Origin of the sequence: Geobacillus sp. TFV-3 (assembly GCF_009901865.1) — a bacterium.
In the GTDB taxonomy this organism is placed as follows: domain Bacteria; phylum Bacillota; class Bacilli; order Bacillales; family Anoxybacillaceae; genus Geobacillus; species Geobacillus thermoleovorans_A.
On record NZ_MPSP01000001.1, the window covers coordinates 152,501 to 267,843 of the forward strand.

Below are 115,343 nucleotides of genomic sequence, written 5' to 3' on the forward strand. Positions count from 1 at the left end.
GGCTGTTAATAGCCGACTTTACCAATTCATTGCGCTTTCGTTTCGTTCAGTTTTGAGGGAACGAGTCATGTTCTCTCAAATGTTTTGCGTCTGCGTCTACAAGCGGATTCGGAGAAACCGAATTCCTCGACGCAAGACTGCAGAGAAGCAAATTCAAGCAACAGCTTCGTTTGCGTCTGCGTCTACCAGCCGGTTCAGAGAAGCTGGATTCCTCGACGCAAACCAGCGAAGAAGTGAATTCAAAGAAGCTACTTCGTTCCTTGAAAACTAGATAACCGATTGACACAAGGAAGAGGCCGAGACGCTTTAGGTTAAGCTAGAAAGGGCGCACGGTGGATGCCTTGGCACTAGGAGCCGATGAAGGACGGGGCAAACGCCGAAACGCTCCGGGGAGCTGTAAGCAAGCGTAGATCCGGAGATGTCCGAATGGGGGAACCCACTGTCCGTAATGGGGCAGTATCCATGCCTGAATCCATAGGGTATGGAGGGCACACCCGGGGAACTGAAACATCTTAGTACCCGGAGGAGAAGAAAGCAAACGCGATTCCCTGAGTAGCGGCGAGCGAAACGGGAACAGCCCAAACCAAGAGGCTTGTCCTCTTGGGGTTGTAGGACCGCTCACGATGGGAGTGAGAAAGGAACGGGGTAGACGAACCGGTCTGGAACGGCCGGCCGGAGAAGGTGAGAGCCCTGTAGTCGAAACTTCGTTCCCTCCCGAGCGGATCCTGAGTACGGCGGGACACGAGGAATCCCGTCGGAAGCAGGGAGGACCATCTCCCAAGGCTAAATACTCCCTAGTGACCGATAGTGCACCAGTACCGTGAGGGAAAGGTGAAAAGCACCCCGGGAGGGGAGTGAAAGAGAACCTGAAACCGTGTGCCTACAAGTAGTCAGAGCCCGTTGATGGGTGATGGCGTGCCTTTTGTAGAATGAACCGGCGAGTGACGATGGCGTGCGAGGTTAAGCCGAAGAGGCGGAGCCGCAGCGAAAGCGAGTCTGAAGAGGGCGTTTAGTACGTCGTCGTCGACCCGAAACCAGGTGATCTACCCATGTCCAGGGTGAAGGCCGGGTAACACCGGCTGGAGGCCCGAACCCACGCACGTTGAAAAGTGCGGGGATGAGGTGTGGGTAGGGGTGAAATGCCAATCGAACTTGGAGATAGCTGGTTCTCCCCGAAATAGCTTTAGGGCTAGCCTCGGGTTTAAGAGTGTTGGAGGTAGAGCACTGATTGGGCTAGGGGCCCAAACCGGGTTACCGAACCCAGTCAAACTCCGAATGCCAACGACTTATGCCCGGGAGTCAGACTGCGAGTGATAAGATCCGTGGTCGAGAGGGGAACAGCCCAGACCGCCAGCTAAGGCCCCGAAGTGCACGTTCAGTGGAAAAGGATGTGGAGTTGCAAAGACAACCAGGATGTTGGCTTAGAAGCAGCCACCATTTAAAGAGTGCGTAATAGCTCACTGGTCGAGTGGCTCTGCGCCGAAAATGTACCGGGGCTAAACGTGCCGCCGAAGCTGCGGGATGACCGTTGGTCATCGGTAGGGGAGCGTTCTAAGGGCAGAGAAGCCAGACCGGAAGGACTGGTGGAGCGCTTAGAAGTGAGAATGCCGGTATGAGTAGCGAAAACAGAGGTGAGAATCCTCTGCGCCGAAAGCCTAAGGGTTCCTGAGGAAGGTTCGTCCGCTCAGGGTTAGTCGGGACCTAAGCCGAGGCCGAAAGGCGTAGGTGATGGACAACAGGTGGAGATTCCTGTACCACCTTCTTCCCGTTTGAGCGATGGGGGGACGCAGGAGGATAGGGCGAGCAGGCGGCTGGAAGAGCCTGTCCAAGCCGTGAGGCTGATCCGCAGGCAAATCCGCGGGTCGCTAAGGCCAAGCGGTGACGGCGACGGAGTATTCCGGAAGTCCCTGATTCCACACTGCCAAGAAAAGCCTCTAGCGAGGGAAGAGGTGCCCGTACCGCAAACCGACACAGGTAGGCGAGGAGAGAATCCTAAGGCGCGCGGGAGAACTCTCGTTAAGGAACTCGGCAAAATGACCCCGTAACTTCGGGAGAAGGGGTGCTCTTTCGGGTGAAGAGCCTGGAAGAGCCGCAGTGAAAAGGCCCAAGCGACTGTTTATCAAAAACACAGGTCTCTGCGAAGCCGAAAGGCGACGTATAGGGGCTGACACCTGCCCGGTGCTGGAAGGTTAAGGGGAGCGCTTAGCGGAAGCGAAGGTGCGAACCGAAGCCCCAGTAAACGGCGGCCGTAACTATAACGGTCCTAAGGTAGCGAAATTCCTTGTCGGGTAAGTTCCGACCCGCACGAAAGGTGTAACGACTTGGGCGCTGTCTCAACGAGAGACCCGGTGAAATTATACTACCTGTGAAGATGCAGGTTACCCGCGACAGGACGGAAAGACCCCGTGGAGCTTTACTGCAGCCTGATATGGAATTTTGGTATCGCTTGTACAGGATAGGTGGGAGCCTGGGAAGCCGGAGCGCCAGCTTCGGTGGAGGCGGCGGTGGGATACCACCCTGGCGGTATTGAAATTCTAACCCGCACCCCTTAGCGGGGTGGGAGACAGTGTCAGGCGGGCAGTTTGACTGGGGCGGTCGCCTCCCAAAAGGTAACGGAGGCGCCCAAAGGTTCCCTCAGAATGGTTGGAAATCATTCGGAGAGTGCAAAGGCACAAGGGAGCTTGACTGCGAGACGGACAGGTCGAGCAGGGACGAAAGTCGGGCTTAGTGATCCGGTGGTTCCGCATGGAAGGGCCATCGCTCAACGGATAAAAGCTACCCCGGGGATAACAGGCTGATCTCCCCCAAGAGTCCACATCGACGGGGAGGTTTGGCACCTCGATGTCGGCTCATCGCATCCTGGGGCTGTAGTCGGTCCCAAGGGTTGGGCTGTTCGCCCATTAAAGCGGTACGCGAGCTGGGTTCAGAACGTCGTGAGACAGTTCGGTCCCTATCCGTCGCGGGCGGAGGAAATTTGAGAGGAGCTGTCCTTAGTACGAGAGGACCGGGATGGACGCACCGCTGGTGTACCAGTTGTCCCGCCAGGGGCACCGCTGGGTAGCTATGTGCGGACGGGATAAGCGCTGAAAGCATCTAAGCGTGAAGCCCCCCTCAAGATGAGATTTCCCACCGCGTGAAGCGGGTAAGATCCCTCGAAGATGACGAGGTCGATAGGTCCGAGGTGGAAGCGTGGCGACACGTGGAGCTGACGGATACTAATCGATCGAGGGCTTGACCTAATTAGAAAAGCGGAGGCGAGCGTTTCGCCGCGACGGGCAAATGTTCTTCGCCTGCAGGGATGTTCACATCCCGAAGGCGAAGGTTATTTGACCCCGAGCGGCGGCGAGCCGGAGCTGGACAACGAAAAGCGCAGGCTTGCGGCTTCTTCCGACGGTTATCTAGTTTTGAAGGAATGAACATCCTGTTGACAAATCCAACAGGATGGATATAATAAGGATTGTCCATAAGTTGATGATCATTGCCTAGTGGCTATGGCGGAGGGGAAACACCCGTTCCCATCCCGAACACGGAAGTTAAGCCCTCCAGCGCCGATGGTAGTTGGGGCCAGCGCCCCTGCAAGAGTAGGTCGCTGCTAGGCAATGTTTCATTATTCCGCAAATAGCTCAGCAACGAGCTTCACATCTTCGAATTCGCTACGAGTTGCCTCGACGCATCTCACTTCCTTGAATTAGCTAGTAGAGGAGGCAACGAGCACATTGTGAAGATGCACATGACATATAGTTTTCTCATCATTCCGCAATAGCTCAGCGGTAGAGCAACCGGCTGTTAACCGGTAGGTCGTAGGTTCGAATCCTACTTGCGGAGCCATTTTTACGCTTCCATAGCTCAGTAGGTAGAGCACTTCCATGGTAAGGAAGAGGTCACCGGTTCGAGCCCGGTTGGAAGCTCCATTTATTTTCCGGCCCGTTGGTCAAGTGGTTAAGACACCGCCCTTTCACGGCGGTAACACGGGTTCGAATCCCGTACGGGTCACTCCCATTTCGGCCAATCGTCCTTTCAAGGATGATTGGTCGAAATGAAAAGCGTATAATTCACTGATCACAGAGGCATAATAACGATTGAGTACAGCATATCTTATTCATAACGTTGGGCTATAGCCAAGCGGTAAGGCAACGGACTTTGACTCCGTGATGCGCTGGTTCGAATCCAGCTAGCCCAGCCATTATTTTTTTGTGCATAAAATGGTCATGAGCCATTAGCTCAGTAACGAGCGCTACATCTTCGAATTCGTTGCCAGTTGCCCCGACGCATTTGGCTTCCTTGAATGGGCTGGCAGAGGAAGGGGCAGGTAGAGCTAGATAATGCTTAGAGTGTTTTCCTAACCATGAGCCATTAGCTCAGTAACGAGCAATGCATCGTCGAATATGCTTCGAGTTGCCTCGACGCACATAGCTTCTTTGAACTCGCTAGTAGAGGAAGAGGCAGGTAGGGCGAATCATCACTTAGAGTGTAATTGAACTCGTGAGCCATTAGCTCAGTAGGTAGAGCATCTGACTTTTAATCAGAGGGTCGGAGGTTCGAGTCCTCCATGGCTCACCATAGCGCGGAAGTAGTTCAGTGGTAGAACACCACCTTGCCAAGGTGGGGGTCGCGGGTTCGAGTCCCGTCTTCCGCTTGGGTGGGGCCTTAGCTCAGCTGGGAGAGCGCCTGCTTTGCACGCAGGAGGTCATCGGTTCGATCCCGATAGGCTCCATCAAGAGCAGACTGCTTGACAACCAAAAGCAGCCTGCTCTTTTTTGTTATATTGGTATAAATATTCAAAATTTTGTCAGGTTGAGTCATCCCCTTTCTTTCCTCTACAATAAAGACGTAACGGGAATCAGAAAGGAGTGGGGGACAGCATGAAGCCAATTTCCATTATCGGTGTGCCGATGGATTTAGGGCAGACGCGCCGTGGCGTTGATATGGGGCCAAGTGCGATGCGTTATGCGGGTGTGATTGAGCGGCTCGAACGCCTTCATTACGATATCGAAGATTTAGGAGATATCCCCATCGGAAAAGCCGAAAGGTTGCATGAGCAAGGGGATTCACGGTTGCGCAATTTGAAAGCGGTTGCGGAGGCGAATGAGAAACTCGCGGCGGCGGTTGACCAAGTCGTTCAGCGGGGGCGCTTCCCACTTGTGTTGGGCGGCGACCATAGCATCGCCATTGGCACGCTCGCCGGAGTGGCGAAACATTATGAGCGGCTTGGAGTGATCTGGTATGACGCGCACGGCGACGTCAACACCGAGGAAACGTCGCCGTCTGGAAACATTCATGGCATGCCGCTGGCGGCGAGCCTCGGGTTTGGCCATCCGGCGCTGACGCAAATCGGCGGATACAGCCCCAAAATCAAGCCGGAACATGTCGTGTTGATCGGCGTCCGTTCCCTTGATGACGGGGAGAAGAAGTTTATTCGCGAAAAAGGGATCAAAATTTACACGATGCATGAGGTCGATCGGCTCGGAATGACAAGGGTGATGGAAGAAACGATCGCCTATTTAAAAGAACGGACGGATGGCGTTCATTTGTCGCTTGACTTGGATGGTCTTGACCCAAGCGACGCACCGGGAGTCGGAACGCCTGTCATTGGCGGATTGACATACCGCGAGAGCCATTTGGCGATGGAGATGCTGGCCGAAGCGCAAATCATCACTTCAGCGGAATTTGTCGAAGTGAACCCGATCTTGGATGAGCGGAACAAAACAGCATCCGTTGCGGTAGCGTTGATGGGGTCGTTGTTTGGTGAAAAACTCATTTAATGCATTTGGACAAAGACGGCTGGCTGCGGGGATTCACGGGTGTGATGATGATTTGTTCCCGCGGTTTGTGAAAGAGGGGTTGCCATTTGTTTGGCGTCCCCTCTTTTTCCGTTGTATGATACAATAAATGTGTTGCATGAAACTTTTCTTGATCGAGCGCCGTAATATACGGTAAGCCGTGAGGCGGGGGTATTGTATTTTATGGATCTATTTATTAAAAAGAGAATTAAGGCGATCCAAAAAGGGGATCAAAACGCATACGCGGATCTTGTCGATTTGTATAAGGACAAGATTTACCGCCTTTGCTATCGAATGCTCGGCAATCGGCATGAGGCGGAAGATGCGGCGCAGGAGGCGTTTATCCGCGCCTACATCCATATTGATACGTACAATCCAGAAATGAAATTTTCTACTTGGCTGTACCGAATTGCCACGAACTTGACGATCGACAAATTGCGGAAGCGGAAGCCGGACGTGTATTTAGATGAAGAGGTCGGAGGCACGGACGGGTTGACGATGCAGGCTCAGCTTCCTTCCCGTGAAGCATCTCCGGAGGAGGCGTTGGAAAGTCTGGAGCTGCAAGAGACGGTGCAGCGGGCGATTGAGCGATTGCCAGAAAAATATCGAAGCGTGGTCGTGTTGAAATATATGGAAGATTTGTCGTTGCAAGAAATCAGCGAAGTTTTAGGGTTGCCGATCGGCACGGTAAAAACGCGGCTACATCGCGGCCGCGAGGCGTTGCGCAGGCAATTGGGCCATTTATAAGAGGGTGGGAGACTATGAAATGTCCGAAAGAAATCATGTTGCTCATGCATAGCTATTTTGATGGGGATCTTCAGCCAGAAGGAGAGCAGCGGCTGAAAGAGCACTTGCGTTCTTGCGCTGCGTGTGCTGCCCATTTTCATGAGCTAAAAAAGACGGTGGCTTTCCTTCAGTATGCTGCCCACGTTGCGGCGCCGCCGTCGTTTTCGGCTAAGGTCATGAAGGCCATGCCGCAAGAGAGAAAGACCGCGCGGTTGCGCCGTTTTATGCATCGTCATCCGTTGCTCACGGCTGCTTCGTTGTTTTTAGCGCTCACTTTGGGCAGCTTCGCTTCTTCATGGGGAGAAAGAGGCGCGTTTTCCGTCTCTGCTGATGAACATGTCATCATCCGCGACCATACTGTCATCGTGCCGAAAGGAGAAACGGTCAAAGGGGATATTGTCGTCCGCAATGGCTCGATTCGGATTGAAGGAACGGTTGATGGGGACGTGACCGTGATCCATGGTAAGAAATATATGGCGTCCGCCGGGCAAGTGACAGGAGAAGTGGAGGAAATTAATCAAGTGTTTGAATGGATTTGGTATAATATTAAAGAAAGGTTCAATCGTGCGCTCCAATCGATTGAATGATGGCAGCCATCGTTCGATGGCTTTTTCCATGACCATCAGCAGATTGGAATTAGAGATAAAGGAAGTGTGAAGATGTCCTTCGAAGAGCTCCCCATCGTGTCATATTTGTTAAAAGTGGTTGATATTCTTGTCGTTTGGTATGTGATTTACAAGTTGATCATGATGATCCGCGGGACGAAGGCCATTCAGCTGTTAAAAGGCATTTTTTTAATTATTTTAGTGCGTTTTGTGAGCAATTACCTCGGATTAACGACGCTGCAATGGCTGATGGATCAGGCGATCATTTGGGGGTTTCTCGCGATCATCATCATTTTTCAGCCGGAATTGCGGCGCGCGCTTGAGCAGCTCGGCCGCGGACGGCTGTTCACTCGCAATACGGTTAATGAAGATGAAGAGCGAATGCGAATGGTAGAAGCTATTGTAAAAGCGACCGAGTATATGGCGAAGCGGCGCATCGGCGCGTTGATTTCCATCGAGCGGGAAACCGGAATGAACGATTACGTCGAAACCGGCATTATGTTAAACGCTCATGTATCGCCGGAACTGCTTATTAATATTTTCATTCCGAACACGCCTCTTCATGACGGGGCGGTCATTATTCAAAAAAACCAAATCGCTGCTGCCGCTTGTTATTTACCGTTATCGGAAAGTCCGTTTATTTCGAAAGAGCTCGGAACACGCCATCGGGCGGCGCTCGGCATCAGCGAAGTGACGGACAGCGTCACCGTCGTCGTGTCAGAGGAGACAGGAGCAGTATCTCTGACGAAAAACGGTGAGTTATACCGCGATTTAACGATCGATGAATTTCGGGAACTGTTGACAGACGAACTTGTTCCAACTGCGAAGGCGCCCGCTTCTTCCCGTTGGCAATGGAGGGGGAAGAAACATGGATAAGTTGATGGACCATCCTTGGTTTATTCGCGTCGTTTCCTTGTTGTTAGCGATTATGCTGTATATGTCGGCCAATGTCGGGGCGAAAACCGGCGAGACGCGCAACACGTTTGGCCAGGAAGATACGGAAACGCTGATCGATATTCCGGTGGTCGCTTACTATGATGAAGACAACTTGGTCGTATCTGGCGTACCGAAATATGTGAACGTCACGCTCCAAGGGCCGGCCAGCATTGTTAAGCCGACGGCTCTGCAGCGGAATTTCGAAGTGTATGTCGATTTAACGGAATTGCCGTTAGGGACATACACGGTGCCGATCAAATACAGGGACATTTCCGATAAGTTGAAAGTGACGATTCAGCCTGCTTCGGCAAAAGTGACCATTCGCGAAAAAGTGTCGAAACGGTTTTCGGTCGGTGTTGAATTTTTCAATCGAAACAAAATGCCGGATGGCTATTCCGTCGGAGAACCGACGGTGAAACCGAATGCTGTGACGATTACAGGGGCGAAGGAACTGATCGACGAGATTGCGTTTGTCAAAGCCATCGTCGACTTAGATGGAGCGACGGAAACGCTGACGAAAGAAGCGCGCGTTCGGGTGTACGATCGACGGGGGAATGAGTTGGATATCGAACCAGAGCCATCGTCCGTGGAAGTGACCGTTCCGGTGGAAAGCCCGAGCAAGACGGTGCCGGTTCAAGTGCGAACAACTGGGGAGCTGCCGGATGGCGTGCATCTTGTCAGCGTCACTCCGAAGCCAGACCGGGTGACGATTTACGGACCAAAAGAGGTGCTGAACCGTATTGACAAGTTGGAAGGATTGACAGTTGACTTGGACGATATTACAGATGATGAGACGGTAGAACTTGACCTTCCGCTCCCTGATGGGGCAAAAAGCGTCGACCCACACAAAATCAAGGTGCATATTGATGTGGAAAAAGACGTCACGCAAACGTGGAAAGACGTGCCGATCGCTGTCGTCGGCTTGCCGGATTCATACAAAGCTGAGTTTGTCAAACCGGTTGAAGGCAAGATTACGATTCGACTGATCGGTCCACCTGACATTGTCCGCGGATTGACAAAAGATGACGTCCGTTTGTATGTCGATGTGAGCGGGCTTGATGTCGGCGAACATCAAGTCCCAATTCAATGGGACAACCTTAACCACGTTCAATGGCAACCGTCGGCGGAAACAGCGATGGTTCATATCAGCGAAAAAGCAACCGCACAATAAATTGACAGTAAGGAGAGAGTAAACGAATGGGCAAATATTTTGGCACTGATGGTGTACGTGGAGTCGCGAATCGTGAATTGACGCCAGAGCTGGCGTTTCAAATCGGGCGCTGCGGCGGGTACGTGCTGACGAAAAGCGCTGAGCGCCCAAAAGTGCTGATCGGGCGTGATACGCGCATTTCGGGCCATATGCTTGAAGGGGCTCTTGTCGCCGGGTTGCTCTCGATTGGAGCGGAAGTCATGCGCCTTGGCGTCATCTCGACGCCAGGCGTCGCCTATTTGACGAAGGCGCTCGGCGCGCAGGCGGGGATTATGATTTCCGCCTCCCACAATCCGGTGCAAGATAACGGCATCAAATTTTTCGGCCCGGATGGGTTTAAGCTGTCGGATGAGCAGGAAGCGGAGATTGAGGCGTTGATCGACAGCGCAGAGGACATGCTGCCTAGGCCGATCGGGGCTGGGCTTGGGCAAGTAAACGACTATTTTGAAGGCGGGCAAAAGTACTTGCAGTATTTAAAACAAACGATCGATGAAGAAGATTTTTCCGGGATGAAAATCGCCCTCGACTGCGCGCACGGGGCGACGTCATCGCTTGCAACGTACTTATTTGCCGATTTGGATGCGGATGTCGTCACGATGGGGGCGTCGCCCAATGGGCTCAACATTAACGAAGGGGTCGGCTCGACCCATCCCGAAGCGCTGGCCGCGTTTGTCAAAGAAAAAGGTGCTGATGTCGGGCTCGCCTTTGACGGCGACGGCGACCGCCTCATCGCTGTGGATGAGAACGGCAACATCGTCGACGGCGATCAAATTATGTACATTTGCGCCAAATATTTAAAAGAAACCGGCCGCCTCAAACAACAAACCGTCGTCTCGACGGTCATGAGCAATCTCGGGTTTTACAAAGCGCTTGAGGCGCAAGGCATTAAAAGCGTGCAGACCGCTGTCGGCGACCGCTATGTCGTCGAGGAAATGAAAAAGAACGGCTACAACCTCGGCGGCGAGCAGTCCGGACACATCATCTTCCTCGACTATAACACGACGGGGGACGGGATGTTGACGGCGCTTCAGCTTGTCAACATCATGAAAATCAAAGGGAAGCCGCTTTCCGAATTGGCGGGCGAAATGAAAAAATACCCGCAGCTGCTTGTGAACGTCCGGGTAAAAGAGAAAGAAAAAGTGATGGAAAATGAGCAAGTGAAGAGTGTGATCGCAGAAGTGGAAGCGGAAATGAACGGCAACGGCCGCGTTCTTGTCCGCCCATCGGGCACCGAACCGCTCGTGCGCATTATGGCTGAGGCCCCGACGGAGGAAGCGTGCCGCACCTACGTTGAGCGGATCGCGGATGTCGTCCGCCGTGAAATGGGAGCGGAATAACCGATTGTTTGGACAACCATCCTATGCATGGACGGAACATTCGCTTCCGTTTATGCATAGGTTATTTTATACAGATAGTTGACGCCGCTGGGAATGTCCTGTAATATTAACGTTGTTGCCTTTTTCTTGAAAGGAGGCGATGGAAGGGCGAAGAGCGGAACATGGTGAAGTGATGGTTTGCCACAACCGCAGGCATGGCCAGCAAAGCAAAAAGGTGGTTGGTTGTTGCATCGGTTTTGACGACAAAAAAGCGCCTGGACTAAGCGCGGAACGGAAGCGCGCTTAGTTGACGAGGAGGAGGTTTATCGAGGTTTTCGGCGGATGCCTCCCGGCTGGAGCGATGACAGCCGCAAATCCTCTCTTAAAACAAAGGGGTGACCCTTTGCACAAAGGGGAGGATGTCATCGCACGAACCCACAAGAAGGGAGTCTGCCGCGTTCATCGGCGAGGCCCCTAATTTGCTCTTTGACAACTGAACAGAACGGATCTCGTTGGCGGCAGCCTCCAAGATGAAAAGGAGGAACATTTGCCATGTGCGGCATTGTTGGTTATATCGGTTACCAAGATGTGAAAGAAATTTTACTGCGTGGATTGGAAAAACTCGAGTATCGCGGCTACGATTCGGCGGGGATCGCCGTATTGAACGAAAACGGCGTGCACGTATTTAAGGAAAAAGGACGGATCGTAGATTTGCGCCGCATCGTCGATCCGAATGTGAAAGCGACTGTCGGCATCGGGCATACACGCTGGGCGACACACGGGGCGCCAAGCCGGGTGAACGCTCACCCGCATCAAAGCGCATCAGGGCGCTTTACGCTTGTGCATAACGGCGTCATCGAGAACTATGAAATGGTGAAGCGCGATTATTTAGCCGATGTTGCGTTTCAAAGCGACACCGACACGGAAGTGATTGTCCAGCTGGTGGAAAAATTTGTCCGCGACGGGCTGACGACGAAAGAAGCGTTTCGAAAAACGCTTTCGCTGGTAAAAGGATCGTACGCCATCGCCATGATCGATGCGCAAGACGAAAACACGATCTACGCAGCGAAAAACAAAAGCCCGCTTCTCGTCGGATTGGGTGATGGGTTTAATGTCGTGGCCAGCGACGCGATGGCGATGCTTCAAGTGACCAACCAATTCGTCGAACTGATGGACGGGGAAATGGTCATCGTCACGAGCGAGAACGTCACGATTCAAACGCTGGACGGTGAAACCGTCGAACGGCAGCCGTTTACGGCCGAGCTCGATGCGAGCGACATTGAAAAAGGAACGTATCCGCACTATATGTTGAAAGAAATCGACGAGCAGCCGTTTGTCATCCGCCGCATCATCCAAAAGTACCAAGATGAAAACGGCGGATTGGCGATTGACCAAGCGATCATCAACGAAGTGCTGAATGCTGACCGCCTGTACATTGTCGCGTGCGGAACGAGCTACCACGCGGGTCTCGTCGGCAAACAATTGATCGAATCGTGGGCGAAAATTCCGGTTGAAGTGCACATCGCCAGCGAATTTTCGTACAACATGCCGCTGTTGTCGGAAAAGCCGCTCTTCCTCTTTATTTCGCAAAGCGGCGAGACAGCTGACAGCCGCGCCGTGCTCGTGCAAACGAACAAACTCGGCCATAAAGCGATCACGATCACGAACGTCCCAGGTTCGACGTTGTCGCGTGAAGCTGACTATACGCTTTTATTGCACGCCGGCCCGGAAATCGCCGTCGCCTCGACGAAAGCGTACACGGCGCAAATTGCGGTGCTTGCGATTTTGGCCGCCGCGGCGGCGAAAGCAAAAGGCCTCGAATTGGATTTTGACTTGACAAAAGAGCTCGCCATCATCGCCAATGTGATGGAAATGCTGTGCGACGCGAAAGAAGAAATGGAAAACATTGCGAGCGACTACTTGACGCTGACGCGCAACTGCTTCTTCATCGGCCGCGCCGTTGACTACTATGTCTGCCTAGAAGGCGCGCTGAAACTGAAAGAGATCTCTTACATCCAAGCCGAAGGGTTCGCCGGCGGCGAGCTGAAACATGGCACGATCGCCTTGATTGAGAACGGCACACCGGTTATTGCGCTTGCCACCCAGGAGCATGTGAATTTGAGCATTCGCGGCAATGTGAAAGAAGTCGTCGCCCGCGGCGCCAACCCGTGCGTCATCTCGATGCGCGGCCTTGAAAGCGATGGCGACCGCTTCATTATCCCGGCCGTCCATCCGGACCTTACGCCGCTTGTCTCCGTCGTCCCGCTGCAGCTCATCGCGTACTATGCCGCTCTGCACCGCGGCTGCGACGTCGACAAACCGCGCAACTTAGCGAAGTCGGTGACGGTCGAGTAAGCGGGTTGGCGGTGAGATACAAGTTGTCTCCCTACAAAAAACCCTGACGACACACAAAAAAGTCTGACGATGAACAAAAAAGTGTGACGATGATTGGGAAATAAATTGAGGGAGAAGGGAATAGGACTCAAGGGAATCGAGGAAGGTACCTGACGGTGCTTTTCTCGATTCCTTTTTATTTGGAGCAAAAAGAGGGGTAAGGGATAAGGGGAAAGGAATCCTTTTCCCTTGGTCCTTTTCCCTTTTTTCGTCATCCTTTTTTGTTATTTCCCGAAGGGAAAGCTTCCTTGTCCCTTCCCCCTATCTACCTTTACTCTATCTTTTTCTCGTCAAACTTTTTTGTATGGTATTTTCATCCAAATTACCTTCCATCCCTTGTGGGACAAGGCTTCGAGCAGATGTGAGGCGAAGAAGGGAAATCGTCAAGTGTAAATTATCATTTTATTTCAGCACAAAACGCCCATTTTTTGCACATTCTTTCAGAAAGCCCTCTCCCCTTTTCTGAAGGAATGTGCTAAATTTTTTGTGAATTGTTTCGGACAAAGATTTCCATTCGTTTCAATGAGGGGGAGGAAGTGTGATCCAGTTTCACGACTTTGGCATTGACATTCAAACGTATACGGATCGTGGGAAAGGGAACGATTTTCCCGACGTGAACCAATGCCCCCACTGTCCATCCCGCCGCCCCTTGCATCGTCACGGATACTACCAACGCTATGCGTTGACGGCAGAGGGGGAGTATCACCTTTGGATCGCACGATATCGCTGTCAAGAGTGTCGCAAAACCGTGAGTGTGCTGCCTTCTTTCCTCCTCCCGTATGTTCAATATACACGATCGGTTATTTGGCAAGCGGTCAAAGCATGGTTCGAAACGCCAAGGCGAGGAGCGAAGACCAAACAGGTTGTTTTTCCCACCAAGGAGGTCATCTTGTTTTATGTCCGACGATTTTTACGGAATCTCTCTCGCTTGCATCACGCGGCGGCGAGAAGGTGGGGGATCATCGGCCCTGTGGGGAACGCAAGAACAGAACGGGCGGTTTGGTGGATGCAGACCTTGGAGGGACGGGGGGTGGGCTCGATCATCCAAGACCTGTGGACAAACGAGAGGTGGCATCCGTTTGCGGATCAAATTGCTTCCTGATTTTCTACTTAACACCAAAAATGGAGATGGTTGATGTTTCCACAAACCCTTCCTCTCGACGAATCTCGAGTCGTTTCGTAAGATAGGGGGTAGAGGGGACCGGGACGGTCCAACATCACAGGGAGACAGGGAGGAGATCCAGATGGATGAATCGATGAGACACGACATCGCGCTGTTTCGGTACGGGCTGATCGCTCCGTTGGTGAATGGCCAGGTGGAGCCCAAAGCGTATTTGAATGAGGTGGGCGGGCGAGTGCACTCGATTCCCCATCAAGGGGACAAACCCATTGCGGCGAAGACGATTCTGGATTGGTGCGCCCGATACAAAAAAGGGGGCTTCGACGCCTTGAAGCCGAAGCGCCGTTCGGACCGCGGCCGCTCCAGACGTCTGTCCCCCGATGATGAGGATCATATTCTAGCATTGAGGAAGGAACATCCCACCATGCCCGTGACCCTATTCTACGAACAACTCACCAAGCAGGGGGACATTCCCACCACCCTCTCATACTTTACTATATACCGATTGTTGAAAAAACACAACCTGGTGGGAAAAGAAATCTTGCCGATGCCGGAGCGAAAGCGTTTTGCGTATGACCAGATCAATGAGCTATGGCAAGGGGACTTATCCCATGGACCCACGATTCGCGTCCATGGGAAAACCCAGAAAACGTTTTTGATCGCGTATATCGATGACTGCTCGCGGTTAGTGCCATATGCCCAATTTTTCCCTTCGGAGAAGTTTGACGGGCTGCGGATCGTCACGAAGGAAGCGGTGCTTCGTTGCGGGAAGCCGAAACGCATTTACTCGGACAACGGGAAAATTGATCGGTCCGAGGTGCTGCAGTATGCGTGCGCCGAGATGGGGATTACACTCATCCACACCCAGCCGTATGACCCGCAAAGCAAGGGAAAAATCGAACGGTTCTTCCGCACCGTACAGACACGGTTTTATCCACTGTTGGAGCTGAATCCGCCGAAATCGCTTGACGAGTTGAACGAGCGTTTTTGGAAGTGGCTTGAAGAGGAGTATCATCGAAAACCGCACGCCTCACTGGACGGAAAAACGCCGCATGAGGTGTTTCAATCGCAAGTGCATCTCGTGTCGTTCATCGAAGATGGCGATTGGCTGGATGCGATTTTTCTGAAACGGGAGCACCGCAAGGTGAAAGCCGATGGCACGATCACCCTGAATAAACAGCTATACGAAGTGCCGCCTCGGTTCATTGGGCAATCGATTGAGCTCCGCTATGACGAACGAGGCGTCTATGTGTACGAAGATGGCAAACGGGTGGCGGAAGCCATTCGGGTGCGTTTGGAGGACAATGCCTATGTGAAGCGCCACCGGTCGCCGTTTGCGGCGGTTTCGGCGAAGGAGGGCGAACAGGATGTATAAAACGTTTTATTCCCTCTCGCGGGAGCCGTTTGCGAAAGAAACCGACCCGTCCGAGGCGTATCAAGGGGCGGCGTTTCAGGAAGCGTTGCGGGCGCTGGAGTACGTGAAACGAACCCGGGGGATCGGGCTGTTGATCGGAGAGCCGGGGGCGGGCAAGACGTTCGCCCTTCGGGCGCTGAAAGAGTCATTGAATCCATCATTGTATCATGTCGTCTACTTTCCGTTATCCACCGGAGGCGTGATGGATTTTTACCGTGGACTGGCCTTGGGATTAGGAGAGGAACCGAAGTACCGCAAGGTAGACCTCTTCCGCCAAATCCAGCAGGCGATCGAGCGATTGTATCATGAACGACGGATTACGCCGGTGTTCATTTTGGACGAGATGCATTTCGCAAAGGATGCCTTTTTACAGGACATCGCCATCTTGTTCAACTTTGAGATGGATTCGACCAACCCATTTGTCTTGATGTTGGCCGGGCTGCCCCATTTACAGGGGAAGCTGCGGCTCAATCAGCACCGCCCTCTCGATCAGCGGATCATCATGCGATACCGGATGGGGCCGCTGGAGAAGGAAGAGGTAGCGGGCTACATCGAGCATCGGATGAAACAGGCCGGGGCGAAGCATCCGATCTTCACTCCATCGGCGTTAGAGGCGATTGCCCTGCAGTCGCGGGGATGGCCTCGGGTGATCAACACGTTGGCCACGACGTGCCTGTTATACGGGCATCAGCTGAAAAAGGACGTCATTGACGAAGAAGTGGTGCGCATGGCCGCAGAGGAAATGGGGTATTAGGACGAAAGGGGCCGAATCGGCCTCTTTTGTGCTTTCACTTTTCCATTTTCCATCGGTCCATCAGGCGCGCTGGAAATCTTCATTTGAAAGAGCGTGCAAACGTTCCGAAAGAATGTGCAAAATCCGGAACAATCCGCAAAAATTTTTCAAATTATTTCAGAATCCATCTGAAATAATTTGAAAAAGTGATTCTGAAATAATGTGCTAATTTACAGTCAAGGTTTTTTGTATTAGAACATAGTAGGGGAAAGGAGAGAAGGGATAAGGAAAAATTGTGCAGGTGATGTTTCACCTAAAACAAAATTTTTCGATAAATTCACTAAGGTATGAGTCGAAGTTTACTTTTGACTTATGTTTTTTTATGATCAATTTTAGAACTTTTCCCATTCATTTCAAAAAGCGTTAATTTTGATTAAAGATATAAGGTAGAGGTTCAAACCAACTTTAGAGATGAGATCAGGCTTATTTTAAACCTCTTAATGCTAACTCTTTAACAAGAATTCAAAGCCAACCTTCAAAAAAGTTCATAACTGTGTGAGACGATTTCTATACAGTTAAGAAGGGAATAATTTATAAAGGGGATGTTACGACATATTATAAAAAACGTTCCAAAATTTCCGTACCAACACAACATATTACAAAAAATGTTCCAAATTCTCCGTACTGACACGACATTTTATAAAAAATGTTCCATATTTTCCGTACCAACACAACATTTCACAAAAAATGTTCCAATTTTTCCGTACTGACACGACATCTTTAAAAAAGTGTTCCATACTAAGAACGTATTTTTTAAGCTCTTATTTAAGAAGTTTCAAGCAAATTCAGCTACTTTTTGTAACCTATGGAGTTGATCTTTTTTAGTTGATTTATAGTAACAAGATTAGGGCTGATCACGATTTCAAACAGGGGTATTGTTTCTGCCGTTAATTTGGGATCTACCTTTTCGATGCTTTTTTTAAGGGAGAGAAAGAAATATATCGTCTTTTTAGAAAGGAAAAGCTGTTAAAAGGAACATTCCAAAAGACTGCTGGCAAGAAGGATATTACGTATGACCTAAAGAATGAGTACAAAATAAAGTGGAAAGAAATAAAGGGAACTGAAGAATATTTTATAGCCAAAGTTGAGCGGAGCTAATATATTCTGTTTGTTCTTTCTCCCTCGGGCAGTTTATAAAGGATTTAGGTGTAAAAAACGTGTCATTGGTAAGCGATGATAATAGAGAGAACCTTCAACAAAAAAGAGCCAGCTCTTTTATTTTTTCACGAGGCTCTGTTAATGTTTAATGTTGATTTTTTCAATAAAATGTTAGGGAACCATCTTTTGGTTCCCCAATTCTCAATAAACCAGTCTATTAGATATTCAATAAAGATGTTTGTTTTATATGTTCATACTCATTGTAATGGTTCTATTTTTGAATCCTAATTTTTCGTACAGTTTAATCGCTTGATTTCCTGCATATACACTTAAGCGAACCTCTGAATATCCATCTTGTTTAAGATGTTCGATACCAGTTTCCATCAATTGTTTTGCAATTCCATTTCCCCTAAATTCCTCTAACACAAACAATTCATAAATAAATCCATATATCTTTTCAGTAAATTGGTCTTTACTTGTTCCTATAAGAATCCAACCCATTAGATTATCGCCTTCAGTTGCTATCAAATAATAGCTTCCTTTCTGCAATAATGGTTCAATAAGTTGTTTGACTTTTTCATCTGACGGTTTTGCTTCGCCTAATGTACCTTCGAATAATGCTTGTGGTGAAAGTGATAAAACCTTTTTATATTCCGAATCGTTTGGTTTTCTAATTTCCATAAATTGAGTTCTCCTCTCCCAATATTTATAAGCCGATTGCCCGTTAATGACCTTTTTAAGCACTGAACTTAGATAGACGGAGACTTTCAAAAGTTTCTGTCATTTCAAATACAAATGATGTAAGCAGAAGCTCTTTTATATGTTGCTTGGTATTTTCGTTACTGCGGCTATCTACAAATAAGAACCAAGCAAGGTAATTATCAAGATATTTTGTAGCCACACCTTTAAAACGGTCAATCCACTTCTTCATCCGAGAATGAAAACTGTTGACATTTTGAATGTGATATAAGCCTTTTATAACGTGCTTTCCATCATCGGATTTGATTCGGTAATGCTTTAATCCTTTTTCTTTTGCATAGGTTTTGTATGCTCTCCAAGCATCTGTAACAAGCACATTGTCAGACGATAGTTTAGTACCAATGATAGTTTCAATTTTGGTTTTTACAATACGCCCCATACAAGATACTTTGGAGACGGTTGCTTTTGTACGGTCTCTTGCAACAAGAACACATACTTGTTCGTGGCTGATTCCTCTGTGTTTGGATTTTCCTCCACGTTTTCGAGGCTTCCGTTCTGTAATGCCACGTTGCCCTTTTTGAGAGTACAAGAAATAGGTCTCGTCAACTTCAACGATACCTTCAAAATGGTCAAAATCCATTTGCTTTAAGGCGGATAGCAGTTTATGTCTCCAGTAAAAAAGTGTAACCCAAGTAACCCCTACGATTTCAGCCGATTTACGCAGGGAGTAGCCTTTGAACATACAATCCACAAATGTAATCCATTCATCACCTTTTCGGGTGCGATAAAGAACGGTGTTAGTCGTATCCGTAAAGGTTTTAAGGCAACTTTTACAACGATACCGTTGACGACCCTTGACTTTTCCGAATCGAACAACGTGTTCAGATGTACAATGGGGACACTCGAAACCATCTTTAAAACGAGTTTCCCTCATTTCGTTAATCAATCTACCACCAACGGAAGAGGTCGGGTCAACATAACGTTTTACCCATTGTGATGTTAGTCTAGATTATAGACACGACGAATAAAGAAAATGTATAGTAAATCTATCAAACATGAGGAGTGTCTATAATGACAAGACGTTTTGATAAAGAATTCAAAGTACACGCAGTTAAATTAGTGCTAGAGGAAGGGAAAGCAGTCGCTGAAACAGCTAGACAACTGGATATTTCACCAAAAACCCTTCATAAATGGGTAGCGGATTATAAAAATGATGCGGAACATAGCTTTGTCGGAAGCGGGAAACTAAAACCAGAAGATCGCGAAAAGCGTGAACTGCAAAAACGCATTCGTGACTTAGAGGAGGAAAACGCCATCTTAAAAAAGGCCATGAGCATCTTCGCCAAAAACCAGAAGTAATTTATGAATTCATTCATACGCATCGAAAGGAGTTTCGTGTGGCGAAGATGTGTGAAGTCCTAGGCGTTTCAAGAAGTGGGTACTATGCATGGATCAAACGACCAGAAAGCCAACAAAAGCAAAGACGCGAAACGTTGAAAAAACAAATCAAAAAGATTCATATCGAGTCAAGAGAAACGTATGGCAGTCCAAAAATCACAAAAATCCTTCAGAAACAAGGAGTGAAGGTCTCTCAGAAAACCGTCGCAAGAATCATGAAAGACGATGACATTCGTTCCAAAACGAAGAAAAAATATAAGGCCACCACGAATTCGAAGCATCATTTGCCTGTGTATCCCAACTTATTACATCAGCAGTTTGAAGTGGATAAGCCGAACAAAGTATGGGTGGCGGATATCACCTATATTTGGACGAAAGAAGGCTGGCTGTATTTAGCTTCGGTCATGGATTTGTTTTCTCGTAAAATCGTTGGCTGGTATCTTTCCGAGCGAATGACAAAAGAGTTAGTGATCAAAGCATTAAACCGAGCCATCAACCAGAGAAAGCCTCAACCAGGTCTGATTCACCATTCGGATCAAGGGAGCCAATATGCATCGAACGAGTATCAATCCATTTTACGACAGCATGGAATGCAAACCAGCATGAGTCGAAAAGGAAACTGTTATGATAACGCATGTGCGGAATCGTTTCACAGCATCATCAAAAAGGAACTGATTTTCCACGAGACCTTTACAACAAGGGAAGAGGCCAAACATCGGATTTTTGAATATATTGAGTGTTTTTATAACTCTCAGCGAATTCATTCCGCTAACGAGTACATGTCTCCGATGGCATATGAGAAGCTGCATCAACACGGCAAAAAACAATCCTTCTCTGAATGAAGTCGCGATATGGCGGTTTCTTAATCCCCTTGATAAGGGGAAGGATTTACCAACCGTTCTCCTTATCAAGAGGCCACCAAACGAAGTGCGGTAGTAGGAGTTAAAATGTTTCTCCATTTTATGTGTCTATTTTCTTGACATAATACCAGGTACCTGACGGTGCTTTTCTCGATTCCTTTTTATTTGGAGCAAAAAGAGGGGTAAGGGATAAGGGGAAAGGAATCCTTTTCCCTTGGTCCTTTTCCCTTTTTTCGTCATCCTTTTTTGTTATTTCCCGAAGGGAAAGCTTCCTTGTCCCTTCCCCCTATCTACCTTTACTCTATCTTTTTCTCGTCAAACTTTTTTGTATGGTATTTTCATCCAAATTACCTTCCATCCCTTGTGGGACAAGGCTTCGAGCAGATGTGAGGCGAAGAAGGGAAATCGTCAAGGTTTTTTGTATTAGAACACAAGTTGTTGACAGCAAATGTTTAGTGCAAAATAAAAATACAGAGTTCTGCAACGAAACGTGCAGAGCCTAAGGCAAAGAAAAAAGGCTTGCCAGCCCCTAACATTTCCTCTACTGTGGAAGTTGTGAACACATAAACCAAACAGTGGAGGAGCGAAAGGATGCTGGCAATGCCCGAAATGAATCGTATCAGAAAACTGCGTGAAAAGAAAGGGTTATCGATTGCGGAAATTTCCCGCGAAACGGGATATAACTGGAGAACGGTCAAGAAATACGCGGATGGCGGCATTTCTGTCCAACCAACCATCAAACGCAAAAAGGGGATGATGGAGGAAGAAGGATACGGGCAAATCATTGATGACTGGTTGGAGGAGGATGCCAAGCTGCCGAGAAAACAACGGCGAACGAACAAGACGATGTTTGAAGCGCTTTGTCGTGACCATGGATTTCAAGGCTCGTATCGCACCGTTTGCGCGTACGTGCAAAAACGAAGACCGCAGCTCAAACTCGAGAAAGAACAGCGCTATGAACGACTTGAGCACCCGCCAGGCGAGGCGCAGGTGGATTTCGGGAAGATGACGGTGGTGACGAAGGAGGGGAAGGAAGAAGAACGATCGGTTTTGATCGTAAGCTTCCCGTATAGCAACGCTGCGTTTGCTTATCCGCTGCCGGCGGAAAACAGTGAATGCTTCCTCCATGGGTTGACGCAGCTGTTTCGTCAGGCTGGGGGAGTGCCAAAGGCATTGCGCATTGACAATTTGTCCGCGGCCATCGTGTCGATTCGAAAAGGGGGAGAACGCCAATTCACCGAGGCTTTTGAGAAATTTCAACTCTACTATCGGTTTGATGTACAAGTGTGCAATCCATACAGCGGACATGAGAAAGGAAATGCGGAGCGAAAAGTCTATTACACTCGCAACCTTTGTTTCGTCCCGGCTCCGTTGATCGAGTCGGATCCGGAGCTGGTGGAGTGGCTGCATCGCAAGATGGTCGAGGACCGAAACCGCCCTCATTATGAAAAGGGGCGGTTGATAGAGGAGCTATGGCAGGAAGAGCGGCCGGAGCTGTTGGCGTTGCCGGAACAAGATCTTCCGATCTTCTCCCTCGATCACGCTTACGTGAATAAGTACGGAGAAGTGATGGTGGATGGGAAGGCGTTCGTCGTCCATGGCCTGTCCGTCCCCAACCGGGTATTGGTGAAAAAAGAGTGGGATCGTTTCTTTGTGCTCTCTCCTGACGGAGGCATACATCTTGAGATGCCAAGGCCGTATACGAACGTGAAACGCGAGATCCCTTGGAAAGAGATTTTCGCTGAGTGGGAGACCAAACCCCGGGTTGTCGGGCATTCCCGATACCGGGCGTACTTGCCGGAAGCGATCCGAACGTATCTGGCTGGCACCCCGCCCCAGGTGGCGGCCCGTTTGAAAGGGCTGCGAGCGCTGTTGGATCGTTGCACGCTTTATGAAATCCCCCAGTGGCTCGAGGAGAGTCAGCGATGGGACTTGGCTCCTCATGAAATCGGGGTGTTGATGGAAGCCGAGCAATCCCATTACCCGGCCAAGTGGGAAGAATCGTACACCCCTTCCGTCCTGATCGACTATGAAACGGATTTAACGGTGTATGATCAACGTCTTCACCCCGTTCGGGAAGGGGGTGTCCAGGGATGAGAGCAGAGGTGAAAGAGATTTGTAAAGCGCTGCATTTGGCCTATATCGCGGATCGATTCGAGGAGGTGATGTTCGAAACGAAAGAGCAGTTTTTGCGGGATGTATTGGCGCTGGAGCTGTCGTGCCGCCAGCAGGCGAAACAGGCCCGGCTGATCAAGAAAGCCAAGTTTCGGGAGTTGAAATGGCTGAAGGATTACGAATGGTCGGATCACATCCACTGGCCGACCACGACATCGAAGAAGGAATTGTGTGACCTTCGCTTTTTGGAGCGAAAGCAAAACGTTCTGCTTTTAGGCTCGCCCGGGACAGGAAAAACCCATCTCGCCACAGCGCTCGGCATCCAGGCGTGCCAACAAGGCCATGAGGTTCGGTTTTTCCGCGTCGCGGATCTCGTCGCCCAGCTGGAAGAGGCATTGAAAAATGGCACGCTCGGGCGGCTGAAACGAAGCATCGATGCGTGCGAACTGTTGATATTGGATGAACTCGGCTATGTGCCGTTTCAAAAGCAAGGATCGGAGCTGTTGTTTCATATTATCGCCGACTGTTATGAGCGAAAAAGCGTCATCGTGACGTCGAATCTGGAATTTGGACAGTGGAATCGGGTGTTTGGGGACAACCGCTTGACAGCTGCGCTGGTGGATCGCTTGGTTCACCATGCCCACATCCTGGCCTTTACGGGAGAGAGCTATCGACTGCGGAACGCTCTCTCCGCGATCCAGCCGTCCTCTTCCCCCGGTCTGGAACCTTAAGTCTTGAGCTGGCAAGCCTATGTATTTTTTCTTGCACTTCTCTGCATTTTTTGCTTGCAAAAAACAAGCAAATAAATCCCGTCCAGGGAAAATAAAAACTGTCCAGGGACAATAAAAAATGTCCATGAAGCCGAGCGTGGTTAGGGTTTTGCCCTGATTCATGCTTGGCTTTTACTTCTTTTGAAAAGGTACAGGGGAGAGGGGACAGGAACAGCGGCTGATCTATCAAGCAGTTTCCAAATATACCCCCTCCCGCTATGTTCCGATTGAGCTTCTCCAACTAATCACCCAAATTATTTCCCTGGACATTTCCCAACGTTCCATTTTCGTGCCCCTTGCCGACTTTTCCCCTAATTTCTTCCAATTCCGTGGACACTTATTATTTTCCTGGTATTTTGTACCAACTGGCTCCTCAAATCCTGAAAACCCTTGCGGCTGTAGGCGTGAGAGGGATGGAGGGGTGAGGGGAGAGGTGGACATGAATTATTTTCCCTTGACACAAGTTGTAGACAGCTAATTTTTGCAAGACAAAGACTAGACATCATTATGAATAAGAGGCGAAGAGGAGTGCTTGCGGCCTCCTCTTTTTCTTTTGAACGGTGGTATACTGGTATTGAAGGACTGAATGGAAAATATTAGCTGAGGGGATGACATGAATGACTGTGAAAGAGAGTTGCCGAAATTGCGGAGGCACTTCATTTGTCCAAGCTGCGGATTATGTAAACCTGCGACCGATCAATAAAAAAATGGCTATAGGTTCAGAGAAAATTTACACGGTTTGTCTTGATTGCGGAGAGGTTGTATCCATAAAAGTGAAGCATCCTGAAAAGTTGAAATAACTCTACTAAGAGGATGGAAAAAGGGGAAAATCTCTTGGGAATTGCTCTGCCTGCAAGAGCCTCCAAGGGAATCGTTTCAGCTCTTACAGGCAAAACGTGATGACATGGGTCAAGCATATATGCATCATCGATCACCTCAAAATTGCCTGTATTTATTTTATTCCTTTTAGCTGGCAGTTAAGCTGAGGTCAATTCATAAAATATGCATAAACGTTCAACCCAAAACGGTCTGATTTTGCCGTAATTGCAATTGGAATCCGAGCAGATGCATAAGTTGTATGAATGAATTATAGAAGGTAGTACATAAAACCTGCATAAAATTTATGAAAAGATCAGGGCATCCAAGGACTCATCTTAGACGAAAAGAGGGTTCTCGCCATTGTATAACAAGGAAATCACGCCACAAGATATAGAAAAAATATTAAAACTTTATGCAAAATCGACGGAATTAGCAGGTGCGGATCAACTTGACGGAAGATTGCAAGAATTTACGGTTGAGTTGACCCCGAGTTCGACAGTTTTGAGGCCATTTTAGGCAAATGGAAATGACCAAAATGCTGTTATATCAAGGATTTCGTGATGCGGATCCTAGGAAAAAACGCCGAATTTCATAGGCACACGATTTACAATTTAATCCTTTTAATATAAAGTTTTTTTGTTTATAATATAGACATGTACATTCGATGGGTAACCGTGGTTACTGTCAATGTACCATCAATTGGAGGATTGCATCTATGCTCACGTGCGTCCCCACGGTCTAATCCTCCTCTTGATCCGAATCGAGAGTAAAATCGTGACCGAAAGTAAGAGACAAATGTCAGCGCTCCACGTTAGGACATTTTTCTTCAAAATATCGTGACCTCTATCAGTGTACAAAGATCACGACCAAACAAGCGCAACTCTTTGCGGCTCTTGGGCTGGAGCCTCCTCCGAAGATTCTAGGCATCCATCCTCGCACCTAGATACACGCCCGAAGTATGCCCAAATGCCTCTCGTCCCTTTTGTATCAAGGGATCAGAGGCATTTTGTTTACCTAGTCGCTGTCGAACTCGGGATCAGTGATGCACTACTTTTCGGGCCAAATTTGACGATTATGAGTCCCATCATACAATAATATTTTATTGATATGGGCATACTCATTTTTATTAATTTGGATATCAAAGGAACTACCTTTACCTCCAAATGGAAATAAGCTACCCTTAATATTAATGAAAAGGGTTCCATTTTTCTCACTTATAGAATATCCTTTATATTTAGTTCCGCTTTCAGCTATACTACCCTTAATGGAAATAATTTTGTCGCCCACATTCATTTCGCTGATAGCAATACTGTTTGGACTTAATGTTTTTGAAAAAAACATGAAAACCACTCCAAATATAATCACTAGAGAAATAATAAAGGTAGTAAATAAAACCCTTTTTTTCTTCATATTTTTCCTCCAAATAAGGAACAGAACCTCAACCGAAATATCCTTGAGATAAAATGGTAAGGTTCCATTAGTTCCTAAAGATGATCATTAATATACTTTGCTTCTGATAGGTGTCCCCGTTCCATTAGCATAATATACAGCGTAGCTCGAAGAAAAAGAAAGATTTGTTACATAACCGGATTTCTTTTTAATGTCATCCCTTAGTGAAGTTGGTGTACTTCCACTTAATTTTACTGCCGCAACTGTGTTCCAAACTTTTGTAGCGAAACTTGCGCAATTATTGGTCAGAGACCAAGCATCACTATTGGCAATGACAGAATTAATCGAACTCAGTTGGCTAGCATTAAGATCGATACTTAAGGAAACTCGATTATTATATGCACCTTGCGAAACAAATAAAGCCTCCAAGTTGTACCACAAGCCTGTATGTTCGCTCTTATTCCCCCAAGTTCCTAAGGAAACTAGTTTGCCGGGTGCCACTCCTGCAAATTTTCCAACTGTACTATTAGACGAGCTAGTATTTGAAACAGTAATCCATGCGTGACCATCAGTACTGAAAGAACTACCTGAAGCATCTGAACTTGCAAAGATAGTTAAAACTGCTACCCCGTTGCCTACACTTTCTGGACTAATTAACTTCTCTCCCGCACTGTCGTTTGTAGCTGCTGAAGCAAAAGAGGGGGACAAGGAAAAACATAGAGCCGCTGCAAAAAATAGTAAACTAAATAAATATTTCCTCATTCAATCACCCCGATTCAGGCTCTTCACCACAAAGTGTACTTGACAAAGAAAGACGATCATGATAAAGAAAACCAAAACAGCATTTTTCCTTTTTATACCACACATCTCTTTGAGCAACATTGCTATCATGTTTGTCTTTAAAAGTCAAGTACATCTTTTGGTGATGAACCCCGATTCAATAAAAATGTGATTTTGTTTCCATCATAAGGTGTATATGGATATATATACTCAAATCAATTCTATTAAAGGAAAAATTAATAGTCAATATATTCTGAAAAATATTTCTCGCCTTTCTGCGACAGGTAACCAAGCATCCCACACGGTGTGCCTATCGTAACTATGTGGCCCCCTCATAGATTCAGACATCTATATTTAACTTATCTTCTATTGCCCCTTTTTGTTTGGTTAGCACAACACCACTTATTGCGATGAATATTGCTATAAGGATAGTCCCCTTCTATATCAATAATCAAGCCAAATAGAACCGGCATAATAACAATAGCCAACTGATTGAGAGTTAAACCAACACTCACTGTAAAAGCTACATGTTCTTTAGGTGATGACTCGGAAATTTGTACAATGTATAAGCTGTATCAGCCATTTCCAAAAAGGCCCAACAAAATACTTTATTAAAATAACAAACCATTCGGAACTCCCTTTATTAATAAATAATAACCCGTGGTGCTAGAAGGCCGGTGAAAAAGTACACTCTGAGGCAGGGATTTAGGGGGATGATGTCAAAAAAGGAAGAAAAACCGTTGGAATGGAGCGTGACTGGATCATGAAAGCCCCCAAAAACCCTTCGACTCAGCCTCGTCTGTTTCAAGTCATCAACATGGAGGACCTGGTTCCCCCACATCATATCCTGCGCCAAATCAACGAAGCGGTTGACGTTTCCGTCATTCACGATTGGGCGGCTCCCCTGTACACGGAAAAAACGGGTCGTCCGGCCGCGGATCCGGAACGGCTGCTTCGCCTGATGTTGCTCTCGTATTTGTTCGACCACTCCGTGTAAATTATCACTTTATTTCGGCACAAAAGAGCCATTTTTTTGCACATTCCTTCAGAAAGCCCTCTCCCCTTTTCTGAAAGAATGTGCTAAATTTTTTGTGAATTATTTCGGAAGAGAAAATCCATCGGTTCAGAGGAGGGGAGGAGGACGTGATTCAATTTCATGACTTTGGCATTGACGTCCAAACGTATGCAGAGCGTGGAAAAGAAAACAACTTCCCTCTTCTGACACAGTGTCCGCATTGCCGGGCCAAGCGCCCGTTGCACCGCCACGGTTACTATGAGCGAAACGCATTGACCCTACATGGTGATGATCGCATTTGGATTGTCCGGTATCGCTGTCGGGAATGCTTGAAGACGGTGAGTGTGCTGCCTTCCTTTCTCCTCCCGTATTTTCAGTATACGTTGTCCGCTATATGGCAAGTTGTGAAAGAACAGTTGGGATTGACCGAGGGAACAAACCAAGATCCGTTCCTCCCGACAAAGGACGGCATCATCTTTTATGTCCGACGGTTCTGCCGAAACCTATCAAACCTCCACAGCTTTTTTGCGAGGCGGTGGAGGATTATAGGCCCTATCGTGAAAAAAGAAAAGGAACGGGCTTCTTGGTGGATCCGGACGTCGGAGGAACACGGTCTCTATTCGGTCATCAGAGACATGTGGGAGGACGGATTCCGACACCCTTTTGCAAATTAAATGGGATCCTGATTTTACATACATATGCTAAGTTGGAAATGATTTATGTTCCCACAAACCTTTCCGATCGACGGAGAAAAAGCAATTCGGTACGATAAGGGCAGGAGGACCGGAACGGTCCTGATTCCAAGTGAGACCAGGAGGAGATTCGAATGGATGAGTCGATGAGACACGACATTGCCCTGTTTCGGTACGGGCTAATCGCTCCGTTGGTGAATGGGCAGGTGGAACCGAAGACGTATCTGAAAGAGATGAACGAGCGAGTGCACCATGTTCCCCACCAGGGCGACAAGCGAATCGCAGCCAAGACGATCCTCGATTGGTGCACCCGATACAAAAAAGGGGGCTTTGACGCCTTAAAGCCGAAGCGCCGTTCGGACCGCGGCCACTCAAGGCGTCTGTCGCCCGATGATGAGGATCATATTTTAGCCCTAAGAAAAGAACATCCCACCATGCCCGTGACGGTATTCTACGAACGCCTGATCGTGCAGGGGGGGGAATCCCAGAAAATGTTTTTGATTGCCTATATCGATGACGGCTAGCGGTTGGTGCCGTACGCGCAGTTTTTCCCTTCGGAGAAGTTTGACGGGCTGCGGATCGTCACGAAGGAAGCGGTGCTTCGTTGCGGGAAGCCGAAGCGCATTTACTCGGACAACGGAAAAATGGATCGATCCGAGGTGCTGCAGTATGCGTGCGCCGAGATGGGGATTACGCTCATCCACACCCAGCCGTATGATCCACAAAACAAAGGGAAAATCGAACGGTTCTTCCGCACCGTACAGACGCGGTTTTATCCGCTGTTGGAGTTGGATCCCCCGAAGTCGCTCGAAGAGCTGAACGAGCGCTTTTGGAGGTGGCTTGAAGAGGAATATCATCGAAAACCGCACGCCTCACTGGACGGAAAAACGCCGCATGAGGTGTTTTAATCGCAAGTGCATCTCGTGTCGTTCATCGAAGATGGCGATTGGCTGGATGCGATTTTTCTGAAACGGGAGCACTGCAAGGTCAAAGCCGATGGAACGATCACCTTGAACAAGCAGCTGTATGAAGTGCCGCCCCGGTTCATTGGGCAATCGATTGAACTCCGCTATGATGAACGGGGCATCTATGTGTACGAAGATGGAAGGAAGGTGGCGGAGGCCGTTCGGGTTTGTTTGGAGGACAACGCCTATGCAAAACGCCATCGGTCCCCGTTTGCGGCGATTCCGGCGAAGAAGGGAGAACACGGTGTATAAATCGTTTTACTCCCTTTCGCGGGAGCCGTTTGCGAAAGAAACCGACCCGTCCGAGGCGTATCAAGGGGCGCCATTTCAGGAAGCGTTGCGGGCGCTGGAGTACGTGAAACGAACCCGGGGGATCGGGCTGTTGATCGGAGAGCCGGGGGCGGGCAAGACGTTCGCCCTTCGGGCGCTGAAAGAGTCATTGAATCCATCATTGTATCATGTCGTCTACTTTCCGTTATCCACCGGAGGCGTGATGGATTTTTACCGTGGACTGGCCTTGGGATTAGGAGAGGAACCGAAGTACCGCAAGGTAGACCTCTTCCGCCAAATCCAGCAAGCGATCGAGCGATTGTATCATGAACGGCGGATCACGCCGGTGTTCATTTTGGACGAGATGCATTTCGCAAAGGATGCCTTTTTACAGGACATCGCCATCTTGTTCAACTTTGAGATGGATTCGACCAACCCATTTGTCTTGATGTTGGCCGGGCTGCCCCATTTACAGGGGAAGCTGCGGCTCAATCAGCACCGCCCTCTCGACCAGCGGATCATCATGCGATACCGGATGGGGCCGCTGGAGAAGGAAGAGGTGGCGAGCTGCATCGAGCATCGGATGAAACAGGCTGGGGCGAAGCATCCGATCTTCACTCCATCGGCGTTAGAGGCGATTGCCCTGCAGTCGCGGGGATGGCCTCGAGTGATCAATACGTTGGCCACGACGTGCCTGTTATACGGGTATCAGCTGAAAAAGGACGCCATTGACGAAGAAGTGGTGCGCATGGCCGCAGAGGAAATGGGGTATTAGCACGAAAGGGGCCGAATCGGCCTCTTTTGTGCTTTCTCTTTTCCATCGGTCCATCAGGCGCGCTGGAAATCTTCATCTGAAAGAGCGTGCAAACGTTCCGAAAGAATGTGCAAAATCCGGAACAATCCGCAAACATTTTGCACATTATTTCCGAATCCGCCTGAAATAATTTGAAAAAGGGATTCTGAAATAATGTGCTAGTTTACAATTCATGATAAAGATTGCCCATTTTCACTACATATTCCCCTATTGTTAGTAATCACCCCAAAAAATCATCGATTGGAATCTCGAACAACTGATAATTATGATTTTTTGGTATCGATTCCAACTTATTGATTGCTTTTTCTTGTGATGAATAAGCAGCGATAGGAAAGAAATTCGGAAAACCTCTGTCGTGATCTGCGCTGAAGATCATCCAAATGGAGTTCATGTCTTACCTCCTAATTGCCGCAACCTAAGTCTGGTGGCATTATCTAGCCCTTTCGCTTAATAAAAAGGATATCTGATGTAACCCCCACAAATTTTATGCACAATTCATATAAAAAATTTATCCTGAAAACACCAATTAACAAAAAACGATCCCTACCTAGCCTTTGGAATTATATTCCAAAGGAAGGTGTTTCAGTATATATATGGTTTCTTCATGCTACGCACTTGTCTTCTCCAGTTTCACTTCGTACCCTAACCCCTCTAGCCGTTTCACTGTTTGGCGCACGATGGCGGCCTCCCGTTGCTGATCCCAGTAATCGGCTCCCAACTCTCGATACGGTTCCTTTCGCGTTAAGACCGAATAGATGATTTCCAAGATGGTTCTCCCGACCGCGACACTCGCCCGATTCGCTCCTCTTCGTTTGGCGATCCGATGATACTTGGCCGATAGGTACGTGTTCTTCGTTCGGGCGGCAGCACGAGCGCATTCCACCAGACACGCCCTCAGCTTCTTGTTTCCTTTCCTCGTTCGACCTGATAACCGTTTCCCCGCACTCTCATGATTCCCGGGAGCCATTCCCGCCCATGAGGCCACGTGCGCAGCCGTAGGGAAACGGCTCATATCCGTCCCGATTTCCGCTATAATTTGTTCTGCGCTTTGCCGCCCCACTCCCGGAATGGTCTCCATGAGCTCCAGCGCTTCATGAAAAGGGCGCGTTCTCTCCTCGATCTCTATCCTGAAAATACTTAAATTTCAAAATGTACAAACTTAAAATATTCGACAGAAGAGTATTTTCATCCTTCCGATGGCGCCGAAATTTTTTCGGCATGGGGGTCTATCTTGAAAATCAGATACATTTCCCAACGAATTAAAAACTGTATTCACTATATAAAGCTGGAAAATATACAAAAATATATAATTTTTTAAAATTTTGTTAAATAAGAGTATTCTTTATTCCAAATTTAACAATAACTTGTTAATATATACTTGTAGATCCTTTCCTTTTAACAAAGGATAGGAATTTACTAAAATTTAAGAGAGGGGTGATAAAATGAAAGAAGTAAAACCTGATGGCGTTTGGATGTGCGCTCTCAAATGTGCTGCACCTTGCTTAGGGGTTTGCGCAATTGACACTACTAGCCCAATTATGGATGCAGTAGGAACAACATCAGGATATGCTAGTGGATATGATTCATAAAAAATCTTCTTAGTTGAGATAGGCAAGTGGATTAAGGCGGTGAATATTGGAAAAGTCATCCTTAATGATAGGATGACTTTTCCCCAAATATTTATGAAAGGATGAATAATTTGGAAAAAAGAGGTTTTTACTTTAGCACAATAAATAATTCTTATTTTTATGATGATACGACAGGGAATGTAAGTGTTGTAGATAAGGTTCCTAATAAGAGAGTAGTGTTTGGTAAGCAACGTTATGAGTTTAAAGCAGCGAACAGAGAAGAAATAGAAAAATTTATTCATGAAAGCGGATTTAGACAATTAATACTGATTGTAACCGAAAATTGCAATCTAAGATGCAAATACTGCGTGTACTCAGGAAACTATGAAAACAGCAGGACACATAATTACTTTAAAATGGACTCTTCCATCGCTAAAGAAGCTGTATTTAAGTATTTATCTAGTATTTCTAACATAAAGAAAAAGAAGCCGTTTTTGATACCTATAATTGGTTTTTACGGTGGGGAACCTTTATTAAATTATGCACTGATCAAGGAAATTGTTACTTACTCTAAGCAAATATACAACGGGAAAATTTATTTTAATATGACAACCAATGCTACCTTATTAGATGAAGAAAAAATAGAATTTTTGGTACACAACAATTTTCTTCTATCTATTAGTTTAAATGGGTATAAGGAAGAAAATGATAGAATGAGAGTTTATGCCAACAACGAAGGTACGTTTGATGACGTTATGGAAAAAATACGCTATATAAAAACTAAATATCCCGATTACTATAGAACGAACTGCCAGATAATAGGGGTTTATGATGTAGGAACGGATTTGCATAAACTTCGAGAATTTTACTCCACGAATGAACTAGTAAAAAACAAATTGACTATGCTTTTGCAGGTATCCAATGTATGTACAGATTGGTACGACCAATATTCAGATGATCAGAAAAACAACTTTAAGAAACAATTGGAAGAATTAAAACAAATATTTATCAAAAAAGTCATGAATGGAGAAAAACTCGATCCAGTGCTAAGATTGCTTTTTGCTCTTCCGTTATATGAAGTAATAAATAGACCTCTAAACGTATCCATACAAGAGTTAAGACCTTCTTTTTTGCCTTTTACAGGTACATGTGTGCCAGGCACAAAAATTGCCGTAGACACTAAAGGAATATTGCATAGTTGCGAAAAGGTAAATGATAAAATGCCTATAGGAACCACAAAAAAATGGGTAGATTTTGAAAAAATAACAGAAACTCTTGACAGATATAACAAACACGTCGGTCCAAGCTGTATTAATTGCCCTATACAAAGATTTTGCCCAACATGCTATCGAGTCCTTCTAACAGCTCAAGGAGAATTTAACAGAAAACAGATGAAGCCTTGTCAAAAATTAATTGAAGAAAAGCAAAGAATATTTGAACTTGCCTATACCCTTATGGAGAAAAACGTCAATTTGGGCAACATCTTAGAAAGATAATACATGAATTACATAGAAAGGAGAAGAAAAAGGTGAAAGAATATTTTAATTTATACCCACATTGTGTGCCTATAAATGGAAAATTGGGCACTACCTTATACGATTTTAAAAATAACACTATATATCATCTGCAGTTAAAAGAAAGCCTAATTTTAAGAGGAATATCTAAGGGAGAGAGAATATCTAAACTAAAAGAAACGCATGGAGCTAAGAATGTAGAAAACCTTTTAAATTTATTAACAGAGAAAAAAATTGGAGAATACGGTGACACTTTTGTTCCAAGAGAGCCATATAGAAAGGGAAGTTTGAAAGCCTTGCAATTAGACGAAAATATACCTTTATTAAATTGTTTCATAGAGCTTCCCTGTAGTTGTCCCAAAAACTGCAGCCATTGTTATAGTACGAAAATTAATGGGTGCTTTGCATGTAAGAAGGTTGCCAATAACTATGTTTTAAGCAACAGAGATTTAGGTTTCTATTACAACCTCGTAAGAGACATTATTTCTTTAGGATTTTCAAATATTTATTTTCATGGAGGAGATCCTTTAACCAATTGGGGTGTTACCAAAGAAATTCTTCAGTTCAGTTCTATATTAAAACTTTCCAATCAAAAATTATATTTGCTTACCAATGAGGAAATGTTAAATGAAGAAAGAGCCGACTTTTTAATCCAATTTAATATCGTTCCAATCATTTTATTTGATTATACAACAGATAGTATCGATTTGAAAACGATAGAAGAGATTTCTCATTACTTCAAAGAACATGTCAATCAGATCATATTCAATGTAGTAACAAGCAGGAATAATGTAAAAAAATTAAATTGTTTAAAACAACAACTAAGTGAATTAGGAATAGCCAATATCATTCCTAGCATAGTTATAAACGGAAAAGAAGAATCCATTTTATATCATGAAGAGTTGCCGACATTTGAGTGCGACATTAACAGCTTTTCTTATCTTGGAATATATCATCCTTGTTTAACAGGCAGCTTAGCAATCACTTCTGATAAAAAAGTGGTTCCGTGTCCAAGATTAGAATCGGAAGTGCTAATGGATCTTAAAGAACATAACAGTCTGCTTGATTTGTTTGACAGAAAAGAAGAAGTCCTGAAATATTGGAAGCTTTCATTGGAAAATATTGAACCTTGTGGTACTTGCGAATTTAAACGAATGTGTATGGATTGCAGAGCCGCAGAGGTTGCTTTTTCTAACAGTTTAACCCAAAAATCTCTTTGTTCTTATACGGGTTTATAATAAGGATAATTAAAAGCCAAGGAGTAGAATGTAGGAGGGAAACAATTGAATTATATTGAACTGCACAATATTGCTAAATCATTTGATAATAAAAATTACATACTAAAAGATATCAACTTGTCGTTACACCAAGGGGATCGTGTGGGCATTATTGGGGGAATTGGTTCTGGGAAAACCACTTTATTAAGAATAATCTTGGGATTGTATATTCCAACATATGGGAAAATCAATAGAAACATATCCAATCACGAAATTGGGTATTTACCTTCTACCAAAGGGATTATAGAAGAGTTTACAGTGAGAGAAAATCTCATATTTTGGTCTCAAACTTATCAATCCCCTATCCATGTAGTGGAGGAACTGATAGATAGGCTAAACATGGATAAGATGGCAGACAAAAAGGTGTCTTTGCTTTCTTCTGGAATGAAACAAAAACTTGCTTTTGCTTGCTCTATTATTCATTCCCCCAAACTTCTTATTTTGGATGAACCTACAGTAAATTTGGATGTAGAAAATCGATCTTTAATAAAGAAATTTATACAGAAATATCCTAAGGAAAGTTGCATTGTCATTACATCTCATAATTTTGATGACATTGAACATATGTGTAATCGAATTGTTATGATTGTTGATGGAACGATAAAAGTGAAAGAGGAACTGAATAAATTAAAATCTGATTTTCAATCCTCTCTTGTCAGAATACGAACCATCTCAAAAATCAATCAACAACAATCAATTCTAATTAAAGAAGGATTTCCAAATGTTCTGGTGAAAGATCATGAAGTGATTTTAGATAAACAAATTTATAAATTGAACGATGTTTTATTAAAATTAATCCATTTGAATATAGAAATACGTGATGTTTTGGAAAATGAAGCAATACTTGAAGATATTTACTTACGTTTGAATAAGAAAGAAGGTTGACGGAATGAAGGCTCTATTGTGGAAAGAATATCTTTTTCTGAAGAAGAAAATGCAAAAGATGTTGCTTCTAATAGCAATTGAATTTGTTCTAGTGTTGTACTTCATCTATGGATTAAATTCTATCCCTATTCATATTAAATTTAATCTCATTTTAGGAACGACATCGATTATTTTTCTGTTACAAATACTTTTTGAATCCATTAAGACAGATAAACAAAATCGAGTATATGAGAAAATGTTGCAAATTTTTTCTATACAGAAGATATTAATTACCAAGGTACTTTTTTCTGTTTTTATCGCAACAATCCTTAGCAGCATGTATTCGTTTCTATTCTATGGATATCAGTTGTACTTGGGGATTCAGATCCCTTCTCAATACTTGCTGTCTTTATTATTATTGCCGTTTATTAACTTGCTCTTTGGAATAGTGTTATGTGTCGTCATGTTTCTGGTTGATAATATTGTCATATTAAAAGTTACTTCTATGTTTGGAGCGATGTTTTATGTATTAACCTTTACGAATATACATCAATACAAGATTATTGGAACCATTATTGGTATATTGCTTTTCTTTGTAATCACGCTCCATTTTCTTTTAAAGAAAATATCGAATGAAAAATTTTTAACGATGTAACCTCTTGGTTATGGAGGTGAGGAAGGAAATTGAAAATATTAAAGTTCTATTTAAAAAAAAGCTTAAAAAATGTTGTTATTCTAGTATTGCTCACCCTATTCATCTCTTTCCTTAGCAACATCATTCCTATATTATCACAAATAGTTTTTGATGAAGGAATTATGAAAAACAATGTTTTTAACATTGCTGTTTACTCATCTATTCTAATAGGGGTATATATTGGAAGAGGTGTTTTAAATCATTTTAGTGATTATTTAATATCTGCAACATCTGCTAAGATTATAGCCAACGTCAAGAACGAAATCATTCAGAAGATATTAAAAATGCCTGTATCATTTTTTGATAAACAATCAACAGCTTATATCTTATCAAGATTGAACGAAGTGAATTCTTTATCATCGATATTTACTCCAATTGTTTTTAACTTTCTTTCCAGCACAATATCAATGATAGGCGCTCTAATGTACATATTGTCCAAAAGCATTGAAATATTCGTTGCATGTGTATCGTTCATTCCAGTGGTTTATATTATTTCTAACACTTCTATCACATCCTTAAACAGATACTCTAGAGAAATGCTTGAAGCTACTGCAAATACGAATAACAAAATACATTCTGCATTAGAGGGGATAATTGCATTAAAAGAACTAAACGAGGAAGAACACATGAATCAGTCTATTACAAAAGAAGTCAACCAATTAGCATTGAAGACAATTCATCAAAGCAAAACTGCCAGTAAAAGTTCCCAAATGCTAAACGTGATGGTTTTGGTGGTTCAGACGCTCATTATAGGTATAATTGGTTTTTTCATCACCAATAAAAAGCTGACTATAGGAGATTATGTGTCCATGACCCAATATATTGGCATGATATACTCTCCGTTGATTATGTTACAGAGTTTTAAGTTAAGTATACAACCTGCTATTGCTGCTATTTCAAGAATTAACAGCATGTTATCCTCTAATAACATAGAGAACATAGAGGAAAGCACAGGTAAAAAAATAGATTGCATCAAGTTTGTGAAATTTGAAAATGTATCATTTAAATACGATACATCGAATGAAAGTATTCTTAATAATATCTGTTTTGATCTATATTCTGGAGATCGGATAGCATTTATCGGAAAAAATGGATCTGGTAAAACTACTATAGCCAAACTTTTATTGGGTTTTTATAAAAATTATTCTGGGAATATCACCATTAATGATTATGAACTGAGAGAGTTAGATATAAATAGTTTAAGATCCAAAATTGGGATTGTTCCGCAAAATATCTATCTATTCGAAGGAAGAGTAAAGGAAAATATTCGGATTGGAAATCGGGTGTTGTCTGAGGAAGAATTTCAAAGAAGATTAGATAGACTTCTTGAATATGGCTTTTTGGATGGTTTGGATTTAAATAAAAAAATTATTGATAATGGGAAAAACTTGTCTAAAGGACAAATTCAGCAAATCGCTTTTGCAAGAATATTTATGAAGGATGTTGATGTCTTGATATTTGATGAAGCTACATCGAATATGGATCAAAACGCAAAAGAGGCTTTTCAAAACATTTTACTGGATTTACTTCATGACAAAATTTGTTTGTTTATTAGTCACACTGATGAATTAATGTATCTTGTGAACAAGAAAATTGTATTAAATGATGGAAAAGCTGACATTGTTTATTATAGGGAGGAAATCTCATGAGTGAAATTATTTATATTTTGCTTTTAATTATTTCTTTGTTTATTTTGTTTTTCCAAATAAAAAATAAAAAAATAGACCTAAAGGGTCTTTTCATCAAAATAATCACTATTATTCTCATATTATCAGTATTGGCATGGATAAGCAAATTGATGTAGAAACAAAATATATAAAATTCTGTAGATGAGCATTTTTCATTACAATAATTTCCATGTATGAAGAGACAAACAGGGTACCCCTTAGGCGACATGGAGCTGTTTTTTGATCACATCAATGGGAATATCTTGCTTCGCCGCGTTGTAAATGAACTCAACTAGGCTGTGTCCTTTCCGCGATCGAAGAAGCTCCAGTCCGGCGGAGAGGTCTTGTTGAGATTCGGCTATGCTGTACACGGAGGCCAAGAGCACCACCGCCCAATACCGTTTCACCGCCCGAATGTGGCGAACCCGATATCCATCGAGCTTCAGTTGATCTTTCGCCTGCCGGAAAAAGCATTCGATTGTCCAACGCTGGGCATCGTAACGCAAGATGTCTTCGTCGCCGAGCTCCCGATCGGTGCTCAAGACGACATGGAGATGTTCCGGCGTCAGCGGCTGATCCGCCTTCCAAGCCAGCAGTAACACCGCATCATCGAGGCCATGGATGGCCCCCTCATAGCGATACACGCGGCAACGCTCCTGACCCACCGTGACGAGGCGGGTGTCTTTGGACTCGATATAGCGGGCAAACTGCTTGGCTTGGACCGCGATGCCTTTCGGGTAGAGAATCCGGTTCGTCTTGAGCATCGCGATGATAGGGCTTGCGTGAAGGTGTGCACCATCAGCCAAACGAGCGAATGTCCCCAGACCGATTGAGGATCCTTGTGCGAGTCATGCCAGTCGCACCCTTCGATGGCGTGCGTTGCCCGTGACGAAGGCTTCGTTTTTTGGCAAATCGCATCATCGATGAAAGGAAAAGGGGCTGATTCTTTCGCTCGATTCGGCAGAGGATCCACCTTGAAGCTTCTCAAGCAGCCGTTCCTCATCCCAAGGGCTTTTCGTGAAAAAGTGACTGAGCGTCGTTCGATGATTCGGATGAAAGCTCCAGTGATGAATATCGGTCAATGTTCCCGAGAATCCCTTGGTGGTCAAGGCATCGACGATATGAATGAGATGCTTGATCACCGGTTTGGAAAGCTGCAGCGTCAACCCCAACGTGAAGAAAAACTTGTAGATTCCTTGATGATGTGCGAATCTATTCATGAGACATGAATCTCCTTGTGTGAATGGGTTTTGAGCACATCTATTTTAATCAAGGAGTCCGGTTCATGTCTCCTTTTTGTTTGGTTGTGAATTTATGTTAGTGAATTTGCTCATCTACAGTAAATAAATAAAGGGGGAACTCAATTTGTTAGAGATCGTTTTGATTGTATTGTTTTTGATCGGTTTGTTCGTTTTCGTGGTTTATTATTTTCTTTTTGCAGTCAAAGATTTAAAAAGAATGACTGAACAAAATGAGGAAATCATTAAATTGCTAAATGAGATTAAAAACCATATTCAAATGAAAAATTAGCTATTATGCAAAACCAAGGAGGACTTACTATGAATTGTACACAAAATCGCAAAATTGAACGAGTCACTGATCATTGGTTTATAGATGCAATTTGAAGTTTTAACATTTGTAGCTTTTGCCGAGAATTGGATCCCGACACTGTCGGGCGACCGAACAACGCCGCTTCCAGACCTATGTATGGGTCTGTGAAGCAGGTGGTTGTTCGGTCTTCCGTCACGCCTTGGCGTGACGGGGGCAAGCCTGTGGCTTGCCTTCGTCAGTCGAAAAATGGAGAAGCGACTTTTCCGTCAAGGATATGTTAAACCTCACATTTCGCACCCTCCCGACGAAAATCGGGAGGATTTTTTCATCCCGATGTCGAATAGGTCCTTGGTACACAAGGAATGCAAAGGAGTTTCCACACCATGGACGTTCGAATTCGTGCTATTTATGAAAGTTCCTATTTGAATATAATAAGCGCCATCTTCAAGGATCTTGGCCTCCCCCAGCTGATTGACCGGCTGGTTCCGGTGGATCCCCAATGCCAAACCCGAGCCAGCGATGTGGTCTGGCTGCTCATCCTGGATATCTTGAGCGGCCGTCAAGCGCTGGTTCATTTGGAACGATGGGCGCATGAAATCGATTTGCCCAAGCTGATCCGGCCGGGGCTCCAGCCTTCTTGGTTCAATGACGATGCCATCGCCCGCCATCTGGATCGCCTGTATGATGCCAACATCCATCAAGTCATTTCGGCTTGCCTTGTGCAGATCTACAAGGAGGAAGGCATCCCCCTTCGGGTGTTCCATGCCGATACGACCGATGTATCGGTTTACGGCGCGTATGAATCGGCCTCGCCGGATACCCTGCATATTGCCCATGGCTGCAACCGGCAACACCATTGGCAAAAGCAGATCGGCTTCGGACTGATCGGCAACGAGGATGGCGTTCCTTTTTATGGAGATGTGCACGACGGCAACCTGCCGGACAAAACGTGGAATCCCGAGGTGCTGTCCCGTGTCCATGAGCAGCTGAAGCAAGCGAAGATCGAGGACGAATGGATTTATGTGGCGGATTCCGCCGTGATGACGAAGGACACGCTGGCGCAAACGAAAGCGGCGAACGCCTTTTTGATCACCAGAGGCCCTTCGTCGCTCCGGATCGTGAAAACCGTGCTGGCGCAAGCCGATGCCAGGGACACGACGTGGAGCGATCCATTTTCGCTGGCGGAGAAAAACGGCGCCACGTATCGGGTATGGGAAACGACATCGACGTATGAAGGACATCCGGTTCGACTGGTCGTCGTCGAATCGAGTGCCCTCGACCAACGGAAAGGAAAGACGCTCGAAAAAGAACGAGCACAAGAAGCGGAGCTTCTTGCGCAGGAACAAGCCCGTTGGGAGCGCCACCCGTTTTCGTGCCGGGAAGACGCCGAACAAGCCTTGGCATTCCTCAAGGCATCCCTTCGTCCCCGGTTCCATCGAGTGGAGGCCGTCGTCGAAGAGATCGTGCGTCCGAAAAAACGGCGCGGACGGCCGAAAAAAGGGGCGGAACCGGAAATGGAGACGCTGTACACCCTTCGCCTGAGCGTGGAATTCGACCAAGACGCGTGGGAACAGGCGAGACGGAAAGCGTCCCGGTTTGTTCTCGTCACGACGGTGCCGGAGGAATGGAAGGACCGACGAATGGACGCGAAAGAGATCTTGAAGCTGTATAAAGGGCAGATCTCGGTGGAAATGAACTTCTCCTTCCTGAAAGATCCGTTCTTTACGGACGAGATTTACGTGAAAAAACCGGAACGAGTGGCGGTGTTGGGTGATTTGTTTCTCCTCGCATTGGCCATTTACCGCGTCTTTCAGCGCCGAGTGCGTCAATTCATCACACCGGAACGCCCGTTAAAGGGCGCTGGAGGCCGCAAGCTGACTCGACCGACGGGGCAGGCGATTTTTCAGTTGTTCTGGTATGTGAAAGTCGTCCTGTTGGAGCTGCCGGATGGGCAAATCCAACGCGCGTTAGGGAAACCGCTCACCTACGAGCAGCGAAGGATTCTGCAAGAGTTGGGAATGGACGAAAGCATTTACGTCTAATCTCATAAGGAACGATGAGCGATGGTAAAAAAAGGATTGCCATCGCTTGTTGTGTTGGCTCAAAAAATATTTTAGAAAAATGAATAAAAAATCCTTTGTTTCTGCACTACTGGGGTGCGAAATGTGAGGTGCTAATTTACATTCACGCCGATCTTTGACCCATCCTTTTCGGAACACAGCTACGGGTTTCGTCCCGGCCGACGACGCGGTGAAAACGGCGAAGCAGTATATTCAGGAAGGATATACATGGGTGGTAGATATCGACTTAGAAAAGTTCTTTGATCGAGTCAATCATGACAAACTGATGGGGATGTTAGCGAAACGAATTCCAGACAAAATCCTCCTAAAGTTGATACGGAAGTATCTACAGGCAGGGGTCATGATCAACGGGGTGGTCATGGAAACACAAGAGGGGACTCCACAAGGAGGGCCGCTCAGTCCACTTCTGTCCAACATTCTCCTGGATGAGCTGGACAAAGAATTGGAAAGACGAGGGCACAAGTTTGTACAATATGCGGATGACTGCAATATCTACGTAAGGACGAAGAAGGCCGGGGAACGGGTGATGAAATCGATCACGACATTCATGGAAACGAAACTCCGGCTGAACGTCAACGAAACCAAATCGGCAGTGGATCGACCGTGGAGGAGAACATTCCTCGGTTTTAGCTTCACCCCAAATAAGGAGCCAAAAATCCGGATCGCAAAGGAAAGTATTCAGCGCATGAAGCAAAGGATACGCACCATGACGAGTCGATCGAAACCGATTCCCATGCCCGAGCGAATCGAACAGCTCAACCAGTACATTCTAGGATGGTGTGGATACTTCTCGTTAGCAGAGACTCCAAGTGTGTTCAAAGAACTAGATGGATGGATTCGACGAAGGCTGCGCATGTGCCAATGGAAAGAGTGGAAATTTCCGAGAACCAGAGTCCGAAAACGGCAAAGTTTAGGAGTGCCCAAGCAGAAAGCATATGAATGGGGAAACACTCGGAAGAAATATTGGAGAGTGGCCGCCAGTCCCATCTTGCATAAAACCCTTGGCAACTCCTATTGGGAGAGTCAAGGACTGAAGAGTCTTTATCAACGATATGAATCTCTGCGTCAGACTTAATGGAACCGCCGTATACCGAACGGTACGTACGGTGGTGTGAGAGGACGAGGGTTAATCACCCTCTCCTACTCGATTTCGCCTTCTGTTTCCATTGCCCTTCCTTCTGCCGCTCCTGTTCTTCTGTCAGCCGATACACAATGAGCCGCGGTTGATGAACTTTCTTTCCACTGACATACGCATGTTCCAGTTCCATGGTTTCTCCGGGTTGCAGCACCGCAAGGAAATCCTCTGGTTCCCATTTCCGAAATCGGTCCCCTTCTTTTTGGTAAATCCCTACATTGTGTTTGAGCCGCGAAATATAAAAGGCTCCGGCATCATGAATGGCTTGCAATCCCTCAAGCGAAAAATAGCCTAAGTCCTTCAAACAAAGGTCTCCCTCTTGGATGGTCGATAGAAGGGACGCTCCGTAGGCGGCGTCGTGATGGCGGGCATCTTCGACGTCCACATGGAGAAGCTTCCCTCCTAGCCATTCATATTCTAGCTGAATTTTCACCCCAGGCCCCGTACACCCCTCGTAAATCCCCTGAATTTCAGGAGGCAGTTGAAACGACGTGGAATCGAGAATGCGAATCCGGCGAAACAGCGGATGCCTTTGATAGAAGTGACGGGCCTCCTGAGTTTGATGAATGAGCAATTTTTCAAACAGCGCTTTGAGAAAATTCACCGCTTTTTCATTAAACCGTTGATTGAGCCCTTCCGCACTCAGAGAGGTGTTTTGTTTGAGAGCTAGAGCACTGCAAAGCTGCACCAATGATTTTTGACCGCCCCCTTCCTGGAGAAATGTGCAAAGTACCACGAAATCGTGGGCGCGTAACTTCCCCTTTCGTTGAATAAATGTATCCATTCAGCCCATACTAGTGAGATTTTCAGAATTCAGCACCAATAGGGCATTTCCCGTATCGAAAATGCCCTAGGAGGAATGGAGAATCGTTTGAAGAGACTCACCACTTAGAAGTCTTTGCAACGATTCCCAAGCCGGCTTTCTGTGTTTTTGCAGGGTAGAAATGACGCTGCGAATGGTGCAGAAAGCCTCCGCATCGTCTTCCTGACGAAACGTTCCGGAAATTTTTTGTTTGACTTTCACCATCCGCAAATCGCGCTCGGCTTGGTTGTTGTCAAATGGCACTTCTTTTTTTCGCAGGAAGAGAAGCGCTTCTTGCTTGCGCTTTTCTAGGCGCTGGATGAAATGTTGCGCGTTGCGGACGCCTTCATGCTTGCCTTGTCGGCAACGTTCCTCGAGTTCTCGGCGGCCATTCGCTGGAAGCTCGTCGTACACGGCTTCCCAATACCGGACTTCCTCCTCCGGCAGCGCTCCGCCCGCGTTCTCCACCGCCTGTTTCATCTTCAACAGCGCTTCGCTCATCTCTTTCGACCATGAATGGCCGTAAAGTTCTGTATATGCCCGAAGCTCCCGGAGATGATGGGCGTGGCAAAGGGCATGGCTCGCCTCTGTGTACATCGGGTGCCACCGAATACGCATCGTGCACCATCGTTCCTTTGTACCGTGGCAAGATCCCGATGTCATCCGTCGCTTGCTTTCCACGGGAACGATGCAGTCCGTATCGGGTGACCTTGACAGTGGAAGCCACGTGCACCCATTGGTTCTTTCCGTTCACACGCAAACTTGTTTCATCGACGTGCAACGTCTTGGAAGCGAGCAACGCCGCTTCCATCTCTTCAAGCGCTGCTTCGAACACAGGGAGCCATCGTCTCGTCATGTTCACGACTGTGCCTGCACTCATCGAATGATCGACTAGCGCTTTGACCATCTCCGTGACACGCTCGCACGGGATCAACTGCGCATGATTCCAGTATAAAACAAGGGAAGTGATGGATGGTCCGTACTGGACATGATTCGTGACATAAAAAGGGAACTCTGCCTGCTGGACGAGATGACATTTCGGACACCCCTTCACTTCCCGCTCATGTTGAGTCACTTCCATTCGAACCACAGGGAGGTCGAACACTTGGCGAATGTCTACTTGAAGCGGAGCGACATGTTTGAAAGAGTGACCACACCCTTTGCATTGGGTCACGCGGTGAAGGACTCGGTGGTCAGGATTGGGGACTTGGTGGAGCGTCGTTCCTCGGTGCCCCGGCTGTCCTCCCGGCTGTTTCTCCGACTTTTGGCGAGAAGGAGATTTCGCCGCAAACCGGTCAGAAGACGGCGGCAAATGGCTATTGGTGCTGTTTTTTTTCGTACGGGCTTCTAATTCTGCGATACGTGTTTTTAGTTGTTGGTTTTCTTGACGCAGCTGCTCGTTTTCTCGGATGAGTGTTTCAATCGTTTGTGCTTGGTGTTCGATTTTGGCCACCATGCTTTCGAGTGTGAAGACCGCTTGTTGGAAATCAAAAACAACGTTTGCCATTGTGTTCACCTCCCTTGTCTAGGATGGTACTAGTATAGACAAGGGGAGCAGAAATAAACCCGATCTCGTAAACTTTTTCTATGTAATGGCTGAACAGTTACAAAAATATATATCATTAGAAAAATCTTATAATTTTGATCTATGCTAAATGTGGGAAAAGAAGTTTTTAAGTTTTGGCATTAACTACTTGGTGAAAAAGGATGGAATCAATAATGTCTTTCTACATCTTTCATCAAGTAGTTAATCATAAATATCAACAATGGGAAGGAGGGAATGAAGAATGGCGAAGTTGGATGATTTCGATTTGGACATTGTTGTCAAAAAACAGGACAACATTGTACAACCTAATATTACAAGTAAATCTCTTTGTACTCCGGGTTGTATCACAGGCATCTTAATGTGCTTAACGCAAAATTCTTGTGTATCTTGCAACTCTTGCATTCGCTGCTAATGACTTATATTCATCAACATCCATATTAGAAAGTTGGTGAAAAATAAGAGGGTCATCGGATTTGCTCGAAGTTACTGAGGAGGAAAGTAGTAGTTATGTAAAATTTTTCATCCACGCATTAGTGGTAGAGGAGGGATTTGCTTGAAAGGTAAATTTCAGAAATTTTTGGTGGCCTCATCGTTTGTAGCACTACTATCTGGATTTAATTTGGTAAACTACGCTTTTGCAGACTCAGAGGTTGTAAACAATGAAAGCAAAGAAGTTAAAGAAGTGTTAGAACAAAAAGAAAAACTTAAACAAAGTGTGAATATTGATAAGTATGATTTAGTAAGAAAATCAGAATTGGGAGTTAAAAAGGGTTATGACAAGGATGACCCTAAGCCGGACTGGGCGCCTGGTGATTCTTTCGGTTCACCCAAAGGTACGAATAACATATCTTTCGCGGCGTTTGCACCTGGTGATATTATTGTAGTACATGATGGTTCAGTAGCATGGGGGTATTATCGCCATGCCGCTGTATGGGACGGTACTTATTATACTGGTAGTTTAGATTCATATGCATTCATTGAAGCGAATGTAGAAAACCAACCTGGTGATGGACAAAGTAATGTCCACTATTCCACGGCAAGGAAATTTAGAAACTACGACCAAGCGGTCGGTTTATATGTCTATACTTTAGAACAGCAATTTAGAACCCTTGCCCGTAATTACATTAGAAACCAATTGGGAGAACCATATAAATTTGTAGGTTCTTACAAGTCGGATGACAGCACGTGGTATTGTAGTAAATTAGCTTGGAAAGCGTATTACGAGATGGGGAATCGTGATTTGGATTACGATGGTGGGCTATACGTTTATCCGGATGATATTTATCAAGACGGAGATACTAAAATATTTGCAACTGGTTCATGACTCTGCTGATTAATACGCCATACTTGATGGTAAAATAATCTTTAGAAGGTTAGTGAAAAACTAGTTTTTTTGCTCAAATCGACGGTATTTGATCAGAATTTTGCACTAAATAACCGGGTGACCTTCATAGGCGGAGGACGGTTCTCGAACCCGGTGCGTGGCACTGTTTCTCTCCGCCAACGTAAAGGGATTGCTCCGCGGAATGTTGACCGAATCGGCCTCAGCTCATGCTCGTACGGCGGTTGTTACCGTGTGTGAACCTTCAGAGCTTCTAGCGAGGCCGATTCATACGCGCTGTAAAGGGCCTTGTTCGTCGCATCGGCGTGAAGACTCGGGGAGAAGAAAGGCCTCTTTTGGGGAAATATGAATCAAGCAAGCGCTAATGATGTGGTGAATGCTGTCCTTATACCGGCGGTCGAGACGACGAGCCAACGCATCGTCATTCAACAGGAAAGGATGGAGCCTCAGAATGGATGAGCTTATCCAGGTCAATCGTGTGATCCCATTGTTCCAAGTGAACGAGGTTTTCTCAATTTTTAAGTAGTCCTATTTTGATGAACACTTATTTACGAGGGGCTGTATCAATGAATAAAATTATGATTTTCATTTATTGCATCTGTTTGTTTTTAATGGTTGGGTGTGAGAAATGGAAAGAAACAGTCTCCCAAAACGATACAAAACTGAAGGTTCCCCCAGCCTTTGTTGCACTTGCTGATGGAGATCGCAAATTAATTTTTCTTGATAAAAAGATGAATATAGTCAAAGAAATTGAAAATAAAAATAAATTTCAAAGCTTTTCTATAGAAGGAAATCGAGTTTATGCAATAGATGATGGTACATATACGGGAACTCAACCATCGATGCTTATCATCAATCTTTCGAGTGGTCATGTGGAAAAGAAATTAAAGTTGCCGCATGTTCCGTCGTCTTATGCGGTACTAAACCAAAAAATTTACATGGCTTCATCTGAAATATTTAGAGAAGGCATGCCTTTTTTTGTTGTGAATGCGTCTAGTGGGAAAGTAGAAAAATTGACATTTACCAGTGGAATGGTCAGTACAATTAAACATTACAAAAATGAAATTTTCATTACTATAAATTCTGGTGGTAAATCCAGTGAGCATAGCAACGTATATAGGATACAAATGCATGATGCATCCCTTTCCTTTCATCCTGTCATTAAAGATAATATTGAATTACCACCAAGTGATTTTGTGATTGAAGATAACAAAATGTACTGTGTTTTTACAGGTTTTTCTTATGGGCCAAGGCCAGGATGGGTGAAAAATCCTGAAAGATATACAAATAAGCTTATGGTTGTAGACTTGAATAATGGCAAAATTATTTCTGAGAAACAATTGTCTAAACCTTTTCCTCAAAAAATAATTAATATTGGTAATAAATTATACATTAATAATTATACGGATTTAGATATGAAAGGGGAGTTTTTCACAATACTTGATAAAAATGACTTGAGTGAATCTTTTTTTGCAATAGAAAATCCAGCGTATTTTGACTACAACAAGCGATTTGATGAATTCATAGTTTCGAATCCTCGAAATGGAACTCTGCGATTAGTTAAAAACGGTAAAGTAATCAAAAAAATTAAAGTTGGAGATAATTGTAGTATAGTTAAAGCGGCTCAAAAAAAATAAACTTTACGTAGATGAGCATGGTTTCTCAGCCAAACGTTGCACTTGGCTATTTTCAAACATGTCTTAGTTTCTTCGTCAAGGAGAAATCCATCTTGGTTTGGAAAGTTCAGGAATCCTTAGAAGGTCGGTGAAAAAACATGATTTTTCGCTCCATCGGTATTTTCTGTTGTAAGAGAAGAACGGATTTTCAAAGGTTTCTCAACTTGAGAAAAGTGCGTTTCGGGCTGATTTTTCATGAAATCACCGGCCTTTTAAGAGGCGGTTGATAAGGGGAAATGCTGCTCTCCAACAGTGTTTCTCGAAATTGAAAAACCTTGTAACGTCATCATTTCATTCCTTGTGATTTCCCGCAAATCGAGCAAAGCTGTTGTTTTTCACCAGCCTTTTAGACCATGGAAGCGTTAAAAAATTCTAAGAAAATTGATCACAGGCCGACTTTCGAAGGAAAATAAAGGGAATTTAGCGCTTGGATTCACCCTTGACGACACTCGTCAAGGGTGAAAAGGAGTCAGTATAAGGGCAAGGGCAGAAAGAAGCCCTTGTCCATTATTCGCTTCGCCGAATTTGGTAGGTCTTTAGCTCAACGGGCTCGGGAGGACAAAAAGCTAGGCCGCTTCTTGTTGGAGAAACTCTTGCGCCAAAGGGACGAGCTTTGTCCGCCGGACCATCATATGGGGAAGATCGGCGAGTTTTAGGATGACGCCGGAACCCAGCCCTTGAGCGCGCTGTGCAGGCGCAGGAAGTTGAAATACACCACAAACTGTTGAAACTCAACGAAAAAACGTGAGTGTGGAGGATAAACTTTTGACAATACCGTCCAAAAGGGAGGGGAAAGTGTATGAAAAATTTTTATCACCATTGTTTGTGCTTTCCTTTATCATTTCATTTTGGTCTATCGCCAATCTAACCTTTGCTGCATCTCAGGAAAAGAACGGAAATGAACTGGCTAAACAATTAGTAAATGATCCTAGTATTTGGAATGAATTGAACGATAATCAGAAAGAGAAAATAAAAGACTTTGCAAAAGAAAGATCACACAAGATATTAAAAGAGATTGAAAAATTTACAAAAAAGGATGCATCTATTGAAGAGAAAAATAAAGTATTAAAAGAAAAGATTTGGCCTAAGTTAACTGTATCCATTCAGCCCAATACTAGTGAGATTTTCAGAATTCAGCACCAATAGGGCATTTCCCGTATCGAAAATGCCCTAGGAGGAATGGAGAATCGTTTGAAGAGACTCCCCACTTAGAAGTCTTTGCAACGATTCCCAAGCCGGCTTTCCGTGTTTTTGCAGGGTAGACATGACGCTGCGAATGGTGCAGAAAGCCTCGGCATCGTCTTCCTGACGAAACGTTCCGGAAATTTTTTGTTTGACTTTCACCATCCGCAAATCGCGCTCGGCTTGGTTGTTGTCAAACGGCACTTCTTTCTTTCGCAGGAAGAGAAGCGCTTCTTGCTTGCGCTTTTCTAGGCGCTGGATGAAATGTTGCGCGTTGCGGACGCCTTCATGCTTGCCTTGTCGGCAACGTTCCTCGAGTTCTCGGCGGCCATTCGCTGGAAGCTCGTCGTACACGGCTTCCCAATACCGGACTTCCTCCTCCGGCAGCGCTCCGCCCGCGTTCTCCACCGCCTGTTTCATCTTCAACAGCGCTTCGCTCATCTCTTTCGACCATGAATGACCGTAAAGTTCTGTATATGCCCGAAGCTCCCGGAGATGATGGGCGTGGCAAAGGGCATGGCTCGCCTCTGTGTACATCGGGTGCACCGAATACGCATCGTGCACCATCGTTCCTTTGTACCGTGGCAAGATCCCGATGTCATCCGTCGCTTGCTTTCCACGGGAACGATGCAGTCCGTATCGGGTGACCTTGACAGTGGAAGCCACGTGCACCCATTGGTTCTTTCCGTTCACACGCAAACTTGTTTCATCGACGTGCAACGTCTTGGAAGCGAGCAACGCCGCTTCCATCTCTTCAAGCGCTGCTTCGAACACAGGGAGCCATCGTCTCGTCATGTTCACGACTGTGCCTGCACTCATCGAATGATCGACTAGCGCTTTGACCATCTCCGTGACACGCTCGCACGGGATCAACTGCGCATGATTCCAGTATAAAACAAGGGAAGTGATGGATGGTCCGTACTGGACATGATTCGTGACATAAAAAGGGAACTCTGCCTGCTGGACGAGATGACATTTCGGACACCCCTTCACTTCCCGCTCATGTTGAGTCACTTCCATTCGAACCACAGGGAGGTCGAACACTTGGCGAATGTCTACTTGAAGCGGAGCGACATGTTTGAAAGAGTGACCACACCCTTTGCATTGGGTCACGCGGTGAAGGACTCGGTGGTCAGGATTGGGGACTTGACGGAGCGTCGTTCCTCGGTGCCCCGGTTGCCCTCCCGGCTGTTTCTGCGACGATTGGCGAGAAGGAGATTTCGCCGCAAACCGGTCAGAAGACGGCGGCAAATGGCTATTGGTGCTATTTTTTTTCGTACGGGCTTCTAATTCTGCGATACGTGTTTTTAGTTGTTGGTTTTCTTGACGCAGCTGCTCGTTTTCTCGGATGAGTGTTTCAATCGTTTGGGCTTGGTGTTCGATTTTGGCCACCATGCTTTCGAGTGTGAAGACCGCTTGTTGGAAATCAAAAACAACGTTTGCCATTGTGTTCACCTCCCTTGTCTAGGATGGTACTAGTATAGACAAGGGGAGCAGAAATAAACCCGATCTCGTAAACTTTTTCTATGTAATGGCTGAACAGTTACCATCAAAATGGAATGAGGATACGTATGCATAAAACTCTCCCCAAGAAAAATAAGTTTCATCATGATTAAATATTTTTCCTTCGCGATGCAGCATATGGAAAATATATTGTATGATCTCTTGTTCTAACATACAATTAGTGGACAAGTGATTTTGCAAAAAGGTCTTTATTTCGCTTCTTCCAACAATATTCATTCAACCTTACACCCACGGATTTTCTTTCGCTTTCAATCCATCTTGCAGATACTCTACCAATGCTGTGAAGACTTCTGGGCTTAAATTCTCCCTTGCTAACGCAAGCTCTGTTGTTCCGATGGAATCTTTTTCTAATATTGTTTGCAGAACATTCCATAAGTTTTGGTTCATAATATCTACCTCCAACCAATATTTTCATCAAAATTTTACACTATATTACAATTTATGTCATTATTTTCTGAAAAAATAGGTATTTTCCGCAATCAAATTTGCGGAAAATACGGATGTTTTTTCTTGTTCATTTTGATACAGTAAGGGTGAAGTCGGCCGGCTTGATAAGATAATGAATGAAGTCCTGCGGTAATATGTCAAGGTGAAAAATCATCGAAATTGGAAATTCATTTGTCCGATGACCCGAAAAAAGGCAATACTGAAGAAGCCCAGTCTTGTAAGATGTCATTAACTGGGTTTTGATACAAAATCAGTTAGATCGATACCCTTATCGATCTTCCCCCTTTCTTGGCGTGTAGATTTGACCGTTGCGTAGCAGCGCATCGATCACACGCACGAGTTTTCTAGCGGTAAGGACGAGGGCTCGTTTATGTTGATGCTTTGGCACTTCCTCGTACTTCTTCCGATAGTACGCGCGAAACGTCGCATCATGCCGTTGTACCGAGTTGGCAGCCTCCACTAGGTAGTAACGGAGATAGCGATTACCGGAACGAATGAGGGAAGTATCCTCGGCTTGGAAGCGCCCCGATTGGTGCTTGGACCAAGTCAGACCTGCATACTTCGCTAAGGCGGCTTGGTTGTCAAATCGCTCGATTTGTCCAATTTCGGCTAAGATGCCAGCGGCGTAGACTGGACCGATGCCAGGAATCGTTTGTAACGTATTCGGGATGCCTTCCAAATGGCGAGTAATCGCTTTGTCGAGCTCTTTGATTTGCGCTTGAAGGCTGCGAATGGATTGAATCGACAGCCCTAAAAGCAAATCAATGGAATCCTCGACACACTTGGAAAGCCGATACGACGAACGAGCCGCCTTTTGAATGGACTTGGCGATGCATTCCGGATCGGCAAAGCGATTGCGTCCTTTTTGGCGCAAGAAGTCGGCAAGTTGCTGCACGTCCATCTGAGAGATTTCGTCTAAGCGAAACGACTCGAGAAGAAGCTCTAAGATGGCATGTCCGAACACGGAGCTGTCCACCTCTTGAGTAAACGAGCTGCACTTGTAAAACAAGTGCTGGAGGAAGTATTGCTTCTCTCGAGTGAGCTGATGGACGAGATGATAGCGCATGCGTGTGAGTCGCTGAAGCGCAATAAACTGTTCGTGCATGACAGCGGTGACTTTCAAGCGGCCGAAGCGAAGGCGATCAGCGATGATCCACGCATCGATGCCGTCCGTTTTATCCAAGTCGGTGTAAGCTTCTTTAAACTTGCGAATGAGCTTGGGATTGATGGTAAACACCTTGACATGCCAAGACTTTAGCTCCTCCTGTTGATGGAAAAACATCGCCGGATGCCAGCTGTAAACCGAAGTGGCTTCCATCCCGATGAGAATTTCGGATGGTTGGCGTTTGTTGGCCCACAGGAGGATTTGATCGCGAAGGAAGGTCGCGCCAAGGAGATGGTTGTCCACCTTGAATTGTGCGCAAGTGTTTCCTTCTTGATCCATGATACACGTGTATAAGTCCGTCGAGCTCACGTCAATCCCGACGTAGAGTTTCATGAGATCACCTCCAATCGTAGTAGGATCGTGGGGTTGGGACTCTTCGGGATGCCCCCGGACCGCGCCTGTTGACCAGTCACCCTCGCGTATGAGAACTCACGTTGGACCATGGGCTGCCTGGAAGCTGCTCCTTCCAGCATGGGGAACCAACGTCGAGCCTCGGGGTTAGACGTCCGAACAGGAGCCGGGGAGACAGACTTCACGAGTAGTCAAGGCTACAGGAGGAAGAAGAGTGTCCCCGATGATCCTCAAGATCATTATCTAGGAACATCGCGAAAAGTCCAACCCCGATGTTTGTGAAATATGTTTGCGACCCACGGGGGAGGGGCGCCCCTCCCCCGTGGGCAAGTCACCCAAGAATATGCGATTGTCAAGGAGCATATCGAACTGGAAATTCGATTTAAAAATCTTTCTAAACATACTATACGAGGAGGAAATGGTATTGAAAAAAATCTTATCTGGAGTTTTAGGCTTATCTCTATTATTAGGTGGAACAAACTTTGCCTTTGCTAAGGATGGAACGACTTCATTAGACTCTATTAAGAAAAAGTATACAAATGCTACTGTTGAAAAAGTAACTGAAGACATTATTACAATCTCAGGAGAAGATACAGAGAAGATTGTTGCTGAATTATTGGAAAAATATAAAGAAGAAGGTGAAAAAGAATTAATTTCTAATACCAGTAATAATGGAGGAATTACTACTCTTGGAGCTAGTATATGTACTAAGGAGTGTAGTGATGCTTTCCGTTATGATCAAAAAGATTCTAAAAATGTTTATGCTACTTCCATGTCACAGGTTCAGGGATACCATTGGAATAATGGAAAAGTACATTGGACAAGCGTGGCAGGATCGGGTATTGGTAAATGGACTGGATCTGGAACGGCACAATGGATTAAAATTGACCAAAAATTAGCTTATTCCGGTGTAGCTGTATCAATATCTTGGCCAGCAGGTTTTTCTGTTACTAGCGATTCAAAAGTAGCAACATATAATGGTGAAAAAAGATATGGTACTAATGTTCATGCTGTGACTTTTAATAATTGTAGTGCATCTAGCTGGATATCTCTTGGCAAAGCAACTTTAGATACCACAACTACTGTACGGAGCCCACAAGGATATGACTATCGTACAACAGCAGTAGCTACTATAGACTAATATCTATGATTAGTAAAAAGATCTTGTTCATATAGAACAAGGTCTGGATCTAGGTCAATATTTCGGACATAATTTAGTTAAAGGGAAATTTTGGTTCTCGCACCAAAATAGTTGGTTGTATTTTGACGCTTGACATGGAGCCTCTGTGGGCGTGGTATCTTGCGAAGGGCGAAAGGGAGGTCATATTTCGCAAGGCTAAATAGCCTACCACGCCCACCTCTCCATATAAAGCAGAGCGCTCGATAAAAATGTAGTGGTTCATGCTGCCCTTTGATTTGATCCTCTACTTCTTGAGGGGTCAAATAACCTAAACTTCCATGGATTCTTTGACGATTGTACCAGCCCTCAATATATTTTAAAGATAATTGAGCAGAACGATAATCTAAGTATCGTACTTGCTAGATTTCTTCTTTTTTCGAAATAGCATGAAAGGATTCCATGCAGGTATTATCATATGGATAGCCTTTTTTGCTAAAGGAATGCTTCATTCCTTTTGATTGCTGATATTGTTGGAATTCCTCACTCGTATATTGGGAGCCTAAGTCTAATGAAGGATTAATCCTTCTTTTGGTTGTTGTGTCGAGTACGCATTATCAAAAGCTTTCATGACCAGCTCTGTCGTTATATTCCGTGAAAAGGAATAACCGATAATTTTTTTGGAATGGAGATCCATGACCGACGCCAAATAACACCACCCATCTTTGATGGTATGAATATAGGTGATGTCAGCTGCCCATTTTCATTAATGGTGGTTGTTGCAAAATCTTGATTTAATATATTTGGGTGATCAACGACTATGCCTTTACTACTGCAATGAGGACGTTATTTTTTTGTAATAATTGAACGGATTCCGGCTTTTTTCATCAAACGCTGTACTCTTTTTTCACTGATTACATAACTAGCTTTTTTAAGTGCCTCATGAATCTTCGGGGCTCCATAACGTTTAGAGCTTTTCAAATGAATTTCTTTAATTTTCTCGGTTAATTCTTTATTTTCATGAGCACGATTGGACTCCTGCTTATTTTTAGAATCATATACGAACTTCTCAGGAATTCTAATGCATCACAAAGGGTTTTGACAGTATACTGGTCTTTTCATTCATCAATCACTTCGATTATTTCATGGGGATTTATCCTTTCGCGAATATGGCCATAGCTTTTTTTAATATTTCATTTTCCTCCTGTAAACTCCGGAGTTGTTTTTGTAACTTCGCATAATCATCTGGAGTTAAAGTTGAGCCATCTTCTAAATGAACAGGAGAATATTTTTTAATCCATTTATAAATCGTTATATCTGAAGCGCCATGTTCGCTGCTTAAATCCTTAACTGCACTTCCTGAGTGGTAAAGTTCAACAACCATTTTTTTGAAATCTTCATAAAATTTACCCATAGAGGACACATCCCTTCGTTTTTATTATAGCAGTTATAAAAAAATTTTAACTAAGATGTGTCCATGAAACTATACTAACACCAGTCTTTTTATAAGTATATATAAGGTATACAAGGAGAATAAATTATGAAGTTAATGTTCAAAAATATAAGTCTGATCTTTATTATAATAATCATTTTATTTGGCTGTATAAGTGAAACTACTAACCAAACAATTAAGAACAGAAACGAAACAGGAAATTTAGACTTACAAGACATAAGAACACAGTTTCTTATTTATGAAGGGAAACTGCGTATGTATGAAGGGGGATACAGCATTCCTTTTATTTACTATAGAGGAAATATTTACTCCGCATATTATATTATGGAGTCATTGAAATTACTAGGTGTTAATAGCTTTACAAATAAAAGAAAAACAATAATAATGTTAGAAAATAACTTAGCAGATATTGAAGATAAAAATATTATGATGGACGATTTATATTATACAGTAAATATTTTGGAAAATTTAGGGGAGTTCAAAAATAAAAAAATAAATGCACTTTTAGAAAAAATGTTTGTCAAGCTTTACAGAGACGGATACTATTCTTTTGATACTTATGGGAATGAGAAACTGAAAGATTATTTAATATCTACATATATGGCTAGCCAGATTGAAGATTTTTTACAATTGGATAAAACAAAAATAAAAGAAGATTGGATAGCAAATATTAAACTGGATAATTCTTTAAGCAACGCCAGATTGATTTATTTCAAAAATATTCTTTTATTAAAGTTTAACCATAATCATCAGATTCCTGAATCAGATAAAAAAATAATGGTTAAATACGTTAATGAAACATTTTCTAAAACTAAATTGGATTTATTTGAATTGAATACATCACTAGAAATAATTGATTTGTTAAATTATTATAAATTAGACTACAATAAACCGCCAGATAAAATATTTTCTTTACTATATGCAAATCAAAATAATGATGGTGGATGGAATGCTGCACTAGAGGGACCTAGTGATGAGCAGGGAACTTATTTAGCTTTAAAATTCCTTGAACATTTTAATAAAGATGTAAGGAAAAGTAAAATTCTAAAGGAGATGTTAGAAGATCACCAAGGCATTGATGGAGGTTATTCAAAAATTATACAAAAAGAGTTCTCAATAGAGAGTACAAATATGGTTAAACAAATAAGTGACTACTATGGGTATAAAACTAAAAACGAAAAAGAAACTAAGGATTTATTGAAATTAATTATTAGGAAAATTAACTGGGATATCTTAGATGGTAAGACAATTGCACATATTATTGAAACTCTTAAAACATACAATATTAAAATACCTGAAGAAGCTATTGAGAGTATTCAAAATAAATATAAAGACTTAATCAAGAATAAAAATTATGAACATGCATTATATGTATCCTATGTTATGAAGCTTATTAACGTTGGAATACCTAAATTAAAGATTAATATACAGGATAATCTTAATTTCAAAGATCATCTTTTTTTATTAGGAACCCTTAGTATATCTCAAAGAATCTCACAAAAAGACATTAAAATTTTTGGAGAAAAATTCCAAAAAGATATCAAAAACAATTTAAATGATCCTTATATTATGTGGATTCTTACTATTATTAGTCAAAACGGAAATTATGTAGATATAAATAGTTTAATTAATGATCACTTAAATAGAAGTATAGAGAGTATAAAAGACAATAAGGAGACATTTCATTTAAGAGATTTTTATTATGTTTTAAAGACATACCAACTTTTAAATAAAAGGTAAAAGACATCAAATTCTATATCATCTCTATGACGTGTAAAAGAAAAATGAACATGATTAATTTTGGAAAGCAAAACAACAGCATCAAATCGATTTGAAATTTTGAAATAGAGAATAAATTTATGCATGTATGTCAGGGTCAAATATTCTATCAGGAAGGGATCTTTATGAACAAAAGAAAACCTGTTAAAAAGCTTATAGGTATCGTCTTTTTTATATTAGTTTTTGTATTTGCATGTACTGTATTTTTTTTGGATTTATATCTTACTCCTTTAAACGCTGCTAAGAAAAACAATTATATACATAAGAATGCTGTATTACTAAAAGAAATAAGCGCTCGTGAAAACAAGATATATATTTTTCAGGATAACGATCAATCCTATAAAACTGTCATATCTAAGCCTTTTGGACCATTCTGGAAAAGTGAGATAGCATTTAATTATCAATCAAATTTAAAAAATGATATTGAAACAGTTGGCTACGCCAAGATAAATGATCAAACCATTAATATGCTTATGTTGGCTTTTAAAACAAATACAAATGACATTAAATATGTTGAAGCTGGTCCGGACGGAGAAAGATTTTTGCGTCCAATGCATCTAGGGAATATCGAGATTTTTTACTGGGAAGGGAAGTTTAATGAAAGAGATATCAATCCAATAGCTCTTTCTGCCGATAAAAAGCCAAAATATTACTATGGTTTTTCTAAAGATGAACAATATGATGATTTAAGGACAATACAATGGCATGAATATCATTAGTTTCTACCGTGAAATATATACTAAACCCGTGGTGCTAGTTGGGCGTCAGAACTCAACTAGCCCAAGTGTGACCAGCGAATAGGCTAACAATATGCCGTCGAGCGCTACTTCAAATCCGATCATGGAATTCGCTCGAATCTCTGTGATCCGGTATTGGTCAACCAGAACCGAGAACACCGTCTCGATCACTTTGCGTTTTTGTCGGATCCATTTCTCCCATGCCTCGGACGAGCAATGTTTCTGGTTTTTTCGAGACGGAGTCCAAAGCGCCATTTGGTACTCTTCGTACAGCCTTTTTTGCAACTCACGGCTGATGAATCCTTTGTCCCCAAAGTTATAGGAATGAGGAATTTGGGTCATCACGCTTTCGGCTGCGATTCGATCATGGCAGGATGCTTCCGCCACCACATAGCCCATGGGCAACCCTTGATCGGCCACTTGAAGGTGCAGCTTCAACCCATAGTACCATTGCTTTTTGGAAGCGCAATACCCGATGTCTGCGATCTCTTGAAACCGTTTGACGCGATGCATTCTGGCGGTATGGCACAACGGGAGCGGCAAGCTATCGACGACGGCATAGGCATGATGTTGGCCGCGTTTTTCCAGCTCATGGCGGATCCATTTGATGGCGAAGCGCAGCGCCCGGCAACGGCGGTTGTACCGGGAACGTTCGAGAAACGAGCCGGTTGTGAACAAGTTTCCAGTGACAAAGCGATGCCATGCCCGTTCGGATGCAAAACCGAGCAACTTTCCTAAAATATGAATCGCGATGACCACAGTGTCTTCCTGTTTGACCAAATGGCGGTTGCGGCGCTGCAGGTACATCTGAATCGATGGAAGCTGGGCAGAGACAAAAAAGAAAATGGCGGCATATTGCTTTTTGAATCTTGCTCGATCTGTTGTAAGATGAAAGTGCTCTTGCATGGGGATTCTCCTTCTCATGTTTGATCGCACTTTCATTTTAAGGAGATCCTCATGAAAGGGCTATTTTTATGCTTGTTTGAGTTTATCTAGCACCACGGGTAAATAAAAAATATCCGTGCATCAGCTGCAAACATAAGTCTTCATTTCACAACCCTAATCATGTATAATATGCATAGAAGGTTCTTATAATATAAGACCAAGGGTGCTGCAACACCCTCGGTCCTGCAATAGAACGGTTCCCTGCAAGGGGGGATCGGCAGTAGGCGGAAATAATCCACCCATGGCCGTTAACTCAAGGGTGGATTATTTCTTTTGGCTGTAAGACAGTATTGAAACGATAAGACTTGCGAAAGCAACCGCAAACATTAACCCGAGTTCGACAGTTTTGAGGCCATTTTAGGCAAATGAAAATGGCCAAAATGCTGTTATATCAAAGATTTCGCAATGCGGATCCTAGAAAAAAATGCTGAATTTCATAGGCACACGACTTGTTTATTTTAACTTTTAAAACAGCTGAATATCGGTTATAATATAGGCATGTACATACGGCGAGTAACACGCAAAAACAAAGATGGAACGACCGTGGCCTATCTCCAGCTTGCTCACAACGAATGGGATCCCAAGGACAAATAGGCGAAAACCAAGGTGATGGATTCGTTTGGGCGCGAAGACGAGGTGGATCGCGCCGTCTTGGAGCTTCTGGCCAAAAGTATTTCGCGATTTCTTTCTCCTGACTCATGAATCGCGGCCCAACGTAAGAGACGAATGCGAGCGTCTCATGCTTGGACATTTTTCTTCCAAAAACGGCGGCCTGCATCAACGAACTGAACTGACGGCCAAACAAGCGAAACTCTTTGCAACTCTAGGGCTGGAGCCTCCTCCGAAGATTCTAGGCATCCATCCTCGCGCCTAGATACACGCCCGAAGTATGCCCAAATGCCTCTCGTCCCTGTTGTATCAAGGGATGAGAGGCATTTTGTTTGCCTAGTGACTGTCGAACTCGGGATTAACGCTTCACTCACATTTCGCACCCCAGTAGTGCAGAAACAAAGGATTTTTTATTCATTTTTTTAAAATATTTTTTGAGCCAACACAACAAGCGATGGCAATCCTTTTTTTACCATCGCTCATCGTTCCTTATGAGATTAGACGTAAATGCTTTCGTCCATTCCCAACTCTTGCAGAATCCTTCGCTGCTCGTAGGTGAGCGGTTTCCCTAACGCGCGTTGGATTTGCCCATCCGGCAGCTCCAACAGGACGACTTTCACATACCAGAACAACTGAAAAATCGCCTGCCCGGTCGGACGGGTCAGCTTGCGGCCTCCTGCGCCCTTTAACGGGCACTCCGGCGTAATAAACTGACGCACCCGGCGCTGGAAGACGCGGTAAATGGCCAATGCGAGGAGAAACAAATCACCCAACACCGCCACTCGTTCCGGTTTTTTCACGTAAATCTCGTCCGTAAAGAACGGATCTTTCAGGAAGGAGAAGTTCATTTCCACCGAGATCTGCCCTTTATACAGCTTCAAGATCTCTTTCGCGTCCATTCGTCGGTCCTTCCATTCCTCCGGCACCGTCGTGACGAGAACAAACCGGGACGCTTTCCGTCTCGCCTGTTCCCACGCGTCTTGGTCGAATTCCACGCTCAGGCGAAGCGTGTACAGCGTCTCCATTTCCGGTTCCGTCCCTTTTTTCGGCCGTCCGCGCCGTTTTTTCGGACGCACGATCTCTTCGACGACGGCCTCCACTCGATGGAACCGGGGACGAAGGGATGCCTTGAGGGATGCCAAGGCTTGTTCGGCGTCTTCCCGGCACGAAAACGGGTGGCGCTCCCAACGGGCTTGTTCCTGCGCAAGAAGCTCCGCTTCTTGTGCTCGTTCTTTTTCGAGCGTCTTTCCTTTCCGTTGGTCGAGGGCACTCGATTCGACGACGACCAGCCGAACCGGATGTCCTTCATACGTCGATGTCGTTTCCCATACCCGATACGTGGCGCCGTTTTTCTCCGCCAGCGAAAATGGATCGCTCCACGTCGTGTCCCTGGCATCGGCTTGCGCCAGCACGGTTTTCACGATCCGGAGCGACGAAGGGCCTCTGGTGATCAAAAAGGCGTTCGCCGCTTTCGTTTGCGCCAGCGTGTCCTTCGTCATCACGGCGGAATCCGCCACATAAATCCATTCGTCCTCGATCTTCGCTTGCTTCAGCTGCTCATGGACACGGGACAGCACCTCGGGATTCCACGTTTTGTCCGGCAGGTTGCCGTCGTGCACATCTCCATAAAAAGGAACGCCATCCTCGTTGCCGATCAGTCCGAAGCCGATCTGCTTTTGCCAATGGTGTTGCCGGTTGTAGCCATGGGCAATATGCAGGGTATCCGGCGAGGCCGATTCATACGTGCCGTAAACCGATACATCGGTCGTATCGGCATGGAACACCCGAAGGGGGATGCCTTCCTCCTTGTAGATCTGCACAAGGCAAGCCGAAATGACTTGATGGATGTTGGCATCATACAGGCGATCCAGATGGCGGGCGATGGCATCGTCATTGAACCAAGAAGGCTGGAGCCCCGGCCGGATCAGCTTGGGCAAATCGATTTCATGCGCCCATCGTTCCAAATGAACCAGCGCTTGACGGCCGCTCAAGATATCCAGGATGAGCAGCCAGATCACATCGCTGGCTCGGGTTTGGCATTGGGGATCCACCGGAACCAGCCGGTCAATCAGCTGGGGGAGGCCAAGATCCTTGAAGATGGCGCTTATTATATTCAAATAGGAACTTTCATAAATAGCACGAATTCGAACGTCCATGGTGTGGAAACTCCTTTGCATTCCTTGTGTACCAAGGACCTATTCGACATCGGGATGAAAAAATCCTCCCGATTTTCGTCGGGAGGGTGCGAAATGTGAGGTATATGCCCGAAGCTCCCGGAGATGATGGGCGTGGCAAAGGGCATGGCTCGCCTCTGTGTACATCGGGTGCACCGAATACGCATCGTGCACCATCGTTCCTTTGTACCGTGGCAAGATCCCGATGTCGTCCGTCGCTTGCTTTCCACGGGAACGATGAAGCCCGTATCGGGTGACCTTGGCAGTGGAAGCCACATGCACCCATTGGTTCTTTCTGTTCACACGCAGGCTCGTTTCATCGACGTGCAACGTCTTGGAAGCCAGCAGCGCCGCTTCCATCTCTTCAAGCGCTGCTTCGAACACAGGGAGCCATCGTCTCGTCATGTTCACGACTGTGCCTGCACTCATCGAATGATCGACTAGCGCTTTGACCATCTCCGTGACACGCTCGCACGGGATCAACTGCGCATGATTCCAGTATAAAACAAGGGAAGTGACGGCTGGTCCGTACTGGACATGATTCGTGACATAAAAAGGGAACTCCGCCTGCTGGACAAGTCGGCATTCCGGACAACGCTTGATTTCCCGCTCATGTTGAGTCACTTCCATTCGAACCACAGGGAGGTCGAACACTTGGCGAATGTCTACTTGAAGCGGAGCAACATGTTTGAAAGAGTGACCACACCCTTTGCATTGGGTCACGCGGTGAAGGACTCGGTGGTCAGGATTGGGGACTTGACGGAGCGTCGTTCCTCGGTGCCCCGGTTGCCCTCCCGGCTGTTTCTGCGACGGTTGGCGAGAAGGAGATTTCGCCACAAACCGGTCAGAAGACGGCGGCAAATGGCTATTGGTGCTGTTTTTTTTCGTACGGGCTTCTAATTCTGCGATACGTGTTTTTAGTTGTTGGTTTTCTTGACGCAGCTGCTCGTTTTCTCGGATGAGTGTTTCAATCGTTTGGGCTTGGTGTTCGATTTTGGCCACCATGCTTTCGAGTGTGAAGACCGCTTGTTGGAAATCAAAAACAACGTTTGCCATTGTGTTCACCTCCCTTGTCTAGGATGGTACTAGTATAGACAAGGGGAGCAGAAATAAACCCGATCTCGTAAACTTTTTCTATGTAATGGCTGAACAGTTACCATCAAAATGGAATGAGGATACGTATGCATAAAACTCTCCCCAAGAAAAATAAGTTTCATCATGATTAAATATTTTTCCTTCGCGATGCAGCATATGGAAAATATATTGTATGATCTCTTGTTCTAACATACAATTAGTGGACAAGTGATTTTGCAAAAAGGTCTTTATTTCGCTTCTTCCAACAATATTCATTCAACCTTACACCCACGGATTTTCTTTCGCTTTCAATCCATCTTGCAGATACTCTACCAATGCTGAGAAGACTTCTGGACTTAAACTCTCCCTTGCTAACGCAAGTTCAGTTGTTCCGATGGAATCTTTCCCTAGTAGTGTTTGAAGAACATTCCATAAGTTTCGGTTCATAATACCTACCTCCAACCAATATTTTTATCAAAATTTTACACTATATTACAACTTTTGTCATCATTTTCTAAAAAATAGGTATTTTCCGCAATCAAATTTGCGGAAAATACGGATGTTTTTTGTTTTTAAATGTAGTAAATTGTAGTCGTAGGCTATGAACGCATCTTAATAGGAGGATGAAAAATGTTAAGTGTAATTAGAAAGATCGCAGAATACTTACTCAAATACTGGCCTAAAATGAGTAACTGGCTAAAACAGGCTATCATCACTCTCGCGGGTAGTGCAATTGTAGACGCGATTGCTCGAGGTCTTAATGCGCTCATTAATTATCTTTCTACCTTATCATCTGCCGTTATTGAAGCTATTGCAAAATTATTAGGTCTATAAAAAAATTGGCTACAAAAGAACTCTATGAAAGTTCTTTTGAGCCAATCCAAATTTGCCGGAATAACCAGAACACATCGTTAACTCACAATTAATTCACAAAAAACGATGCGTTCTAGCCTACATCTAAATATAAACCATTTATTAATAATAATTATAATGGAGTTTTTGTAATATGTCAATGAGTAATAATGTATTATATGTACGCAACTTAACAAAATCCATAAATAATAAAGTTATTTTACAAGAGTGTAACATTACAATAAAAAAAGGAGAGATATGTTCCCTCTTTGGAAAAAATGGTACGGGGAAAAGCCTATTTTTAAAATGTATACTAGGTTATACAGATTTTGATTTTGGTGTGGTTAAGATTGGAGATTATAATATACGGGAAAGACGGCAGATAAGAAAATACAGTGGATTTGTTCCAAGTGATGATTACTCATTTTGCCAATTGTTAACCCCTAATGAATATTTCTCGTTTATACAAAGTGTTTTTTCCTTACCTTATAAAGAAACAAGGAAAAAAATTGAATATTTAGCTGAGAAGTTAGCAGTACAGCCCTATCTAGATGAACTCATTGAGAATTTATCCTTTGGTACAAGAAAAAAAATTGTGTTGATAGGCACCTTATTGTATGATCCTATTCTTCTAGTTTGTGATGAGATTTTCGAAGGATTGGATGAACAATCTGTAAGAGAAGTTCAAGATTTGTTTTTAAACAAGAAAAAAATCGGACATTCTATTCTTTTTACCACTCATTTATATGATGAGGCTATCACTATTACGGATAAATGTTATCAAATAGTGGATAGAAAGATTATAGAAGTTGACACTTCACAAAAAGGAGTGCTATAGGATAGCATGCTCATAAACCAATATTTTAAAATTTACTCGAAATTAGTAGAAGGGCATGTTAATAAATTACTATCGTGGGGTACAGCTTTCCTTTTTGGTGGAATGTTAGCCGTTATGTTATATATGTTTGAAGATGACATTGTATTAAAGGGTGTTCCAGCAGTCATTTTCCTTTTACATCTAGTTGCAATATTTATGAATGAAAATCAAAGAGAAAGTATCAACTTATTATTTGCGTTTTTAAAGACAACTCCTATACCCTCTTTTACTATTATTGTCTTTAACTTTCTGTGTAAATTATTCAGTAAAGACCAAATTCGTTTTTATTTCTGTAGCCTTTTTGTGTTGATTGCATTTAAAATCCCATTATCATTAATAGGACTCTATTTTTTTCGAATCTTTTTTCTAATAATGATTTCTCAAGTTATAGAGTATATGGTGTGCGTAGTAAAAGAAAAATATTTTTCCCGCTTCTTGGTTCCTTTGCTTCTATTATTTATTTTATTTTTATTAGGGAAAAAAGAACCATACTTTTTTAGTATTAATCTTTTATTAAAGAATTTAATAAAATTATACGATGATATCATTTTATTAGGATTTATTATATTATTAGTTATAAGTCCGTTTTTTGTTAATAAATTGTTAAACACTAAAAAGACTAGTATCCCTACACCAATTATAAAGCTAAGTAATATTATAGCAGGAGTGAGCAGTCTAGTATTATTTAATAAGCAGTTAAAGAACATTATTAAAACTTACATAAAGATATACATAAGAGATAAATTTGTACTCTTTAAATATTTAGTAATCACCACTTTATCTATAATATATTCTTGGATTAGTTACACTTTTCAAGGTTCTGAAGATAAAATTTCTAGCTTTTATTTAACTCTTATGATGAATTTTTATTTTTTCTATGAAATTAGAATGTTAGGATTACTCTATTCGAATGATCTTGATGACTTTTTTCCTATATTAAATCGCTATAAAACTATTTCAATCGATTTTATTGCAGGTTTTTTAAATATCTTGTTTAGTTTATTAGCTTTGGCCTTCTATAGCATTTTGTTAAAAGTCGATTTATCTATTATGTTAACTAATTTGACAATTTCTTGTGTTTTTTATATTATCAGTGTTTATTTTAAAGTGCGAAAATCTGCAACAAAAAAAGGGATAATTATTACTTCAATTAAATATATTGTTTTATGCCTATTTATTGGTCTAATGTTGTTGGAACTAGGGATATTCTTCAATATCTTAGTTTTAATAATCTTATGTATTTTCACTTATTACAAAATATATAGAGAAGAGAGGACTGAAAATACACTATGAAGTATGTTTTACTAATTGCTGCTACCATTGCCTATTTTATTTATCGTAACCAGTCTCCACAAAATTTTATATTTATAGCAATTATTGCGTTACTGTTAATATCTTCATTTAATTCCAAAGGAAAGAAAAAATAGGTGATTATTATGAAAGCAATTGTCGAGAAAGAATTTAAAAGCTTGTTCAAAGGTTTTAAGTCTATTGCTGTGATTGCATTTTTTCTTGTAGTGTGTTTTGCTGCTTCTAAATTTTTCAGTAATAATCTGGATATATTACAAAAAGATCATGCTGAATCAGCTTACGTCTCTAGTATTCGAGGGCTAGTTATGTTTTTAGGGTTTCTCTTTGTCTTGTCTTTATCCCATGATGCAATCAACCGAGAAGTTGAAAACCAAACGATCCGCTTTTTAGTTACTAAATCCTCTAGAAGTTCTATTGTTATTGGAAAGTTTTTAGGGATTTTTTTGTTTTGGCTGATTTGTATTTTATGCTCATTTATTGTTATTGGTTTATTTGCTAAGCAGATATTTGTTTTTGACTTTCTGCAAATTATGTGTTTCATTGCCTATGCTGTCAGTCTAACCATCTTGATATCTTTAGTAATAAAAAAACCGTCTCATACTACATTTGTAAGTATTTTGTTAGGTATGGCGCTACCTGTTTTAGGATTGTGGTCTGTTAGCTCGACTAAATTCATATCGGAAATCATTAAGTATATACTCCCGTATTACTATATTCTTAAAGGCGGTTACTATATCATTTTTCCGTTTTTTCTCTCTATTCTTATGCTGTTGATAGCTTTGGCTATATTTCAAAGGAGAGATTTGTAGTGAAAATCATAGAGGTATATAACCTAAAAAAGAAATTTAAAGATCATTATGTCGTGAAAGGTGTTACTTTTGATGTAAAAAAAGGTGAAATTTTCGGGTTTTTAGGTAAAAATGGAGCGGGAAAAACGACAACAATGAATATGTTAACAGGTATTATTTTGCCCACTGAAGGCAGTTTTACTATAGGTGGAAAAACGAATCAAGAAATCGATCAAATCAAGAGGATCATTGGAGTAATGCCTGATGCTGCAAACTATTACTATGATTTAACTGCTATCGAACATCTCGTATTTTTTTCAAAATTAAAAAAATTAAAAATGAAAAAGAGTGATTTGCTTGCTATATTGGAGAGAGTAGGGCTGAAAGGTCATGAAAAGAAAAAGGTTGGCAGTTATTCGTTTGGTATGAAAAAAAAGCTAGGAATTGCCCAGGCTATTCTAGGGAAGCCACAAGTCGTTTTTCTGGATGAGCCTACCTCTGGTTTAGATCCGGAGTCAGCCGTTGAAATTCAGCAACTTATTCAAGAGTTATCTCAAGATCACATGACTATTTTTTTAACTTCACATAATCTTATTGAAGTTGAGAGAATCTGTGACAGAATAGCTATTATGGAAAACGGTATAATATCTAAAATCGGGAGCATGGAAGAATTAAGAGCTTTACATCAACGTACTATACGACTTTCCATCAAAATAAAGAAAGAGGATTCTTTTATTGCCCATTCCATGAAAAATAATTTAGTCGATTATGTTTCTGATATACAAGTAAAAGACCAATATTTATATTGTTATCTGTATAAGGAAGCTGATATACCTAAATTGATTCATTATTTATCCAGCCAAAACATTGATATATATGAAGTAAAAACGGAAAAAGCTACACTAGAAGATATTTTCTTTGATCGGACATCTAGTGATGCGATAGATATGATCAAAACTTAATTTTTACATATTATGGACTAATTACATTAAAAAGGCTCTTCACCACAAAGTGTACTTGACAAAGAAAGACGATCATGATAAAGAAAACCAAAACAGCATTTTTCCTTTTTATACCACACATCTCTTTGAGCAACATTGCTATCATGTTTGTCTTTAAAAGTCAAGTACATCTTTTGGTGATGAGCCATTAAAAAGGATCCCGAGTTCGACAGCGACTAGGTAAACAAAATGCCTCTGATCCCTTGATACAAAAGGGACGAGAGGCATTTGGGCATACTTCGGGCGTGTATCTAGGTGCGAGGATGGATGCCTAGAATCTTCGGAGGAGGCTCCAGCCCAAGAGCCGCAAAGAGTTGCGCTTGTTTGGTCGTGATCTTTGTACACTGATAGAGGTCACGATATTTTGAAGAAAAATGTCCTAACGTGGAGCGCTGACATTTGTCTCTTACTTTCGGTCACGATTTTACTCTCGATTCGGATCAAGAGGAGGATTAGACCGTGGAGACGCACGTGAGCATAGATGCAATCCTCCAATTGATGGTACATTGACAGTAACCACGGTTACCCATCGAATGTACATGTCTATATTATAAACAAAAAAACTTTATATTAAAAGGATTAAATCTCACATTTCGCACCCCAGTAGTGCAGAAACAAAGGATTTTTTATTCATTTTTTTAAAATATTTTTTGAGCCAACACAACAAGCGATGGCAATCCTTTTTTTACCATCGCTCATCGTTCCTTATGAGATTAGACGTAAATGCTTTCGTCCATTCCCAACTCTTGCAGAATCCTTCGCTGCTCGTAGGTGAGCGGTTTCCCTAACGCGCGTTGGATTTGCCCATCCGGCAGCTCCAACAGGACGACTTTCACATACCAGAACAACTGAAAAATCGCCTGCCCGGTCGGACGGGTCAGCTTGCGGCCTCCTGCGCCCTTTAACGGGCACTCCGGCGTAATAAACTGACGCACCCGGCGCTGGAAGACGCGGTAAATGGCCAATGCGAGGAGAAACAAATCACCCAACACCGCCACTCGTTCCGGTTTTTTCACGTAAATCTCGTCCGTAAAGAACGGATCTTTCAGGAAGGAGAAGTTCATTTCCACCGAGATCTGCCCTTTATACAGCTTCAAGATCTCTTTCGCGTCCATTCGTCGGTCCTTCCATTCCTCCGGCACCGTCGTGACGAGAACAAACCGGGACGCTTTCCGTCTCGCCTGTTCCCACGCGTCTTGGTCGAATTCCACGCTCAGGCGAAGCGTGTACAGCGTCTCCATTTCCGGTTCCGTCCCTTTTTTCGGCCGTCCGCGCCGTTTTTTCGGACGCACGATCTCTTCGACGACGGCCTCCACTCGATGGAACCGGGGACGAAGGGATGCCTTGAGGGATGCCAAGGCTTGTTCGGCGTCTTCCCGGCACGAAAACGGGTGGCGCTCCCAACGGGCTTGTTCCTGCGCAAGAAGCTCCGCTTCTTGTGCTCGTTCTTTTTCGAGCGTCTTTCCTTTCCGTTGGTCGAGGGCACTCGATTCGACGACGACCAGCCGAACCGGATGTCCTTCATACGTCGATGTCGTTTCCCATACCCGATACGTGGCGCCGTTTTTCTCCGCCAGCGAAAATGGATCGCTCCACGTCGTGTCCCTGGCATCGGCTTGCGCCAGCACGGTTTTCACGATCCGGAGCGACGAAGGGCCTCTGGTGATCAAAAAGGCGTTCGCCGCTTTCGTTTGCGCCAGCGTGTCCTTCGTCATCGCGGCGGAATCCGCCACATAAATCCATTCGTCCTCGATCTTCGCTTGCTTCAGCTGCTCATGGACACGGGACAGCACCTCGGGATTCCACGTTTTGTCCGGCAGGTTGCCGTCGTGCACATCTCCATAAAAAGGAACGCCATCCTCGTTGCCGATCAGTCCGAAGCCGATCTGCTTTTGCCAATGGTGTTGCCGGTTGTATGTTTAGTGCAAAATAAAAATACAGAGTTCTGCAACGAAACGTGCAGAGCCTAAGGCAAAGAAAAAAGGCTTGCCAGCCCCTAACATTTCCTCTACTGTGGAAGTTGTGAACACATAAACCAAACAGTGGAGGAGCGAAAGGATGCTGGCAATGCCCGAAATGAATCGTATCAGAAAACTGCGTGAAAAGAAAGGGTTATCGATTGCGGAAATTTCCCGCGAAACGGGATATAACTCACATTTCGCACCCTCCCGACGAAAATCGGGAGGATTTTTTCATCCCGATGTCGAATAGGTCCTTGGTACACAAGGAATGCAAAGGAGTTTCCACACCATGGACGTTCGAATTCGTGCTATTTATGAAAGTTCCTATTTGAATATAATAAGCGCCATCTTCAAGGATCTTGGCCTCCCCCAGCTGATTGACCGGCTGGTTCCGGTGGATCCCCAATGCCAAACCCGAGCCAGCGATGTGGTCTGGCTGCTCATCCTGGATATCTTGAGCGGCCGTCAAGCGCTGGTTCATTTGGAACGATGGGCGCATGAAATCGATTTGCCCAAGCTGATCCGGCCGGGGCTCCAGCCTTCTTGGTTCAATGACGATGCCATCGCCCGCCATCTGGATCGCCTGTATGATGCCAACATCCATCAAGTCATTTCGGCTTGCCTTGTGCAGATCTACAAGGAGGAAGGCATCCCCCTTCGGGTGTTCCATGCCGATACGACCGATGTATCGGTTTACGGCACGTATGAATCGGCCTCGCCGGATACCCTGCATATTGCCCATGGCTACAACCGGCAACACCATTGGCAAAAGCAGATCGGCTTCGGACTGATCGGCAACGAGGATGGCGTTCCTTTTTATGGAGATGTGCACGACGGCAACCTGCCGGACAAAACGTGGAATCCCGAGGTGCTGTCCCGTGTCCATGAGCAGCTGAAGCAAGCGAAGATCGAGGACGAATGGATTTATGTGGCGGATTCCGCCGCGATGACGAAGGACACGCTGGCGCAAACGAAAGCGGCGAACGCCTTTTTGATCACCAGAGGCCCTTCGTCGCTCCGGATCGTGAAAACCGTGCTGGCGCAAGCCGATGCCAGGGACACGACGTGGAGCGATCCATTTTCGCTGGCGGAGAAAAACGGCGCCACGTATCGGGTATGGGAAACGACATCGACGTATGAAGGACATCCGGTTCGGCTGGTCGTCGTCGAATCGAGTGCCCTCGACCAACGGAAAGGAAAGACGCTCGAAAAAGAACGAGCACAAGAAGCGGAGCTTCTTGCGCAGGAACAAGCCCGTTGGGAGCGCCACCCGTTTTCGTGCCGGGAAGACGCCGAACAAGCCTTGGCATCCCTCAAGGCATCCCTTCGTCCCCGGTTCCATCGAGTGGAGGCCGTCGTCGAAGAGATCGTGCGCCCGAAAAAACGGCGCGGACGGCCGAAAAAAGGGGCGGAACCGGAAATGGAGACGCTGTACACCCTTCGCCTGAGCGTGGAATTCGACCAAGACGCGTGGGAACAGGCGAGACGGAAAGCGTCCCGGTTTGTTCTCGTCACGACGGTGCCGGAGGAATGGAAGGACCGACGAATGGACGCGAAAGAGATCTTGAAGCTGTATAAAGGGCAGATCTCGGTGGAAATGAACTTCTCCTTCCTGAAAGATCCGTTCTTTACGGACGAGATTTACGTGAAAAAACCGGAACGAGTGGCGGTGTTGGGCTATTTGTTTCTCCTCGCATTGGCCATTTACCGCGTCTTCCAGCGCCGGGTGCGTCAGTTTATTACGCCGGAGTGCCCGTTAAAGGGCGCAGGAGGCCGCAAGCTGACCCGTCCGACCGGGCAGGCGATTTTTCAGTTGTTCTGGTATGTGAAAGTCGTCCTGTTGGAGCTGCCGGATGGGCAAATCCAACGCGCGTTAGGGAAACCGCTCACCTACGAGCAGCGAAGGATTCTGCAAGAGTTGGGAATGGACGAAAGCATTTACGTCTAATCTCATAAGGAACGATGAGCGATGGTAAAAAAAGGATTGCCATCGCTTGTTGTGTTGGCTCAAAAAATATTTTAAAAAAATGAATAAAAAATCCTTTGTTTCTGCACTACTGGGGTGCGAAATGTGAGATATAACTGGAGAACGGTCAAGAAATACGCGGATGGCGGCATTTCTGTCCAACCAACCATCAAACGCAAAAAGGGGATGATGGAGGAAGAAGGATACGGGCAAATCATTGATGACTGGTTGGAGGAGGATGCCAAGCTGCCGAGAAAACAACGGCGAACGAACAAGACGATGTTTGAAGCGCTTTGTCGTGACCATGGATTTCAAGGCTCGTATCGCACCGTTTGCGCGTACGTGCAAAAACGAAGACCGCAGCTCAAACTCGAGAAAGAACAGCGCTATGAACGACTTGAGCACCCGCCAGGCGAGGCGCAGGTGGATTTCGGGAAGATGACGGTGGTGACGAAGGAGGGGAAGGAAGAAGAACGATCGGTTTTGATCGTAAGCTTCCCGTATAGCAACGCTGCGTTTGCTTATCCGCTGCCGGCGGAAAACAGTGAATGCTTCCTCCATGGGTTGACGCAGCTGTTTCGTCAGGCTGGGGGAGTGCCAAAGGCATTGCGCATTGACAATTTGTCCGCGGCCATCGTGTCGATTCGAAAAGGGGGAGAACGCCAATTCACCGAGGCTTTTGAGAAATTTCAACTCTACTATCGGTTTGATGTACAAGTGTGCAATCCATACAGCGGACATGAGAAAGGAAATGCGGAGCGAAAAGTCTATTACACTCGCAACCTTTGTTTCGTCCCGGCTCCGTTGATCGAGTCGGATCCGGAGCTGGTGGAGTGGTTGCATCGCAAGATGGTCGAGGACCGAAACCGCCCTCATTATGAAAAGGGGCGGTTGATAGAGGAGCTATGGCAGGAAGAGCGGCCGGAGCTGTTGGCGTTGCCGGAACAAGATCTTCCGATCTTCTCCCTCGATCACGCTTACGTGAATAAGTACGGAGAAGTGATGGTGGATGGGAAGGCGTTCGTCGTCCATGGCCTGTCCGTCCCCAACCGGGTATTGGTGAAAAAAGAGTGGGATCGTTTCTTTGTGCTCTCTCCTGACGGAGGCATACATCTTGAGATGCCAAGGCCGTATACGAACGTGAAACGCGAGATCCCTTGGAAAGAGATTTTCGCTGAGTGGGAGACCAAACCCCGGGTTGTCGGGCATTCCCGATACCGGGCGTACTTGCCGGAAGCGATCCGAACGTATCTGGCTGGCACCCCGCCCCAGGTGGCGGCCCGTTTGAAAGGGCTGCGAGCGCTGTTGGATCGTTGCACGCTTTATGAAATCGCCCAGTGGCTCGAGGAGAGTCAGCGATGGGACTTGGCTCCTCATGAAATCGGGGTGTTGATGGAAGCCGAGCAATCCCATTACCCGGCCAAGTGGGAAGAATCGTACACCCCTTCCGTCCTGATCGACTATGAAACGGATTTAACGGTGTATGATCAACGTCTTCACCCCGTTCGGGAAGGGGGTGTCCAGGGATGAGAGCAGAGGTGAAAGAGATTTGTAAAGCGCTGCATTTGGCCTATATCGCGGATCGATTCGAGGAGGTGATGTTCGAAACGAAAGAGCAGTTTTTGCGGGATGTATTGGCGCTGGAGCTGTCGTGCCGCCAGCAGGCGAAACAGGCCCGGCTGATCAAGAAAGCCAAGTTTCGGGAGTTGAAATGGCTGAAGGATTACGAATGGTCGGATCACATCCACTGGCCGACCACGACATCGAAGAAGGAATTGTGTGACCTTCGCTTTTTGGAGCGAAAGCAAAACGTTCTGCTTTTAGGCTCGCCCGGGACAGGAAAAACCCATCTCGCCACAGCGCTCGGCATCCAGGCGTGCCAACAAGGCCATGAGGTTCGGTTTTTCCGCGTCGCGGATCTCGTCGCCCAGCTGGAAGAGGCATTGAAAAATGGCACGCTCGGGCGGCTGAAACGAAGCATCGATGCGTGCGAACTGTTGATATTGGATGAACTCGGCTATGTGCCGTTTCAAAAGCAAGGATCGGAGCTGTTGTTTCATATTATCGCCGACTGTTATGAGCGAAAAAGCGTCATCGTGACGTCGAATCTGGAATTTGGACAGTGGAATCGGGTGTTTGGGGACAACCGCTTGACAGCTGCGCTGGTGGATCGCTTGGTTCACCATGCCCACATCCTGGCCTTTACGGGAGAGAGCTATCGACTGCGGAACGCTCTCTCCGCGATCCAGCCGTCCTCTTCCCCCGGTCTGGAACCTTAAGTCTTGAGCTGGCAAGCCTATGTATTTTTTCTTGCACTTCTCTGCATTTTTTGCTTGCAAAAAACACGGTTGTAGCCATGGGCAATATGCAGGGTATCCGGCGAGGCCGATTCATACGTGCCGTAAACCGATACATCGGTCGTATCGGCATGGAACACCCGAAGGGGGATGCCTTCCTCCTTGTAGATCTGCACAAGGCAAGCCGAAATGACTTGATGGATGTTGGCATCATACAGGCGATCCAGATGGCGGGCGATGGCATCGTTATTGAACCAAGAAGGCTGGAGCCCCGGCCGGATCAGCTTGGGCAAATCGATTTCATGCGCCCATCGTTCCAAATGAACCAGCGCTTGACGGCCGCTCAAGATATCCAGGATGAGCAGCCAGACCACATCGCTGGCTCGGGTTTGGCATTGGGGATCCACCGGAACCAGCCGGTCAATCAGCTGGGGGAGGCCAAGATCCTTGAAGATGGCGCTTATTATATTCAAATAGGAATTTTCATAAATAGCACGAATTCGAACGTCCATGGTGTGGAAACTCCTTTGCATTCCTTGTGTACCAAGGACCTATTCGACATCGGGATGAAAAAATCCTCCCGATTTTCGTCGGGAGGGTGCGAAATGTGAGGTATATGCCCGAAGCTCCCGGAGATGATGGGCGTGGCAAAGGGCATGGCTCGCCTCTGTGTACATCGGGTGCACCGAATACGCATCGTGCACCATCGTTCCTTTGTACCGTGGCAAGATCCCGATGTCATCCGTCGATTGCTTTCCACGGGAACGATGAAGCCCGTATCGGGTGACCTTGGCAGTGGAAGCCACATGCACCCATTGGTTCTTTCCGTTCACACGCAGACTCGTTTCATCGACGTGCAACGTCTTGGAAGCCAGCAGCGCCGCTTCCATCTCTTCAAGCGCTGCTTCGAACACAGGGAGCCATCGTCTCGTCATGTTCACGACTGTGCCTGCACTCATCGAATGATCGACTAGCGCTTTGACCATCTCCGTGACACGCTCGCACGGGATCAACTGCGCATGATTCCAGTATAAAACAAGGGAAGTGACGGCTGGTCCGTACTGGACATGATTCGTGACATAAAAAGGGAACTCCGCCTGCTGGACAAGTCGGCATTCCGGACAACGCTTGATTTCCCGCTCATGTTGAGTCACTTCCATTCGAACCACAGGGAGGTCGAACACTTGGCGAATGTCTACTTGAAGCGGAGCAACATGTTTGAAAGAGTGACCACACCCTTTGCATTGGGTCACGCGGTGAAGGACTCGGTGGTCAGGATTGGGGACTTGACGGAGCGTCGTTCCTCGGTGCCCCGGCTGCCCTCCCGGCTGTTTCTGCGACGGTTGGCGAGAAGGAGATTTCGCCGCAAACCGGTCAGAAGACGGCGGCAAATGGCTATTGGTGCTGTTTTTTTTCGTACGGGCTTCTAATTCTGCGATACGTGTTTTTAGTTGTTGGTTTTCTTGACGCAGCTGCTCGTTTTCTCGGATGAGTGTTTCAATCGTTTGGGCTTGGTGTTCGATTTTGGCCACCATGCTTTCGAGTGTGAAGACCGCTTGTTGGAAATCAAAAACAACGTTTGCCATTGTGTTCACCTCCCTTGTCTGGGATGGTACTAGTATAGACAAGGGGAGCAGAAATAAACCCGATCTCGTAAACTTTTTCTATGTAATGGCTGAACAGTTACAAAAATATATATCAATACATTAGAAAAATCTTATAATTTTGATCTATGCTAAATGTGGGAAAAGAAGTTTTTAAGTTTTGGCATTAACTACTTGGTGAAAAAGGATGGAATCAATAATGTCTTTCTACATCTTTCATCAAGTAGTTAATGATAAATATCAACAATGGAAAGGAGGGAATGAAGAATGGCGAAGTTGGATGATTTCGATTTGGACATTGTTGTCAAAAAACAGGACAACATTGTACAACCTAATATTACAAGTAAATCTCTTTGTACTCCGGGTTGTATTACAGGCATCTTAATGTGCTTAACGCAAAATTCTTGTGTATCTTGCAACTCTTGCATTCGTTGCTAATGACTTATATTTATCAACATCCATATTTAGACCATGGCAGCGTTAAAAAATTCTAAGAAAATTGATCACAAGCCAACTTTCGAAGGAAAATAAAGGGGATTTAGCGCTTGGATTCACCCTTGACGACACTCGTCAAGGGTGAAAAGGAGTCAGTATAAGGGCAAGGGCAGAAAGAAGCCCTTGTCCATTATTCGCTTCGCCGAATTTGGTAGGTCTTTAGCTCAACGGGCTCGGGAGGACAAAAAGCTAGGCCGCTTCTTGTTGGAGAAACTCTTGCGCCAAAGGGACGAGCTTTGTCCGCCGGATCATCATATGGGGAAGATCGGCGAGTTTTAGGATGACGCCGAAACCCAGCCCTTGAGCGCGCCGTGCCGGCGTAGGAAGTTGAAATACACCACAAACTGTTGAAACTCAACGAAAAAACCGTGAGTGTGGAGGATAAACTTTTCACAATACCCCAGTTGCATTCGGAGTCATTTCTATGAATAAATTACGTGAAGGGGTAGCTAAAAATACAATCAATAATCCTTTGAATAATAAATATTTCAACAGTTTTAAATATTATGTTGATACATTTTGTGAGTAATGAAGATCGAGTAGTAGTCAAAGTAGGGAGCAGGATTATTTGTATGTTGGTACGTCTACTTGAGCTAAGGTGATGTGTTCGGAAAATTCTCTATGCATACTTACCCTAGAAGATCGGTGAAAAAGTCACTGTTCTTCTTGAATCGGTGGCTCTTCGTGGAAACGAAGGTCTGAATTTTCCATATTTCTCAATTTAAAAAATATCGCTGGAAAGCGGCATTTTCAGTTAAATCACCGGCTCTCTAGAATATCAAGTAAAGCTTGTGCTTAAGACCCGCCTATATAAATAACAAAAATTGCAATAATATCATTAAGTGTAATCACTACTAGCAACCTAATAAGTGCTGAGGCGAGCGCAACATCATCAACTAAAGAATACAAATCCAGTCAATGTCAAAAAATCGAGAAACATTTTATCCGGCTGTAGGACAGTTAACATCGGAAGAAGTCACTCAAATCATGAATACAGATCCCTCCATGCCTACTTTGCAACATGGTTCAGGACAAATTCAGTCCTGCGATTTGATGGAAAATATTACCAAAAAGTTGCGCAACTTACAGAAGATTGAGAATCAATGAGTTGGAGGCTTTATTTATGAAAGATCTTATCTTTAAAAACATTGATACGTTTATGATTCGAACGCCAGTTCTATCATTGAACAATTATTTAAGATTTTTTGATCAAAAACTTACTGAGAAAGAAATGAAAGAACATCTGTTGGAAATTTGCAATAATCCTGTATTCAGGGAGAGTATCTTGATAGCAAGTAAAAGTTTATATAATAAAATGATTGATTTTTGCAACGGCAAGGAAATAAAAAAATATGATTATTTTCTTAAAGCTATTCATAAGTATTTGATAAGAATTAGCACGAGACCAACGCCATTCGGTCTTTTTGCAGGAGTAGACTTTGGCGAATATACAGATGAAAATACATCAATAAGATATGGAGCGAATAAGTATAAGAAATTTGCCAGACCGGATTTAGAATGGCTAATAAAGATTGTGAAGAAATTAGAACAAGAACAATATGATAAATTATGTTTCAAGATTAACGACAGTATATTTTTTAAAGGGGAACGGGCATATTTATTACATTCGACGTTAAAAGATAGCGACAAGAAAGTCAATGAAATCAGTGCCAGAGTAACCCCTCCTTTTAAAATCACGTATGAATTGGCCTGTAATTTGATCTCTTACCAAAAATTAAAAAAAGAATTGATGAAAAAATTCCAAAATACGAGTGAAGGAAAAATTGTACATTTTTTAAAACAATTAATAGAAAACGAGTTTTTAATTTCTAATCTCCGTCCACCATTAACTGTGATGGATCAGCTTGATTATCTGATAAAGGAATTGAAAAAAAGCAATATAGAAGAATGGGTCAACGAGTTAGTCGATATTCAAGAGGATATTCGCAGATATACCATGACACCTTTAGGTGAAGGTGAAAAGATATATAAAGATTTATGCGGAAAAATGACGAATTTAGCAAAGACAAAATATGTATTGCAAGTTGATACAAAATTGAATTTACAAGAAAAGAAACTGAACAAACAAGTTATAAAAGATTTAAATCAATTAATGCGCATACTTTTGCCTTTTTCGATGACCTATCAACAAACAGATTCTCCGTTTTCAAGATATAAGCAAGAATTTATCGAAAAATATGGTGTGGACAGAGAAGTGCCTTTACTGGAAATGCTTGATGATGATTTCGGTATAGGAGCTCCTATGGATTATGAAAATCCCAAAAACGCAAGACTCAATGTCGGCGTGATCAATCAATTGACCGATGAGCAATTAAGAGAATATTTTCTTAATAAATATGTAGAGGCGGTGAAAGACAAGAAAAGTATAACGATAACGGAAGACGAGATAAAAGAATTGGGGCTGGATGATTATGATTACAACAGCATCCCGGATTCATTAGACATTAACGTAATCATAAAATGTGATTCCAAGCAAGATTTTGAGAACAATAATTTCAAATATTATCTTGGTCCTAATTTAGGATCTACCCATGCAGGGAAAAGTTTTGGAAGATTTTCTTATATGATGGAAGGTGAAGAGAAGCTTTTCAAAACATTAAATGAAGAAATTTTGAACCTGAATAATGATTCTGGTGAGTATGTAACTTGTGAAATCGTTTATTTGCCAAATGAAACGAGAAATGCAAATGTAACAAGAAATATTCACAACAGCGAATACGAACTTGCTTTATTTACTAACAGTAGCAGAGATGAATATCATCGGTTAAGTTTAAATGATATTCTGATCGGCATAGAAAATGATATTTTTTATGCAAAAAGTAAAACGCTAAATAAAAAATTGATCATTACTATGAATAATATGTTGAATATACGAACTGCACCTAATGCGATTCGTTTTTTGTATGATGTAAGTTTGGACGGCAAAAAAATTTGGTATAATTTACCTTGGGATGCAATATTTTATGACTATTCTTACATCCCCAAAATTGAATACAAAAATTTCATAATATCGCCACAAAAATGGGTGATCAATAAGATTATCAAAACAAACCACAAAATTGATTTTTATGAATTTAAAAAACATTTTAAAAAGTTTTGTTCTGATTATCATGTTCCGAAATATGTTTATTTAACTTTTGCGGATAATCGGATTCTGTTGAATACTGAGGACGAAAATTGTTTAAGAATTCTTCATCACGAATTTAACAACAGATACGGAAATATTATTCTAAGTTCTTATGAAGATGCTGATTTTAATTTGGTTAAAGATAGCTCCGAAGAAGAATATATTTGTGAATTGGTTATTCCGTTAGTTAAAGTGAAACAAGAAAATACTAAATGGTACACCAAACCGAAAAAATCAAATCATATCCCAAGTTTATCGGATATAAGAATAAAATTGCCTTTTGAGGATTGGCTTTATTTAAAATTGTACGGAGTCAATTCCAGCGCGGATGATTTAATTGCCTTTTATATTTCAGAATATTGTCGTGAGAAGTTGGCTAAAGGAGAAATTGAAAAATACTTCTTTATGCGGTATGCCGACCCAGAACAACATATAAGATTAAGACTCAATGCCAGTGAAGAAAAACTTTTACAGATTTATCCGGATATTAAACAATGGTTGCGAACTTTAATTGAAAAAAGGGTGCTGAATCGTTTTTCCATCGACTCCTATGAAAGAGAAATTGAGCGCTATGGTGGAACAGAATTGATAAATTTTGCAGAAACCTTATTTTGCTTTGATAGCATAGTAGTAGAAGACATATTAAAGCTAAAACGTTTAAAAAGCATTAATTTTAGCGACGAAGTGATCGGGATGGTTTCCATCATTCATTATATGGAGCAGTTCGGCCTAAATTATGAAAGCCAATTGAATTTCTTGCAACAGCAAGTGAACAAACAAGACTATCGGGAAGACTTTAAAAGGAATCGATCTTTTTACATGAAGGTTTGTAATACGGACAATGATTGGAAAGGATTAAGAGAAACGGATGAGGGGATGTTATTATTAAACGTTTTGAACCAAAGAAACAGAAGCATAAAAGAGTATGCAAGCAAAATCGGGGAGGGTCTAGAAGCTTCTTCCGAATTATCCATTTTAGACAGTGTGATTCATTTACACTGTAACAGGTTATTCGGTATCGACCGAGAATTTGAAAAGAAAATCCGTACATTGGTTGCTCATACGTTATATGCATTGAAATATATTAAAATTCATGAAGCAGTTTTGAAAAAATAGAGATTCTATCTATTTGTCCAAGCATTTGGAGTTTGCATAAATGGGTGCACGACTTGAAGCTTTTTTAAACAAAAGTCACCGTTAAAAGTTCGGCAAGTCCTCTCCTGTTTGCTCAGGCTAAAAAGCCTTTATGACTGGAATAAGGTTTAATTTTAGCACGTGAGGATTGAAAATACTATGAATATAAAAGAGTATGATGATCACGTTACCATAAAAGATATTGTGAAATCAATAAAGATGGTTCCCAAGACGCTTGTTCTCATAAAGAACGTCGACAAAAAAAGTTTTTTTATCATTATTCTTTTAAGTTTATTAATGGGGATCGCGCCTATTATTACATTATTTGGTTCGCAAAACTTGCTTAATGCAATCGGGTTCCAAAATATTCGTATTATCATATCCTCATTAATTTTTTATATTTTTTCCAATTTATTCAGCGAAGTCATCAGCAGTTTTACAGAATATTACCAAAATAAATTTCAAACTTTAATCAATTACAAACTTAATTTAAAAGTCATGGACAAGTGCACAAAATTGTCCTTAAGACATTTTGAGGATGCCGAAGTTTATGATATGTTGCAAAGAGTTCAGAATGAAACACCGTATAAACCATTTGAAGTGTTTTTGTCCATATTAGGTGCAATATCGGCGATTGTAACACTTTTCTCGTCTGTAATGATCCTGATCAATTGGAAACCCTGGGTGTTGATTATATTAATCTTCATACCAGTCATTTTTTCTTTTTATTTTTTCAAAATCGGTCAAAGAGAGTTTAATGTTAGTTGGCTTCGTGCGCCGGAAAAAAGAAAATCATGGTATTTGTCTTACTTAATGACAAGAGACAACACTTTCAAAGAAGTAAAATTATATAACTTGGCCGGATATATCTTAAAACAATTTAAAGAAATCAACAAAAAATTTGTCATACAAGATATTAATCTTTTTAAAAGAAGAACGGTTTTTACATTTATTTTTGAGCTCGTTGAACAAATATGCATAAATATCGTACTTGTCATCATCATCATTTCGGCGTTGGCAGGCGAAATCCTTGTCGGTCACGTCGTCGGGCTTATTCAGGCCTTGAACTTAATTTCCAATAATTCCAGAAAAATATTAAATACGATCCATTCTCTGTATAAAAACAATCTATACATCAATCAACTGTTTGAATTTTTGAATTTGGATGAGGAAGTATTGAATAAAGAAGGCCGATTGGCATTAGGAATAGACAAAATCGAAAATATTAAGATAAGAAATTTAACCTTCAGTTATCCGACGAATCCGAAAGTTGTATTAAAAAATATTAACCTCGACATCAATAAAGGTGAAAGAATAGCAATCGTCGGCGCGAATGGATCGGGAAAAAGCACTCTTATAAAACTTTTATTGAAATTGTATGATCATGATGAAGATAGCATTTTTTACAATGGTGTGTCCATAAATGATTTGGATACTGCACAATTGAGGAAAAGCATTGCGGTTTTGTTCCAAGATTTTGTCAAGTATGAATTAAAATTAAGGGAAAATGTGGGGTTCGGCGATATTACGCGCATTGATCATGACAAGGAATTAAAACAAGCCATGGAGAGGGCGCAGGTAAACTTTATCGAGGATTTGGATACTCAGCTTGGTTTATGGTTTGTTGACGGCGTGCAACTTTCGGGAGGGCAGTGGCAAAAAGTAGCTATTGCTAGGGCGTTCTTTCGGGATGCATCCGTATATATATTGGATGAACCTAGCTCGGCACTGGATCCCATTTCGGAAAAAGAAGTCATTAATATGTTTATCAATATGACAAAAGATAAAATCGGTATATTTATCTCACATCGTCTATCAACGGCTAAGCTTGCCGATAAAATCGTAGTGATGAATGACGGTGAAATTATCGGCATAGGTACGCATCAGGAACTTTTGGCTACGAATGATTTATACAGAAGAATGTATGAATTGGAAACTTTGCACAACGAGGTGGAATATGAGCGTCTCAGTGAAAGAGCTGGTTTGTAATGTTGCTAAAAAATTATCGGATTATGAGAATATGAAGCGGATCATTAATCACCCAAGTAATTATATTAAAATTGGAAACAGAAGCATAAATCCGTTTAATGAATTAAGTTTAAGCCATGGTTTGCCGGCTTTATGTGCGCTGTACGGTGAATTGAGCGAACAATATCCAGATGAAGGTTGGGATGTATTAGGGCATCAATATATGAAAAAGATCGGCAAACAAATTAATCAGCACGGTTTCTCTTCTTTATCCATGTTTACCGGATTAGCCGGGGTTGGTCTTGCAGCAGTATGTTTATCTAAAGGAGGGAAAAGATATCAAAACTTTATCTCAAATATTAACCATGTCATCGAAGAAAGAATAGAAGAAATCATCGATTATTTGAAACAGAAACCGTATCCGAATATGGATGATTATGATGCCATTTCGGGTGTTGCGGGTGTAGCTAGTTACTGCCTATTATTTCCGCAAGAGATGAAAAAAAGCATAACATTAATCTTAAAATACATTGTAGACTTGTCTCAAGACAAACAGATTGAAGATATAAAAGCCCCGGGATGGTATATTCCTCCTGAGAATTCTTTTTCAGAAATGGAAAAAAGAAACTGGCCATCTGGTTTCTTTAACATCGGGCTGTCTCACGGCATACCTGCTTTATTAATTGTCTTGTGCAATGCCAAAAAACTGAATATTTATGTAGACGGGCAAGATGAATGCATTCAAAAATTAGCCGATTTTCTTATTAAGTTTCAGATTAAAGATGAAAATGGAGCTTATTGGGGCACCCATGTTTCTTTAGAAGAATACAAAAACGGATCCGTCCTGAACAAAAATACAAGAGATGCATGGTGTTACGGAACTCCTGGTGTCGCTTATTCGTTGCTTATAACAGGTAAAACGCTAAAAAATCAATCATATATTGACTGCGCCGTCAGTGGAATGAAACTGGCAAGTAAACGGCTTTATGACATTTTTTCTCCTTCCTTTTGTCATGGTTTATCAGGAGTTGCGTATATCTGCCATAGATTTTATGAAGAAACGAATATAAGTTATTTTAGGGAAATAGCCTGCAAACTGGTCAATGATATAATGGAATTTTACAATGATGAATTCCCTTTTGGTTTTAAAAATATTGAGGGGAAAAAAGAGGACAAGGAGTATTATGATTGTGTTGGATTAATAGACGGAACAGCAGGAATTTTATTGACGCTATTAGCTATACAAAACTCTAAAAAAACGCCGTGGGACTGTGCATTTTTATTATTTAAAGTTTAAAATATATATAAGTTGCAATAAAGAATTTCCGATTTTTCGTTTCTGGTTTGACCCCCATACAATTCGACTATGCTATAAAATTGCGAGTGATCGGCTGGATGTAAAACAAAATTTCAATTTTATATAGATGCAATTTGAAACTTTAATTTGCAGCTTTTACCGAGCATTTGATCGACTGTCGAGCGACCGAACAACGCCGCTTCCAGACCTATGTATGGGTCTGTGAAGCAGGTGGTTGTTCGGTCTTCCGTCACGCCTTGGTGTGACGGGGGCAAGCCTGTGGCTTGCCTTCGTCAGTCGAAAAATGGAGAAGCGACTTTTCCGTCAAGGATATGTTAAACGCTTTCATTGCATCTATGAAGATGTTAAAATGCTGTTAACTGTAAGGTGGGTATGAAAAATGGGTAAAAGAAAAATACTGGTTGTCGACGATAATGAAGACATTTGCTTGACGATCAAACAATATTTGGAGCTTCATGATTATATGGTGGAACTGGCGTACAGCAGTACGGAAGCGTTGAAAATGATCAACAGCGATGTTGATTTGATTGTGTTAGATATTATGATGGAAGGTATTGATGGAATGGAATTGTGTCGCATGATTCGTGATCGAGTCGATTGCCCGATTGTATTTGTCAGTGCAAAGACGATGGAGGAAGATAAGGTTCAAGCTCTGTCGATCGGCGGAGATGATTACATAACCAAACCTTTCAGCTTAAAGGAGTTAAAAGCGAGAATCGATTCCCATTTAAGAAGGGAAGAGCGGATTCGTTCAAATGAGAGATATCTTTTGAGTTCGAAAAATATAACCATTGATCTTTTGGCGAATGAGGTTTTTTGTAAAGGAATGAAATTACCTTTCACAAAAAAAGAATATGAGATTGTGAAGTTGTTGATGCTGAATAAAAATGTTGTTTTTTCTAAAGAAAGGATATTTGAACGTGTGTGGGGACTCGACTCGGAAAGCCAATTAGACACCGTTACAGAAAGTATCAAGAATATCAGAAAGAAAATAAAAGCCGTTGATCCGGAAACTTCCTATATTCAAACATTATATGGATTAGGTTATAAATGGGATGTGACCGATGAAAAACAATAAAACGATCAAACGAGATTTTTACTTGTTGGTTGTGAAAGTTGTTTTGGCAACGATCGTCTCGTCGGCGCTTGCTTATTTATGCTTAATCTATTTGATCGTTACATTTACAGGGAATCATATGGTAAAATCGACAGATTATTTTGTACGATATTTGGATTTAATTGAAAAAAAAGTGAAAGAGAACGAAGAGGCCATTTTCATGGGGAGATTAATTCCCATCGATCGTTATAGCCGAAAGATACAGGGAGAAGTTGTAGACGTCAGTGGCCATCATCTGTATGGTGATCGGGGAATTGTAAACGATAAAGTTGATATTAGTGAAGCAATCAATCGTGATATTGTAAAAGGAAGCTATGTGTATCGATTCGTCCCCATTAAACATGATAACGCGATTCAGGCGGTGTATGTGCTGAAAGCGCCTTTTGGGTTTATGATTAATAATCGTGATCACTTCGGAGTCGTGTTGATTTATGTTGTGTTGCTTATTTCTCCGCTGATCTTTTTTATTGTCTATTTAATTTTTTTTACATCCAGGTTGTATCAATCATTGTTTCATAATATGAAATTGTTGCTTCACGCTGCCGATAACATTTCAAACGGCTATTTTGATTTTAAGGTCTCCGGGCTGAAACGAAAAGAGTTTATCAAGATACAGGATTCCTTTAATACCATGATCAGTGCTCTGAAAGAGATGGTTGAAAGTTTATCAAAGGTCGATGACGAACGGAAAATCATGGTGTCGTCGATTGCCCACGATATAAGAACACCGTTAACCGTTATTCAAGGACAAATGGATTTAATCGATGATTTGAAGGACGCAGATCATTTTGATATCACTCCGCATTTGGATCTGATTCGCAAAAACTGTAGAAAAATGCGGATGTTGACAGATAATTTGTCGTTGCTGTATAAAGTGGAGAATCCGCATTTTTTGTTTAATCCACAACAAGTTGATTTATATCAACTGTTAATGGAGAAAAAAAAGGAAATCTCCGCGTTGGTTTCGAATCAAAAGCAGATCAACATTTCTTTTGATGTGGACTTGCGAAAAACGTTTTACATTTTAGATGAACCGATGCTCATGAGAGTTTTGGATAATCTTTTGTATAACAGTTTGAGGTTTACAAAGAGTGGGGAAATTAAACTGAAAGTGTATGATGAAGCAGATGGACAAAATCATAAGATCTATTTTAAATGTTCAGATACAGGGACGGGATTTAAGGAAACGGATACATCGCTGTTATTCAGGCCGTTTTATCAGAATGAACAATATAAAGACCATTTTGGGTTAGGTCTTTATATCGCAAAACAAATTGTCAAAAATTATGGAGGGGAGATTTGGGCTTACAACAATGAAAGCGGCGGAGCAACCGTTGAATTTTATATTAAGGAGATATCAAATGATCCCCACATAAAGAGAAAAAATGAGACTTGAATCATTTTATCGCAAAAGGTTTATCTATGGCTTTGTCATCGGAATCACATGGCCTTGCTATTTGTTCCTTATAAAACTGTGACACATATGCCAGGAGGCATGACAACACCGGAGTATGGAGAAATCCCTGAATATATCATAAGTGTACTTAAAATGGGGGGCGGAATTATTGCCTCTGTCGTTTGAAAGTGAAAAACGAAGGACTAGCGCGTTTGTCGGTCGTTTGACATGGGAGCGATTAGCCTTTGAAGCTTGGCACGATCGGTAGGAAAATGAATGTGTTCTTGTATAAGGGTCCTCCTTTCGAATGATGATGTGCTTGCGCATTCGAAAGGAGACCCACAGGCCGTGTCGATTTGTCTGCTTGTCTGGATGATGCTGTTATACACTCAATGGAGGTTTATTTCCTTTTTGCCACCAGAAATTGATTGTTGACCGTTACGGCCACTTCTTCTTCTGGGTTTACGCCTTTGATGCTGTACACCCAGCCAAAGTTCAAGTGAGTTCTTTTTTCATCTTTTTTATCAGGAACAATTTCGATCTTTCTCAGCTCTTCTTTGCTTAGGATTCGATGATGCTCATTAATGGTAATCGTTTCTGTTACTTTCCCAATTGGTTTGTTCAATTGATGTCGATCTACTTTTGACGCTTGAATGACATAGGTTCGGCCTTGATAGCGAATTTCTTTTAAGTTTTTTTTGTCCAGTTCATATTTTGGCAATGTTCGATCGATCGCCATATTGTGTGATGCCGTTTTTTTTAAGTCGCTGAAAAGCGAACAACCTCCTAAGAATATGATTCCAATCAGTATCAGGAGAATGAAATTTTTCATAACTGCTCTTGAGCCTCCTTTTTTCAATATTATGCCTAGATGGAAGGTGGATCTTCATTCATGCGGTTTATTTCCTTCCCAACGATGAAACCAGATGGAACCGATGATCGTGACGATGATAAAGCCTACAAAGGCATAAACCGTTCCTTCCCGCAGCGATGGCGAGTCGGAATGTAACAACTGCGTCCCTAAGGCCTGCTTGACCTCGGGCATCATCAGCATTGGAAATTGTGAAAGGCGAACAGCCCAAGCCCAAGGAATATAACTCCAGATGTGATCGCCTAAGGAAGTTGCGCCGATGATGGCGGAAATCAGAAATCCACCGCTCCCTACAGCGATGGAGGCTCCCATCCCAAAAGCAAAGCTGATGAATAGATGTATGGAGAAAAGGATGAGTGAGCCCACCATAGAGAGTACGGCTCCTTGCAAAAATAAATCATAATGAATGTGGGCTGCTTGGAGCACGTATTTCATGCCGATCAACATAAGAATCGTTGCCAGCAAGATGTCCGCAAATGCAATCAAAACGAGCAACGTGAGTTTGCCAACATACCATTGTATTCTCGAGATAGGACCGGATAAAACGTTCATAAAGTTTCCTGCCTTTTCTTCTTGGTATGACATCAGACCCGTCAGCAATGAGAGGATGATCGGCAAGGAAACCGCCAGCACTTCAAAAAATCCTCGATAGATTTTCACTTGCCAAAATACAGGGGTATGGTAGTGGGAAAAATACCATACCATGAAGAGCGGATAGATGATGGGTGCGATCCACATCACCCATCGAATCGCTGTGCGTTTCGTTTTGATCCATTCGGAAAACAGAACGCGAAGAAACGACATGTCAATGCACCTCTTTTCGTGAAAACCAAAAGGCGGTCACAAATGATAACAACAGGAAAACAGCCATGGCGGTCACCAGTCCTATCGGAATGACAGAGGGATCCAACAGCGGACTTTCTTTCTCCAGCGGAACGCCGTTCGGATGAACCTTGACGATCGGGCACATCAGCCTCATTCCCCAGCTCCATGGAATGAACAGCCAATACGGTTTTGTGGCCATGACCACTCCCAATGCGATGCCGATGACACTGACCATAATCGACACCACCATCCCGAACCGCTCAGCGACAAACAACCCGATCGGAATGTAGGCTAAAGAGGTCATCCAAATGACAAGGCTGGCAAATATGGCGACTGTTGCTGATGAGAGGCTGTTAGGCAAAAACCATTTCAATAAAACAAGTAAGACGATCAGCTCTATTGTGGAGAGCAACATATAATAAGCGATGACGATGATTTTGCTCCACCATAGGCGTACAATGCTAATGTCATGACAACGCAACGCTTTATCGTTTCCTGACTTTTTCTCCCTCGCCACTGAAAGAGAGGCAATCAAGGCTGTTCCAATCGGAACAAAAATCAATGGCCACCAATTGAATACGGTGTATTCAAAATAATGATGTGTTGTATTCATGACTGGCATGGTCGTCATGGCGTACAGGACAAAGAAAAACGGAGCGATAAATACCAGTTTTTTGGCAAACGTCCGCTTATATTTTAAACGTTCAGACTCGATCATCGTTAGCATCACGTCCACCTTCCTTCATCTTTCACTCACTACATCGATAAAGAGTTTTTCAAGATCTTCATTTTCGCTGATTTTCCCTTCGTATTTGAGCGCCCCATTTTGAATAATGCCAATGTAATCGGCTAATTGTTTGACTTCTGATAAAATATGGCTTGATAAGATGATCGTCATTCCATTTTTACAAAACGATTGGATAAGGGTTCGCAAGTCCTGTATACCTAATGGGTCCAGTCCGTTCGTTGGTTCGTCGAGAATGAGCAGTTTCGGGGAGTTTAAAAGAGCTTTGGCAATTCCCAACCTCTGCTTCATCCCGAGAGAAAATTGGGAGACTTTCTTTTTGCCCGTGTTTTCTAAACCGACAATTTTTAGCACTTCCTCGATTCTCGAATTTGGCAAATTTAGCAGTTTGGCATACACGAGTAAATTCTCGTAGGCCGTTAAATTGCCGTAAAGAGCCGGGGATTCGATTAGCGCCCCAATGTCTTTCAAATCTTTTCTGCTCCAAGGATGGCCGTTGATCATGATTTCCCCTTTTGTCGGACGCAGCAGCCCTGTCAGCATTTTTAAAATCGTTGACTTCCCAGCCCCGTTTGGCCCGAGCAGCCCATAAATCGTCTGTTTTTTCACTCTCATTGACACATTGTCCACCGCTAGTTGCTTGCCGAACGCTTTGCTTAATTCATAGGTTTCCAATGCATATTCTCCCATGTTCATGCTCCTTTCATTAATGAACGGTTTTGTTAGCGAGACTAATCATCGTCTCTGTGTTGTTTCCATAGTAATACGTCTTTATAATGTTTTTATCAGAAAAAAAGCACGGAAATTTGGCAAAGGAGAGACGTGTAGGGGGGAGATAGGGTTTGCGTGATCGCATCGACTTCTTATGCAAGTCCATTCTGGCGATCAAAACAGCGGGTCGATTGGTCCTCGGGATTGATGGGCTAAGCCGATCGGGCAAAACGACATTAGCCAATCAGTTGAGTCAAACGCTGCGGGAGCAAGGGATCTCCGTGTGTGTTTTTCACATGGATGATCATATTGTCGAGCGCGCCAAACGTTATCATACGGGAAACGAGGAATGGTTTGAATATTATTATTTACAGTGGGATGTAGAGTGGCTAACGCATCAGTTGTTCCGTCAACTCAAAGCATCCCACCAGTTGACCCTGCCGTTTTATGATCATGAGGCTGATGCGCACTCGAAGCGAACGGTTTATCTCTCTAATTCGGACATTATCATGATTGAAGGTGTTTTTCTGCAAAGGAAAGAATGGAGGCCGTTTTTTGACTTCGTCGTCTATTTGGATTGTCCGCGAGAGATTCGCTTTGCCCGTGAAAACGATCAGGTGAAACAAAACATCCAAAAGTTCATCAACCGGTATTGGAAAGCAGAAGACTATTATTTGAAAACAGAAGAGCCGATCAAGCGCGCGGACGTTGTTTTCGATATGTCGTAATGGGGAGAGTCATTGCCTGTTACACAAAAAAAGAGGCTGATCCGCAAGGCATTCGCGTCTTTGGCTCAGCCATGAACCGACAGATCATAAGGGTTACTGCACCGCAAGTTGAGGCTTCAAGGCAACAGGCATGCGATTTTGCCTGCTTATTTGTTCGCTTGTTTAGTGCAAAATAAAAATACAGAGTTCTGCAACGAAACGTGCAGAGCCTAAGGCAAAGAAAAAAGGCTTGCCAGCCCCTAACATTTCCTCTACTGTGGAAGTTGTGAACACATAAACCAAACAGTGGAGGAGCGAAAGGATGCTGGCAATGCCCGAAATGAATCGTATCAGAAAACTGCGTGAAAAGAAAGGGTTATCGATTGCGGAAATTTCCCGCGAAACGGGATATAACTGGAGAACGGTCAAGAAATACGCGGATGGCGGCATTTCTGTCCAACCAACCATCAAACGCAAAAAGGGGATGATGGAGGAAGAAGGATACGGGCAAATCATTGATGACTGGTTGGAGGAGGATGCCAAGCTGCCGAGAAAACAACGGCGAACGAACAAGACGATGTTTGAAGCGCTTTGTCGTGACCATGGATTTCAAGGCTCGTATCGCACCGTTTGCGCGTACGTGCAAAAACGAAGACCGCAGCTCAAACTCGAGAAAGAACAGCGCTATGAACGACTTGAGCACCCGCCAGGCGAGGCGCAGGTGGATTTCGGGAAGATGACGGTGGTGACGAAGGAGGGGAAGGAAGAAGAACGATCGGTTTTGATCGTAAGCTTCCCGTATAGCAACGCTGCGTTTGCTTATCCGCTGCCGGCGGAAAACAGTGAATGCTTCCTCCATGGGTTGACGCAGCTGTTTCGTCAGGCTGGGGGAGTGCCAAAGGCATTGCGCATTGACAATTTGTCCGCGGCCATCGTGTCGATTCGAAAAGGGGGAGAACGCCAATTCACCGAGGCTTTTGAGAAATTTCAACTCTACTATCGGTTTGATGTACAAGTGTGCAATCCATACAGCGGACATGAGAAAGGAAATGCGGAGCGAAAAGTCTATTACACTCGCAACCTTTGTTTCGTCCCGGCTCCGTTGATCGAGTCGGATCCGGAGCTGGTGGAGTGGCTGCATCGCAAGATGGTCGAGGACCGAAACCGCCCTCATTATGAAAAGGGGCGGTTGATAGAGGAGCTATGGCAGGAAGAGCGGCCGGAGCTGTTGGCGTTGCCGGAACAAGATCTTCCGATCTTCTCCCTCGATCACGCTTACGTGAATAAGTACGGAGAAGTGATGGTGGATGGGAAGGCGTTCGTCGTCCATGGCCTGTCCGTCCCCAACCGGGTATTGGTGAAAAAAGAGTGGGATCGTTTCTTTGTGCTCTCTCCTGACGGAGGCATACATCTTGAGATGCCAAGGCCGTATACGAACGTGAAACGCGAGATCCCTTGGAAAGAGATTTTCGCTGAGTGGGAGACCAAACCCCGGGTTGTCGGGCATTCCCGATACCGGGCGTACTTGCCGGAAGCGATCCGAACGTATCTGGCTGGCACCCCGCCCCAGGTGGCGGCCCGTTTGAAAGGGCTGCGAGCGCTGTTGGATCGTTGCACGCTTTATGAAATCGCCCAGTGGCTCGAGGAGAGTCAGCGATGGGACTTGGCTCCTCATGAAATCGGGGTGTTGATGGAAGCCGAGCAATCCCATTACCCGGCCAAGTGGAAAGAATCGTACACCCCTTCCGTCCTGATCGACTATGAAACGGACTTAACGGTGTATGATCAACGTCTTCATCCTGTTCGGGAAGGGGGTGTCCAGGGATGAGAGCAGAGGTGAAAGAGATTTGTAAAGCACTGCATTTGGCCTATATCGCGGATCGATTCGAGGAGGTGATGTTCGAAACGAAAGAACAGTTTTTGCGGGATGTATTGGCGCTGGAGCTGTCGTGCCGCCAGCAGGCGAAACAGGCCCGGCTGATCAAGAAAGCCAAGTTTCGGGAGTTGAAATGGCTGAAGGATTACGAATGGTCGGATCACATCCACTGGCCGACCACGACATCGAAGAAGGAATTGTGTGACCTTCGCTTTTTGGAGCGAAAGCAAAACGTTCTGCTTTTAGGCTCGCCCGGGACAGGAAAAACCCATCTCGCCACAGCGCTCGGCATCCAGGCGTGCCAACAAGGCCATGAGGTTCGGTTTTTCCGCGTCGCGGATCTCGTCGCCCAGCTGGAAGAGGCATTGAAAAATGGCACGCTCGGGCGGCTGAAACGAAGCATCGATGCGTGCGAACTGTTGATATTGGATGAACTCGGCTATGTGCCGTTTCAAAAGCAAGGATCGGAGCTGTTGTTTCATATTATCGCCGACTGTTATGAGCGAAAAAGCGTCATCGTGACGTCGAATCTGGAATTTGGACAGTGGAATCGGGTGTTTGGGGACAACCGCTTGACAGCTGCGCTGGTGGATCGCTTGGTTCACCATGCCCACATCCTGGCCTTTACGGGAGAGAGCTATCGACTGCGGAACGCTCTCTCCGCGATCCAGCCGTCCTCTTCCCCCGGTCTGGAACCTTAAGTCTTGAGCTGGCAAGCCTATGTATTTTTTCTTGCACTTCTCTGCATTTTTTGCTTGCAAAAAACATTCGCTGAGAAAGACGACGCTCCGGGCGTCATTTTCGTCGGTCTGCTCGTGCCGTTTGCGTCGTTTGTCATCGCTGTGTTCGCTGCGGTTTTGCAAAAGCTGCTGCAACAAGCGATTGAAATCAAACAAGAAAATGAGCTTACGATTTGAGGTGGATGGCATGCCGATTATTGTCAATCTGGATGTCATGTTGGCCAAACGGAAAATGAGCGTCACCGGGCTGTCGGAGAAAGTCAGGATTACGATGGCGAACTTGTCGATCTTGAAAAACGGGAAGGCGAAAGCGATCCGCTTCTCGACGTTGGAAGCCATTTGCAAGGCGCTCGACTGCCAGCCAGGTGATCTTTTAGAGTACCGAAGCGAGGAAGAGGGGGCAAATTCGTAAAGGTAGGGAGGAGTGACCGTTGAAAGGAGAAGAATATGGGGCGATGGTGCACAGCGATCCGCTTTGTCAGCCGTTGGTTGTTAGGGTGCAGCAGTGGACCATCGTCAGGGCATTGAAGCAGCTGATCCGTTTTGGCTGGGAGCAGGCGTTGTCCTGCGTATTTCCGGTCGTCATTTTTGCGTCATTGGCGCTGACGAAGCTCGCGCCGCTCCCGCTGCTGCCAAGGTATGATTGGCTGCTTGTTATTTGCATTCTCATGCAATGGTGGATGGTGCGGTCAGGGCTGGAAACGCGGGATGAGCTCAAGGTGATCACCTTGTTCCACGCCATTGGGCTTGCGCTCGAGCTGTTTAAAGTGCGCATCGGTTCGTGGTCGTATCCGGAAGAGGGGTATACGAAACTGTTTGGCGTGCCGCTGTACAGCGGGTTTATGTATGCGAGCGTTGCCAGCTATCTTTGCCAGGCGTGGCGAAGGCTGAAGGTGGAGTTGGTGCGATGGCCGCCGTTTTGGATGGTTGTTCCTCTCGCTTCGGCGATTTACTTGAATTTTTTCACCCACCACTATTGGGTGGACGTTCGTTGGTGGCTCTCAGTCCTCGTCATGCTTGTCTTTTGGCGGTCATGGGTGACCTATGAGGTCGGGGGGATCCGCTACCGGATGCCGCTTGTTCTGTCCTTTTTGTTGATCGGATTTTTCATCTGGATCGCGGAAAACATCGCCACCTTTTTTGGCGCTTGGCAATATCCAAACCAGGCGAAGGCGTGGAGCCTTGTCCATGTGGGGAAAGTGAGTTCGTGGTGTTTGCTCGTCATTGTCAGTTTTCTCATCGTGGCGACGTTAAAGCAAGTGAAGGGGAGATACCTCCATAACGAACAATCCCTGTGACAGGAGCGATGGAGCGTTCGCTTGAAAATGGAAAATCGTTGTAAGCCGAGCAGGGCTGGGAATTGGCTGGCCGCTGCTCGGCTTTTTCTTTATGGGCGGCTCGTTCCTCCCGGAAGCTGTGCCTTGATTTCTTCAATTTGTTCGAGGTGGCGCAGTTCGTGGTAGCCGACAAATTCCACCCATTGCTTCAAATTCAACGGCCCAAAAACGGGATGTGGGAATGATTTAGCTTCCAAGTCAGTTGGGTTGGCTTGCTCCGTGATTTGACGCAACCGTTGCCGCGATTGGCGTAATTTTTCTTCCAGTTCGTGTCGGGGGAAGAAGCGGTCGCTCGGGCGGGCGAAATCAGGCGCCTCCACTTTTTTCGAACGGTCAACGGTCAAATGGATCGGTTTCTCCTCGACGGGCTGGCTCCCGCCATGCGTCAATGTATGGGCGATCATGGCTGCGATCGATGTTTCGATTAAGTACAAATGTTCAAGCACTTGGGCGATGGTCCAAGTCCCTTTCGCTGCCCGGGTGTTCAGCTGTTCGTCCGATAGCCCGGAAACACTTTCGATCAGTTGTTGGCGCACTTGTTCGTTATAATCCATAATTTTCCCTCGTTTCCATGTGGATTTTGTTTGATCATACTACATGGACAGCGAGCCGTAAAGACGTTTCGTGTTCGTGATGATGATTGTTTTGACTTGTTCAATATCTTGGCCATAGTGTCTAGCGGCGGCACGGACGGAGTCCAACAGCCATAACGGCGTCGTCGGCTTTCCAGCAAACGGACCGGCAAACGGCCATGGACCGTCGGTTTCCAGAAGCAGCTGCTCGATGGGAACGAGGGATAACAGCTGCTTATCGCGTTCGCGGTAGCACACTTCCGGCGTGACGGAAATATAGTAGCCGCACTCGACGATTTGTTTGACCACAGCTGGATCCGCCTTCAGCCAGTGGAAATGGGCTCGTCGGATGCCAGCTTGCTGCAACATGGCCAAGGTTGTTTCCGCGCGATCGTATACGGCGTGAAGAACGAGCGGCAAGGAGGCATCCGCGGCGATGGCCGCGATTTCGGTTAATCGTTCTTGATACGCAGACAGCTTGGCGCACGCTTCCGCTGAATAGTATGGCAGCCCGACTTCACCGATGGCCGACAAAAGCCGCCGCTCTTGCTTGACGAGCTCCGTCCATTCGTTCCAATCGGCTTCGCTTGGCAGCGGTTGCTCGGGGTGAAAACCGATGGCGGCGTAGACGAAGGAAGGGAATCGCTGTTTCAACTCGAGCGTTCGGCAGCTGGAGCGCAAATCGGTGGATACGGCGACGACGCCGGTGATGCCCGCTTCTTGCCAACGGTTGATTTGTTCATCGATGTCCGTGTACTGGTCGAGATGAATATGAGCGTCGATCATCCACAGCGACCCCCCCTGTCCTTTTTGCCGTCTCGATGGCTGAGGCTTTTCGCCTTTTCATCCCCACTCCTTATCAATTTGGTACTTGCGGATACGGTATTGCAAGTTTTGTCGGCTCAAACCAAGCGCTTTGGCCGTTTTGGTAATATTGAAGCCATGGTGCTGCAGCGCCTTGCGGATGTAGTAAATTTCGACTTCTTCCATGTATTTGTCAAGCGGCAAAATGTCTTCGGTATCAAATAAAAAGTCGGTTTTGGCATCATCGGGCGTAAGCTTGGCTCGAAAAGGGGCAGGCAGATGGGCGAGGGTGATCGTTTGTTCTTGTTCCATCGTCGCCATCGTTTCCAAAATGACGGCTTCAAGCTCGCGTACGTTGCCCGGCCAGCTGTAAGCAAGAAACGCATCTTGCACGTCATCGTCGAGTCCTTCGATATGCAGGCCATAGCGCTCGTTCCCTTGACGGATGAAATGGATAGCGAGCGGCAAAATGTCCTCTTTCCGTTCGCGCAACGGCGGCAGGACGATGCAGTGGACGGCGAGTTGGTAGTAAAGTGATTTCAGCAATTTCCCTGCTTGGACGGCATCGATCGGATCCCCGCTTGTCGAGGTGATGAGGCGAACGTCCGCACGAACCGGTTCTTGGCCATGGGCGCGGACAAACTGTTTTTCTTGCAGGGAACGGGCGAGCTTTTGTTGAAGCGGCAGGCTTAGCGAGTCAATATCGTCAAGCAGGACGGTGCCGCCGTCGGCTTGTTCCAACAAGCCGGGCTGGATCTCGCCGTCTTCTTCACTGCCAAACAGCATGGTTTCGATCCAATCATCTGGAAGCGACAAACACGTTTGCGCAAAAAATGGTTTGGATCGCCGTTCGCTTTCGTGGTGAATGCAGGAAGCGAGCAAGTCTTTTCCCGTCCCTTTTTCGCCAATGAGCAGCACAGGCGCTTCCGAGCGGGCGGCATGACGAGCAAGGCGGATAGCCTTTTGCATGGCTTCGCTTTGGCCGATGATGTCCGCAAACGTGCGACTGGCTTCACCGCGTTGGTGCTGCTCTTGGATGAGCTTGCGAAATTTGGTGACGTCTTTGGCGATTTCCACTGCTCCGATGATGCGCCCATCTTTCCACAGCGGGTGTGTGTGATTGATGGTCGTGACTGCTTGACCCTTGTTATTGAAATACGTTTGCTGTTTGTTTAAGATGCTTTCACCGGTGTGCAGCGCTTCAAGCAATGTGCTCGGCTGCTCCGGGTCGAAGCGGAAGACGTCCAAAATGTTTTTGTCTAGCACGTCCTCAACGTCCATTCCTTCGATGTCCCGCATTTTCCGGTTGTAAATGACGGTTTTTCCGTGTTGGTCGACCGCGTGGACGCCGAGGTCGATCATTTCGAGAATTTGCTCGTACATTGATAAAAGCGTTTCCATATCTCGGTTCACAATCAGCACCTCTCTTTTTTGTATTATAGCACAAGGTGGACGGGAGACAGGAAGGGGAAGAAAGATGCGAAAAAAATTTTTGCTAAATATATTGAAAATAGAAAAAAATAATTTCATAATAAAGTTGTGGTACATTAGAAATTGAAAAATAATTTTGCATAAAAGGGGGTTGCTATTCGTTTGATAAAAATGTAAGCGGTTGCGGAATCTATCATAGAGAGGGGAGAGTTTTCGGATGCAACCCGTGCAAGAACTGAAACGAGAGCTAAAAAGCAGGCATTTATTTATGATCGCGTTAGGCGGAGTGATCGGCACCGGTTTGTTTTTAGGATCGGGTTATACGATTCATGAGGCGGGGCCAGGAGGGGCCGTCGTTGCTTATCTTTTTGGCGGATTGGTCATGTATTTGACAATGCTTTCGTTAGGAGAATTGGCCGTGAGAATTCCCGATGCAGGGTCGTATCAGACGTATGCGACGAAGTTCATCTCGCCGGCAGTGGGGTATTGCATTGGCTGGCTGTCATGGCTGAACTGGTCGGTGACGGTCGGCATCGAGCTTCTCACCGTCAGCATCCTCATGAAACGATGGTTTCCCGATGTGCCGACATGGGTGTTTTGCGCCGTCTTCGCTTTGTTGCTGTTTTTGATCAATGCGTTGTCAGTCAAGGGGTTTGGCGAGGTGGAGTTTTGGTTTTCAAGCGTGAAAGTGTTGACGGTCATCGCTTTTATTGTTCTTGGGTTGGCGGCGATGTTTGGAGTCATCCATATGAAAAATAGACAACCTGCCCCATTTTTCTCGAATTTTACAGACCATGGGGGCTTGTTTCCGAACGGGTTTTGGGCGATCTTTACGACGATGATCCTTGTGAACTTTTCGTTCCAGGGGACGGAATTGGTCGGCGTGGCGGCAGGGGAAAGCCGCGAGCCGGAAAAAACGGTGCCGGTTGCGTTGCGCAACACCGTATGGCGCATTTTGATCTTCTTTATTTTGGCCATTTTTGTGTTGGCTGGTTTGTTTCCGTGGGAGAAAGCCGGCGTTGTCGAGAGTCCGTTTGTGGTGGTGTTTGACAATATCGGCATTCCGTATGCGGCCGATATCATGAACTTTGTGATTATTACCGCGGTGCTGTCGGTGGCCAACTCAGGCTTATATGCGACATCGCGCGTCCTTTGGTCGATGTCGCGCCAAGGCATGGTCACTCCGTTTTTCAGCAAACTATCGAAGCGAGGCGTGCCGATCAATGCGCTGATTGCCAGCATTGCCATCGGCTGCTTGTCTCTGTTGTGTAGCGTATATGCGGAAGATACGGTGTATGTCTGGCTGACCGCGATCGCTGGGTTTGGCGCCGTCACGGTGTGGGCTTCGATCGCGCTGTCAAGTTATTTCGGCCGGAAAGCGTTTTTGCGTGAAGGCGGCGATGTGCGCGATCTGAAATACCGGACGCCGTTGTATCCGTTCGTGCCGCTGGCCGCGTTTGCGTTGAATATGGCAACGATCATCGGGCTGGCCTTTATCCCAGACCAACGGATCGCTCTTTACTGCGGCATTCCGTTTTTGCTCGCTTGCTACGGGTACTACCACCTTGTGGCGAAAAAGCGAGTTCAGCCTTTGCATGTGAAAAAAACGGAGATGGAGGCCGCCAAGTAAAAACAATTGAAAAAAGCCATCATCATTTGCATAATATAACTATGAAACCGTTTTATAACGAAAAATTTTTTTGCCTTTAAAAGGGAGGATGACGAAATGGTGCAGCCGTACAGACACGAACCGCTCACCGACTTTACCGTGGAAGCAAACCGTGAAGCGTTTTTAGCGGCGCTCAAAAAAGTGGAATCGGAGCTTGGACGCGACTATCCGCTCATCATCGGCGGCGAGCGCATCATGACCGAAGACAAAATCACCTCGATCAACCCGGCGAATAAAGCGGAAGTAGTGGGACGTGTGGCGAAGGCGGACAAGGAGCTCGCCGAGCGGGCGATGAAAACCGCTGATGAAGCGTTCCGCACCTGGAGCCGGACGAGCCCGGAAGCGCGGGCCGATATTTTGTTCCGGGCGGCGGCGATCGTGCGCCGGCGCAAGCATGAATTTTCCGCTTGGTTGGTGAAAGAAGCGGGCAAGCCGTGGCGCGAAGCGGACGCCGATACGGCGGAAGCGATTGACTTTATGGAATATTACGGCCGGCAGATGCTGAAGTTGAAAGACGGCATTCCGGTTGAGAGCCGTCCGGGGGAAACGAACCGGTTCTTCTACATTCCGCTTGGCGTCGGGGTCGTCATTTCGCCGTGGAACTTCCCGTTTGCCATTATGGCGGGGACGACGGTGGCTTCGCTGGTGACAGGCAATACGGTGCTGTTGAAACCGGCGAGCGCAACGCCGGTGGTGGCGTATAAATTTGTGGAAGTGTTGGAAGAAGCGGGACTTCCGGCTGGTGTATTGAACTACATTCCGGGCAGCGGCGCAGAAGTCGGCGACTATTTGGTCGATCATCCGCGCACGCGGTTTATCAGCTTCACCGGTTCGCGCGATGTCGGCATCCGCATTTATGAGAGGGCAGCGAAAGTGCACCCAGGGCAAATTTGGCTGAAACGCGTCATCGCGGAAATGGGCGGCAAAGACGCTATCGTCGTCGATAAAGAAGCCGATCTCGAACTGGCGGCGCAATCGATCGTCGCGTCGGCGTTTGGCTTCTCCGGGCAAAAATGCTCGGCGTGCTCGCGCGCGATCGTTGTTCAAGATGTCTATGACCAAGTGTTGAACCGCGTCGTCGAGCTGACGAAGCAGCTCAACGTCGGCGATCCGGCGGAGCAAGCGACGTTTATGGGTCCGGTCATCGACCAAGGGGCGTACAACAAAATTATGGAATATATCGAAATCGGCAAGCAAGAAGGCCGTCTCATGACGGGCGGAGAAGGAGACGATTCGAAAGGGTTCTTCATCCAGCCGACCGTGTTTGCTGATGTCGACCCGAACGCGCGCATCATGCAGGAGGAAATTTTCGGACCGGTCGTGGCGTTTGCGAAAGCGCGTGACTTTGACCATGCGCTTGAGATTGCGAACAATACGGAATACGGATTGACAGGCGCCGTCATTTCGCGCAATCGAGCGAATCTCGAAAAGGCGCGGCACGAGTTCCATGTTGGCAACTTGTACTTCAACCGCGGCTGCACGGGTGCGATCGTCGGGTATCAACCGTTTGGCGGCTTCAACATGTCAGGCACCGACTCGAAAGCTGGCGGCCCGGACTATTTGATTCTTCATATGCAAGCGAAAACTGTATCGGAAATGTTTTAATGGCGGGGCGGCCGCAGCCGCCCTTTTCTTGTAATGGAACGTTGGTCCGTCAATTGCCGGATGAAGGCAAACGTTGTCCGTGAAGGTGGAGAGTGAGGAGAAAAGGGGGATTTTGATGACGACAAAATCGCAACAGCTCATCGAACAAACGGAACGATATGGAGCAAGAAATTATCATCCATTGCCGATTGTCATTTCGGAAGCGGAAGGGGTATGGGTGAAAGACCCGGAAGGCAACCGCTATATGGACATGTTGAGCGCGTATTCAGCCGTCAACCAAGGACACCGCCATCCGAAAATTATTGAGGCGCTGAAGCGGCAAGCCGACCGGGTGACGCTCACATCGCGCGCGTTCCATAACGACCAGCTCGGTCCGTGGTACGAAAAAGTGTGCCAGTTGACGAAAAAAGAGATGGTGTTGCCGATGAACACCGGCGCCGAGGCGGTCGAAACGGCGCTCAAGGCGGCGCGCCGCTGGGCGTATGATGTCAAAGGTGTTCCGGACAACGAAGCGGAAATCATCGTTTGTGAAGGAAATTTCCACGGCCGGACGCTCGCCGCGGTGTCATTGTCGTCCGAACCGGCGTACAAACGCGGTTTTGGGCCGCTTTTGCCAGGGGTGAAAATCATTCCGTACGGCGACATCGAAGCGCTGAAAGCGGCCATCACGCCGAATACGGCGGCGTTTCTTGTTGAGCCGATCCAAGGGGAAGCCGGCATTCGCATTCCGCCGCAAGGCTTTTTAAAAGCCGCGTATGACGTGTGCAAGGCAAACAACGTCTTGTTCATCGCTGATGAAATCCAAACGGGATTGGGGCGAACTGGAAAGTTATTTGCTTGCGACTGGGAAGATGTTGTGCCTGACATGTATATTTTAGGGAAAGCGCTGGGCGGCGGGGTGTTCCCGATTTCCTGCGTCGTCGCCAACCGCGATATTTTGTCGGTGTTTGAACCCGGTTCGCACGGATCGACGTTCGGCGGCAATCCGCTCGCTTGCGCGGTGTCGATCGCAGCGCTTGAGGTGATTGAAGAAGAACGTCTGGCGGAGCGGTCGCTTGAGCTCGGTGAATACTTTTTGGAGAAGTTAAAGCAAATCCGAAACGAGGACATCAAAGAAATCCGCGGCCGCGGCTTATTTATCGGCGTCGAGCTGCATGTGCCGGCGCGTCCGTACTGTGAGGCGCTGAAAGGGCAAGGATTGCTTTGCAAGGAAACGCATGAGACGGTCATTCGTTTCGCACCGCCGCTCATTATTACGAAAGAGGAATTGGATTGGGCGTTCGAACGGATTGCGAATGTCTTGTCCCGTCCATAAATCGAGTCAAAGAGGCGAATGAGACGATGGAAGAAAATATGTTTCTCTCCACCCAGCGCGTGATCAAGGAGGCGCTGGCCAAACTCGGCTACGGCGAAGAGATGTATGAGCTGCTGAAAGAACCATTGCGCGTCCTCACCGTAAGGATTCCCGTCCGCATGGATGACGGAACGGTGAAAGTATTTACCGGCTACCGCGCCCAGCATAGCGATGCCGTAGGGCCGACCAAGGGAGGCATTCGGTTTCATCCGGATGTCACCGAGGAAGAAGTCAAGGCGCTGTCGATGTGGATGACGATCAAAGCCGGAATTGTCGGTTTGCCGTATGGCGGCGGCAAAGGCGGCATCGTCTGCGACCCGCGAAACATGTCGATGGGGGAATTGGAGCGGCTCAGCCGCGGCTATGTGCGGGCGATCAGCCAGATCGTGGGGCCATCCAAAGATATCCCGGCGCCGGACGTGTTTACGAACTCGCAAATTATGGCGTGGATGATGGATGAATATAGCCGCATCCGCGAATTTGACTCGCCTGGGTTTATCACCGGTAAGCCGCTTGTGCTCGGCGGTTCCCAAGGCCGGGAAAAAGCGACGGCGCTCGGTGTCACGATTTGCATCGAAGAAGCAGCGAAAAAAGCGGGAATCGAGTTGCAGGGGGCGCGGGTCATTATTCAAGGATTCGGCAATGCAGGCAGCTTTTTGGCCAAGTTTTTGCATGAGGCTGGAGCCCGCGTCATTGGCATTTCCGATGCGTATGGCGCGCTGCATGACCCGAACGGGCTGGATATTCCGTATTTGTTGGATCGCCGCGACAGTTTTGGGACGGTGACCACGCTGTTTGAGAATGTCATCACCAATCAAGAGCTGCTAGAAAAAGAGTGTGATATTTTAGTTCCGGCTGCGGTGGCCAATCAAATCACGCGTGACAATGCCGAGAATATTCGGGCTAAAATTGTGGTGGAAGCAGCCAACGGCCCAACGACGCTGGAGGCGACCAAAATCTTGACGGAGCGGGGCGTGCTGCTGGTGCCCGATGTACTGGCGAGCGCCGGCGGAGTGACCGTTTCCTATTTTGAATGGGTGCAAAACAACCAAGGCTATTATTGGACGGAAGAAGAAGTGGTCGCGAAGTTGAAAGAGAAATTGACGAGCGCGTTTCACCGCGTCTATGAATTGGCGGAATCGCGCCGTGTGGACATGCGCATGGCGGCGTACATGATCGGGCTGCGCCAAACAGCGGAAGCAGCTCGCTACCGCGGTTGGGTATAGTCATGGAGAAGTTGTAGATAGGGGGCGAGCCGTCCATCCTCATCTGCTTGAGGGTGGGCGGCCTTTTGCTTGTGAGGGGCGATAAAGCCGGTGATATCGAAGGAAGAACAAAAGCAAGCCGCGTTTCTTTTTTTGCAAAGGATCTTTTTTTGTACTACCATATCATATACATACCATGAGCTGTGCAGAAGGGAGAGAATGGCGCCATGCAGGCGTGGATCACGAATGTGATGGAACAATTCGGCTATATCGGCATTTTTCTGATCATTGCGCTGGAAAACATTTTTCCACCGATTCCATCGGAAGTCATTTTGCCATTTGGCGGGTTTATGACGACGTACACGTCATTGACCGTCCCTGGTGTTATTGCGGCGGCAACCGCCGGTTCGGTTGCCGGGGCATTGGTGCTGTACGGGATCGGCCGGCTGTTGTCTGGTGATCGGCTCGAACGGATCGTCGATCGTTGGGGGGGATGGCTGCGAGTGAAGCCGGAAGACATCGCCAAGGCGAACCGGACGTTTCAGCGCTACGGGGTGTGGGCTGTTTTTTTCGGGCGCATGGTTCCGCTCGTGCGCAGCTTGATTTCCATTCCGGCGGGCATGGCGAAGATGAATATCGGGTTGTTTGTCTGGCTGTCCGTGCTCGGCACATTGATTTGGAATACGGCGCTCGTTTCGATCGGCGCGGCGCTTGGCCAATCGTGGGGGAAAGTGTCTGAAGTGATTGGAATGTATGCTGAAGTGGTTTACATCGTGATAGCCATTTCGCTTGCAGCATCCGCTGTGCGTTTATGGAAAAGACGCCGGACATCATAAGATGCCCCGGCGTCTTTTGTCTTCACCATTTTAGCAACAAATAGATGAAATACGGTGCGCCGATCAACGAGACGACCACTCCCACCGGAATCGGCTCGGCGAGAATGTTGCGCCCGATCGTGTCAGCTATAAACGAAAAGGGTTGACCCCAAACACAAGCGCGTTTTGGGATCAGCCCCCCCTTTTTATGCGTCGATTGTCGGAAAATGTCATCCGCTTTTTGTTGACGGAAGGAAGGAAAGGTTGCTAGAATAGAAAAAAATGATTGACTATTCATAACATTCCGGTCATTTGTACATCTTGCCCCTTTGTTAGCAACCTGCCAATTGTCGCAACAATATATTTGTAATCCTTTACATCATATTGATGGTCCTCACAGTCATCCATCCAGACGTACAACATCCAGCCAACATCCAAAAAACGAAAAAGGAGTGGTGAGCGTGCGGCGTACTCAACCGTTGGTGACGACGGGCAGCCGCGGGCTGCAGGAAGATTCGTTCCCGTTTCGGCTTTACCAAAAGGCGAAGCGGTTGGGGGTGTGGAATCCGGCGGACATTGACTTGACGCAAGATGTGAAAGATTGGGAGACGCTCCCTGTTCAGATGAAGGACGGAATTTTGCGGCTCATTGCCCAGTTTCAAGCGGGCGAAGAGGCGGTGACGCGCGATTTGTTGCCGCTTTTGATGGTCGTTGCCAAAGAGGGGCGGATCGAGGAGGAGATGTATTTAACCACCTTTTTGTTTGAGGAGGCGAAACATACCGAGTTTTTCCGCCTTGTGCTCAATGCGCTCGGCGTCAAAGAAGACTTGTCCCATTACCATTCCGAAACATACCATACGATTTTTAACGAGATTTTGCCGTCAGCGATGGGACGGCTGGAACATGATTCGTCCCCGGAAGCGATTGCCGAGGCGTCGGTCGTGTACAACATGTTTGTCGAAGGGGTGTTGGCGGAAACGGGGTATTACGGCTTTTACAAATCGCTTGAGCAAATGGGCGCCATGCCTGGGCTGTTGAAAGGGATCGGCTATTTGAAAAAGGACGAATCCCGCCATATTGCGTATGGTACGTTTCTGCTTCAGCGGCTGATCCGCGAGCATCCGTATCTTCTTGAAGTCGTGATAAAAAAGATGGAGCAACTCGCACCGCTTGCAGTAAAACTCAACGAGGAAGCGGCGGCCCACGATTCTATTTTCAGTCCTGACCATCACGCTGACATTATGAATTTCACCGCTCGCCAACTGGCAACGAGGATGGACGTGCTGAAAAAAGCGCAGGAGAAGTCGTTTGAGGAGCTGTTCGGTTTTGAGGAAGAAAACGTTGGCTAAATAAAAAGGAAGGGAGAAATCGTCATGACCACTCACGTGCAAGTGCAACATTTCCCACTCTTGATAAATGGTGAATGGCAATCGTCAACAAGCGGAGAAACGTTTCCCGTATACAATCCGGCAACCGGAGAGATGGTGGCGACTGTCGCGAAGGCGACGGTGGACGATGTCGATCGAGCGGTGCAAGCGGCGCGCAAGGCGTTTGATGAGACCGATTGGAGGACGATGAAACCGAAAGAACGGGCGCGAGTGCTGAATGCGATCGCCCAAGCCATTGCCGCCAACGCCCAAGAGCTCGCCTATTTGGAAGCGATCTCAAGCGGTGGGACGATTCGGCGCATCAGCTCGATCGATATTTTGCAGACGGTCGATCTATTCCAAACGATGGCGAACATCGTTGAAGAGTACCCGTTTTCGGAAACGCTGCCGATTCCGCCGTTCCCCGGTCCGGCGCATAACGTTGTTTGGCGCGAGCCGATCGGAGTTTGTGCGGCGATTACACCATGGAACTTGCCGCTTATGATCGCATCGTGGAAAATTGCGCCAGCGCTGGCGGCAGGCAATACAATCGTCGTGAAGCCGGCGAGCTACACACCGTTGTCAACGCTGAAACTGGCGGAAATCATTTCGTCCTTTGTGCCGCCGGGGGTCATCAACGTGGTGGCCGGCTCGGGAGCCGACGTCGGTGAGGCGCTTGTCCGCCATCCGCAAGTGGACAAGGTGGCGTTTACTGGTTCAACCGAGGTTGGCCGCCGCATTATGGCGCTGGCGGCGGAAACGGTGAAAAACGTCACCCTTGAACTCGGCGGCAAGTCGCCGAACATTTTGCTTGAGGATGCCGATTTGGAGATTGCCGTTCCCGGCAGTTTGTTTGCCGTCTTTTTGCACTCCGGCCAGCTGTGCGAATCGGGAACAAGGCTGTTTGTGCCCGACCGACTGCACGATGAAGTGGTCGAGCGGCTTGTCGCGCTGACAAAAACACTTCGCATCCGCCATCCGCTCGACCCGGCGACCGATGTCGGACCGGTCATCTCCCGCCGGCAAAAAGAGACGGTGCTCTCGTATATTGAAACCGGGAAGCAAGAAGGAGCGGCCGTTGTATGCGGCGGCCATGAAGTGGAAGTGCCTGGCTGTGAAGGCGGCCATTTTGTCGCACCGACGATTTTTACGAATGTCACGAATGAGATGAAAATCGCGCAAGAAGAGATTTTCGGCCCGGTGTTGTCGGTCATTCGCTACCATGACGTGGAAGAGGCGGTGGCGATGGCGAACGATACAATCTACGGGCTTGCGGCCGGCGTCTGGACGCGCGACGTCAACAAGGCGTACGCCATTGCCGGGCGCCTGCAGGCTGGCGTCGTCTGGATCAATGACTGGCATATGCTTCGCAATGACGCGCCGTTTGGAGGCTACAAGCAAAGCGGCATCGGGCGCGAGATGGGCAAATATTCGCTTGATGCTTACACGCAGCTGAAGCATGTGCATACGTCGATGGTGCCGGAGCTTGAGAAGCGGAAATGGTATCAAGTGCTGTTTTCTCGCCTGCATGCCATGATGAAAAAGTAAAAGGGGATGAAGGAACATGACGACGTTAGCGAACTTTTGGCTGCGCACCGCCATTTATACCGGCTCGAACGCTCGGGCGCTCGTGCCGGACTTGTTCCGCGGGCTGGGCGCTAAGCGGGTGCTGTTGCTTTCTGACCGTGGGCTTGAGCAGGCCGGGGTCGTTGAGAAAGTGGCTGACATCTTTCGGCTGACAACGCACGGGATGGGACCGGAGCTCGCCGGCATCTTTTTAGATATTCGCCAGGATGCGGAGAGCGAATGCGTCAATGAAGCGGTGCGCTATGCGCGCGAGGTCGGAGCCGACGCCTTGCTGGCCGTCGGCGGCGGCAGCGTGCTTGATACGGCCAAAGGGGTGAAATACGCCCTGTTTAAAGGATTGCGCGACATTAAGGAGGCGATTCCAGGCGGGCTGCGGTACGAGTCGTTCCCGCAGGCGCAATTCATGCCGATCCCACACATCGCCATCCCGACGACAGCCGGCACGGGGTCGGAAGTGTCACCGATTGCAGTCATTTATAATGAGGAGCTGCGGTTAAAAACGAACATCATCAATCCGTTTATTAATGCCGATGCGGCGGTGCTCGACCCGGATTTGACAGTCGGGCTGCCGCCGAAGGTGACGGCGTTTACCGGCATGGACGCGCTCACCCATGCCATTGAGGCGCTCGCCTCGCCGACGGCGACCGCCATTACCGATGCGTGCGCCTTGCAGGCGATCCGCCTGATTCGCGACTACTTGCCGATAGCGGTTCATGACGGCGGGAACATTCGCGCCCGCTCGGAGATGCTGCAGGCGAGTTTGCTTGGCATTACCGCATTCAGCTTTGCGTTAAACGCCATCCCGGTGCATAATTTCGCCCATGCGTACGGGGCGATGTTCCGCATCCCGCATGGATTGGCGAACGCCGTTTTTCTGCCGGTCGTGATGGAAGCGATTCCGGATTTGTATTTGCCAAAGGCAAAGTTGTTGGCCGAAGCGCTCGGCCTTCATGACCACGGTCAAGGGGCTGATGTGCTGCTGGCCAAAGCGATCGAGCGCATTCGCACGTTGCGCGATGACATCGGGCTGCCGGCCGATTTTGCCGACTACCCGATCACGGCGGAGCAATTTGCGGTCACCATCCCAGCGGTGGCCTCTGACCCGGCCGCGGTCAGCTTCCCGATGCCGCCTGAGTTGATTCAGGCCATCGGCGAGCGCGTCGTCAAGCTGGCAGTGGAAAAAGGATGAAGCAGCATGTCGAAAAGCAGGAATGGGATTTGGCGCTATAAACAGATTCCCTTTCATCTATAGGTAGAAAAAGGTGTCCCGCTCCTTGTGGGACACCCGCTTTTGTGTCGATCGTTCAGCCCCGTGGCCGCCCGATGACAGTGTCTAACGACCAAAGCCGGCTGCCGTTTAACCATAAATAAATCGACATGGCGAGCAAGGCGAGGTTGAATTCATAGCCCGTTTCCCGGCCGTTGCCGAGCAAGCCGGCGTCAGCTTTTACCGTCACGATCGCTCCGATCATCATGACCGCAAATCCGGCCGCAATCCAGCGCGTGCCAAGGCCCAGCATCATCGCCCAGCAGCCAGTGAGCTCCACGATCGTCACGATGTAGGCAAGCAGGCTGGGGAGACCCATGGTGATGAATGATTCCGCCGCTTCTTCAAGCCCCCGCTGCCATTTCACCCAGCCATGGGCGAAAAAAGATGAATCCGGTGACGATTCGCAAAAGGAACGCTCCTAGTTCACGGGAGTACATGAATCATATCCTCCTTGTCCAAGCGACATAAGTAGTACAATGTATGCGAAGCGTCCTTCCTAAATTCCTTTTGTTGGTGATTGGGACGGAAATCAGCTACAATGGAAGGGAAGGTTCGCCACCAGAGCCGTAGGCCGAAAATGAGGAGGATGGCCATGAAAATCGAAGTTTGGTCCGATTTTGTCTGCCCGTTTTGCTATATCGGCAAACGTCGCCTAGAACAAGCGCTTGCACAGTTTCCGCACCGGGAAGACGTCGAGATCGTCTTCCGCAGCTTTGAATTGGATCCGAATGCGAAAAAAGAAACATCGTTGACCATTCATGAACTTATTGCGAAAAAATACGGGATTACGGTTGAGGAAGCGAAGCGGGCGAATGCCGATATCGGCCGGCAGGCGGAGGCGGTCGGGCTTACGTTTCGCTTTGAAACGATGAAGCCGACGAATACGTTTGACGCCCACCGTTTGGCGCAATACGCCAAAGAGAAAGGAAAGCTCAATGATGTCGTCGAACGGCTGTTTTATGCCTATTTTACGGAGTCGAAGCGAATCAGTGACCGCGATGTGTTGCTTGCGCTCGCCGAAGCGGCCGGGCTTGACCGGGTGGAAGCCGAAGAGGTGTTGGCCGGCGGCCGTTATACAGAAGAGGTGCGCCGCGACGAAGAAGAGGCGGCAGCGTTGGGCGTCCGCGGCGTGCCGTTTTTCGTGTTGAACGGGAAATATGCCATTTCCGGGGCCCAGTCGGTTGACGTGTTCCGCCGGGCGTTGGAGAAAGTATGGGCCGAAGAGCAGAAATCGTCACCGTTGCAGCCGCTGGCGGCGGATGAAGGCAGAACGTGCACCGACGAAGGGTGCTCCATTGATTAAGGGGATGAAAGGGGAAGCCGGTTAGGGGTGTCTAGCCGGCTTTTTTGATAAGTCCCATGTAGATGAAACGAAAGCGGGGAAGATCAGCCCCGTTTCACAAACAGCGGCAAGTCTGTATGCCCCATGCCGCGGACGTAGACGAATAGCTGGCCTTTATGATGGATTTCGTGGTCCATCGCCAATTGCAGGACCTGCGCCGCAGACATTTGTGTGCCAAAGATGGCGGTTAAATCGAGCGTCCGATCGAAATCGTCATCGCTCATCGATTCGAGCAGCTGTTTCGTTTTTTCCGTATACGTTTCCGCCAGCTTGGCCAAATTTGTCTCTGGATCCTCGATTTTTTGCCGGAACAGCGCCGCGTCGCCGTGTTTCGCGGTGTTGGCGAAGTTGTAAAAGCTGAACAGCATATGCGTCGCCAATTGTTTTGCTGTCATCGACGTCGGCGTCGGTTTGTAATCATAATGCGCTTCGTCGATTTTATTGATCAGTTCCATCGTGACATGGCGGTGCGAAAGGAAATATTGCACCCATTTCTTTGCGCGGGACATGGTTATTCCTCCTTTTGGTTATTGATTTCTGTTTTCCATTCTACCATAAACATCTTCTCTATCGTCAGCGGGGAAGCTTGACCCGAAAGGTGGTCCCTTGGCCAGGGGTGCTATCGACATCGATTGTTCCGCCGTGAGCCAATACGAATTCTTTGGCGATGGCCAGCCCCAATCCGGTTCCGCCTCGATTTCGCGTTCTGGCTTCATCCGCGCGATAAAATCGATCGAACAAAAAAGGCAAATGCTCCGGCGCAATGCCGATGCCTGTATCTGAAACGGCAATTTGCAACATAGCGGGTTCTTCATCGATCACCACGTTCACCATCCCACCCTCAGGAGTATAGCGGATCGCATTGACCAGCAAGTTTAGGAATACTTGGGTAATGCGGTGTGGATCGACCCAAATCGTTGTGTGATTGGCCGAACAAGTCAGATGGATACGAATGTTTTTTTCTTCCGCGCTGGGAGCTACCCGCTCGATGAGCTGTTGCAAAAGGCTCTCCATATTCGTTGGTTTCCGTTCGAGCGGCAGTTTGCCAGCCTCGGCTAACGACAGTTGATGCAAATCCTCTACGAGACGGGTCAGCCGGATTAACTCATCCTGCAGCGGCAACAGCCTCTCGGGCTCAATAGGGCGGCGTTGTTGCTGAAACCAATCGAGTTTTCCGCGGAGGATCGTTAGAGGTGTTCGCAGTTCATGAGCAACATCGGCCACCAGACGCCGTCGAACTTCCTCTGCTTGTTGCAACTGCTTGGACATCTCGTTGAACGTTTGAGCGACTTTTCCGTATTCATCCTTAGTGATCATCGGCGCCTGAACGCCGAATTCGCCTTTTCCAAGGCGGTCAATCGCGTAAATAAGCAACTTAAGCGGCGCCGTGAGCCGTTTTGACAGCCAAAAGGCGATGAAGAGAGAAAGAAACACCAACACGGCGGCGCTAAGCAAGGATAATGTGGTGACAGAACTCGTGATCCCCCGCCGCACTTTAGCCATATTTCCGACCTCACGGTCATAATAATGCAAAAACGCTATTGTTTTTCCATGTGCTTTTACTTTGGTCGAGGTCCCTAGTCCAATCATCCATGACGCAGGAATCTCTCCTGCCGCATATAGTTGCTCGCCCTCGAGGGACAAAAGGACCACCCCAGCCTGTTCGTGTCTGTTCATGATAGTCGTATCCAGTTGGATATGTTGGATACCGTTCCAAGAGTGATGATGTGTTTCATAATAATAGGCAAATATGTTCGACAGCTCTTTCATTTCTTGGCTTCGATCCACCTTTAGTACCACGTCCAGTATATCGACGACGACTACCTTGATGATGAGGGAAAACATGATTCCCATGCCGATAATAAGGGCGGCCATCGAAAGAAACAGCTTATGCCTAATGCTCATATCTGTTCACCGAAACGATAACCGAATCCATAAACAGTTTGGATATAGATGGGACGGGACGGATCATCTTCAATCTTTTTGCGGAGACGGCTGATATGAGCATCAACGGTTCGCTCGTCGTTGAAAAGATCATCTTCAAAAATGCTTTGCAACAGTTGCAAGCGGCTATAGACGACACCTGGTTTTGCGGCTAGGGTAAGCAACAGCTTAAATTCGGTCGGCGTTAAGGCGATTTCATTTCCTCGTTTCCATACGCGGCATTGCTCTTCAGAAATGGTCAATTCTCCGCGTTTCATCATGTTCTCCGGGTTGTTTTGCCCTTCCATTCGCCGCAATACCGAGCGAATGCGGGCTGCCAGTTCTCTCAGTGAAAAAGGTTTGGTAATATAATCATCCGCTCCTACCTCTAGGCCAATGATTTTGTCAGTTTCCTCTGTTTTCGCTGTGACCATAATGATGCCAACGCGGCTCGTCTTGCGCAATTCACGGCATACATCAATTCCGCTCATCTCGGGAAGCATCCAGTCAAGCACCACAAGGGATGGCTTCGTTTCTTTAAATTTTTGCAGCGCTTCTTTCCCCGTTTTGGCTGTGGCAATTACAAATCCTTCCTGCCGCAAAAATGGCTCCATAAATTCGAGCACTTTTTCTTCATCATCCACTAATAACAGCGTATGCGGCATTTTTTGTTCCCTCCTGTTGGTTTCGTTCTCTTTTCATTATATCCTCATGTGGGCCAATGTAGGAAAATGTCATGGAATCTGCAAAGGTTCGTCATCAGTTTGCAACATCGTCTAGTTAGAATGAGACCATAGCATGAAGGTGTGATGACATCATTGGGGCGGGAAAAATCAAGTTATTGACTAGACTAACGTTTTTGGCCGCTTAATGCATAAGGAAAGGAACGGTGAAAAAACCCTTTTAATTTAAGAGAAGATGATGAAATTGAAAAAAACACTTTTGATTTTACTAGGGGGATGGGGTGGGGGATTGATCCTATCGATCGTGATTATCTAAGTTGCAATAAAGAATTTCCGATTTTTCGTTTCTGCTTTCATCTCAATACGAGCTGATATGGTATAACGTGGAAGGCAGTCAGCTGGATGTAAAACAAAATTTCAACTTATATAGCTACTAGTGGTTTGGCGTATCATTAGGCTCTCTCATTCTTTTTTTGCCGGTAGTCTGTGTGACCATTGCACTTTTCATGTTTCAACATAAATGGAAAGAATAGCGAAACGGAGGGGCGACCATGGGCAGGGAAAGACATCGCAAGAAAATGGTATACCTTTCACGATGGATGTTTATGATTCTGGCGTGGGGGCTTGTTGTTTGCATTGTTATTCAGATGTTTCTTGTAGGTATGGCTATATTTTCCAATACTATGTATTGGACGAAACATATCGCTTTTGTACATTTATTTGAGATATTGCCGATACTCATGCTTATCTTTGCGTTTGCCGGCCGGCTTCCAAAGACGTTGTGTTGGCAGAGCGCCGGATTAGTGGGGCTCATTTTTGCACAGTACTTCACCGCTAACTTGAAAAGCGTTGGTGCGCTTCATCCGGTGATTGCCTTGGGGTTATTTTTAGCGTCTTGGAACGTGGCGCGACAGTCAGGAACAAGGAATTGGTCTACGGAACAAGGAGGAAAAGAGAAATGAAGAAACTGCTTTTGGCTCTCTTCACGGCTTTGTTTGCCGGGTTTCTTGGGGGATTGATTCTATCCGAAATCATCGCGGTGGCAGCCCGGCTCCTCCTTGGCCCCGATCCTTGGCTGAAATGGATGAAATATATGCCGATATATCTGGCTGCTTTTGTAGCTGTTGCTACATTGATCACGTTACACCGCAAATCCAATAGAAAGGATGGTAAAGGATGAATTTTTTGATCAGGTTTAGCTTAAAAAATGCGGTAGCCGTATTTATCATTTCTGTTCTTCTTGTTTTTGGAGGTTTGTATTCATTCTCTTCTTTGAAAATGGATTTGCTGCCGAATATTGAGTTTCCACAGCTATCGATTGAAGTTGTTTACCCGGGAGCATCTCCTGAAGACATAAATGAACAGGTCACTTCGAAGCTGGAGGAAAAGTTTAAGTCCCTTGAGGGAATGAAAAAAATGCAGAGCTCTTCGTTTGAAAGCATTGCGATCATCAACCTTGAGTTTCCGTTTCATACCGATATGGATGAAATGGAAAGGCAAGTCGATGCATTAATAAAAGATACAAAACTTCCTGATCATGTTCAAACAAAAATTAATCGTTTTTCGACTGGTTCATCCCCCATTTTGAACATCTCTTTATTTGCGAAAAAAGATGTGGATTTGCAAAAGTTATTAGAACAAGATGTGATTCCTGAATTAAATAAAATAAATGGCGTTAACTCTGTCTCCGTTGGCGGAATGAAAGATGATGTGGTGCAAATAACGATTGATAAGCAAAAAGCGCTGCAGGCAGGGTTAAGTTTATCGCAAATTAAAGATCAGATTAACGAAAAGTTCCTTTCGTTCCCTGCTGGAAGCGTAAATACCGACACATTGCAAATCCCTGTGCGCGTGCAAGAAAAACTGGAAACGGTTGAAGCGTTAAAGAACATGCCGTTAATGTCCTCGCTTACCCCAACATCGCAAGTGGTAAAATTAAAAGACATTGCGAAAATAGAAACGAGGACAGAGCAGCCAGAAATAACACGCTACAATTTGAAAGACTCCCTTTCCATGGCGATCACGAAAAAACAAGATGCCAATACGGTAGAAGTGGCCGACAAAGTTATTAAAGTATTAGATGCCCACAAAGATGAATTTGATTATGCGATCGGCTTTGATACTGCAGAAGCCATCAAAAAATCTGTCGAATCGCTTATCCGCGAAGGACTATTAGGGGCTCTATTTGCTTCCATTGCCGTGCTTGTGTTTTTGCGCAACGTGCGCGCGACTGTGATTGCTATTGTTTCCATTCCATTATCCTTGTTAGTGGCGTCGATTTTCCTACATCAACTCGATATTTCGTTAAATGTCATGACACTTGGTGGAATGGCGGTAGCGGTTGGCCGCGTCGTTGATGACAGTATTGTCGTCATCGAAAACATTTTCCGGCGGGTCCGCAAGTCGAAACACGGCATGACAGATGAACTTGTTCAAGATTCGACAAAAGAAATTTTAAAGGCGATTACCTCATCAACGATTACAACCGTTGTCGTCTTTTTGCCGCTTGGCTTTGTTGGCGGAATTACCGGTGAATTTTTCTTGCCATTTGCGTTAACGATTGTTTTCTCGTTACTTATGTCATTGCTTGTTGCGGTCACCATTGTGCCGATTTTAGCGAAATTCTCTTTCAAAAAAGTTCCGTCTGAAGAAAAAGAAGGAGCGTTGCAGCGTGTTTATGGACAAGTCATTGCTTGGGCATTAAACCATAAAGCGGTTATTTTATTGATATCGGTTGTGTTGCTTGTAAGTTCTTTTGCGCTTGTGCCCAAATTAGGGTTCGTGTTTTTGCCAAATGAGGAACAAAAGACGCTAGTCGCCAGCATCGAGCTCCCATCTTCGACATCGCTTGAAAAAACAAACGATGTTTCGTTAAAAATCGAAAAGATGTTTGACAAGCAAAAGGAAATTAAAGAAGTGACCGCAGGAGTTGGCAGCCGCGATTTTCGCACCGGATTGAAGCGGCAAAATCAGGCAAACTATTTCATTAGCTTAAAAGAAGGCGTAAATGTCGCTTCCTTTATAAAAAAGCTCGAAAAAAACATGCAAACGATTGTTGACAAAGAGGCGCCGGGCACAAAGCTTGGCGTGCAAGAACTGCAGGTAGGGCCACCTTCTAACAATAATATTAATATAGATTTACATTCGAACGATTTAGCTTCCTTACAAAAGGCAGCGAAGCAAGTAGAAGAATACTTGAAGAAGCGTAAAGACTTAAAATATGTAACAAACAATTTCGCGGATAAACAAAAACAAATCATTGTCGATATTGATCCAGAAAAAGCAGCGGCTTATGGAGTATCCAGCTTCCAAATTCTCGGAACGATTGCGGATGAAACGAAACCGGTTGACGTCGGAACGCTGGCGCTTGATGGCGTTGAACGGACAGTTCAATTGGCATACGACAAACGCGTTGATGCTGTTGAGGTGTTAAAAAATACGCTCATTTTCACAAAACGCGGGCTTGTCCCTGTGTCAAAACTAGCAACAGTTAAGGAAGTCGAAACGTATACATCGATTCAAAAGCTGGATGGAAAAGTATTCGCTCGTGTATCGGCGCAGATTGCCGGGGATAATATCCAAAAAGTGACCGAAGATGTCATTGAGAAATTGGAAAACGACGTTGATTTGCCAAAAGGAGTTTCATTGGAAGGCGGCGGAGGAAGCGATGATACGGTTGAGACGTTCCAACAACTTGGTTTGGCGATGGTAGTTGCCATCGGTCTGGTATATGTTACCATGCTGATCACATTTGGAAAGGCACGAATTCCATTTATCATTTTATCCTCGCTCATTTTCGTTCCGATTGGTTCGCTTCTCGGGTTGTATGCCGCTAACGAACCGATGTCGGTGAGTGTGATGATCGGGTTGTTAATGTTAATCGGCATTGTCACAACAAACGCGATTGTCCTTGTGGACCGCATCGGACAAAATCGCGAACAAAAAGGAATGACGATTCGCGATGCACTCATTGAAGCAGGAAAAACGCGCTTGCGTCCGATTTTAATGACGGCGTTTGCGACGGTGGCTGCCCTCATTCCGCTTGCATTGACGAAAGCATCAGGAACGTTAATTTCCAAAGGGCTGGCTATTACAGTCATTAGTGGGCTTACTTCTTCTACATTGCTTACGCTAGTCATCGTTCCGGTGATGTATGAACTGTTCTTTATTGGACAAGTGAAATCAGAACGAAATCAGTAAAGAGAAAAGAGAGAGACTGATCTAAAACGTATTCGCGTTTTGGGTCAGTCCTTTTTCATCTTTTACCGAAGAACATTTCCGTACACGATTTGTCGGATATCCTGCTCTTGCTTTGGCCCATCTCCTGAACCGCAATGGAAGAAATCCTTCTTATTCATT

General features: G+C 45.5%; 83 protein-coding genes, 7 tRNA genes, 2 rRNA genes and 17 pseudogenes. 76 read left to right on the top strand and 33 right to left on the bottom strand.

Going from position 1 to position 115,343, the window contains the following annotated elements; translation table 11 throughout:
- Positions 1 to 309: 309 nt before the first annotated feature.
- The 19 genes from BJQ97_RS00860 (at position 310) to BJQ97_RS00945 (ending at position 16,315) form a co-directional block, all read left to right on the top strand.
- Positions 310 to 3,239: ribosomal RNA gene (locus tag BJQ97_RS00860) — 23S ribosomal RNA — on the top strand.
- Positions 3,240 to 3,481: 242 nt separating this feature from the next.
- Positions 3,482 to 3,598, top strand: a 5S ribosomal RNA gene (gene rrf, locus BJQ97_RS00865).
- A gap of 155 nt (positions 3,599 to 3,753) precedes the next feature.
- Positions 3,754 to 3,828 (top strand) — tRNA-Asn (locus BJQ97_RS00870).
- Positions 3,829 to 3,835: 7 nt separating this feature from the next.
- Positions 3,836 to 3,911, top strand: a tRNA-Thr gene (locus tag BJQ97_RS00875).
- 10 nt (positions 3,912 to 3,921) lie between these two features.
- Positions 3,922 to 3,993, top strand: a tRNA-Glu gene (locus BJQ97_RS00880).
- A 115-nt stretch (positions 3,994 to 4,108) separates the two neighbouring features.
- Positions 4,109 to 4,183 (top strand) — tRNA-Gln (locus BJQ97_RS00885).
- A gap of 301 nt (positions 4,184 to 4,484) precedes the next feature.
- Positions 4,485 to 4,560: transfer RNA gene (locus BJQ97_RS00890), tRNA-Lys, on the top strand.
- A gap of 4 nt (positions 4,561 to 4,564) precedes the next feature.
- Positions 4,565 to 4,636: transfer RNA gene (locus tag BJQ97_RS00895), tRNA-Gly, on the top strand.
- 5 nt (positions 4,637 to 4,641) lie between these two features.
- Positions 4,642 to 4,714 (top strand) — tRNA-Ala (locus BJQ97_RS00900).
- 148 nt (positions 4,715 to 4,862) lie between these two features.
- Entirely contained in the window at positions 4,863 to 5,762 is a 900-nt protein-coding gene (rocF, locus tag BJQ97_RS00905; protein WP_160155162.1) for an arginase, read from the top strand.
- Positions 5,763 to 5,963: 201 nt separating this feature from the next.
- A complete protein-coding gene (gene sigW / locus BJQ97_RS00910; protein ID WP_160155163.1) occupies positions 5,964 to 6,527 on the top strand; it encodes an RNA polymerase sigma factor SigW in 564 nt (187 codons plus the stop codon).
- Between the two features lie 14 nt (positions 6,528 to 6,541).
- The gene (gene rsiW / locus BJQ97_RS00915; protein WP_160155164.1) at positions 6,542 to 7,153 is read left to right on the top strand and encodes an anti-sigma-W factor RsiW; all 612 of its coding nucleotides are present in this window, start codon (positions 6,542 to 6,544) and stop codon (positions 7,151 to 7,153) included.
- Between the two features lie 72 nt (positions 7,154 to 7,225).
- Entirely contained in the window at positions 7,226 to 8,047 is an 822-nt protein-coding gene (gene cdaA / locus BJQ97_RS00920; protein ID WP_160155165.1) for a diadenylate cyclase CdaA, read from the top strand.
- Positions 8,040 to 9,278 (top strand): CdaR family protein, encoded by a 1,239-nt coding sequence (locus tag BJQ97_RS00925; protein ID WP_160155166.1) that lies wholly within the window; start codon positions 8,040 to 8,042, stop codon positions 9,276 to 9,278. Before cdaA ends, BJQ97_RS00925 begins: the two co-directional genes overlap by 8 nt.
- Positions 9,279 to 9,304: 26 nt before the next feature.
- Positions 9,305 to 10,654, top strand: a complete 1,350-nt coding sequence (gene glmM / locus BJQ97_RS00930; protein ID WP_160155167.1) for a phosphoglucosamine mutase — start codon at positions 9,305 to 9,307, stop codon at positions 10,652 to 10,654.
- A gap of 531 nt (positions 10,655 to 11,185) precedes the next feature.
- Complete coding sequence (glmS, locus tag BJQ97_RS00935; protein WP_160155168.1) at positions 11,186 to 12,988, top strand: glutamine--fructose-6-phosphate transaminase (isomerizing); 1,803 nt, start codon at positions 11,186 to 11,188, stop codon at positions 12,986 to 12,988.
- A gap of 577 nt (positions 12,989 to 13,565) precedes the next feature.
- On the top strand, positions 13,566 to 14,129 hold the full coding sequence (locus tag BJQ97_RS17525; protein WP_236567073.1) for a DUF6431 domain-containing protein: 564 nt from the start codon (positions 13,566 to 13,568) through the stop codon (positions 14,127 to 14,129).
- Between the two features lie 142 nt (positions 14,130 to 14,271).
- A complete protein-coding gene (locus BJQ97_RS00940) occupies positions 14,272 to 15,522 on the top strand; it encodes an IS481 family transposase (protein WP_160155169.1) in 1,251 nt (416 codons plus the stop codon).
- Entirely contained in the window at positions 15,515 to 16,315 is an 801-nt protein-coding gene (locus BJQ97_RS00945; RefSeq protein ID WP_160155170.1) for an ExeA family protein, read from the top strand. Before BJQ97_RS00940 ends, BJQ97_RS00945 begins: the two co-directional genes overlap by 8 nt.
- Before the next feature lie 1,380 nt (positions 16,316 to 17,695).
- Here BJQ97_RS00945 and BJQ97_RS00950 read toward each other — a convergent pair.
- The gene (locus BJQ97_RS00950; RefSeq protein WP_160155171.1) at positions 17,696 to 18,133 is read right to left on the bottom strand and encodes a GNAT family N-acetyltransferase; all 438 of its coding nucleotides are present in this window, start codon (positions 18,131 to 18,133) and stop codon (positions 17,696 to 17,698) included.
- Positions 18,134 to 18,188: 55 nt separating this feature from the next.
- Positions 18,189 to 19,145: pseudogene (locus BJQ97_RS00955) on the bottom strand (IS1595-like element ISBsu3 family transposase); the annotation flags it as partial.
- Between the two features lie 77 nt (positions 19,146 to 19,222).
- Between BJQ97_RS00955 and BJQ97_RS00960 the strand changes: the two are divergent.
- The 5 genes and pseudogenes from BJQ97_RS00960 to BJQ97_RS18225 all read left to right on the top strand — a co-directional run.
- Positions 19,223 to 20,391, top strand: a protein-coding gene (locus BJQ97_RS00960; RefSeq protein WP_268892776.1) for an IS3 family transposase whose coding sequence is annotated in 2 segments (ribosomal slippage) — positions 19,223 to 19,478 and positions 19,478 to 20,391 — 1,170 coding nt in all. Because the reading frame shifts where the segments join, the coding sequence is not laid out codon by codon here.
- Positions 20,392 to 21,000: 609 nt separating this feature from the next.
- Positions 21,001 to 22,506, top strand: coding sequence for an IS21 family transposase (istA, locus tag BJQ97_RS00965; RefSeq protein WP_160155172.1), 1,506 nt, complete (start codon positions 21,001 to 21,003; stop codon positions 22,504 to 22,506).
- Positions 22,503 to 23,255 carry an IS21-like element helper ATPase IstB gene (gene istB / locus BJQ97_RS00970; protein ID WP_021322668.1) on the top strand — a complete coding sequence of 251 codons (753 nt, stop codon included), beginning with the start codon at positions 22,503 to 22,505 and terminating at the stop codon, positions 23,253 to 23,255. The genes istA (BJQ97_RS00965) and istB (BJQ97_RS00970) overlap by 4 nt, the downstream gene beginning before the upstream one ends.
- A 656-nt stretch (positions 23,256 to 23,911) precedes the next feature.
- Entirely contained in the window at positions 23,912 to 24,094 is a 183-nt protein-coding gene (locus BJQ97_RS00975; protein WP_160155173.1) for a hypothetical protein, read from the top strand.
- A gap of 697 nt (positions 24,095 to 24,791) precedes the next feature.
- A pseudogene (locus BJQ97_RS18225) lies at positions 24,792 to 25,056 on the top strand (IS1634 family transposase); the annotation flags it as partial.
- A 104-nt stretch (positions 25,057 to 25,160) separates the two neighbouring features.
- Here the strand turns inward: BJQ97_RS18225 and BJQ97_RS00980 are convergent.
- A complete protein-coding gene (locus BJQ97_RS00980; RefSeq protein ID WP_160155174.1) occupies positions 25,161 to 25,523 on the bottom strand; it encodes a hypothetical protein in 363 nt (120 codons plus the stop codon).
- Between the two features lie 87 nt (positions 25,524 to 25,610).
- Positions 25,611 to 26,264 carry a hypothetical protein gene (locus BJQ97_RS00985; RefSeq protein ID WP_236567074.1) on the bottom strand — a complete coding sequence of 218 codons (654 nt, stop codon included), beginning with the start codon at positions 26,262 to 26,264 and terminating at the stop codon, positions 25,611 to 25,613.
- Between the two features lie 763 nt (positions 26,265 to 27,027).
- On the opposite strand from BJQ97_RS00985, the pseudogene BJQ97_RS00990 reads away from it, so the two are divergent.
- The 4 genes and pseudogenes from BJQ97_RS00990 to BJQ97_RS01005 form a co-directional block, all read left to right on the top strand.
- Positions 27,028 to 27,273 (top strand): annotated as a pseudogene (locus BJQ97_RS00990) (transposase); the annotation flags it as partial.
- A gap of 152 nt (positions 27,274 to 27,425) precedes the next feature.
- Complete coding sequence (locus BJQ97_RS17530) at positions 27,426 to 27,971, top strand: DUF6431 domain-containing protein (RefSeq protein ID WP_160155175.1); 546 nt, start codon at positions 27,426 to 27,428, stop codon at positions 27,969 to 27,971.
- 152 nt (positions 27,972 to 28,123) lie between these two features.
- Positions 28,124 to 29,206: pseudogene (locus BJQ97_RS01000) on the top strand (transposase).
- Positions 29,199 to 29,999, top strand: a complete 801-nt coding sequence (locus BJQ97_RS01005; protein ID WP_160155176.1) for an ExeA family protein — start codon at positions 29,199 to 29,201, stop codon at positions 29,997 to 29,999. The pseudogene BJQ97_RS01000 and the gene BJQ97_RS01005 overlap by 8 nt, the downstream one beginning before the upstream one ends.
- A gap of 259 nt (positions 30,000 to 30,258) precedes the next feature.
- Here BJQ97_RS01005 and BJQ97_RS01010 read toward each other — a convergent pair whose 3' ends face one another.
- Entirely contained in the window at positions 30,259 to 30,429 is a 171-nt protein-coding gene (locus BJQ97_RS01010; RefSeq protein ID WP_160155177.1) for a hypothetical protein, read from the bottom strand.
- 216 nt (positions 30,430 to 30,645) lie between these two features.
- Positions 30,646 to 31,161, bottom strand: a pseudogene (locus BJQ97_RS01015) (transposase); the annotation flags it as partial.
- A 349-nt stretch (positions 31,162 to 31,510) separates the two neighbouring features.
- Here BJQ97_RS01015 and BJQ97_RS01020 point away from each other — a divergent pair.
- From BJQ97_RS01020 to BJQ97_RS01040, 5 genes are all read left to right on the top strand, one after another.
- Positions 31,511 to 31,627 (top strand): huazacin family RiPP peptide, encoded by a 117-nt coding sequence (locus BJQ97_RS01020; protein WP_236567329.1) that lies wholly within the window; start codon positions 31,511 to 31,513, stop codon positions 31,625 to 31,627.
- Between the two features lie 101 nt (positions 31,628 to 31,728).
- On the top strand, positions 31,729 to 33,102 hold the full coding sequence (locus BJQ97_RS01025; protein ID WP_160155178.1) for a radical SAM protein: 1,374 nt from the start codon (positions 31,729 to 31,731) through the stop codon (positions 33,100 to 33,102).
- A gap of 32 nt (positions 33,103 to 33,134) precedes the next feature.
- Positions 33,135 to 34,358 carry a radical SAM protein gene (locus tag BJQ97_RS01030; protein ID WP_160155179.1) on the top strand — a complete coding sequence of 408 codons (1,224 nt, stop codon included), beginning with the start codon at positions 33,135 to 33,137 and terminating at the stop codon, positions 34,356 to 34,358.
- A gap of 45 nt (positions 34,359 to 34,403) precedes the next feature.
- Complete coding sequence (locus tag BJQ97_RS01035; protein WP_160155180.1) at positions 34,404 to 35,282, top strand: ATP-binding cassette domain-containing protein; 879 nt, start codon at positions 34,404 to 34,406, stop codon at positions 35,280 to 35,282.
- Between the two features lie 663 nt (positions 35,283 to 35,945).
- The gene (locus BJQ97_RS01040) at positions 35,946 to 37,604 is read left to right on the top strand and encodes an ABC transporter ATP-binding protein (RefSeq protein WP_160155181.1); all 1,659 of its coding nucleotides are present in this window, start codon (positions 35,946 to 35,948) and stop codon (positions 37,602 to 37,604) included.
- Between the two features lie 236 nt (positions 37,605 to 37,840).
- Here the strand turns inward: BJQ97_RS01040 and BJQ97_RS01045 are convergent.
- Positions 37,841 to 38,842, bottom strand: a pseudogene (locus tag BJQ97_RS01045) (transposase).
- A gap of 714 nt (positions 38,843 to 39,556) precedes the next feature.
- On the opposite strand from BJQ97_RS01045, the gene BJQ97_RS01050 reads away from it, so the two are divergent.
- Together BJQ97_RS01050 and ltrA are read left to right on the top strand one after the other, a co-directional pair.
- Positions 39,557 to 41,215, top strand: a complete 1,659-nt coding sequence (locus BJQ97_RS01050; RefSeq protein ID WP_160155182.1) for an IS1634 family transposase — start codon at positions 39,557 to 39,559, stop codon at positions 41,213 to 41,215.
- A 144-nt stretch (positions 41,216 to 41,359) separates the two neighbouring features.
- A pseudogene (gene ltrA / locus BJQ97_RS01055) lies at positions 41,360 to 42,329 on the top strand (group II intron reverse transcriptase/maturase); the annotation flags it as partial.
- 73 nt (positions 42,330 to 42,402) lie between these two features.
- Here ltrA and BJQ97_RS01060 read toward each other — a convergent pair.
- Together BJQ97_RS01060 and tnpC (BJQ97_RS01065) are read right to left on the bottom strand one after the other, a co-directional pair.
- Positions 42,403 to 43,164 (bottom strand): annotated as a pseudogene (locus BJQ97_RS01060) (IS4 family transposase); the annotation flags it as partial.
- A 75-nt stretch (positions 43,165 to 43,239) separates the two neighbouring features.
- Positions 43,240 to 44,698, bottom strand: a pseudogene (tnpC, locus tag BJQ97_RS01065) (IS66 family transposase).
- Between the two features lie 280 nt (positions 44,699 to 44,978).
- On the opposite strand from tnpC (BJQ97_RS01065), the gene BJQ97_RS01070 reads away from it, so the two are divergent.
- From BJQ97_RS01070 to BJQ97_RS01085, 4 genes are all read left to right on the top strand, one after another.
- A complete protein-coding gene (locus tag BJQ97_RS01070) occupies positions 44,979 to 45,149 on the top strand; it encodes a gallidermin/nisin family lantibiotic (RefSeq protein WP_011229795.1) in 171 nt (56 codons plus the stop codon).
- A gap of 141 nt (positions 45,150 to 45,290) precedes the next feature.
- The gene (locus tag BJQ97_RS01075; protein ID WP_160155183.1) at positions 45,291 to 46,061 is read left to right on the top strand and encodes a YiiX/YebB-like N1pC/P60 family cysteine hydrolase; all 771 of its coding nucleotides are present in this window, start codon (positions 45,291 to 45,293) and stop codon (positions 46,059 to 46,061) included.
- Between the two features lie 584 nt (positions 46,062 to 46,645).
- Positions 46,646 to 47,716: a hypothetical protein gene (locus BJQ97_RS01080; protein ID WP_160155184.1), complete on the top strand. Its 1,071-nt coding sequence runs from the start codon at positions 46,646 to 46,648 to the stop codon at positions 47,714 to 47,716.
- A gap of 834 nt (positions 47,717 to 48,550) precedes the next feature.
- Positions 48,551 to 48,901, top strand: coding sequence for a hypothetical protein (locus tag BJQ97_RS01085; protein WP_201451644.1), 351 nt, complete (start codon positions 48,551 to 48,553; stop codon positions 48,899 to 48,901).
- Between the two features lie 24 nt (positions 48,902 to 48,925).
- On the opposite strand, the gene tnpC (BJQ97_RS01090) is transcribed toward BJQ97_RS01085, so the two are convergent.
- The 3 genes from tnpC (BJQ97_RS01090) to BJQ97_RS01100 all read right to left on the bottom strand — a co-directional run bounded on the left by tnpC (BJQ97_RS01090) (position 48,926) and on the right by BJQ97_RS01100 (position 52,406).
- The gene (gene tnpC / locus BJQ97_RS01090; RefSeq protein WP_160155185.1) at positions 48,926 to 50,383 is read right to left on the bottom strand and encodes an IS66 family transposase; all 1,458 of its coding nucleotides are present in this window, start codon (positions 50,381 to 50,383) and stop codon (positions 48,926 to 48,928) included.
- Positions 50,384 to 50,683: 300 nt separating this feature from the next.
- Complete coding sequence (locus tag BJQ97_RS17265; RefSeq protein WP_201451645.1) at positions 50,684 to 50,848, bottom strand: hypothetical protein; 165 nt, start codon at positions 50,846 to 50,848, stop codon at positions 50,684 to 50,686.
- 328 nt (positions 50,849 to 51,176) lie between these two features.
- On the bottom strand, positions 51,177 to 52,406 hold the full coding sequence (locus BJQ97_RS01100; RefSeq protein ID WP_160155186.1) for an IS110 family RNA-guided transposase: 1,230 nt from the start codon (positions 52,404 to 52,406) through the stop codon (positions 51,177 to 51,179).
- A 436-nt stretch (positions 52,407 to 52,842) separates the two neighbouring features.
- Here BJQ97_RS01100 and BJQ97_RS01105 point away from each other — a divergent pair, with 436 nt between their 5' ends.
- Positions 52,843 to 53,565, top strand: coding sequence for a hypothetical protein (locus BJQ97_RS01105; protein ID WP_160155187.1), 723 nt, complete (start codon positions 52,843 to 52,845; stop codon positions 53,563 to 53,565).
- A gap of 278 nt (positions 53,566 to 53,843) precedes the next feature.
- Here the strand turns inward: BJQ97_RS01105 and BJQ97_RS01110 are convergent.
- Positions 53,844 to 54,955, bottom strand: a pseudogene (locus tag BJQ97_RS01110) (IS3 family transposase); the annotation flags it as partial.
- Between the two features lie 126 nt (positions 54,956 to 55,081).
- Between BJQ97_RS01110 and BJQ97_RS01115 the strand changes: the two are divergent.
- Together BJQ97_RS01115 and BJQ97_RS01120 are read left to right on the top strand one after the other, a co-directional pair.
- Positions 55,082 to 56,734 carry a hypothetical protein gene (locus BJQ97_RS01115; RefSeq protein WP_160155188.1) on the top strand — a complete coding sequence of 551 codons (1,653 nt, stop codon included), beginning with the start codon at positions 55,082 to 55,084 and terminating at the stop codon, positions 56,732 to 56,734.
- A 164-nt stretch (positions 56,735 to 56,898) separates the two neighbouring features.
- The gene (locus BJQ97_RS01120; RefSeq protein ID WP_003253474.1) at positions 56,899 to 57,492 is read left to right on the top strand and encodes a hypothetical protein; all 594 of its coding nucleotides are present in this window, start codon (positions 56,899 to 56,901) and stop codon (positions 57,490 to 57,492) included.
- Positions 57,493 to 57,537: 45 nt separating this feature from the next.
- Here the strand turns inward: BJQ97_RS01120 and BJQ97_RS01125 are convergent, their stop codons facing one another.
- A complete protein-coding gene (locus BJQ97_RS01125) occupies positions 57,538 to 58,416 on the bottom strand; it encodes an IS982 family transposase (RefSeq protein ID WP_160155189.1) in 879 nt (292 codons plus the stop codon).
- A gap of 537 nt (positions 58,417 to 58,953) precedes the next feature.
- Between BJQ97_RS01125 and BJQ97_RS18115 the strand changes: the two are divergent.
- Positions 58,954 to 59,151: pseudogene (locus tag BJQ97_RS18115) on the top strand (IS1634 family transposase); the annotation flags it as partial.
- Positions 59,152 to 59,561: 410 nt separating this feature from the next.
- Here BJQ97_RS18115 and BJQ97_RS01135 read toward each other — a convergent pair.
- The 3 genes and pseudogenes from BJQ97_RS01135 to BJQ97_RS17270 form a co-directional block, all read right to left on the bottom strand.
- Positions 59,562 to 61,220, bottom strand: coding sequence for an IS1634 family transposase (locus tag BJQ97_RS01135; RefSeq protein WP_160155190.1), 1,659 nt, complete (start codon positions 61,218 to 61,220; stop codon positions 59,562 to 59,564).
- Between the two features lie 102 nt (positions 61,221 to 61,322).
- Positions 61,323 to 62,294, bottom strand: a pseudogene (gene tnpC, locus BJQ97_RS01140) (IS66 family transposase); the annotation flags it as partial.
- A 300-nt stretch (positions 62,295 to 62,594) separates the two neighbouring features.
- Positions 62,595 to 62,759, bottom strand: coding sequence for a hypothetical protein (locus tag BJQ97_RS17270; protein ID WP_201451646.1), 165 nt, complete (start codon positions 62,757 to 62,759; stop codon positions 62,595 to 62,597).
- 183 nt (positions 62,760 to 62,942) lie between these two features.
- Here BJQ97_RS17270 and BJQ97_RS01150 point away from each other — a divergent pair, with 183 nt between their 5' ends.
- From BJQ97_RS01150 to BJQ97_RS01170, 5 genes are all read left to right on the top strand, one after another.
- Complete coding sequence (locus BJQ97_RS01150; RefSeq protein WP_160155191.1) at positions 62,943 to 63,146, top strand: hypothetical protein; 204 nt, start codon at positions 62,943 to 62,945, stop codon at positions 63,144 to 63,146.
- A 172-nt stretch (positions 63,147 to 63,318) separates the two neighbouring features.
- Positions 63,319 to 64,002 carry an ATP-binding cassette domain-containing protein gene (locus tag BJQ97_RS01155; protein WP_049624430.1) on the top strand — a complete coding sequence of 228 codons (684 nt, stop codon included), beginning with the start codon at positions 63,319 to 63,321 and terminating at the stop codon, positions 64,000 to 64,002.
- Between the two features lie 6 nt (positions 64,003 to 64,008).
- Positions 64,009 to 65,334 (top strand): hypothetical protein, encoded by a 1,326-nt coding sequence (locus tag BJQ97_RS01160; protein WP_160155192.1) that lies wholly within the window; start codon positions 64,009 to 64,011, stop codon positions 65,332 to 65,334.
- A gap of 143 nt (positions 65,335 to 65,477) precedes the next feature.
- On the top strand, positions 65,478 to 66,161 hold the full coding sequence (locus tag BJQ97_RS01165) for an ABC transporter permease (protein ID WP_160155193.1): 684 nt from the start codon (positions 65,478 to 65,480) through the stop codon (positions 66,159 to 66,161).
- Positions 66,161 to 67,102 carry an ABC transporter ATP-binding protein gene (locus tag BJQ97_RS01170; RefSeq protein ID WP_160155194.1) on the top strand — a complete coding sequence of 314 codons (942 nt, stop codon included), beginning with the start codon at positions 66,161 to 66,163 and terminating at the stop codon, positions 67,100 to 67,102. The genes BJQ97_RS01165 and BJQ97_RS01170 overlap by 1 nt, the downstream gene beginning before the upstream one ends.
- 290 nt (positions 67,103 to 67,392) lie before the next feature.
- On the opposite strand, the pseudogene BJQ97_RS18230 reads toward BJQ97_RS01170, so the two are convergent.
- Positions 67,393 to 67,657 (bottom strand): annotated as a pseudogene (locus BJQ97_RS18230) (IS1634 family transposase); the annotation flags it as partial.
- Positions 67,658 to 67,854: 197 nt separating this feature from the next.
- A pseudogene (locus BJQ97_RS01175) lies at positions 67,855 to 69,057 on the bottom strand (IS1634 family transposase); the annotation flags it as partial.
- Positions 69,058 to 69,199: 142 nt separating this feature from the next.
- Between BJQ97_RS01175 and BJQ97_RS01180 the strand changes: the two are divergent.
- The 4 genes from BJQ97_RS01180 (at position 69,200) to istB (BJQ97_RS01195) (ending at position 73,347) form a co-directional block, all read left to right on the top strand.
- Complete coding sequence (locus BJQ97_RS01180; protein WP_160155195.1) at positions 69,200 to 69,352, top strand: helix-turn-helix transcriptional regulator; 153 nt, start codon at positions 69,200 to 69,202, stop codon at positions 69,350 to 69,352.
- Positions 69,353 to 69,391: 39 nt separating this feature from the next.
- Entirely contained in the window at positions 69,392 to 71,050 is a 1,659-nt protein-coding gene (locus tag BJQ97_RS01185; RefSeq protein ID WP_160155196.1) for an IS1634 family transposase, read from the top strand.
- A 123-nt stretch (positions 71,051 to 71,173) separates the two neighbouring features.
- The gene (gene istA / locus BJQ97_RS01190) at positions 71,174 to 72,598 is read left to right on the top strand and encodes an IS21 family transposase (protein ID WP_236567075.1); all 1,425 of its coding nucleotides are present in this window, start codon (positions 71,174 to 71,176) and stop codon (positions 72,596 to 72,598) included.
- Positions 72,595 to 73,347, top strand: a complete 753-nt coding sequence (gene istB, locus BJQ97_RS01195) for an IS21-like element helper ATPase IstB (RefSeq protein WP_021322668.1) — start codon at positions 72,595 to 72,597, stop codon at positions 73,345 to 73,347. Before istA (BJQ97_RS01190) ends, istB (BJQ97_RS01195) begins: the two co-directional genes overlap by 4 nt.
- A 65-nt stretch (positions 73,348 to 73,412) precedes the next feature.
- Here the strand turns inward: istB (BJQ97_RS01195) and BJQ97_RS01200 are convergent.
- Positions 73,413 to 73,877, bottom strand: a pseudogene (locus BJQ97_RS01200) (DUF4277 domain-containing protein); the annotation flags it as partial.
- A 102-nt stretch (positions 73,878 to 73,979) separates the two neighbouring features.
- Positions 73,980 to 74,951, bottom strand: a pseudogene (tnpC, locus tag BJQ97_RS01205) (IS66 family transposase); the annotation flags it as partial.
- A 285-nt stretch (positions 74,952 to 75,236) separates the two neighbouring features.
- Here tnpC (BJQ97_RS01205) and BJQ97_RS01210 point away from each other — a divergent pair.
- From BJQ97_RS01210 to BJQ97_RS01235, 6 genes are all read left to right on the top strand, one after another.
- Entirely contained in the window at positions 75,237 to 75,407 is a 171-nt protein-coding gene (locus BJQ97_RS01210; RefSeq protein WP_011229795.1) for a gallidermin/nisin family lantibiotic, read from the top strand.
- Between the two features lie 1,180 nt (positions 75,408 to 76,587).
- Positions 76,588 to 79,728: a lantibiotic dehydratase gene (locus BJQ97_RS01215; RefSeq protein ID WP_160155197.1), complete on the top strand. Its 3,141-nt coding sequence runs from the start codon at positions 76,588 to 76,590 to the stop codon at positions 79,726 to 79,728.
- A 177-nt stretch (positions 79,729 to 79,905) separates the two neighbouring features.
- Complete coding sequence (locus tag BJQ97_RS01220) at positions 79,906 to 81,735, top strand: ABC transporter ATP-binding protein (RefSeq protein WP_160155198.1); 1,830 nt, start codon at positions 79,906 to 79,908, stop codon at positions 81,733 to 81,735.
- Positions 81,704 to 83,011, top strand: a complete 1,308-nt coding sequence (locus BJQ97_RS01225) for a lanthionine synthetase C family protein (protein WP_160155199.1) — start codon at positions 81,704 to 81,706, stop codon at positions 83,009 to 83,011. Before BJQ97_RS01220 ends, BJQ97_RS01225 begins: the two co-directional genes overlap by 32 nt.
- Before the next feature lie 400 nt (positions 83,012 to 83,411).
- The gene (locus tag BJQ97_RS01230) at positions 83,412 to 84,110 is read left to right on the top strand and encodes a response regulator transcription factor (RefSeq protein ID WP_160155200.1); all 699 of its coding nucleotides are present in this window, start codon (positions 83,412 to 83,414) and stop codon (positions 84,108 to 84,110) included.
- The gene (locus BJQ97_RS01235; RefSeq protein ID WP_160155201.1) at positions 84,097 to 85,545 is read left to right on the top strand and encodes a HAMP domain-containing sensor histidine kinase; all 1,449 of its coding nucleotides are present in this window, start codon (positions 84,097 to 84,099) and stop codon (positions 85,543 to 85,545) included. Before BJQ97_RS01230 ends, BJQ97_RS01235 begins: the two co-directional genes overlap by 14 nt.
- A gap of 400 nt (positions 85,546 to 85,945) precedes the next feature.
- Here the strand turns inward: BJQ97_RS01235 and BJQ97_RS01240 are convergent, their stop codons facing one another.
- The 4 genes from BJQ97_RS01240 to BJQ97_RS01255 are packed head-to-tail and all read right to left on the bottom strand — an operon-like array spanning position 85,946 to position 88,676.
- A complete protein-coding gene (locus BJQ97_RS01240) occupies positions 85,946 to 86,377 on the bottom strand; it encodes a NisI/SpaI family lantibiotic immunity lipoprotein (RefSeq protein WP_160155202.1) in 432 nt (143 codons plus the stop codon).
- 54 nt (positions 86,378 to 86,431) lie between these two features.
- Complete coding sequence (locus tag BJQ97_RS01245; protein ID WP_160155203.1) at positions 86,432 to 87,220, bottom strand: lantibiotic immunity ABC transporter MutG family permease subunit; 789 nt, start codon at positions 87,218 to 87,220, stop codon at positions 86,432 to 86,434.
- Between the two features lies 1 nt (position 87,221).
- Positions 87,222 to 87,968: a lantibiotic immunity ABC transporter MutE/EpiE family permease subunit gene (locus BJQ97_RS01250; RefSeq protein WP_160155204.1), complete on the bottom strand. Its 747-nt coding sequence runs from the start codon at positions 87,966 to 87,968 to the stop codon at positions 87,222 to 87,224.
- A gap of 15 nt (positions 87,969 to 87,983) precedes the next feature.
- Positions 87,984 to 88,676, bottom strand: a complete 693-nt coding sequence (locus BJQ97_RS01255) for a lantibiotic protection ABC transporter ATP-binding protein (RefSeq protein ID WP_160155205.1) — start codon at positions 88,674 to 88,676, stop codon at positions 87,984 to 87,986.
- A 152-nt stretch (positions 88,677 to 88,828) separates the two neighbouring features.
- Here BJQ97_RS01255 and BJQ97_RS01260 point away from each other — a divergent pair, with 152 nt between their 5' ends.
- The 6 genes from BJQ97_RS01260 (at position 88,829) to BJQ97_RS01285 (ending at position 93,318) form a co-directional block, all read left to right on the top strand.
- Complete coding sequence (locus tag BJQ97_RS01260) at positions 88,829 to 89,425, top strand: kinase (RefSeq protein WP_160155206.1); 597 nt, start codon at positions 88,829 to 88,831, stop codon at positions 89,423 to 89,425.
- Positions 89,426 to 89,726: 301 nt separating this feature from the next.
- Positions 89,727 to 91,232 carry an IS21 family transposase gene (istA, locus tag BJQ97_RS01265; protein WP_160155207.1) on the top strand — a complete coding sequence of 502 codons (1,506 nt, stop codon included), beginning with the start codon at positions 89,727 to 89,729 and terminating at the stop codon, positions 91,230 to 91,232.
- Positions 91,229 to 91,981: an IS21-like element helper ATPase IstB gene (gene istB, locus BJQ97_RS01270; RefSeq protein ID WP_021322668.1), complete on the top strand. Its 753-nt coding sequence runs from the start codon at positions 91,229 to 91,231 to the stop codon at positions 91,979 to 91,981. The genes istA (BJQ97_RS01265) and istB (BJQ97_RS01270) overlap by 4 nt, the downstream gene beginning before the upstream one ends.
- A gap of 3 nt (positions 91,982 to 91,984) precedes the next feature.
- Positions 91,985 to 92,197, top strand: coding sequence for a DUF2975 domain-containing protein (locus BJQ97_RS01275; protein ID WP_407066435.1), 213 nt, complete (start codon positions 91,985 to 91,987; stop codon positions 92,195 to 92,197).
- A 10-nt stretch (positions 92,198 to 92,207) separates the two neighbouring features.
- Positions 92,208 to 92,432, top strand: coding sequence for a helix-turn-helix domain-containing protein (locus BJQ97_RS01280; RefSeq protein ID WP_160155208.1), 225 nt, complete (start codon positions 92,208 to 92,210; stop codon positions 92,430 to 92,432).
- A gap of 43 nt (positions 92,433 to 92,475) precedes the next feature.
- Positions 92,476 to 93,318: a DUF817 domain-containing protein gene (locus BJQ97_RS01285; RefSeq protein ID WP_160157510.1), complete on the top strand. Its 843-nt coding sequence runs from the start codon at positions 92,476 to 92,478 to the stop codon at positions 93,316 to 93,318.
- A gap of 89 nt (positions 93,319 to 93,407) precedes the next feature.
- Here BJQ97_RS01285 and BJQ97_RS01290 read toward each other — a convergent pair whose 3' ends face one another.
- Genes BJQ97_RS01290 through BJQ97_RS01300 form a run of 3 tightly spaced genes read right to left on the bottom strand, consistent with a single transcriptional unit; the run spans position 93,408 to position 96,146 of the window.
- Entirely contained in the window at positions 93,408 to 93,911 is a 504-nt protein-coding gene (locus tag BJQ97_RS01290; protein WP_160155209.1) for a DinB family protein, read from the bottom strand.
- A gap of 39 nt (positions 93,912 to 93,950) precedes the next feature.
- Entirely contained in the window at positions 93,951 to 94,715 is a 765-nt protein-coding gene (locus BJQ97_RS01295; protein WP_160155210.1) for a TatD family hydrolase, read from the bottom strand.
- A gap of 57 nt (positions 94,716 to 94,772) precedes the next feature.
- Positions 94,773 to 96,146: a sigma-54 interaction domain-containing protein gene (locus BJQ97_RS01300; RefSeq protein WP_160155211.1), complete on the bottom strand. Its 1,374-nt coding sequence runs from the start codon at positions 96,144 to 96,146 to the stop codon at positions 94,773 to 94,775.
- Positions 96,147 to 96,381: 235 nt separating this feature from the next.
- On the opposite strand from BJQ97_RS01300, the gene BJQ97_RS01305 reads away from it, so the two are divergent.
- The 5 genes from BJQ97_RS01305 to BJQ97_RS01325 all read left to right on the top strand — a co-directional run bounded on the left by BJQ97_RS01305 (position 96,382) and on the right by BJQ97_RS01325 (position 102,833).
- The gene (locus BJQ97_RS01305; RefSeq protein ID WP_160155212.1) at positions 96,382 to 97,794 is read left to right on the top strand and encodes an amino acid permease; all 1,413 of its coding nucleotides are present in this window, start codon (positions 96,382 to 96,384) and stop codon (positions 97,792 to 97,794) included.
- Between the two features lie 96 nt (positions 97,795 to 97,890).
- The gene (pruA, locus tag BJQ97_RS01310) at positions 97,891 to 99,438 is read left to right on the top strand and encodes an L-glutamate gamma-semialdehyde dehydrogenase (protein ID WP_160155213.1); all 1,548 of its coding nucleotides are present in this window, start codon (positions 97,891 to 97,893) and stop codon (positions 99,436 to 99,438) included.
- A gap of 115 nt (positions 99,439 to 99,553) precedes the next feature.
- The gene (locus BJQ97_RS01315) at positions 99,554 to 100,753 is read left to right on the top strand and encodes an ornithine--oxo-acid transaminase (protein ID WP_160155214.1); all 1,200 of its coding nucleotides are present in this window, start codon (positions 99,554 to 99,556) and stop codon (positions 100,751 to 100,753) included.
- A gap of 26 nt (positions 100,754 to 100,779) precedes the next feature.
- Positions 100,780 to 102,018, top strand: a complete 1,239-nt coding sequence (locus tag BJQ97_RS01320; RefSeq protein ID WP_160157511.1) for a Glu/Leu/Phe/Val family dehydrogenase — start codon at positions 100,780 to 100,782, stop codon at positions 102,016 to 102,018.
- 206 nt (positions 102,019 to 102,224) lie between these two features.
- Positions 102,225 to 102,833, top strand: coding sequence for a DedA family protein (locus tag BJQ97_RS01325; RefSeq protein WP_160155215.1), 609 nt, complete (start codon positions 102,225 to 102,227; stop codon positions 102,831 to 102,833).
- Positions 102,834 to 102,855: 22 nt separating this feature from the next.
- On the opposite strand, the pseudogene BJQ97_RS18120 reads toward BJQ97_RS01325, so the two are convergent.
- Positions 102,856 to 103,008: pseudogene (locus BJQ97_RS18120) on the bottom strand (iron chelate uptake ABC transporter family permease subunit); the annotation flags it as partial.
- A gap of 265 nt (positions 103,009 to 103,273) precedes the next feature.
- Here BJQ97_RS18120 and BJQ97_RS01335 point away from each other — a divergent pair.
- Genes BJQ97_RS01335 through BJQ97_RS01345 form a run of 3 tightly spaced genes read left to right on the top strand, consistent with a single transcriptional unit; the run spans position 103,274 to position 106,955 of the window.
- Positions 103,274 to 104,161, top strand: a complete 888-nt coding sequence (locus BJQ97_RS01335; protein WP_201451647.1) for a R2-like ligand-binding oxidase — start codon at positions 103,274 to 103,276, stop codon at positions 104,159 to 104,161.
- Positions 104,162 to 104,185: 24 nt separating this feature from the next.
- Positions 104,186 to 105,727, top strand: a complete 1,542-nt coding sequence (locus BJQ97_RS01340) for an aldehyde dehydrogenase family protein (protein ID WP_160155216.1) — start codon at positions 104,186 to 104,188, stop codon at positions 105,725 to 105,727.
- Between the two features lie 16 nt (positions 105,728 to 105,743).
- On the top strand, positions 105,744 to 106,955 hold the full coding sequence (locus tag BJQ97_RS01345) for an iron-containing alcohol dehydrogenase (protein WP_160155217.1): 1,212 nt from the start codon (positions 105,744 to 105,746) through the stop codon (positions 106,953 to 106,955).
- A gap of 115 nt (positions 106,956 to 107,070) precedes the next feature.
- On the opposite strand, the gene BJQ97_RS01350 is transcribed toward BJQ97_RS01345, so the two are convergent.
- Positions 107,071 to 107,400 carry a DoxX family protein gene (locus tag BJQ97_RS01350; protein WP_407066436.1) on the bottom strand — a complete coding sequence of 110 codons (330 nt, stop codon included), beginning with the start codon at positions 107,398 to 107,400 and terminating at the stop codon, positions 107,071 to 107,073.
- 228 nt (positions 107,401 to 107,628) lie between these two features.
- Here BJQ97_RS01350 and BJQ97_RS01355 point away from each other — a divergent pair, with 228 nt between their 5' ends.
- Positions 107,629 to 108,339 (top strand): DsbA family oxidoreductase, encoded by a 711-nt coding sequence (locus BJQ97_RS01355; protein WP_160155218.1) that lies wholly within the window; start codon positions 107,629 to 107,631, stop codon positions 108,337 to 108,339.
- Between the two features lie 83 nt (positions 108,340 to 108,422).
- On the opposite strand, the gene BJQ97_RS01360 is transcribed toward BJQ97_RS01355, so the two are convergent.
- The 3 genes from BJQ97_RS01360 to BJQ97_RS01370 all read right to left on the bottom strand — a co-directional run bounded on the left by BJQ97_RS01360 (position 108,423) and on the right by BJQ97_RS01370 (position 110,966).
- Positions 108,423 to 108,887, bottom strand: coding sequence for a DinB family protein (locus BJQ97_RS01360; RefSeq protein ID WP_160155219.1), 465 nt, complete (start codon positions 108,885 to 108,887; stop codon positions 108,423 to 108,425).
- Positions 108,888 to 108,951: 64 nt separating this feature from the next.
- Positions 108,952 to 110,253, bottom strand: a complete 1,302-nt coding sequence (locus BJQ97_RS01365; RefSeq protein ID WP_236567076.1) for a sensor histidine kinase — start codon at positions 110,251 to 110,253, stop codon at positions 108,952 to 108,954.
- Between the two features lie 26 nt (positions 110,254 to 110,279).
- Positions 110,280 to 110,966 carry a response regulator gene (locus tag BJQ97_RS01370; RefSeq protein ID WP_160155221.1) on the bottom strand — a complete coding sequence of 229 codons (687 nt, stop codon included), beginning with the start codon at positions 110,964 to 110,966 and terminating at the stop codon, positions 110,280 to 110,282.
- A gap of 569 nt (positions 110,967 to 111,535) precedes the next feature.
- Between BJQ97_RS01370 and BJQ97_RS01375 the strand changes: the two genes are divergently transcribed.
- Genes BJQ97_RS01375 through BJQ97_RS01385 form a run of 3 tightly spaced genes read left to right on the top strand, consistent with a single transcriptional unit; the run spans position 111,536 to position 115,184 of the window.
- The gene (locus tag BJQ97_RS01375; protein WP_160155222.1) at positions 111,536 to 111,946 is read left to right on the top strand and encodes a DUF6220 domain-containing protein; all 411 of its coding nucleotides are present in this window, start codon (positions 111,536 to 111,538) and stop codon (positions 111,944 to 111,946) included.
- Positions 111,943 to 112,164, top strand: coding sequence for a DUF5957 family protein (locus BJQ97_RS01380; protein WP_160155223.1), 222 nt, complete (start codon positions 111,943 to 111,945; stop codon positions 112,162 to 112,164). Before BJQ97_RS01375 ends, BJQ97_RS01380 begins: the two co-directional genes overlap by 4 nt.
- A complete protein-coding gene (locus tag BJQ97_RS01385; RefSeq protein WP_160155224.1) occupies positions 112,161 to 115,184 on the top strand; it encodes an efflux RND transporter permease subunit in 3,024 nt (1,007 codons plus the stop codon). The genes BJQ97_RS01380 and BJQ97_RS01385 overlap by 4 nt, the downstream gene beginning before the upstream one ends.
- The last annotated feature ends 159 nt before the right edge of the window (positions 115,185 to 115,343 follow it).

Coding starts and splice junctions, on each gene's coding strand:
- BJQ97_RS01185 (WP_160155196.1), top strand. CDS start 69,392: ATGGACGTTCGAATTCGTGCTATTTATGAAAGTTCCTATTTGAATATA.
- BJQ97_RS01220 (WP_160155198.1), top strand. CDS start 79,906: ATGAATATAAAAGAGTATGATGATCACGTTACCATAAAAGATATTGTG.
- BJQ97_RS01385 (WP_160155224.1), top strand. CDS start 112,161: ATGAATTTTTTGATCAGGTTTAGCTTAAAAAATGCGGTAGCCGTATTT.
- istA (WP_160155207.1), top strand. CDS start 89,727: ATGCTGGCAATGCCCGAAATGAATCGTATCAGAAAACTGCGTGAAAAG.
- BJQ97_RS01105 (WP_160155187.1), top strand. CDS start 52,843: ATGGTATTGAAAAAAATCTTATCTGGAGTTTTAGGCTTATCTCTATTA.
- BJQ97_RS01100 (WP_160155186.1), bottom strand. CDS start 52,406: ATGAAACTCTACGTCGGGATTGACGTGAGCTCGACGGACTTATACACG.
- BJQ97_RS01345 (WP_160155217.1), top strand. CDS start 105,744: ATGACGACGTTAGCGAACTTTTGGCTGCGCACCGCCATTTATACCGGC.
- BJQ97_RS01225 (WP_160155199.1), top strand. CDS start 81,704: ATGAGCGTCTCAGTGAAAGAGCTGGTTTGTAATGTTGCTAAAAAATTA.
- BJQ97_RS01025 (WP_160155178.1), top strand. CDS start 31,729: ATGAATAATTTGGAAAAAAGAGGTTTTTACTTTAGCACAATAAATAAT.
- BJQ97_RS17270 (WP_201451646.1), bottom strand. CDS start 62,759: ATGAACCGAAACTTATGGAATGTTCTTCAAACACTACTAGGGAAAGAT.
- BJQ97_RS00925 (WP_160155166.1), top strand. CDS start 8,040: ATGGATAAGTTGATGGACCATCCTTGGTTTATTCGCGTCGTTTCCTTG.
- istB (WP_021322668.1), top strand. CDS start 72,595: ATGAGAGCAGAGGTGAAAGAGATTTGTAAAGCGCTGCATTTGGCCTAT.
- BJQ97_RS01150 (WP_160155191.1), top strand. CDS start 62,943: ATGTTAAGTGTAATTAGAAAGATCGCAGAATACTTACTCAAATACTGG.
- BJQ97_RS01380 (WP_160155223.1), top strand. CDS start 111,943: ATGAAGAAACTGCTTTTGGCTCTCTTCACGGCTTTGTTTGCCGGGTTT.
- BJQ97_RS17265 (WP_201451645.1), bottom strand. CDS start 50,848: ATGAACCAAAACTTATGGAATGTTCTGCAAACAATATTAGAAAAAGAT.
- BJQ97_RS01080 (WP_160155184.1), top strand. CDS start 46,646: ATGAATAAAATTATGATTTTCATTTATTGCATCTGTTTGTTTTTAATG.
- BJQ97_RS01375 (WP_160155222.1), top strand. CDS start 111,536: ATGGGCAGGGAAAGACATCGCAAGAAAATGGTATACCTTTCACGATGG.
- BJQ97_RS01295 (WP_160155210.1), bottom strand. CDS start 94,715: ATGATCGACGCTCATATTCATCTCGACCAGTACACGGACATCGATGAA.
- istB (WP_021322668.1), top strand. CDS start 91,229: ATGAGAGCAGAGGTGAAAGAGATTTGTAAAGCACTGCATTTGGCCTAT.
- rocF (WP_160155162.1), top strand. CDS start 4,863: ATGAAGCCAATTTCCATTATCGGTGTGCCGATGGATTTAGGGCAGACG.
- BJQ97_RS01325 (WP_160155215.1), top strand. CDS start 102,225: ATGCAGGCGTGGATCACGAATGTGATGGAACAATTCGGCTATATCGGC.
- BJQ97_RS00975 (WP_160155173.1), top strand. CDS start 23,912: ATGACTGTGAAAGAGAGTTGCCGAAATTGCGGAGGCACTTCATTTGTC.
- BJQ97_RS01135 (WP_160155190.1), bottom strand. CDS start 61,220: ATGGACGTTCGAATTCGTGCTATTTATGAAAGTTCCTATTTGAATATA.
- BJQ97_RS01155 (WP_049624430.1), top strand. CDS start 63,319: ATGTCAATGAGTAATAATGTATTATATGTACGCAACTTAACAAAATCC.
- cdaA (WP_160155165.1), top strand. CDS start 7,226: ATGTCCTTCGAAGAGCTCCCCATCGTGTCATATTTGTTAAAAGTGGTT.
- BJQ97_RS01360 (WP_160155219.1), bottom strand. CDS start 108,887: ATGTCCCGCGCAAAGAAATGGGTGCAATATTTCCTTTCGCACCGCCAT.
- sigW (WP_160155163.1), top strand. CDS start 5,964: ATGGATCTATTTATTAAAAAGAGAATTAAGGCGATCCAAAAAGGGGAT.
- BJQ97_RS01250 (WP_160155204.1), bottom strand. CDS start 87,968: ATGCTAACGATGATCGAGTCTGAACGTTTAAAATATAAGCGGACGTTT.
- BJQ97_RS01160 (WP_160155192.1), top strand. CDS start 64,009: ATGCTCATAAACCAATATTTTAAAATTTACTCGAAATTAGTAGAAGGG.
- BJQ97_RS01070 (WP_011229795.1), top strand. CDS start 44,979: ATGGCGAAGTTGGATGATTTCGATTTGGACATTGTTGTCAAAAAACAG.
- BJQ97_RS01365 (WP_236567076.1), bottom strand. CDS start 110,253: ATGGCCGCCCTTATTATCGGCATGGGAATCATGTTTTCCCTCATCATC.
- BJQ97_RS01180 (WP_160155195.1), top strand. CDS start 69,200: ATGCTGGCAATGCCCGAAATGAATCGTATCAGAAAACTGCGTGAAAAG.
- BJQ97_RS01320 (WP_160157511.1), top strand. CDS start 100,780: ATGGAAGAAAATATGTTTCTCTCCACCCAGCGCGTGATCAAGGAGGCG.
- BJQ97_RS01215 (WP_160155197.1), top strand. CDS start 76,588: ATGAAAGATCTTATCTTTAAAAACATTGATACGTTTATGATTCGAACG.
- BJQ97_RS01115 (WP_160155188.1), top strand. CDS start 55,082: ATGAAGTTAATGTTCAAAAATATAAGTCTGATCTTTATTATAATAATC.
- glmM (WP_160155167.1), top strand. CDS start 9,305: ATGGGCAAATATTTTGGCACTGATGGTGTACGTGGAGTCGCGAATCGT.
- BJQ97_RS00950 (WP_160155171.1), bottom strand. CDS start 18,133: ATGGAAATTAGAAAACCAAACGATTCGGAATATAAAAAGGTTTTATCA.
- BJQ97_RS01370 (WP_160155221.1), bottom strand. CDS start 110,966: ATGCCGCATACGCTGTTATTAGTGGATGATGAAGAAAAAGTGCTCGAA.
- BJQ97_RS01165 (WP_160155193.1), top strand. CDS start 65,478: ATGAAAGCAATTGTCGAGAAAGAATTTAAAAGCTTGTTCAAAGGTTTT.
- BJQ97_RS00985 (WP_236567074.1), bottom strand. CDS start 26,264: ATGAGGAAATATTTATTTAGTTTACTATTTTTTGCAGCGGCTCTATGT.
- BJQ97_RS01210 (WP_011229795.1), top strand. CDS start 75,237: ATGGCGAAGTTGGATGATTTCGATTTGGACATTGTTGTCAAAAAACAG.
- tnpC (WP_160155185.1), bottom strand. CDS start 50,383: ATGGCAAACGTTGTTTTTGATTTCCAACAAGCGGTCTTCACACTCGAA.
- pruA (WP_160155213.1), top strand. CDS start 97,891: ATGGTGCAGCCGTACAGACACGAACCGCTCACCGACTTTACCGTGGAA.
- BJQ97_RS01285 (WP_160157510.1), top strand. CDS start 92,476: ATGGTGCACAGCGATCCGCTTTGTCAGCCGTTGGTTGTTAGGGTGCAG.
- BJQ97_RS01315 (WP_160155214.1), top strand. CDS start 99,554: ATGACGACAAAATCGCAACAGCTCATCGAACAAACGGAACGATATGGA.
- BJQ97_RS01280 (WP_160155208.1), top strand. CDS start 92,208: ATGCCGATTATTGTCAATCTGGATGTCATGTTGGCCAAACGGAAAATG.
- BJQ97_RS01235 (WP_160155201.1), top strand. CDS start 84,097: ATGAAAAACAATAAAACGATCAAACGAGATTTTTACTTGTTGGTTGTG.
- istA (WP_160155172.1), top strand. CDS start 21,001: ATGCTGGCAATGCCCGAAATGAATCGTATCAGAAAACTGCGTGAAAAG.
- BJQ97_RS00980 (WP_160155174.1), bottom strand. CDS start 25,523: ATGAAGAAAAAAAGGGTTTTATTTACTACCTTTATTATTTCTCTAGTG.
- BJQ97_RS01255 (WP_160155205.1), bottom strand. CDS start 88,676: ATGGGAGAATATGCATTGGAAACCTATGAATTAAGCAAAGCGTTCGGC.
- BJQ97_RS01305 (WP_160155212.1), top strand. CDS start 96,382: ATGCAACCCGTGCAAGAACTGAAACGAGAGCTAAAAAGCAGGCATTTA.
- BJQ97_RS01230 (WP_160155200.1), top strand. CDS start 83,412: ATGGGTAAAAGAAAAATACTGGTTGTCGACGATAATGAAGACATTTGC.
- istB (WP_021322668.1), top strand. CDS start 22,503: ATGAGAGCAGAGGTGAAAGAGATTTGTAAAGCGCTGCATTTGGCCTAT.
- BJQ97_RS01355 (WP_160155218.1), top strand. CDS start 107,629: ATGAAAATCGAAGTTTGGTCCGATTTTGTCTGCCCGTTTTGCTATATC.
- BJQ97_RS01240 (WP_160155202.1), bottom strand. CDS start 86,377: ATGAAAAATTTCATTCTCCTGATACTGATTGGAATCATATTCTTAGGA.
- BJQ97_RS01050 (WP_160155182.1), top strand. CDS start 39,557: ATGGACGTTCGAATTCGTGCTATTTATGAAAGTTCCTATTTGAATATA.
- BJQ97_RS01290 (WP_160155209.1), bottom strand. CDS start 93,911: ATGGATTATAACGAACAAGTGCGCCAACAACTGATCGAAAGTGTTTCC.
- BJQ97_RS01020 (WP_236567329.1), top strand. CDS start 31,511: ATGTGCGCTCTCAAATGTGCTGCACCTTGCTTAGGGGTTTGCGCAATT.
- BJQ97_RS00945 (WP_160155170.1), top strand. CDS start 15,515: ATGTATAAAACGTTTTATTCCCTCTCGCGGGAGCCGTTTGCGAAAGAA.
- BJQ97_RS01125 (WP_160155189.1), bottom strand. CDS start 58,416: ATGCAAGAGCACTTTCATCTTACAACAGATCGAGCAAGATTCAAAAAG.
- BJQ97_RS01120 (WP_003253474.1), top strand. CDS start 56,899: ATGAACAAAAGAAAACCTGTTAAAAAGCTTATAGGTATCGTCTTTTTT.
- glmS (WP_160155168.1), top strand. CDS start 11,186: ATGTGCGGCATTGTTGGTTATATCGGTTACCAAGATGTGAAAGAAATT.
- BJQ97_RS01340 (WP_160155216.1), top strand. CDS start 104,186: ATGACCACTCACGTGCAAGTGCAACATTTCCCACTCTTGATAAATGGT.
- BJQ97_RS01010 (WP_160155177.1), bottom strand. CDS start 30,429: ATGAACTCCATTTGGATGATCTTCAGCGCAGATCACGACAGAGGTTTT.
- BJQ97_RS00940 (WP_160155169.1), top strand. CDS start 14,272: ATGGATGAATCGATGAGACACGACATCGCGCTGTTTCGGTACGGGCTG.
- rsiW (WP_160155164.1), top strand. CDS start 6,542: ATGAAATGTCCGAAAGAAATCATGTTGCTCATGCATAGCTATTTTGAT.
- BJQ97_RS01245 (WP_160155203.1), bottom strand. CDS start 87,220: ATGTCGTTTCTTCGCGTTCTGTTTTCCGAATGGATCAAAACGAAACGC.